Source organism: Lentisphaera araneosa HTCC2155 (assembly GCF_000170755.1).
Taxonomy (GTDB): domain Bacteria; phylum Verrucomicrobiota; class Lentisphaeria; order Lentisphaerales; family Lentisphaeraceae; genus Lentisphaera; species Lentisphaera araneosa.
In genome coordinates, this window is sequence record NZ_ABCK01000007.1 from 230,687 (window position 1) to 327,870 (window position 97,184).

Consider the following 97,184-nt stretch of genomic DNA (forward strand, 5'->3'; position numbering starts at 1 on the left):
ATGTTGTAAAGAAGGGCGCCTAAACCATAGATATCAGTTTCAGCGCTTCTTTTTTGATTTTGGGGATCCACTTGTTCGGGCGCCATGAAGCCAGGAGTGCCTTTGATCTTGCCATCTAAACTTTGTTCGACTTCATATTTTAATTCGGAATCACTTAAGTTCGCATTTTCTTCCTGAGACATTTCTCTGGCTAAACCCCAGTCACAAAGCAGGACGGCACCAAATTGATCGACTTGAATATTGGCGGGCTTTATGTCCAAATGTAAGATGCCCTTAGAGTGGGCATAGGCAACGGCATCACATATTTTTAGGAAAATTTCGAGCAAGCGATCTCGGGTGTAATACTCAGAAATTTGAGGGTCTTTATTATTGAGGAGCTCAATGATCTCTTCTAAATTTTTCCCGCCTGAGAGCTTCATGGTGAAAAAGGGGGCGCCTTCTTCGTTCGCATCTAAATCGTAAACGGGAACGATATTCGGATGCTCCAAGCGAGCCATGATACGGGCTTCATTAATAAAGTTACTAATGACTTCGTGGCGAGACTTATTTTTGAGTTCGGCCTTAGCTACAGGGCGTCGAAACAGTTTGTCATATGCAGAAGAAATTTTCTTCATTCCCCCTGAGGCGATATCATCTTTCTGCTCATAACGGGGCTCGTCATCCATGATTTCGAGAACATCGGAGGGTAACTCATCTTGGTCATTGCCGCTCATGACGAGGTCATAGAGGGCTTCGGAACCTTGATCTAATCGGTGAAGAGAATCGGAGTCGAGGCGGTCTTTTTTAGCTGAGTTGTTCATCGAGACGCCTGATTTCCGTACTCAGTTTTTCGAGAACTCTTTTGCGGAGGACAAATGCACTATTGCGTTTGAGTTCGAGTGTTTCGCAGACATCATCAACTGATTTTCCCTGGCAGAAGAGCTCGAAGCATTCGATTGCTTTGCCTTCAAAGTTGGGGCGAATATTATTGAGAGCTAGGTCCGTAACGTGTTTTTTCCAGTCGGACTCCATTTGCTCATAAATGAGTGGAGAATCATTTTCAGTTATGTCTTCTTCAGCGGCTTTACTCAATTTCTTGGAATAGCGAATTTCGCCACGAAAATAATTTCGGCAGATATTTAAAATCACATTATTCATCCAGGTGCGGAAGCGGCATTCCATGGGGCGGTACTCAAATTCGGGGAGTTTATCCCAAAGCACTAGCAATACTTTTTGGCTCACGTCTTGGACATCATCGTATTTGACACCCTTGCGGGAAATGACGGTGTGAATGTAGTTTTCATAAAATCGCACAAAGTCTTCCCATGAGTGTTGGTCATGGGAATTTTTGATCTTGGCGATCAGCGTTTCTCGTGTGCTGTAATCAGGTTTCATAAAAAAACATATTTTGTCGTAGCGATGCTGTCAACTCGCAAGGGGAAAAAGACATTGCCTTCAAAAGAGTTTAACAAACGAGGTTACATGAAAAAATTATTATTGACGGCGACGGCACTTTTAGCGCTTTCCGCAACAGCGAAAGAATTTGATAAAGATGCGAGTCTGGGGTCTTATAAACCCAAATGGATTGGTGAAGTTCCCAAGGGTTACGAGAAATATATCCATGCCTCAGAAGAGGATATGCAGTGGTGGAAGGATGCTAAGTTTGGTGTTTTTGTTCATTGGGATCCATCATGCCTTTCAAAAGCCGAGATCAGCTGGAACCGTCACGGTGAACGTCCAGGGCACTCTTATAATCCAAAGGGGATTCCACGAGAGGAATACGACACGAATTACAAAAATTTTAACCCAGTTAATTTTGATGCCGATGAATGGGTGACAATGGTTAAAAATGCCGGCGCTAAATATATAGTTTTCACATCAAAACACCATGGTGGTTTCTCTATGTGGGACACTCAATACAGTGACTATGATATTATGAATACGCCATTTAAGCGTGATATCTGTGGTGAGCTCGCGGCCGCTTGTCAGAAGCAGGGCATCAAGATTATGTGGTACTTCTCTCAGCCCGACTGGAAACATCCCGATTATTGGACAGAAAATCATGATAAATTCATTCAGCATGTACACAATCAACTCGAAGAGTTAACGACCAAGTATGGTCGCATCGATGGCATTTGGTTCGATGGGCTCGGCAAAAATGGCGGTACTTGGGATACTCCGAAGCTACTCAAAAAACTTCGCGAAGCGACTCCAGGCATAGTCGTCAATAATCGTATGCACAGTCGTAAAGATAACTGGGGAGATTTTGATACACCAGAGCAGCAAGTCGGTGCCTACCGTGTGGATTATCCTTGGGAAAGTTGCATTTCCATGGGTGGCGGAAACTGGTCGTGGCTCGGTCGCAATTATGCCGTGCTTTCCTACAGAACTTCACTGCGTACGCTGATTAGCTGTGCGGGTGGAGGGGGAAATCTGCTACTTAATACGGGGCCTCGTCCCGATGGTAAAATCAATCCTCCGGAAGCTGCGAATTACCTCAAGATGGGTGAGTGGTTGAAGCAGTATGGGGAAAGTGTGTATGCCACACAAGGTGGACCTTATATGCCAGGTCCTTGGGGTGTGAGCACGCATAAAGACAAAACGGTCTATTTACATGTGATGCAGGATTTAAATCATCAGGCTTTAGTATTACCAAGTCTGCCCCATAGCGTAGAGGCAGCCGAAATGTTGACTGGCGGCGAAGTTGAGTTTAAGCAGATGAATGGTCAGTTGGTGCTCAATTTAAAAGGTGAGCTAGGGACTTCAGTGAGCAAAGTGGTTAAGTTGACTTTGAGTGGAAAGATCCCAGCTCTTAAAGGCATTAAAACAGCTCCTGAACATTCTTTGAGTCATGACGCCGAAGTTAAAGCTTCTAGTGAAAACAACGGCAAATATGCTGCGGGTAATTTGGTTGGTAAGGGCAATAGCCACTTTAAAGCAGGTGCTCACCACAAGTCGGCTTGGGCACCTAGGCATAGCGATAAGAAGCCATGGGTCGAAATTGATTTGGGGCAAGATAAACTGATCTCAGAAGTCTTAATCACCGAGTACAAGAGTCAGTGTCGTGAATTTATTCTTACGGCAAAGAAGAATAATGGCGAAGAAGTGGAACTTCACCGCGGCAGCTACCTCGAAGAGTTTTCCTCTAAATTTGAGCCCTTTAAAGCTCGCTATCTCAAGCTTCAGGTTCTTAAGTATGAACATGGAAGTGTTCAGGTAAAGAAATTTGATATTTACGGGAAATAATTGATGAAGATCTATTTTATTTTAAGCTGCTTATGTTTCACACTCTTTGGTGCGCAAAAGCCAAATATTATTTTGATCCTTGCAGATGACTTGGGTGGAGCTGGACTGGGCTGTTATGGCAATGAATTTTTTGGGACTCCGAATATCGATGCCTTGGCGGCCAAAAGTATGCGTTTTGATAATGCTTACTCGGGATCGACGGTTTGTGCACCATCACGCGCTTGTTTGATGAGCGGTCAGTATGTGGGACGTCACAAAATTACTTGGGTGAGTCAATTTCAAAGAGATTACATTAAAAAGAAGCGAGGGCCGAACCTCAATGGCTTTCGCCTTCTCCAGCCCGTTCACCCCTATCACATGCCGGAAGGTACCATTACTCTTGGCCAAGCTTTTAAGGATGCGGGATACGCAACGGCAATGTTTGGTAAGTGGCATTTGGGGCACCGTCCCCAAGATCAACCCGATAAAATGGGTTTTGATGAATACCTAACGTTTCAGGGGATGAAGCATTTTGCTCCCTACACTTTGCCCAACAAAGTTCAGCATGGAGAGAAAGTTTATTTAACGGATCTCACTTGCGATAAAGCCATTGATTTTATGGAACGCAAAGTCGCAGCAGAAAAGCCATTTTTTCTCTATTACCCCGACTTCCTCGTACACGCCCCTATGGAAGCTAAACAAGCGATGATTCAGTACTTCGAGAAAAAGACCATCGGTCAACATCATAAGAGTGTGATTGGCGCTGCCATGACGAAACACTTGGATGATACCGTGGGACGTTTGGTTAAGAAAGTTGATGAGCTTGGAATTGCTGAAAATACGATCATTATTTTTACTTCCGACAATGGCGGTCTTGGCTATAAATCGGATGGCGGTTATGGGGATAAAGGAACGAGCAATTACCCTTATCGCTCGGCGAAGAGTAGTCATTACGAAGGCGGTTCTCGCGTGCCATTGATTTTTCATTGGCCTGGTGTCACTGAAGCAAATTCCTTGAGCCATGAAGTGGTGAGTGGTATTGATATTTATCCCACTCTCTTAAAGATTGCGCAAGTCGCAAAACCTCAAGAACAGATTCTTGATGGCATTGATTTTAGTTCGATACTCAAAAATCCGAAGCAGAAACTTCCGGCTCGCGACCTCTTTCACTATCAACCGATCTATAATCACAAGGTGTTTGGCGATGCTTCGGTATCGCTTCGTCGGGGTGACATGAAGTACATTTACTATTTTGTTGAGGAGAACTTTGAGCTCTTTAATTTAAAAGATGATGTGTCGCAAAAAAAGGACTTGTCCGCCGATTACCCCGAACTCTGTGAAGAACTTAAAAAGGCTTGCTTCAAACATTTGGATGAGACGGATGCCCTACGCATGACGCTGAATCCTGATTATGATCCTAAACTCAAAGTTCAATTTAAATAATTATTCTTGGTAGGGTGTTTTAAGTTTTATATAGAAAAAATTGTATTAGTATGTCAACTGCAGGTTCTCGACGAACATTCATCATGAAAACAGGAGCATTTATGAAACGTTTTACTTTGATCGAATTGTTGGTCGTTGTGGCCATCATTGGCATACTTGCCTCACTACTTTTACCAACTTTGAGTAAGGCAAGAAAGCAGGCGAAAGCGGTGACTTGTACCAATAATCTCAAGCAGCTTGGCTTCAGGATGTATATCTAAACTGATGATAACGATAGCTACTTGCCTTTTAATGGAGATGGCGGCTGGGGTACTGAAGGCAATAGTTGGGATGACTTGATTTCAACAAGACTCACTGATGATGAAAAGGCGATGCACCCGCTGCCAGCAGATAATGCCAATGGACTTGCTGAAGAAATTTATGTTTGTGCCTCAGATACCCGCAGTGTGGCGGACAATACTTTGAGTGCAGGAATGAAAAGATCCTACGCCATGAATGGCGGTTTTGCCATTAAACAAGGACCTAATTTAACAGGGATATCAACGGTTGATGGCTACTCGGTTCAAATTTCTGAAGTGGATAACAGCGCAGGAATTATCATGATTGGTGAACGTTTTAATAAGGGGAATACTCGAGGTCGTGGGCAGAGTACTTCATTGGGCTGGCAAGAGAGTCATTTAGGTGATTCCGTACATGTAAGAGAGGGGGTGTTTCAGTTTGTCTATGTTGATGGTCATACAGGAAATATACCTGGGGCTTTCTTTATGAATTTTCAGGATTTTAGATGAAGTTTTTTCTCTGTTTCTTTTTCTTATTCAGTTTAAATGCAGAACAAAGACCTAATTTCATTTTTCTTTTAGCCGATGATCGTCGTGCCGATGCGATGAGCTGCGCGGGTGACCCTATCATAAAAACGCCTCATTTAGATTCTTTAGCTGCGGATGGTCAGCGCTTTAGTCATGCCTATACGGCAGCGCCGATTTGTAAGCCGAGCCGAGTGTGTTTTTTTCTTGGTCAGCATCAAAGAACTCATGGCGTGGGTTTTGCCACAAGTAAAAAAATGGATGAGCAACAATGGAGCAATAGTTATCCAGAATTGCTCCGCAATGCGGGTTACTACACAGGATTTATCGGTAAATTTGGTGTTGACTCCTACACCTTTAAAGGTCAAGCTGATGAGAAGTTCGATTTCTGGCGGGCTCATGATGGCTGGTCGAAATTTTTCCCAAAGCAACGAGAAAATACCCAAGTCTATAAAAAATATCAATCTGATATAATTACCGAAATTATGGGCGAATGCATCTCGGAGTTTTTTGATTCTCGCGATCAAGATAAACCTTTTTGTCTTTCAGTGAGTTTCTCGGCTCCCCATGCTTCGACTTCGACTTCCATGGTGCAAGATGGTGGCTGGTTTATGGATAAAGCCGCGAATAATAACCCAAAATTGAAGGGGCATGCGATTTACGACAAAATGTATCGCGATGTAAAGTGGCTAAAAGCCGCGATCAAAAATGCTGAAGCCGCTCAACATATTCCCTTAAATGTGATGAACTCAGAACACGGGCGCAAGAAAGTTTATGCTTATTCCTATCGTCAAGAGAGTTTTGAGGAATATAACATCCGCTACGCTCAGCTGATTAGTGGAGTTGATCATCAAGTGGGCCTTTTGAGGCAACGCTTACAAAAAGAAGGTCTCAATAAAAATACCATTATTATTTACAGTAGTGATAATGGCTTGCTCCGAGGGGATTACGGCATGGGAGGCAAAGGCCTGATCTATGATGCGACCGCAAAAATCCCTTTTATAGTTTACAACCCTTTACTGCCTGAATCGCGTGCGGGGATTGTCAATGAATCACTGCTTATTAGTATTGATCTAGCGGCCACCTTGCTGGATTATGCGGGGGTCGCAAAACCTAAGTCAATACAGGGTGAATCCTTTAAAGGTATTTTAGAGGGTCAATCAACAGGCCGAGAACAAGTCTTGTTGGAAAGTTTATTTACCCTGCGTGGCAACCCTATGGCTGAAGGTCTACGCAAAGGTCGCTGGAAATACGTTCGCTTTTTTCGAATGGAGGCTCATACAGAACTTTTGCAGGAAACGCGCGAGCGCTATGATTTTCGCTATGATATGAAGGCGATTGATTTTGCGAGCCCCGCAATTTATGAACAGCTTTTTGATGTGGAAAAGGATCCTAGTGAAGTCAAAAACCTCGCCACGAACCCTGAATACCAAAGTGTTTTACAGGAGATGAGGAAACTTAATAAAGAAGAATCCACTCAATTGAGTCATGAATAACTTGAGTGCGTGTCAATTTTATAGAGTGTCTGGAAGTTAATAATCCAAGAGTTAAATTAAAGAGAGCCTCCCGATGAATAAAAAATTATTGTCAATTTTTACCCTGTTTTCCTTTATCAGTTTAGCTGATAAACCCAATATCGTTTATATCCTTGCCGATGACATGGGCATAGGCGATATTTCGGGCTTAAATACCCAGTCGAAAATCAGAACTCCTCAACTCGATAGTCTGATTAATAATGGCATGACTTTCACTGATGCTCATACGGCCTCAGCAGTTTGTACTCCAACGCGCTACGGTTTACTCACGGGTCGTTACCCCTGGCGTTCAGAACTGAAAGACGGCGTTACTAATGGTTATTCCAAGGCGCTCATTTCCGAGAGTTTAGATACAGTTCCAAAATTGCTTAAGCGAGCAGGTTATAATACCGCAATGGTAGGCAAGTGGCACTTGGGTTTTAACTGGACTTTCAAAGAGGGGGCCAAAGCCGTCTATGATTTAAAGCCCGATAGTCGTGAACTTGAAGACCAAGTGGATTACACTAAACCTTTTACTGGAGGCCCCGTCGACTGCGGTTTTGATTATTTTTATGGCATGGTGGCTTCGCCGGGAATGCCTCCCTACACCTATCTCGAAAATAGAAACGTAACGGTTCAACCGACTGAGAGACAGGAATGGTTTGGGCCACGCCCCAAGTTCCCAGGTGGGAAGAAAATGGATTTTGAACGCAAGGCTCAGATGTTGCGTCCAGGTTATAAGGCACCAGGTTTTGAATCAAATCAAGTGATGCTCACTTACACCGAAAAAGCGGTGGACTACATTGATAAGTATAGCTCTGAAAAGCCTTTCTTTTTATATGTTCCCTATGCCTCACCGCATACGCCCATTTTTCCACGCAAGCCATTTTTGGGCACAAGTCAGACGGGCATTTATGGTGACTTTGTCGAGGAGTTGGACTGGAGTGTGGGACAAATTATTAAGGCTCTCAAGGATTCAGGGGAAATCGAAAATACCCTGATCATTTTTACGGCGGATAATGGCTATGCCCAAGCGGGCTTCCCCCAAGAGCACATCGATAAGTATAAGCATGAACCAAGTCGTGAACTCAATGGTCGCAAAGCTTCCTTGTTGGAAGGAGGTCACCGCGTGCCTTTTATTGCGCATTGGCCAAAAATCATTAAACAAAAGTCTCAATGTAGTACAGCCGTTAGCCTCAATGACCTTTATGCGACTTGCGCAAAAATGACAGGAATCAAAACGGACCTTAATCAAGGAGTTGATAGTTATAATATGCTGGATTTGCTCAAAGGTGGAGAGCTTTATGAACGCCCCAATATGATTTATGCGGATTACTCGGGTAAGTTTGCGGTTCGCAAAGGTGACTGGAAGTTGATCCTCAACCCTAATCCAAAGATGCGAGCTTTGTACAATTTAAAAAATGACCTCTCAGAAAAAACTAATCAATACACGAATCCCGAGTTCAAATCAGTGCTTGATGAGCTCATGAAAACGATCACTCAAGTTGTGCAGAACGGCCGTACGACGAATGGCAAAGTTTTAAAAAATGATGGTCCCGAAAAATGGCAGCAGCTTTACTGGATTAAATAGTCAAAAACTTAGTGTGAGCTGTCAATTAAAGGTCTTTTCCGGTAGTTAATTTATTAAAGAAATTAACTAGGAAAATTATGTTTACAAAATCATTTATCGCTCTCAGTTTATTAGCTGTATCAAGTTTAGCCTCACAAATTCCCGCACCAAAAGCCGAGCGTCCGAGTGATGCTCAAGCCTTTTTAAAGAAGCAAGGTAAAGATGCCGAGCTCTTTGTTGGCAATGAAAACAAGCGTCAATGGTGGGTAGATTCTCGCTTTGGCGTTTTCATGCACTGGAATCCTTCCTCTATTGAAGGGACGTCGATTAGTTGGGGGCGCGGTGGTCTAAGGCCTCATCATAGTTCAAAAGAGAATAAGAAAGGTGTTCCCGCTGAGCGTTATGATAATCTCTATAAAGAGTTTAATCCGGTGAAATTTGATGCCGATGCTTGGATCAAAATGGTCAAAGAGTCTGGTGCGAAATACTTTGTCTTCACCTCAAAGCACCACGATGGTTTTTGTATGTTTGAAACCAAGCATACAGATTACAATATCATGAATACTCCCTTTAAGCGCGATATATGTAAAGAGCTGGCAGAGGCCTGTGAGAAGTATGGGATTAAACTCTTTTTCTATTACTCGCAGCCCGACTGGAACCATGCGGATTATAAAAAGAAAGATTTAACTGACTACAACAAGTTTTTGCATGCCCAAATTGCGGAGCTTTTGGATTATCCTGCTTTGGCAGGCATTTGGTGGGATGGCTTGGGCAAGCATATCGACAATTGGAATGGCACTGAATTAGTTAAAATGATTAAAGCGAAAAGACCCGATATTCTTATGAATCCCCGCTTTGCAACGCGCAAATGGCGCTTTGGTGATTACGACACCCCCGAGCAAGAAATCGGTGGTTTTCAGATTGACCGTCCCTGGGAAACTTGCCTGACAATGGGGCAGAAATGGTCTCACGTTCACAATACCAAGCAGGTGTTGCCTTTCGAAGTCTGCATGCGTTCGCTTATTCGCTGTGCGGGTGGTGACGGTAACCTACTTCTCAATGTGGGGCCAACGCCCGAAGGAACAATTCGTCAGGTTGAACAGGACAACTACCGCCGCATGGGTCAATGGCTCAAAAAGTATGGCGAGAGTATCTACGCGACACGTGGTGGTCCTTATAAGCCGGCGCACTGGGGCATGTCCACTCGGACCGAAAAAGCCATTTATCTTCACGTGCTTCAGCACTGGCCAGATGGTGTTTTAGAAATTGCCGACCCCGGCCTCAAAGTATTGAAGGCCGAAGCCCTCACTGGTGGCGATTTGCGCTTTTCGCAAAAAGATGGCAAGCTCATTCTGAATTTAGATGCTTCCAGTCATGATCCGGCCAATACCCTGATTAAACTCACTACGGAAGGGAGTCCTCTAACTCTTGAAGTTATTGAAGCGGAGCAAACAGGTAAAGCACTAAATCGCCAAGCAGGGGTTACAATTACACCTTCCAGTGAGAGTGATCGTGGACCAGCTTCAGTTCTCATTAAAGGTGGCAAGGAATTTGTTTCTGGAGCTCATCACCGCAAAGCCTGGACTGGACTACATTCCGATAAGAAGCCCTTTCTGGAAATTGACTTAGGTTCAATTAAGATTTTCTCAAAAGTGGCTATCGAAGAACGCATGGCCTGGACTGATATGTGCCGTGGCTTCTTCCTAGAGTATCAGGCGCCAGATGGCAGCTGGAAAGAAATCACCAAGGGTGATTACCTCGGTTACTTCACTGTGGATTTTAAACCGGTAACAGCACAAAAAGTACGCGTACGTTTTGTCAATCACGAACGCCCAACCGCAGTCATGAGTTTTGATATTTTTGAATAAATAACTTTTTATGTCACCTTTGATTTTCTGTCCTGTTTTCTAAATATTAAGAAAGTAAGGCGTAGTCAAAATGAAAAAGAAAAATTTTACTCTGATCGAGATCCTCGTTGTTGTAGCTATTATTGGTATTTTGGTATCTTTACTGATGCCAGCTTTAAGTAAAGCAAGGGAAACAGCACGGACGGCACAGTGCGCTAATAATATCAAGCAGCACATGACGGCTTCTATGATGTTCTTGGGAGATAATGACCATGAGTTTTGGCCTCGCCGAGCTTATAATACTAAGAATGAAGATCCTGCGGAAGGTGGAACACCACGGACTTGGGATCGTTACAGTTCTAGTATCTTTTATGATACTCACGATTTAGACGCTGCTCGACATGCTCCGGGAAGTAAATCTTGGGGTTCATATAAAGTCAGTATTTGGGATTACCTCCCATCTGATGAAGTACAAATGTGCCCGAGTCATGATCATGTGGATGCGGATGATAAGCATCGATATCAGTATTCCTATGGTTTTTCTGGGGCTTATGATGGCGTAAAGTTGAGTTCTTTTATCCCATCAGCGTCAGAATTGGGAACGATAACAGATATTGATTATACAACTCACGTGGAAGTCATTGCACGAGCGGGTCAGATATATGCACGGCACAACGCCAAGCTCAATATCGCATTCTTGGATGGCCATGTGGAAGGAATGAATGCCTTGCCTTTTTATGATATGAGTGCCCAATGGAACATTCTCGGATATTCCGAGCCAAGTAATGGAGTGCAAACCGGGGGTAACACAGGAACTAAGAGTTCTTGGAGTGATAAATATGGTGATCCAGTTATTGAGTAAGGCTTAGATTTTTAACGGAGTTTATACATTTCTAAAAATGGCAAGATACCTTTGCCCAACCTCGGTGGGCAGGTAAACTCTAAAAACGCAATCATTTTTGTGCCTAGCTGTTAATTGCGATACTTAAGCGGTCATAAATTAAGTAGACTTCATCAATTAATGGGATCACCACTATGCGCCTTTTATCAATACTTTTATTCACTTTCTGCCTTTCTGTTTCAGCAGAGGAAATTAAAACGAGTCAGTGGAAGGGCTTTGAACGACACGACTTTAAATTTGAGAATAGAAAAGCTCATGTGGTAGTGCCCAAGAAAGCGATGGAGGGTAAACCCTGGGTTTGGCGGGCGAAGCAAAATCCTGAGAAAGTCAATGCGATCTACGCCGAAGCTCCCGTGTGCGACATTAAATCTTGGCCAGGAGGCAAAGGCAAAGGTGTTGGCGCAAAGGCTCAGTGGACCCAGTCGCAAAAGGTTTATGAAATGGATGAGGCAGGACTGATGGCTTGGAAGGGGAATCCTATTGATGATATTGCGCTACTCGCAAAAGCCGGTGTGCCACTCTTTTTTGTGACTCACAAGGATGACATGATTGTGCCTAATGCAGAAAATACGGATGTTCTTGTAAATAAATACCGTGAAGCTGGCGGTGAAGCTCAAGTTCATGTGCATACAGGTGAGTCGAAGTCTAAAGGTCACCACTTTAAAATTGAAAAAGTCGACGAAGCGGTCGAGTTCATTCTTAAGAATTCCAAAAAAGAGGGGAACTCACGCAGAGCCGCGAAGATCGCAAGGAAAAGAAGTCATCAGTTCGCTACGCTTGCAGATCGTTCGCAAGCTTACTGCAGATCGGCCTTCGGCCCACAGGAAAGGGAAAAGTTATCAGCAATCCGTTGGCAGATTACCATACTTCTATAATTTTCCTCGACGAGGGAAAATGTGATTAGCCTGGGGTGACTGAAAGGAACCCCAGAAAAAGGTTTCGTAAACAAAAAGCGTCCTCGACGAGGGCGAACTATGATGGAGCTTAACTTTCCTGTTGCGGTAAATTACCGCCTAGTTTTGCGACGCGATCATACATCAGGATTGAACCGGCGACGGCGACGTTGAGACTGAAATAACCTGGAAGTTTCACAATGCCATGACAACGCTTTAGAACCTTTGGAGCGAGCCCTGCTTGTTCGTTGCCGAGTAAGTAGCAAGCTTGGTCGGGGTGTTCGTAGTCGGCAATGTCTATAGCATCTTCAGTGAGTTCGACAGCAATTATCCGCGTGGCCGTGGGTTGATTATCGTAAAAATCATCAAAGTTTTTGTAGTGGTAGAGGGGGATCTTTTTCCAAGTATGAGTGACATCACTCATTTGTTTTTTGTACTTCTTGTCGATAGTGAAAATATAGCTGGCTCCCATGATGTAGGCACTGCGCCAGAGTGTACCAATGTTGAGGCCGTTGACATTATTCATGATGCCGATGCCAAAGAAGCCTTGGTTTTTATATTTGTGTGATTTAACTGCCATGATCGTAGTAAGTGATTTTGATTTTCTTGTTGAGCTTGTCGAGTTCCTTTTGAAGGTAGACCCCGCTGGGGAGAGTAAGTTCCCTTAAAGTTTTCATATGATTGAAACGATGGATGCCGGAACAAAATTCGTTGATGGTGAGTTTTTTCAGTGGGTACTGATAGATGGCTTCGTAATCACTAATTTTTGTTCCTTTGATATTTAATTCCTCTACAGGAATATCCCAGGCTTTATTCAAACTATTCACCGGAGTGTGGGCAATATTGAGTTTTTTGAGTGGGTAGGTCCAAAGAATAGTGAGGTCACGAAAATTTGTGTAGCTCATATCGAGTTCAGAGATTTTCCAATGGCGAATTTCTTCGTAAGGTGAGCAGCGAGTACCGTTTAAGGAAAGCTGGTAGGAACCATCATCCAGTTGCTGCAGATTAAAGTTGAATTGCTTACTTTTATTGCGGCGCTTCATAGAGGATTTAGCATATTGAATACAGTCGTCCATACTGAACTTATGACGGGTACTGGAGTTAATGTGCCAAGCGATATAATGCTTATCAGCATTAAAAGAACCTGAAAGTAGGCTATTGGTGAATTGGAGTTGTTCTTCCCAAGTATATTTTTTGCTATGACCATGCGGTGTTAAAAAATCAGTATAGGCCTGCTTGATCCACTGAGTGTCTTTTGGACCTTTGTACTGCTTAATATAATCGCGAGTTTTCGTCATTTGAAATGCGCCTAATTCCATTAAGGCGGCATGATAGAGTGCATCTTGATGACGAGGATTGAGCTGAAGAACAAGGCGAATGGTTTCGGTCGCACTCAGATAATTCTTCGCTTTTCGAAAAGGCACAAAAGCTTTATCCATGAGTTCTTTTGCCGCTTGAACCTTGAGGCTTGAACTGAACTTTTTTTCGGCCTGAAGAGCCTGTACGAGGGAGAGAGCTTTAGTCTCGGCATTTTCGGCTTCGCTTTGGGCTTTTAATGCCCTGTTCTCTGACTCATGGGATTTATTAGCCATGGCCTCAGCATGAGCTTGCGCAGATTCAGCCAAGTGTTTTTCGTTTCGCAGTTGATGAATAAAAAAGCTCGTTAGAATTAAGGTGCCAAAGAGGGCGACGGCGCTGAGTATAAAGGGCAGTTTATTGCGAATGATTAAGAGCTTAATTTCTTTAAAAAATCCAGCGTCTTCTGCGGACGTCGCAAAACCCTGTAAGAAAGAACGCACATCATCGGATAATTGTTTAACTGTGGGGTAGCGTTCAGAGGCTTTGTTTTTCATGGCCTTTAAAACAACTGCGTCAAGTGCGAGGGGGATCTCGTGCTGTTTGGTTCTTTTATTGGGGGCAATTAAATCGCCATTTTCAGTTTGCTTGAGCAATTCTTCTAGGTTTGAGCCATTAAAGGGTTTCTCATAAGTGAGCAGGAAGTAGAGTAAGCCACCTAAACAAAAAACGTCGGTCTTCTGGCTGCGGGAGCCAAAGCGTCGGCTGATTTGCTCGGGCGCCATATAACCTGGAGTTCCTTTGATCTTATTATTGTAACTTAGATTCAAGTCTTTCGGGACCATTTCTTGTGTGGAAAGGTCTTCAGAGAGGGTATCATTATCACTGAGATCGCGCGCTAAGCCCCAATCACAGACGAGGACCTGACCGAAATCATCGACTTGGATATTAGAAGGTTTTAAATCCAAGTGCAGGATGTTTTTGGAATGGGCAAAAGAAATCGCATCACAGACTTTGAGAAAAATCTCTAAGCGATCATTTAAGGATAAAAATTCTTACTGTTTTTCTGATTTTTTGATGAGATCATAGAGGTTGCAGCCACTGAGCTTTTTCATGGTGAAAAAGACCTGTCCCTTTTCGACTCCAATATCGTAAAGTGGGATGATGTTGGGGTGCTCAAGCTTGGCTGAAATGCGAACTTCGCTAATGAAATTATCAACTTTCGTTTCGTCGCTTAGAGGATAGGCGCGTGCCAGTTCGCGATCGGTAAATGAGTCAAAGGAACTGACAATTTTTTTCATGCCACCCGAGCCGATTTCCTCTCCGTCTTGGTAGCGCTTTTCGGCGTGACTTATTTTATCTAAGAGTTGGTCAGATTCGTCGTTGAAAGCCTGATCAAAAGCTTGAGTCATGAAGTCTTCGTTAAAGTCTTGCATTAGCCGAGTTCATCATCTAGAAAACGAATTTCACGATTGAGGCGTTTGAGAACGCGTTGACGATAGACGTGAACGCTATTCTTTTGCAGTTCGAGTTCTCCACTAATTTCTTCGACATTTTTGCCTTCACTAAAGAGCATGAAAACTTGACGGTAGGAGTCAGATAGGTCCGGCTCAATGCGTTCCCAGGCGAGGGTGAAGATATGTTTTTTCCATTCGGCTTCTTCGATGTCTTCGGACTTAGATTCACTTTCTCCTTCAAGAGCCCCTTGTTCACTCGCTTTTTGAATTTTGTTTTGATAACGCTTATTGGTGCGAAAATGACCGAGGCATTGATGCTTAGTCACGGTGTAGATCCAATTGCGAAATTTGCCTTGTCCAGGCACATATTCAAAGCGCGGCAGGCTCTTCCAAATTTCGATAAGAGATTTTTGGACGAGATCATCGCGATCCGATTCCTGAACTCCCATGCGAATCATGATGCTATAAAGGTAGGCTTTATACAAATCAGTAAATTCTTCCCAGGACTGCTCGTTGTGCTGTTCCCGGATTTTTGCGATGAGAGTTTGTCTAGTGTTATATTTATCCATAATCCAAAATATGTCTTTGAGTTAGCTAAGGTTAACACTTTGTCAGAGGAAAAACAAAGAGACTTCGTCCTTTTTCCGTCAAGTCTTAGGCTTAACAGGGAAAGGAATTTGGTTCTGAACTTATATCAAAGTCATCAGTCCGCTGCGCTTGCAGATCGTTCGCAAGCTCACTGCAGATCGGCCTTCGGCCTGCAGATAAAAGCTGGGAGCCCCGCATTCCATGCGGAAGTATATTTTTTCTGAGAAATCTGTGGATGTATTTTAAATTATGAAGCCTCACGCAGAGTCGCTGGGACGCAGGGGGGGGAAGTTGTCAGATTACCATGCTTTATTCTCCCTAGAAGAGGGGGGATATCATTAGCTTGGGGTGCCTGAAAGGAACCCCAGGAAAAAATTTCGTAAATAACAGCGTCCTCGACGAGGGCGAATAATTGGCCGTCTTCGACGACCCGAAATTGATTACATTGCGGTCTCCGGGTTTGGACTTCGTCCTACACCACGGAGCTAATCAAATCCAGCACCTTCGGAGCTAAAAATCATAAGAACTCGCAATTGAGGCTTCAATAGAAGAGGGGGGATATCATTAGCTTGGGGTGCCTGAAAGGCGATTCAGAGTTTTTACTCTGTGAAAATCTGAGAAATCTGTGGATGTATTTAAATTATAAAGCCTCACGCAGAGCCGCGAAGTTCGCAGGGGGAAAAGTTGTCAGATCGACCTTCAGCCATCAGTACGGATTTTTTTTTGCTTTTGAGTCAACTCTCGTTTCTGACCGGTCCTAAGTGAGTATATCTTAGTTAAATTTCGGGTGAACTCAATGAAGAAAAAATTTACTTTAATAGAACTTTTAGTCGTGGTGGCCATCATTGGCATTTTGGCATCGCTCTTATTGCCAGCTTTGGGGAGTGCAAGAAAAAAGAGTCAGAGTGCTGTTTGTAAAAGCAACACGAAGCAGCTGGGTACGACCATGTTTATGTATCAGGATGATGCCGATGGACTCTTTGTGCATTATCAGGGGATGGAAAGCGCTTGGCATACATGGAAATGGCAATTAGCTCAGTATGTCAATAATACCGATAACTCAACTTGGTGGGATCATCAGTACACAAATATTTTTGCTTGTCCGGAATATATAGACCAGCAAAACAGTCGACAAGGAATTGCCTATAGTTCAATTGAATTAGGAGGCGCGCCTTTTGGTGGAACAACGCGTCCAGCGAAATTGTCAGAGGTGACTAAGGCCACAGATACATTGATGCTCGGAGATTCGACCACTGATTATACCTACGTCGATAATATGTTACTCCCACCCTACAACCCTTGGACGATTAATAACGTAAGTCTCGGGAGACATGACTTTAAAAGCAACATCCAATGGGTCGACGGGCATGTGTCTAGTGAATCGCAAGCTTCATTATTATCGGGCGGTAACGGCAACATAACATATTCTTGGTTGGTAGAAAAATAATTTCGCTAAAAAAATCTCAAAGCTAATCAACTCTCCTTAGGGGGTGGCAATTATTCACTAGAGAATAATTTAATTGAGAATAAACATGAAATACCTTTTAACGAGCCTGCTTTTATTGACCTTTAACCTATTTGGGGGTGACGCAAATTTTGATATGAAGTGGGACAAAGTTCCTAGTTCCTATGTGGAGGGAGCCATTCTCGGCAATGGCGAGCAGGGAACCATGATTTGGGCCCGCCCCGAAGAAAGCCTCCATTTTGATATTGGCGATACGCGAATTTATGATGAGGGAGGACGTCTTCCCATCGGTAAATTCATTCTAGAAACCAAGTCGCAACGCGAGTCATTTCAAATGACCTTAGCCATGCAGACCGCCGAAGCTCAAGGGGCTGTTAAAACATCGTTAGGAGCAGTGAAATTCAAAGCAATTTCCGTATCGGGCCAGAATCTCAATTTAGTAAAATTCACTCTTGCGGGCGATGAGCAAATTAGCATTAAACATTTTGCCATTCCCGGCATCACCACTTCTAAGCTCAGAAATGGTATCAAAGATATCAGTGGTGCACCGACTCACACAATCAGTGATTATAGTAATCCCAAATGGGCGCAAGGAATTGCTAAAACAGTTGAGAAATATAAGCCTGGGGCAGAAGTCCTCAATGATTCCAATGGAGTGCAGTCTCGCCTTGTTCCACTCAAAAAGGGCAAAGCTTATTCATTGACTTGGCAACTAAAGAAGCTTTCCGAAAAAAAATACCTTTTAGCTTGGCGCACGGATTACACGCGTGAAAATTTAAAGGCTAAAGCTCAGAAAGTTTGGGCAGGAAAAAATGCCCAAGCCTTATCACAATCATTAGAGAAATCTTATGAAGATTACTTTGTGGATCACGCAAAGTGGTGGAAGAATTATTCTCAACGTTCCAATATTTCCCTGCCTGATAAGAAACTCGAAGCTTATTACAAATGGCAGCTCTACAAAGTCGCCTCCGCAACGCGTCAAGGCAAGCTTCCCATCGACCTCATGGGGCCCTGGTTTCGAGCAACCAATTGGCCGAAGATCTGGGCGAACCTCAATGTTCAGCTCACTTACCTTCCCATGGCCGTTGCTAACCAAGGGTCGATTGGCGACACACTCTTTCAATTCATCGATAATAATCCACAAATCTTTATTCAGCCTGCAGGTAAATACAAGAGTGATTCGGCAACTCATGCCCGTGCGATTAGTCCTTATGAGCCAGGGGGATTCAGTTGGGAATACGGCAATTTTCTTTGGACCCTACATAATTATTGGCATTTCCTCAGAGTTTATCCCGACGATAAAAGAACTGTAGAGAAGTTTTATCCCATGCTCAAGCGCGGCATTAATTTTGTTCTTCATCACTGTCGCACAGATGAGCAAGGCTTTATTCATACGCCCAAAGATATCTCGCCAGAATATGAGATGAATCGAGTTTTTCCTAAAGAAGAAGACACAACGTATAACTTAGAATTCTTGCGTTGGGCACTGCGAACTGCTGTACATATTAATCACAAATTTCAGCTCAATGATGCCGATGGTGAACGTTACGAGAAAGTGGTAGAAAAACTTGTTCAGCCCCATCTCGATAAAGAAACGGGCATTATGATCGCTAATGGAGTGAAGCTGGAAAAAGCACACCGTCACTACTCACACCTTGTGGGGCTCTATCCTCTCAAGCAAATGCGTTTAGATGAGCCCAATAAATTTGCTTTAGCTAAAAAATCTGTTGATTACTGGATCAATCTACCCATTCTGAATAATTGGAGTTATAAAGGTTATAGTCGCACAGGTGCAGCCTCGATGTATTCCATGCTTGGCGATGGTGATGAAGCCTATAAGCAAATGCAAATCTTGCTCGATACTTATGGCTCGGCTAACACCATGTATATCGAGTCTGGACCAGTGATTGAGACGCCGATTTCGGCCGCTGCATCCATTCACGAAATGCTTTTTCAAGCTTGGTCACATGACTTCAACAAAGATCACATCAAGCTCTTCACGGGAATCCCCAAGGCTTGGAAAGATGTGAGTTTCAAAGACCTCAAAGCCGAAGGGGGCTACACCCTTAGCGCACTTCGCGAAAACGGAGCTGTGAAGAGCTTTCAGATAAAAGCCTCTACAGAGCGTTTTCTCATCGTCAACCCTGGACTAAGTCAAGCATTCTCTTTGCAGAGTTCTGTAAGAGGTGAAATCAAAAGCCTTCAAGAAAAAGGTCAGCACATCTTAAAACTCAAAAGCAAAGCCGGTGAGACTCTCACTTACGGCGACAGCTCTGAGCTAGGAAAATCAGTCCTCGGCAACAAAGGTGAAAGCTCTTATCACTTTGGCCTGAATTAATACCTTAAGCATTAGTCATCAGTGGTCAGATCGTTCGCTACACTCCCTGCAGATAAAAGCTGGGAGCCCCGCATTCCATGCGGAACTTATATCGAAGTCATCAGTACCATGCATTTTCAGATCGTTAGCTCATTTCATTCGCTGCCGTCAGGGCAATTGGTTAATTATTTTGTAGTGAAATTTGATTTTTTACGGAACTTGAAATCAATTTCTGCCCAGACAGGTTTATGATCTGAGAGGGGAGGCTGCAATTCAATAATTTCCGCTTTACTTGCTTTGGCACTTTTAGATTTGTAGAAAATATGGTCGATGACACCTTCCTTTAAACCAGATTTAGGATTATTCGGATTCCAAGTAAATGCTTTCTCAAGGTTCATGTTTAAATCTTTCCAGCAAGCATGGAAGCCAGCTTCCTGCAAGCGTGTGAGTGCCGGGCTCTCAATTTTGTCGTTAAAATCACCCAAGACAATAATGTTTTTCTTTTTTTCTTTACTGAGGTATTTTTCACGAAGCCTATCGATATGGCTTTTTAAATTTCGGGCTTGACATACATGAAGTGAATACAGCCTTATTTTGACGCCACGTATTTCTGTGTCGGCGTAGACGGCAGAAGCAGGATTCCATGCGTGTTCTCCTTGTAATGCTACTTCTTCAGTGTTTTTCAGTGGGGTGCGGCTCAGTATAGATTTATATTTATCTTTATGATTGGCGGATGAGATTTTCCCCACATAAACATATTTCATGCCTAAAACTTTACCGACCCGAGCAGTCCAGTCCCCATTGGGGACTTCATTAAAGCCTATCATGTCCAAATTATAAGGCCTGAACATTGCGCCTATTTGCTCAGGGCTTCCCGAAAGTCCATATAATACATTGTAAGCGGCGACGCGTACTTGGGCATTAAGTGATTGTGAGATTAAAAAGCTTGTAGTTAGTATAAATAAAAATAGTGATAATTTTTTCATTTGCGCACCTATGTTGATGATTTAATATTAGGTACGGACCTACAGAGTGTTTTTAAACACAAGAGACTTATGAACTTGCGGTTTTTTGTAAAGCAAGGAGTTTGGTAACTCCAACGAAGAGGGAGGAAACACAGTAATCAGTTGGTCTCGCTTTCAGATCTTTCGCAAGCTCACTGCAGATCGGCTTTCGGCCTGCAGATAAAAGCTGGGAGTCCCGCATTCTATGCGGAAATTGACTCAGTAGGCATTATTTTTAGCTTTGATGTCATAGAGTGTTTTTAGCCTGCGTATTACTGAGAAACAAGCGAAGGAACTCTATGAAGCAATTTATTTTATTATTACTGATGTCATGTTTTGCGATGAGCGCAGAAAAGACCAATATTATACTCATTTTTGCCGATGATATGCATTATGGCGCACTTGGGGTCACCGGCTCGGTGTTGACTAAGGCTAAGACTCCGGCAATTGATTCAATATTTAATGAAGGGGTACATTTTCCCAATGGCTATGCGAGTCATGCCACGTGTGCGCCGAGTCGTGCGGGTTTATTGACGGGTAGGTATCAGGCACGTTTTGATTTGGAGACTTTGCCAGGGGGGACAGCGGATCGCAAAAAGACTGGTTATGGCGTAAAAACTTCCGAGATTATGATTCCCGCACTAATGAAAAAAGGGGGGTATCAAACCTGTGCTATTGGTAAATGGCACTTGGGCTCCAGTGAAGAATTTCAACCCAATGCTCGTGGTTTTGATCATTGGTTTGGCTATCGCGGTTCCTGCGGTTTTTATCAATTTAAGAGCCAAGTGCAATCTGCAAAGAAAGGCCAAGAACTTAAGCCCTTGCCAAGTGGCGAGGATCCTAATCTCGATGTGGTCCGCAATGGTGAGAGCGTGCGTCTGGAAGGTTACCTCACAGATCACTTCTCGGATGAGGCAGCGAATTGGATTAAAGAGAATAAAGAAAGGCCATTTTTTATGTACTTTGCCCCTTACAATGTTCATGCTCCGGATACCGTTCCCAACAAATATATTCCCAAAGGCGGAACTGCCCACGATGGCGTGATTGCGGCCTTGGATGCCTCAGTACAAACTATTCTGGATGCGCTCAAAGAAGCGGGCATAGCTGATAATACCCTCGTCGTTTTCAGTAATGATAACGGTGGTAAAAAGGATTACAGTAAAACTTTCAAAGGCAATAAGGCGACTTTCTACGAGGGTGGCATTCGCGTGCCTTTTGCCATGCGTTGGCCCAAGGGGATTGAGGCGGGTTCAAAATACAATGGTGTGGTTTCAACTCTAGATTTATTGCCAACTTTTGCGGCCCTCGCAAAAGTCGATTTACCGAGTGACCGCGTCTACGATGGACAAAACCTTTTGCCCGTAATTAAGGACTCCGCAAAAGATCAGCGTCAAGCGCATTTTTGGCGCAACGGAGCTTGGAGAACGGCGCGTGTGGGTGATTGGAAACTCGTTTGGCAAGTGGATCGCAAGAAGCAGAAAGCCTTGCTCAATAAGCTTGGTATTAAGCATGTGAAGGGGCGCGGTGTGACTTACGCCGAGCGTGCGGATGAACTCTTTTTAGAACCCGAACTCTATAACTTGGCGAATGATCCCAAAGAGGAAAGTAACTTAGCGCAATCGAACCCTGAAAAACTCCAGGAAATGGTGAAGATCTATAAGGATTGGGAAGCAAGCATCCCCAAGTGGAGAGAGTAGAGAAGTGGTGAGTACGCTCACTACAGATAAAAGCTGGGAGCCCCGCATTCCATGCGGAACTTATAAGGAAGTGGTCAGTTGTCAGGTCGTTCGCTACGCTCACTGCAGATAAAAGCTGGGAGCCCCGCATTCCATGCGGAACTTATAAGGAAGTGGTCAGTTGTCAGGTCGTTCGCTACGCTCACTGCAGATAAAAGCTGGGAGCCCCGCATTCCATGCGGAATTTGACTCGATAGTTGATATTTAGAAGTCCTTTGAATGCCGAGTAGGAGCTCAGCGGTTCGAACAAATTTAAAAGCCGAGCACGAACTTGGTGGTGAAATATAATATTGAAAAGGAAATTGAAGATGAAGTGGATAGTTAGTTTTTTGTTTGTGCTTATGAGTGTCTCGGCTCAGGAAAAAATGAACGTGGTTTTACTTACGGTAGATGATATGAATGCGGATTCACTGGGAGCTTTTGGATGCCCAGTGGAGGGGACGTCTCCTCAATTTGATGCTTTTGCGGCCGATGCGATGCGTTTTAATTATGCTCATGTGCATGCGACGAGTTGTATCCCCTCACGCAATATTATCAGTAGTGGCAAATATCTCTATAATAGTGGACTCGAGGGTTTTTATCAGTTGCCCAAAGATCAGGTGACTTTTAGAACTTTACCGGAAGTTCTTCAGGCTAATGGTTATTTCACGATGATTCGCGGTAAGGCCCACCACTCCTACCCTTATGTGCCCTACAAACGAGCGTTTGATATCATTTTTGATGATGAACTGAAAGAGAAGAAACTCAATATTCGTCAGCCAAAAACTTTTTATGATTACACGAAAAAGGGTGTGGAAGCAGCGAAGGAAGCCGATAAGCCTTTCTTTTATTCGATGGATATCCACGATCCGCACACGCCGTATTATGGTTTAATCAAGAAGAAGTTGACGCCTGGCTTGAATAAGGAAGATGAAAGCAATCCGCCGAGCCGAATTTTTAAAGCAGAGGAAATTGTGATTCCGGGATTTTTGCCCCAAACTGAGAAAGTTCGTTTAGAAATGGCGGCGTATTACTCAACGGTGAGACGCGCGGATGATTCCATTGGCAATGTGATCCAAGCTTTGAAAGATTCAGGTGTCTATGATGAGACGATTATTATTTTCCTTTCGGATCACGGCCTTCCCGAGCCCTTTGGGAAAACGACAAATTATTACAATGGTTCCCACACACCATTGACTGTGCGCTGGCCCGGTCGAACAAAGGTAGGTTCAGTGGATAATGATCACATGATTGGTTCAGTTGATATTTACCCTTCTGTTTTAGAAATGTTGGGAATTAAACAGGAAACGGGTCTCGACGGACGCTCTTTTGCATCCATCCTCAAAGGTGATAAACAAGATGATCGCGATTATGTGTTGACCATGTATGAAGAAAATGTGGGCGGTAATCGTCAGCCCACACGTTCGATTATTACCAAAGATTTCGGCTATATTTATAACTTGTGGTCGGATGGGGAACGCAAATTTGCTTCAGCAACAAAGGGGACCTTGGCCTATAAAGAGATGGATCGTTTGGCTAAAGAAGGAAATGCCCATTGGAAGGCGCGCTTAGATCTTTATAATCACCGTAAGCCTGAAGAGCTGTACAATTACCATCTCGATCCCCATGCACTAAAAGATTTGAGTGAGAGTCCTGAATATGCGGTCAAAATGCAGGAGCTACGCCAAGCCTTGGCTCAGGCGATGAAAGCGAGTGGGGATCCTCTCTATAGCTTATTCAAGGAGCGTGAGAATGAAGAGCTGATTCAAGCTCATTTAAAAAAGGTTGACGGCGAATCTGACGTACGAAAACGCGATGCTGCTTATTCTCGAAGTGGAAGAGCCAAAGCTGACAAAAAGAAGAAACAGCCAAGTAAAACTAAGAAAAACAAAAAGTAAATTTCCTCCCTACTGGCAAATGACTTTTAGACTGTATACAATTGACTAAGGTGTACTTACTCAACGATAAGGTTCTATGACGAAAGATGCGCAGTCAGTTTTTGATGAGATGATCCCAGATTTAGTTTCTGGGATCAAGGATTTGGATGAAAGTATTCCCGATGTTTATCCCCTGTGTGACGAGATAGCCGAAGCTTCAGAACGCTATGAGAATGGCGAGGCTTTAGGCGAAGGGGGCATGAAGAATATACGTGATTCACTTGATAAACTCACAGGGCGTCATGTGGCGATGGCTAAGCTTAAGGGTAGTCATGATCCGGAAATCATGGAAAGCTTTTTTAAGGAAGCCCGTTTAACGGCGCGTTTGGAGCACCCCAATATCGTGCCACTTTATGATATGGGCTACGATGAAAAGGGCGAGCCTTTTTTTGTGATGAAAAAGTTGGGGGGCAGAAACCTCAGCGACTTGATTGCGGAGTTCGCAAAAGAAAAAGATTATAAATCACTGATGCCCCGGATCATCGATATTATGATGAAAGTTTGTGATGCCATGTCCTACGCGCATTCCCGTGGGGTGATTCATTTGGATTTAAAACCCGATAATATTCGTATTGGCGATTTTGGTGAAGTCCTCATCTGTGACTGGGGGCTTGCTAAGACTCTTGGTGATGCCGATTACGACTTAGAGGATGACCTCTTGCCAGAAAATTTTAATACAGCGACACTAAGTGGAGTTGTGAAGGGCTCGCCAGGGTATATGGCGCCTGAGCAGGTTGATAAGAAAAAAGGTGATAAGGATCAGCGAACTGATGTCTATGCATTAGGGGCGATCCTCTACGAAATGCTTTGCTTTGAAGTGCCCAATAAAGGCGAGACGATTCGTGAAAGCCTGCTCATGACTGTGAATGGAGAACATAAGAAGCCCTCACAAGTACTCGCTTCAGTGCCCGTAAGTTTAGAAGCCATTAGTTTAAAGGCTCTCGCGCTCAAAGCGGACGATCGTTATCACACGGTACAAGAACTCCGCAATGATTTATTTAAGTGGCTGGGGGGATTTGCAACCAGTGCCGAAGAAATTGGTTTTTTCGGTAACCTGAAACTCTTTGTCTTGCGCCATAAATTAGCCAGTATATTTACGCTAATTCTATTGATCTTAGCTTTGGTCTTTACTCAGCGTTTGAGTGTAGAAAAGCAGTTGGCAGTCGAGGCCTTAGAACTTTATACGCAAGAGCAGAAGCAAAAAGAGCTTTTTGGTAAAGAAGCGGCGCCGCGTTTAGTTGGACTGGCATCGGGAGCCCTTAAAAAAAATGATTTTGAAACGGCCAAAGAAATGATTTTACTAGCTGTGGAGGCCGATCCAAATTTTGATCATGCTTGGGATACAAAGGCACGTATAGATTTTATTCATGCGGACTTGGCAGAAGCAAAGAAATCGCTAGAGAAGTCGGATAAAGAGCCACAGCACCAAGCCGTAAGAGATTTAGAAACGTTTTTAGCTCAACGCGATTCAAAATCGCCAGATGTGCTTACTTTGGATGATTTTGAAGTTCTTGCTAAAAGAACTCGCTCCAGGTACGATGTGGTGAGTGCGATCAGCGCCAATATGGACCAGTTTAATTTAGAGGAAAAGATTAAATTAGTAGGCCTGCTACTCTACATAAAAAATGGCGCTAAAGAGTTCAAGTTGGCTTATGAATTGAAAGGAGAAGAACTCCACGTCGATCTTTCTGGAAATCAAGGTCTGCGCAATATTGATGCCCTGCAGTACTTGCCTGTGACGCATTTGAATTTGAGCCGCAATCGTGAATTGAAAACTCATGAATTATATAAGAATCATTTATTAGAAGTCGATTTTTCGAGGACAAACTTTAGTGACTGGAAAGCGCTTTTTAGAATTTCTGAGCTACGGAAAATCACTATAAGTAAAGGCATGCAAGCCAATCTTCCCGAAGTTCCCAAAAGGATTAAATTGGAAATAATTAAGTAGTTGCTGTCATCCTCTTTATTTAGCTCTCGTATGACTTAGTAAATCAAATGAAAGAGATGAGAAATGAAAAAATTTACTTTAATAGAATTACTCGTGGTGGTGGCGATTATTGGGGTGTTGGCTTCTTTGCTTTTACCCGTGCTAGGAAAGACGAGGGAAGCCGCCAGACGAACTCAATGTGTGAATAATCAAAGGAATCATTCGACGGCAATGTTTATGTACTTCGATGATAACGAGCAGTCTCATCCAGCAGATAAGATTCAAGACTCTGCGGCGAGTGGTAATACTCGTCGTGGTAGCAATTGGTTCGGTAAAGCAGGGACGCAAAATGCAAGCATTACAGTAGCGATGCGCCCGCTTAATCAATATTTACAAAAGCAAAGTGAAACGGGTGAGATGCCTGTCGCGAAATGTCCTTCAGATCATCAAGATATGGATGAATATACAAAATGGGGTTCCTCCTATTACCGCAATAAAGAAGCGGCGATGCAAGATAGTTCTGACGGGGATTCACCCTCCTTGAAAATCACTGACATTATCAATCCATCAAAGCTAGTGTTACACGGTGAATTGGGTGGGATTTGGTCAATATCCAATGCAAATCGAGCACAGCTAGATAAGTTTTATACCCATACGGATTTGGGTGATACACGTTGGGTTTTGCAGTTCTCAGATGGGCATGTTGCCAATACTTACGTCATCCCTGGTGATGAGGGGTCAGCAGGGAATTATCTTTGGTTTAATGAATAAGGAAACAGGTGAAAAAATGAAATTATTATATTACATATTGACAGTATCAATGAGCTTGGGGCTCTGGGCTGATGAACGGCCGAATATCGTTTTGATCATGGCCGACGACATGGGGCGCGAAACAGTGGGAGCTCATGGGGGCTTGGATTACTCGACGCCCGTTCTCGACAAAATTGGTTCAGAGGGCCTGACTTTCGATCACTGTTATTCCTTGCCCATTTGTACGCCATCCCGAGTCAAAATCATGACGGGTCAGTATGGCTTTCGCAATTATCGCCAATTTGGTCTCTTGCCCTCGAGCGAAGTGACTTTTGGCAATGCCTTACAAAAGGCTGGTTATGCGACCTGCATAACGGGCAAGTGGCAGCTCGGTGGCGATCATCAGCAAATATTGAATTTTGGTTGGGATGAGTACTGTTTAACAAATGGAGTGAAGCCGAAGAATCCCCAAGACAAGCCTCTAATTCAGGGGCGCGAACGTTACTGGCAAACTGCCAATGTCATTGCCAATGGCAAGTATTATAAACCCCGTTGCCATTTTTATGGGCCGGACATGGTTAATGAATATGCTTGCGATTTTATTAAGCGTAAAAAAGACAAGCCCTTTTTCCTGTACTACCCAATGATTCTCCCTCACTCACCCTGGGCACCAACACCTCATTCGAAAGATGGTGATAAGAGCGGTGCTAAAGTTTCTGAAGTACGCTTTTTTAAAGATAATATCGAGTACATTGATCATCTCGTAGGCAATGTGGTGAAAGCATTGGAAGAGAGTGGTCAGCGCGATAATACCCTATTGATTTTTACAGGAGATAATGGCTCGGGTTACCCCGTTCCAGTGACGCGTTCCAATGAAAATATGAAACGCATTGTTTCCCTCAAAGGTTGGGGAGATTATGATGAAATCATTGTGGAAGCTGGAGAGAAATCACCAAAAAGTTCAAAAGGGATTCAAGAAGGTCCCATCACTCGAACAAGTTATGGAGAAATCCCTGGGCGTAAAAATTTGATGTTGCGAGATGGAACAGGTGTGCCTTGTGTGATGCAATGGCCAAAGTACAGCGCTCAGTATAATGAACACAAGCTAGATGATCTCATCGATTTTTCCGATTTTTTTGCGACCTTCGCAGAACTTGCGGGAGTGAAAGGTCAGTTTGAAAATGATGGCATCTCCTTTGCCTCGCGTTTAAAGGGTGAAGGCAAGAATTCTCGTGAGTTTGTTTTCTGTCATTATTGGAAGTCGGGCCGTGATCCACGAGGTGCGCGTGATGCGATTCACAACGGCAAATATAAGATCTATAATAACGGTGACTTTTTTGACTTGGAGAAAGATCCGGATGAGAAAAAAGCGCTCAAAATCACTGAGATGAATGAAGGGCAATTAAAAGCTCGTGCCGAATTGATGAATGCTTATTATCAATTGCGTGGGATGAATTTACCGGCGACGGAAGTTTCTGATAAAGCAGCCCCATCAAAGAAGAAAAAGAAAAACTCAAAGAAGAAAAAAGCATGAAGTTTTTATTCAGTTTGATGGGCTTTGTCGCCCTGCTTAGGGCAGCTGACAAGCCCAATATAGTTCTCGTCTTTGCAGATGATATGGGCTGGGGTGATGTGGCTTATCATGGGGTGGAAGATGCTCAGACACCCGCCATTGATGCAATTGCAAAAGGGGGCGTTTGGTTTGAGCAGGGTTATGCGGCGGCATCCGTTTGTGGGCCTTCTCGAGCCGGGATTTTGACGGGACGTTATCAGCAACTCTTCGGTGTGGTGACCAATGGCGATGCCGACAAGGGCATTCCCAAGAGTCAAAAAAATATCGCTGAGTTACTGAAGCCCGCGGGTTATAAATCAGGGGCTTTTGGCAAATGGCATTTGGGTAGTAAGAAGGGTCAATTTCCCAATGATCGTGGCTTTGATACTTTCTATGGTTTCCATTTTGGAGCTCATGATTATTACCGAGCAGATAAAAAATTAAACAAAAAGAAAAAGGGCTACGCACCCATTTACTTCAATCAAGACATTGTGGATTACAAAGAAGGCGATTACCTAACTGAAAAGATCACTGATCATGCCGTGGAGTTCATAGAAGAGAATAAAGATCAGCCCTTTTTCATGTATGTGGCTTATAACTCAGTACATTCCCCCTGGCAAGTGCCCGATGAATATTTAGCGAGAATCCCAGAGTCAGTTCCAGCGTATCGTCGACTCTTTTTAGCGATGGTTTTAGCCATGGATGATGGCGTGGGAAGAATACGCGCTAAACTCAAGGAACTCAACTTAGATGAGAATACGATTTTTGTCTTCACTACCGATAATGGCAGTCCTAAAATTGGTAACAAAAAGCCAAATGAAGGTCAATACCGCATGTCAATGAGTCAGGGCTTTCGAGGTTATAAAGGCGATACTTATGAGGGCGGAATTCGCGTACCTTTTTGTATGAGCTGGCCGAAGAAAATTAAATCGGGGAATAAGTTTGAAGCTCCAGTGATTGCTTATGACTTAGCACCTACTTTTTTAAGTGCTGCAAGTTTGGAGTACAGCACAAAGCAGTTTAGTGGCAAGGATCTGCTTCCTTATCTTGAAGATGAACAAAAAGGTCGGCCCCACGAAACCTTATTTTGGCATCGCCATAGTGGATTAGATGATTATGCCGTTCGTCACGGTGATTGGAAACTGACCTACAATGACCAAGAAGGGACGAGTAAAGACTTTTTGAAAAAGGTCCACCTAAAGCTCTTTAACCTTAAGCAAGATCCCTACGAAAAAAAAGATCTCGCGGATTCCATGCCCGAAAAACTTCAGCAGCTTAAACAACTCTATTTTAATTGGCATGAGACACATGCGAAGTAGCAAGCCGTTCATTTGTTGCAGAGTTGTCATCTGAGTCGATCGGGCTTCGCCCTGCAGATAAAAGCTGGGAGCCCCGCATTCCATGCGGAATTTGACTCGAGAGTTGACATTTAGAAGTCGTTTGAATGCCGAGCTCCCAGGGAAAACATAGTATGGCTTTAGCGTGTGAGATCAGAATAATGACTTAGGGTGGGAAGTAAGAAAATAATGAGTGAGTCGTCATATAATAAAAAGCAGGGGCGTAGTACCTTAAAATAGAATTTATAAAGGATACGATTTAATGAGAAATCTTGCTCTGCAGTTTTTATGTTTTGTACTTGCTTCACTGAGTGCGAGCGCCGCAAAACCCAATATCATTGTTATTTTAGCGGACGATTTGGGTTATGGTGATGTGAGTTATCATGGTACTTTAAAAGAGACCACGACGCCGCATATTGACTCCATTGCTCAAAGTGGTGCTTGGTTTCAAAATGGCTACTCGGCGGCACCCGTTTGTGGGCCCTCACGTGCGGGCTTATTGTCGGGGCGTTATCAGCAGCGTTTTGGCTATTATGATAATATCGGTCCCTTTACTTTAAATAAAGATGTGGAAGCGGGCTTGCCACTGAGTCAAAAATTGATTCCTGAAATCCTTGTGAAAGAGGGCTATGCGACGGGCATGGTGGGGAAATGGCACGATGGCGATCAACACAAGTTTTGGCCTTATAATCGTGGTTTTCAAGAGTTCTATGGCTTCAATAATGGCGCGATTAATAACTGGGTTCTCAAAGGCGAAAATCATACCGTGGATGAATGGGGAGCCGTCCACCGTGAGAATAAGCGCGTTGAAAATAGCGGAGAATACATGACCGAAGCTTTTGGTCGCGAAGCGGTCGAGTTTATCGATCGCCATAAAACCGAGCCTTTCTTCCTCTACCTCTCCTTTAATGCGGTTCACGGTCCACTTCAGGCACCCAAATCATACACCAATCAATTCAAACATATCAAACCTGAAAACCGTGCCCTTTGTTTGGCCATGCTAAAATCAATGGATGATAATATTGGTTTGGTACTCGAAAAACTTCGTAAGGAAGGTCTCGAGGAAAATACAATTATCTTCTTTACTTCGGATAATGGTGGTAAACTCAAGGGGAATTATTCTTTTAATGGTAAGTACCGTGGAGAGAAAAACACGGTCTTTGACGGTGGGCTCCACGTTCCCTATGCAGTGCAATGGAAAGCACAAATTCCCGCACAAACAAAAGCCTTAGAAGCTCCAGTGCACTCCATCGATTTAGCCCACACAATTTTCGCCGCTGCGGGCGTTGAAATCAAGGATGAATATAAGTTAGATGGTCGCAATCTTCTTCCCTACTTAAAGAATCAATCTGATTTTGATGACCGAAACCTCTATTGGGCGAATAACGCAAATATTGCCATCCGAGATAATAAGTGGAAGTACCTTAAGCAAGCAGGTAAAACTTACCTCTTTAATTTAGAAGAAGATCCCTATGAGTCGAACAACCTCGTGAGTCAGTATCCCGAAAAAGCTCAAGATATGCAAAAACGTCACGATGCTTGGCAAGCAAATAATGCACCACAACTCTTCGGCTGGAATCCCAATAATTGCAAATATAATGCAGGTTATCGCGGCAGAATGGGCGGTGAACACGGGAAGAATAAGAAGCGCAAAAAATAAGAGGGGTATCGGGAGGTATTCTCATATTGTGGTACTCGGGGGCAGCCCCGCACGCTGTGAGGGTTGCCACCCTCAACTGGCGGATGGTTTAAGGAGAGGTTTATGAGTATAAAATTACCAGTGATTTCTGATATGGTGTTACTCGGGGGCAGCCCCGAACGCTGTGAGGGTTGCCACCCTCAACTGGCGGATGGTTTAGAGATTAAGTGCGGGTGCTTTGCACAGGAGAGGGGCGCTGTCCCCCTCGAGCTCCCCTAGCAAGGACTTGCCAGTCCTTGACCAGGCATTCAAGTTTTTAACTCAGTTCTCTTTTGAGGCGAGCGACTTCGTCTTTGAGCTTGGTCATGACGCGTTTTTTATAAACCGCAATGGTGTTAGCAGGAATATCGAGTTCCTCACCCAATTGCTTGGGGAGTGAGCCTGCTGCGAGGCGTTTAAAGATGGAAATAATCTTTTCAGAGAAGCTCGGAGCAATATTTTCGAGGGCCATATTATAGATATAGTTTTCCCATTCTTTTTCGGCAATTTCTTCGATTTGATGTTCGCTAATTTGCTTGCCCAAGTCCCATAGTTCAGAATGACTTGCTTGGTCTTGGAGTTCCGTTTTTCGACTTTGCTTCCGACAGAAGTCACGAACCGTGTTTTTAGTGACTAAATAAAGCCAGGAACGGAAACGAGAAGTCTTGTCGTAGTCGAATTCGGGAAGCTTATTCCAAAGTTTAAAGAGTACTGCTTGGGTAATTTCTTCTGCATCGTGATGACGAAGATTGAGGCGCCGAGCAATGATATAGATGAAATGACGATAATAAAAGACAAATTCCTCCCACGACTTCTCGTCGTGCTGCAGGCGCACGCGCTCAAGTAGAGTGGCACGTGTCATGTGTTGTGGATTGTCTTTGTTCATTCATTACCCTTGTTGTAAACTACACTACGTCTACAAGTGGATTTAGTTTACAAATAAGCCATCTACCTATCATTTTTATTCATTATTTTTATGAAATTGCTCGCGTTAGGTAGTAATAAAAGGGTAATAGACTGACGAGCAATAGCATCAGTAAAGTGACAATGACTAAGCTAGAATTTTTACTTCTCTTTTCAGTATGGGGCAATTGAACAATAGTTTTCATAAGTCTCTCCGGTTTCGATTAATGTAAACAGGAGGGGCTCAGAAATCAAGTTTAATCTGTAAGCGAGAGCGACGAAGGTTTAGTCGAGGTGTCTTTTAGTGTACTCAGGGTAATTATCGCCCAAGTAATTTTTTAAAGACTTTATAGGCGAATTAGGGAGGTCGACGAGGATAAGACCATCTAGGGTGCCTCCAAATTCTTCATCAATGGAGAAGGAAGAAAAGGTGCCGCCCATCTTCATGTAGTGCTTGATGAGAGGGGGGATATCCTTGCCATCAGCTTCTAAATGTTTAATCAGAGAAGAGAGTTCCTCTGGATTGGAAACTTGAAGTCTGCGGCAGAGTGAATACGCTTCTTTACTCAATTTAAGAGATTTGCGTTTATCGCAAGGCTCAAGTTTATACTCATCTTTCACTAGTGAACTGGCAATAACAGCTCGTGAGAGTGGTGAGTAGAGTGAGCTAACAGATACACCACCGAAGAGGTAGCGGTAGCTTGGGTTTCTCATTATCCAAGTCCCGATTCCTTTCCAAAGAAGAAGTAAAGAGAATGGTTTACGTTGATATTCTGGACGTACAAAAGAGCGCCCAAGTTCAACAGCATTTTTGTGTTTTGCGATAAAGTTATCTGTATAACGATAAAATTTGGATGTGTAGAGTTTTTTGATGCCACCCTTATCCACAAGCTTGTCGACAAGCCCCATGCGATAAGCGCCAACTACTTCTTTTTCTACGCGATTCCACATGAAGAGTTGATAGTAATGTTTATCAAACTTGTCTATATCACATGAGAATCCACTGCCTTCTCCTGCTTGACGGAAAGTGATTTCACGCAGGCGACCAATTTCCAACATTGTTTGAGGCATTTGCTTCATGGTGGCGCAATAGACCTCGATATCTTTGTAGCTTAAGAGGTGGCAATCAGCGGGGAGAGATTCAATTTCTTTATTGAGTTTCTCTCTATCAATTTCTTGAATGATTGGTTCCTGATCAGTATTGCTATAATCAAAATCCTTATTCTTATTAACTTTCTCCCCCAGAAGAAGAGTTTGAAGGCGTAGGTAATTGATGCCACGATCATCGTCATCCCAACGCTTGATTGAACTTGGGGGGATGGGTTTACCGATGCTGATAGTGACTTTGCGCCCTTTTTTGGCAAATTCTCTTGGAAGAAGTGCCGTACGAAAGGCGGGGTGAACAGCTCCCATAGCGTTAAAAAGTAGGCTGTTACGTCCGGAGAAGTGCATGGTCACTACTGTGGCACCAGTCATTTTGGCAATGCGGAAAATTCCTGGGTTCCAATCGTCATCACTAACGCTGCCATACTGAGGTTTAAAATTGGCCACTGAACCTGCGGGGAAGACAGCGAGAAGTCCGCCCTTTTTCAGCCACTTGATTGAATCCATAAGTGGTTTGCGGTTTTGATCGCTACCCTTAGAGAAGGCGTCGACAAAAAAACAGTCTTGGTTAAAGTGATCAATCTGTGAAATGAATTTGTTGGCAAGAGCTTTTATATCGGGGCGAAGATCTTTGAGGATGCCCATGAGCATCATTCCATCTATGCCACCGTAAGGATGGTTGGCGACAATCATTACCGGCCCATCTTTAGGGATATTGGCGATTTGTTCTTTTTTAACTTTTACGGTGAGATTAATTTTTTCGAAGAAGCTTTCGACAAATTTTTTGGTTTCTTTGACATGCCTAGTTTGTTGATAAATATCATTGAGCTTATCAATACTCAGAACTTTATTAAAAACGGGAGCCGTTAAACTGAGAAGTTTATTTTGCTCTTTGTCGAGAAGAGATTCGATACCGATTTTCACATTATCTTTTTCAGCCTTAATCACAAAAAATCCTCATTTGTTTAGTGGAGATCATTTCTCCGAATTCCTGTTTATTGATTATAATTAAAAGGAGTGAGGTTAATTTTTTGTGAGTGCATTATTAAAAATAAGAAGCTTAAAAAGGCCTTATGTTAGGAGATCTTTAAACTTGTTAAGCTCGTGTTGTGACTCTCTGTTCAAAATGTAAAAATAAGTAAATTCTTGTTAAGAAATGAGTTGAGAATTCAACCATTTTATTTCAAAATTTAACCAATATAATGCTCGGATTATTTATCCAAGTTATAGTTATTCAATACTTTATGTTAAATGACACTGGAATTTGTAGTCCAGTTTTTTGTTTTGACTTGGAGTTTATCTTAAGGTATGGTTACTTTTGTACAAATATGTACCTTTATCTACGTGTACAACTTTACTTGAACGCCATTTTTTTCCAGTTATCCATAGGACCATACGTACGAAAATGACGAGCCAGCTTTTTCCAGATATGGTCTCTACTCAGTTTTTCTCAAAGCCCTTGGGAGCCTTTGGGCACTTCTTAAATTGACTATGGGTTAGTTATGTTCAAAGAGTTTTATAAAAAAGTATTTTCCCTTAGAAGGCTTGAATAATTGATTAAATTTTTGTTTTTCGTCTGAAAGTGTATGTCAGTGTGTTGTGAGCTGATTTTTGATTCTTTTTAGCCTCTGTGTGGACGATCGCTTTAGAGGCTTTAGGATGAGGAGAATTAATTAGGAATACTCCATGACTCATAATGATGTTTTACGTCGTCTGCGTTTCACGCTCAATATAAATAATGAGGCAATTATCGAGCTTTGTGAAAAAGGTGGTCGCACAGTAAGCGAGCAAGTCCTCGATCAGTACCTGAAGCGAGAAGATGATGAGGATTATGTAGAGTGTTCAGCGAAGGACTGTGAAGCCTTTCTCGATGGCGTCATTCTTTGGAAGCGTGGACCTAGAGATGGCGATGCGCCAAAGAAGAAGCTGAAGTTTGATAACAATATGATTTTGCGCAAGTTGCGTATTGCTTTTGAATTGCGTGATACGGATATGTTAAAGGTTTTAGACCTTGCAGATATGCCAATTTCGAAGTCTGAGCTCAGCGCTTTCTTTCGCAATGAAAAACATCGAAATTACATGGAAGTGCAAAGCCAGCTTTTACGTCGTTTTATGGTCGGTTTGGACAAGTATTTACGTCAATAGAGTATGAGTTACAATAAAAAAGCAGCCCGAGTGAGCTGCTTTTTTGTGGCCTATGGATGAAAAGGATTTACTCCCACTCAATGGTTCCTGGAGGCTTGTTGGTAACGTCGTAGAAGACGCCTTCAAGTTCGGCCTTTTTGCGAATTTCGCTAATCATCTCTGAGAGTTGGTTTTGCGGAATGCGCGAAAAGCTTGCCGTCATCGCTTCAGTAGAGTTGATGGGGCGGAGAACGAGTGATTCACCATTAAGTGTGCGACCCACTGGGAGGAGAGCTACTGGCATTTGCCAGATATCTTCGTAGAGGCCTTTATCGAAAAGGTAATCAGTAACAACTTGGTCAGCTTCACGGAGGCGGTCGAGACGCTCTTTATTAGTGTCGCATTTGTGAAGTAAGATTTCGCCACTCCAGTCATCGCCACCAGCATTGTAGATTACGCGGTTAACTTCAGGAAAGCGGTTGGTGAGTGAAGTTGAAATTTCCTCGAGTGTTTCCCAATCGGCTTTGCCGCTGATGAGGCAAGGGTGAGCATATGTGCGGGCATCGCCTTGAACACCGACCGACTTTACTGGAAGGATGCGACCCGTGACCTTGTACTTTTCTAAGAAAGTGTTGATGCGAGCTTCGGCTTCTGAGTAATCTTCACTACCTTCTGAGTCGGAGCAGAGGAGGCGAACGCCGAGTCCTGGTCCGGGGAAGGGGTGACGCCAAACGAGTTTGTGTGGGAGGCCAAGGAGTTCACCGAGTTCACGAACTTCATCTTTGTAGAGTTCTGCGAGTGGCTCGATCACTTTGCCTTGATTAATGAGTTCCTGAATGCGGTCAACGCGATTGTGGTGCGTTTTGATGAGGTGTGAGTTTTCTGTTCCGCCGGACTCAATTGTGTCGGGGTAGATTGTGCCTTGGCCGAGTAGCCAGCTATCGTCCACGAGATCGGATTCTTCGACAGCTTCACACTTCACGTCGAGGAAAGTATCGCCAATAATGACGCGTTTAGCTTGTGGTTCACTGACGCCTGCAAGGTTTTTGAGGAAAGTATCGCCTGCGTCAACAACGTGGAAATTAGAGAAGCCCGCTTGTTTGAGTTCTTCTTTAACCCATGCCGATTCGTCTTTGCGCATGAGGCCGTTGTCAACATGAAGTCCGTAGACGTTTTCGTCGCCTAAGGCTTTGTTGAGTAGGGCGAATGCTACATTTGAGTCAACACCGCCGCTTACGAGTAAGAAAACTTTTTTACCGGCGTTTTCATGACGAATATTGTCAATGCTTTGCTGCATGAAGGCTTTGATGTCCCATTCGAAACTGCAGCCACATTGTTTGAGGAAGTTCTTCATGAGCTTCAATCCGTTCTCAGAGTGGGTGACCTCTGGGTGGAATTGTAAGCCAAAAATTTTCTTCTCGAGATTTTGAACGGATGCTACTGGGCAATCGGGAGTGGCGGCGGTGATTTCGAAACCAGCAGGGATTTCTGCCACTGAATCACCGTGACTCATCCACATAACTTCAGAATCACCGAGGCCTTCGTAGAGGGGGGATTCGAAAGATTTTGCGACGCGCGCAATACCGTACTCTTTAACTTCGCCTGGTTTTACTTGTCCGCCAAGTGTTTGGCAGATGAGTTGGTGGCCATAGCAAATGCCCAAGATTGGACCATTGAAGTTGAGTATATCTTTGTTGAATGAGGGAGAGTTTTCAGCATAAACACTCGAAGGGCCGCCAGAAAAAATGAGACCCTTGTATGAGCTGAGAGTACTGAGTTCAGCAGTAGGGGAAACGATTTCTGAGTAAACACCCATTCGACGTACGCGGTTGGCGATAAGGTGAGCGTATTGTCCACCAAAATCCAAGACACCGATTTTATCCATTGTCGTTATTCCAGATAGTTAAAAATTAAGAAAGGGGAAGGTAGTGCGCATGCACTTAAATACAAGCTATTTGGAAGAGCGAATAGAGGCTAAAAAGCGAAAGGTTTTTAGGGGCTAATTTCTTGCTGGCTTAGGCAGTGGATGGCGCCGCCTTCGAGGATGAATATTCTACAATCAATGGGAATTATCTTTTTGTTGGGGAAGCAGTTCTGAATAATGTTTTGAGCGCGTAAATCATTTTCTTTCTGATCAAAGGATGGGATGAAGACAGCCTTGTTTGAGATTAAGAAATTCGTATAAGAAGCAGGCAGGATTTCGCCTTCGTGGAAGATGGGGTCGGGGAGCGGAAGCTCGAGGATTTCGAGTCCTTCGCCATTGGGGGTTCGGAATTTCTCTAGCTCTTTTAGGTTTGCTTGGAGCTGTGTATAGTTTGGGTTCGTGGCGTCGCAAGTGCAAGTTAGTATGCCTCTTTCTTTAAAGAAGCGCGTGATATTATCAATGTGCCCATCCGTATCATCATTGATGAGTCCGTCATCTAAGATAATGAGTTCATCTAGGCCGTAGTGAGTTTTTATGGCCTGCGTCACGTCTGCTTGTTGCTCGGCTGGATTGCGATTGATGTTGTGGATGACGCTCTTGGTGGTGATGCCGAGTCCTGCTCCGTTGGTGTCGATGGCGCCCCCCTCAAAATTGAACTTGCTTTTTGTGAGTTGCAGAGAGGAGTGGTCAGCTATTTGCTGAGCTACGGCATTGTCATTTACGAAGTCCGCAAACTTCCCGCCCCAAGCGTTAAACTGCCAGCTTAAAAGTTGTGTTTGATCGCTTTGGCTGTAAGTGAAAATTGGTCCGTAATCACGGATCCAGACGTCATCGGTTTTGATATCAATGAGGGTGATGTTGTCTCTTGTGCTTAAATGTGCTAGCGCTTGGTCTTGATGGGATTTTTCACAGAGGATTTTGACGGCTGTGTGTGGCGCAATGGTTTCTACGAGCTTTGCGAACTCCGCAAAAATATGCGGTCGTGAATTTGGCCAAAGTTTTTCTGAACAGGGCCAAGCAAGATAAATGGCGGATTGAGGATGCCATTCGGCGGGCATGCTCATTTTTCAATCGCTCTGAGTTTGAGTTGATCGTAGGCGTCGATGCGACGGTCGCGAAAGAAGGGCCAGATTTGGCGATGTTCGCGAAGTTGTTTTAGGTCGAGATCGGCAAAAAGGATTTCTTCTTCATTTGAACTAGCTTGGGCAAGTGTTTGACCATAAAAATCTGAGATGAAAGATTGACCCCAAAACTGAATGGGTTCTTCAATGCCGACACGATTGACAGCGGCGTAGTAACAGCCGTTGGCAACTGCGTGTCCCAGTTGAACTTGTGTCCAAGAATGAGCTTGTTGAGCTCCGTGTTCTTCTTTTTCGTCGGGCAGCCAGCCAATAGCAGTTGGAACAAGAATGATTTCGGCGCCGGCTAAGCATGCGAGGCGGGCTGTCTCGGGGAACCATTGATCCCAGCAGATGATGAGTGATATTTTACCGAATTGGGTTTCGAAGACGGGGACGCCTAAATTGCCGGGAGTGAAGTAGAATTTTTCTTCAAAATAAGGATCTTGGGGGATGTGTAATTTTCGGTATTTACCTAGGTAAGTCCCATCGGCATCAATTATCACTGAAGTGTTGTAGTAGACTCCGTTGAGAGCTTCTTCAAAGAATGAGAGTGCGAGTACGACGCCATGGTTTTTAGCGCATTGTTGAAAGTCTGCTAAGAGTTCTTGGTCAATTTTTTGTGCGTATTGAAAGTGTTCGGTATTTTGCTCACGACAAAAGTAGTTGCTCAAGAAAAGTTCTTGCGTACAAATGATGTTGGCTCCACTTTTCGCGGCATCCGCAATGAGTTTGAGGTGCTGTTTTTTGTTGGCTTCGGGTGAGCCGTAGTCGCGACTTTGGAGGAGGGCTAATTTAGGCATGGTCAAGTTTGTTTAGCAGCGCAGTTTTGGGCCAGTTTCGATGGTGATGCTTTCTTTGTCTCTGACGCGATCTGTGAGTTCAGTGATGAGTTCTTGGGAAGGGAGGAAAAAGCAGCCTTCAACTTGGCCTTCAAATTCGTAAGCTTCAGTGCAAGGAGTGAGTTCTTTTTTTTCATCAAGGATTAAGTAGACAGATCCGTTAAAATCAGGTTCGCTTGCGGAGATCGTTTCGCTGGATTCAAGACGTTCTTTTGATGAGTCCGAGACGTCAATACATTCGCTTTTTATGGCAAATGGCGCAATTGCCTCTTCGAATTCTGAGCTGCTTTCTGTGAGGGTGATAAAATCGGCAGAAAAACTCGGCATCAGTTGTGAGGGCATTTGTCCGCTGCTGAGTTCAGACCATGTGTAGCGATCAAAGGCAATATAAGCTTGTTTGGTGTCGAGTTTGGCGAGTGCGTCGGCAAAGGCTGGGATATCATCCGTTGCTAATTTCCAGAGGCTGAGTTTTGGGGCGTAAAAATTTTGAAATTGTTGGTCTTGCTGAGTCATATTAAAAAAGTGTTGAGTTACTTAATAAAAGAGTTTGTCTTACATATTATAGGGGTTTGCAAAAAAGTCCTTTTAGATTAACGTATTCACTAGTTTTTTAAACCTGTATTACGCAAGGGGGTTTCTTAACCCCCTTTTTGTATGGTTAGATTTATGAATAATTGAATGTTAGGAATTGGAATATGAATAGTGAACTTGTTGCAATGGTTGAATACCTTGAGCAGGAAAAAGCCATCGATAAGGCAATCCTTTTCGACCTCATTGAAGATGCAATGGCATCGGTCTACGAGAAAGAGGTTGGTGAAGAATCAGAGATCAAGGTTGAGATTAATCGCCGTACGGGTGATGTGACAATTATTGCTGATGTAGTTATCGCTGAAGAAGTTTTTGACAAGCGTCATGAAATTGACTTGGCTTCAGCTCAAAAAGAATACGGTGATGAAGTAGCTATTGGCGACACAGTCAAGTGGACGCTTCAGCAAGATCAAATGAGCCGCATTGCAGCTCAGAATACACGTCAAGCAATTATGCAACGCCTTCGTACTTTCGAAAAAGAGCGCGTTGTTGAAGAGTATTCAGATATGGTTGGTGAACTTATCTCAGGTACAGTTCGTCACTTTGAAAAGAACGAGCTTATTGTTGACTTCGGTCGTGCCCAAGGTGGCTTAGGTAAAATGGATCGCGTACCTCGCGAACGTTTTGATAATGGCGACCACATCACAGCACTTCTTAAAGAGATTGATGAACGCAAATCGGGTCCAAGTATTGTTCTTTCTAGAACGGACGCGAAACTTGTAACTAAGCTTTTTGAACGCGAAGTGACAGAGATCACAAATGGTCTTGTAGAAATCAAAGCTGTAGCACGTAAGGCGGGTTTCCGTACTAAGATTGCTGTAGCTTCAGATTCACTTGATCCAGTAGGTGCCTGTATCGGTATCCGCGGTTCACGAGTAAAAACGATCTGCCAAGAACTCAACAACGAAAAGCTCGATATCATCGGTTACAGCGAAGATGAAGAAGAGTACGTTCGTGAAGCTTTCAAACCTAATCCAATTGAAGAAGTTGAGATCGACCAAGATGGCCGCCTCATTAAACTTCTCGTAAGCGAAGAATCCTACAAGTCAATTGTGGGTCGTGATGGTGAAAATATTCGCCTTACAGAAGAGCTTATGGACTGGGATATCGAAGTGGAAAAATATGTTTACGATACAGAGATTACTTTTGACGAACATATCCAAGAAGCTTATCAGACAATGATGAAGCTCCCCAATATGGATGAAGGCAAAGCACGCATGATGATTGATGGCGGCTACCTTTCACTCGAGGGCGTTTCTGAAGCGTCGACAGATGATTTGGTTGAAGCTGGAATTGAAGCTGACCACGCCACTGAAATTATAGAATACGCAAAATCAAGACTCCAATAGGAGGTTTAAGTAATTATGGCAAATCAAAGACAAAGACCCCAAGGCGGTCGCCCAGGCGGCGGTCGTAGAGGCGCAACTCGTAAGAAAGGCGGAAAAGTTACGCTTAAAAAGACTGAGGTCATTTTAGACGAAAAATGTGTATTGGCGATTGCTCGTCGCTTACACTTAGCTCCAGAAAGTGTTCTTAACTTTTTAGCTGACCAAGGTTTTGACGACCTGACTTTAGAATCAATTCTCGAAGATGATTACATCGAAATCGTAGAAGAGCACAAAGATGAAATGGAGCATCGCGATCCGAACGAGATCCACATGAAGCCCCCATTCATCGTTAAAGATGTTGCAGAAGCTATTGGTGAAAAACCAAACGTGGTTGTGAGTGAGCTCATGAAAATGCGCGTTTTCGCTTCTATCACGCAGTCAATTGCTGCAGACAAATGTGAAGCACTCCTTAAATCACGAGGCTTAAAACTCGTTGCTGACAAGAGAGAGAAAAAAGAAGAATCAAAGCCAGTTGTTAAGCTCTCTGAGCCTGAGCAACCAGAAGATAAAGAAGCTGATCGCGTTGCACGTCCTCCAATAGTGGCGGTGATGGGTCACGTTGACCACGGTAAAACTTCGCTCCTCGATGCTCTTAGAGACACGAACGTTGTAGCTGGTGAAGCTGGCGCAATTACTCAGCACACAGGTGCGAGTATGGTTGAGCGCAAAGGCATGAAAGTGACGTTTCTCGATACACCTGGTCACTCAGCTTTCTCTGCTATGAGACAGCGCGGTGCCGATGTCACTGATATTTGTATCTTGATCGTTGCGGCCGATGATGGCGTTAACGCTCAGACAAAAGAAGCTTTAAAAATCATTATGGATTCTGAACGTCCATTGATTATTGCGATTAATAAAATGGACTTGCCAACGGCTAATCCAGATCGCGTTTTCACTGAATTACAGAACCTCGGTATTCTTACAGAAGAATGGGGTGGTGATTATGGTGTCGTTAAAATTTCTGCAAAAACGGGCGATGGCCTCGATGAACTCATCGAGCGTATTCACTTAGAATCAGAACTTAACGAGCTCCAAGGTAATCCACGTCTTCCAGGAAGTTTTGTGGTTGTTGAATCTGAGCTTGAACAGGGTATGGGTGCAACGGCGAATGTCGTTATTAAAAATGGTACACTTAAGCCAGGCGATGCTGTTATCTGTGGGGAGTTCTATGGTAAAGTGAAAGCTTTGGTTGACAGCAACGGTAAAAGACTCAAAAAAGCAGGGCCATCTGACGCGGTGAAACTTCTCGGTCTTAATGGACCTCCTGAAGTTGGAGCAAAAGGTCTAACTTGTAAGAATGAACGTGAAGCTAAGGTTTTTGCTGATGAACGTGTACACGCACTACGTCAAGAAAAGCTCGTTAAGCCGCGTGTTACTTCTCTCGAAGATCTGCTTAGTCAAGTTAACGAAGAAGAGAAAAAAGTTTATAAAGTACTCATTAAATCTGATACTCGTGGTACGGGTGAAGCTATTGAGTCTGAGCTTAGAGCGATTGAATCTGAAAAGATTAATCTCGAAGTGATTACAAATGCTGTTGGTTCAATTAGTAATGCCGACGTTCAGCAAGCTTCTGCTGCAGGCGCTGAAATTATTGGTTTCCACTCACGTGTAAATCCTGGCATCAATAAAGTTGCGAAGCAAGTAAATGTTGAGATCAAACTTTACTCACTGATTTATGAACTCATTGACGAAGCTCGCGAATGCATGACGGGTCTCCTCGATAAGACTCACAAAGAACAAGCCGTTGGTAAAGCTGAGATTCTTCAAGTATTCTTGGCTCACCAAGGTAAGATTTGTGGTTCAGTTGTTCGTGATGGCAAAGTGAAGCTCGGTGCGCACTGTCGTGTACATCGCGGTGAAGACCTCATTTATACTGGTACAATCAAATCTTTACGTCGTTTCCGTGACAACGTAAAAGAAGTTGCTAATGGTGTTGAATGCGGTATCCTTCTGGATAACTTCAACGACTTTGAAGTCGGTGACCAGATCGAAGTATTTGATTACGTCGAAGTGGCTGACACACTTTAACTAATTTGACTGCCGTAGCTTTTGTTGCGGCAGTTTTTATTTAAGGATTGAAAATGAGAATTTTACTATTCAGCCTGATGCTGTTTTCATTGATTTCGTGCTCGACTGATATTCATAATTATGAAGAAAAGAAGTTGTCGTCGACGCTACAGAATATGTTTCCTGATGGGGTGACTTATGCAGATGGTGATGAAGTTGATTTGCGCGTTTTACAAGATAAAACCTTAGCGCTTTATTTTACCTCCAGTAATAATCCACAGTCACCTGAGTTTGAAAGCTTACTTAGAGATATGGCTATAAAATACGACTATCGTTTAAGCGTGGTCGTTGTGAATTCAGGTCCAGATTATGAGGAGTTTGCCGAATATATGGACAAGTATGGCTCTGATTTTTTTATTGTATCAGATAAGCGCAGTAAAACATTGACTTCTAAGTATAAAATTGTGAAGACTCCGACGCTTATTATTTATGGGATGAATGGAGAGTTAATTGAAGAAGATGGTGTGGAATCACTCGTTAATAACTATCCAAGAATTGTACCTGATTGGGAATGATGATGAAATTATTTAAACTCTTAGTGTTAGCTCTGTTTATTGTTGGCTGCCAAAGTTCAGATAGCTCAAAAGAGACTCAAGCTGAAATGACTCCAGTGCCGAATAAGCCCTCCAAGCCATATAGTCATCCAGTTGTTAAAATCACTAGCTCTAAAGGTGTAATGATTGCTGAGCTTTATGAAGACAAATCACCAAATACGGTAGCGAACTTTGTGAGTTTAACTGAAAGTGGTTTTTATAACGATATGCATTTTCACCGTGTTATTCGTGGTTTTATGGCTCAGGGTGGATGTCCTTATTCTCGCAGTAATGACAAGACACGAAAACGTCCAGGGACTGGTGGTCCAGGTTATAGTTTCAATAACGAAACACACCCCCAGTTGCGCCATTCGCAAAAAGGGATTCTATCCATGGCGAATTCGGGCCCACATACCAATGGCAGTCAGTTTTTCATTCTCTTCAAAGAGTCGAGTTTTTTAAACGGGAGCTATAATGTGTTTGGTCGGGTTATTGAAGGTTTAGATGTTTTAGATAAAATTGAAGCAATTGGTGCCCAGCGTGATGGCTTCCCACTCAAAGAAAAAGTGACTTTTTCAGTTGAGTTGCTACAAAAAAATGATCACCTCTACAAAGTAAAAAAGAACTAAAAGTAAGAAAAAATTAAGGAAGAGATTATGTCCAATCCTCGCGTTAAAATCATTACCGACAAGGGTACAATGATCGCTGAGCTTTTCGAAGATAAAGCTCCAAATACAGTTGCTAACATGATTGAGTTAGCTGAATCTGGGTTCTATAAAGATTTACGTTTCCATCGCATATTGAAGGGCTTTATGGCTCAGGGTGGATGCCCAAATACGAAGAAAGATGCAGAATCTGGTTCGCCTGGTACTGGTGGTCCTGGTTACACATTTGATAATGAGCATCACCCAGAAGCTAAGCACGACGCACGTGGTATTCTTTCTATGGCTAATGCTGGACCTAATACGAATGGCAGTCAGTTCTTCGTTTGCTTTGGTGCAACGCCATTCTTAGATGGTGGCTACAGTGTGTTTGGTCAAGTCGTTGAAGGTCTCGAAGTGATCGATGCTCTCGAAGCAGTTGGTTCTGCTCAGGATCCGATCCCACCATCAGAAAAAGTTTACTTCTCAATTGAAGTTGAATCCAAAGGCGATAAAGACTACAAAGTTAGCAAAAACGGCTAAATGGATCAAAGTAGTCTTGAAGTTCGCAAGTTACGCGAAGTTAAACAAGCTAAGTCAGGTGACTCACTCAAAAAACGTTTGATCACCCAGTTTGTCAAGCTTAGCGGTATTGGCTCAAAAGGGCTTAAAAATGCTCTCGATCTTCAAGTTCGCAATTATAATTGGCGCTTTCCTAATCTTCCCAAAGAAGTAGAAGGAATGCGCCTTTTGCATTTAAGCGACACACACTTAGACGGGGTGCCAGGTCTCCTCGAAAATCTTCTTCAAAAGTTGGATGAACTCGAATATGACTTAGTAGTTTGGACGGGCGATTTTCGCTATGACAAGGGAGATTTTGATGCTCAGGTACTTGAGCCAACCTTCATATTAGCAAAGTACTTATTAAAGCGTAGTCGAGTTTTGGCCGTGCCAGGCAATCACGATTGCACACAAACTTTGCAGAGTTTAGAAACTTTAGGCATCGAAGTTCTATTGAATTCCGGAATGGAGTATAAGTCCGGCTTTTATATTGCTGGGGTCGACGACCCACATTATTATCGGACCGATGATTTAAGTTTATCCTTGAAGGATAGGAAAGGGGAGGACTTCACCCTCCTTCTCGCACATAGTCCTGAGATCGTTCATGAAGCGGGAAACAGGGAAATAGATTTTTATTTGTGTGGTCATACACATGGTGGGCAAGTTTGCTTTCCATACTTGGGGCACATTTATTGGGGAGCCCGCTGTGCGCGAAAGTACGCCAGTGGCAAGTTTGAATATGCTAAGATGCAGGGTTACACTCATCGAGGTACGGGGTCTTCGAATTCTCCCATTCGTTTTAATTGTCCCCCAGAAATAGTTATTCATCAATTAGGAGGATGAAATGAAGTTATTATTTAATATTTATATTTTGCTGTTTAGTGTCGTTAATGCCGCGGAAATCGAATCGCTTTTTAAAGATCCCAATACGGCAACACTAGCGTCGTCTCAGTTTGTTGATAGCAATAAAGATTTTGTCTGGAAAGGAGATAACAAGCGAGTCGCCATTTCTAAAAGCTCTAGTGTAATGGGGTATAATGCTTATGAATCCTTGGCCTATTTTACTGCAAAGGGGAAGTTAGTACGATTGGATAGCTGGATCTATAACAAAGGTGATCAAGGGGAGAAAAGTAGTGATGAATTCGAGAAAATTTATAAAGATTTATTGAATAAGTTAAGTGCCCATTTTGGGGTAAAGCCAAAAAGGTTTGCCAAAGACGGAGCCACCCGAGGCTTAGCTTACAGTTTTATGATCACTCAAAAATACGAAGTCCGTTTGCTTATAGGCCACGACAAAAAGAAAAAGCCGAGTTATCTAAGCTTGGTTATGAGAAACTATGCCACTAGTGATCGTGTGAATTCCGAAACAAAGACCAAAGCTTTTATAAAAAAGACTTCGACGGGGGATGTGTATATTGATATGATCCCGATGATTGATCAGGGTGAAAAAGGTTATTGTGTTCCTGCAACTTTAACGAGAATTGGTCAGCATTATGGTGTGGATGTGAGTATGCATGAGCTCGCTATGGTGGCTCATTCAAGTAGTGAGGGTGGCACGAGTCTAAGGCAAGCGATGGATGCGGTTAAAAAAGGTAGAATTGCGCTGAGTATTCGAGATATCAAAGTCAATTATTATGATCAAATCCCCTACAGGGTGACAGCAAATGAGGTGAAAGCGTGGGCACGTGAGATCGAAGACAAAAATCGCGATATGGCTCGATTTGAAAAAGAAGTTATCAAACGGATAGATCGCGGTCGAATGATTGCTTGGTCGATGATGGCGGGCGCCTTTCCTGAAAAAGGAGTCCTAGAAGGCAAAATGGGTGGACATATGCGTATGATCATAGGTTACAATTCAAAGACTCGCGAGATCCTTTATTCTGATTCCTGGGGGAAAGGGCACGAAATTAAACGCTGGCCCCTAAAGTATGCTTATCTAGTGACAACACGTCTCTATGATGTAGTTCCTAAGTGATTCTGAGTAAAAGATAGCTATAAATCCATTTTTTCACCTTAGAAATTATGGACTTCAAAATTAGCAGGCTTAAATTTGAGTATCATATTATTTATTTTAGGAGTTTGTCTATGAAGAAGTTTTTGCCAATTTTTAGTTTGGCTGTTGTCCTACTACAATCATGTAGTTCACAATACAGCGAATGGGAAAAGCCCTTACCGGAAGGTGAAATTGTTCCTGGTGTAGAGTTAACACCTGACCCCATTGAGCGTGCCAACCGCGTGAGTTATTACGTAGATGATAAGTTGATGAACTACATTATTGAACCAGCTTCGGACGGTTATCGTTATGTTGTGCCAGAAACTGGACGAACTGGTATTAACAATTTCTTTGATAATATTCTCTTCCCTAGAAACTTTATCAATAACCTCCTCCAAGCTGATTGGGATGGTTTAGGTAGGACTACTGACCGCTTTATTCTTAATACAACTATTGGTATTCTTGGTTTCCGTGATGTTGCTGCAGACAAATATAATCTAAAAGCGGCGAAACAAGACACAGGTAAGACTTTTGCTAAATGGGGATGGGAAAATAATTTCTATCTTTATATACCCCTCTTAGGTCCAAGTTCAGATCGTGATTTAGTTGGTAAAGTAGGTGACTATTTTATGAACCCACTCAATTACGATAAAGACGCAAAGATACTCAATTACTTCTTGATCTTTAACCGAGCGACTTTCTTTACGGATGCCTACCGCGCTTTAAATGAAACTCAGTACGACCCTTATGACTTACGTCGTTTGATCTACTCTGTGACGCGTCGTTACAATACAGATCCAATCAGTTTCCAAGGTGAAGATTCACCTGCAACACAAACTTTAAGAGCTGTTTACTTGCAGCCACGTGAAAAAGATTTTGAAGACTGGAAAGAAGAAGGTGAGCTTCAGGTAGCCAGCACTGGCGAAACCATTAATTATAACTACTGGTTACAAAATAAACCAGCGCCACTCATGTACGTGATTCCAGGTCTTGGCTCACATAGAAGTTCTGGTCAGCCAATGTTCCTCGCAGAGATGGCTTACATGAAGGGTTATAATGTTGTGACTTTCTCGAATCTCATGAATTTTGAGCCAGTGCTCAAATCTAAAGAAGGTACGTACCCTGGATATACACCAAAAGATGTTAAGAATATCAAAAAGTTCATGTCAGCAATTGATGCGGATCTTGAAAAGAATTACGTAGGTCAATTTGGTGATAGATCTGTTATGGGTGTATCGCTCGGGGCATACTACCTGCTCAACTTAGCCGCAAGTGAAACCGAAGAAGATGCTTTAAAATTCAATAAATATATTGCGATTGATTCTCCGCTAGATCTTCTTTATGGTCTTAAACAACTCGACAAATCATATAATGCACCGCTTGCTCTAGAGACACAAGAAGAGAGAGAAAGATTTGTTCTTGGTACTCTAACAAAAGTCGCTGCGATCCTCGCAAATGGCCAAAAAATAGAACACAATCAAAATATGCCATTTACAGATGCTGAAGCCAACTATTTAATAGGTTTAAGTTTCCGCAAAACACTTCGTGATATGCTCTTTATTAGTGCCTACCAAGAAGAAATCATGGCCAATAATGAGTTCACACCAAAGAATGGTCTCTACGATACACTAAGTCAGTACTCATGGGAAGATTATTATAAGAATTTTGTTATGCCTAAATTATTAGAGACAGGCTTAAGTGAAGAGCAAGTTGCTAAAGATGTAAGCCTCAAGTCACTCACAGATAAGCTTAAAGCTAATGATCGCATTTTTGTGTTTACTAACAAAAACGATTTCTTAAATGAAGCAGGAAGTGATGAGTGGGTAAAATCAACTTTTGGTGACCGCGCAAAAGTATTTGAAGATGGTGGTCACTTAGGTGATCTTATCACAGATAAAGTGAGATCTGAAATTGTTGAAGTTTTAGAAAAATAATTCTCACATAAAGATTAAAAAAAGCCCTTTCGAGGGCTTTTTTTATGTCTGGATCAAATTCAAAGGAGGTACAAAAGTAAAAGTGTCTTCCAAAATTATTGCTAATTACTTTCCAAGGAACTTTATTAAAATACGGGTTTAAATAAAGGGCACTTTTATGGGTTTATTACAAAGATTAGGTGAGTCAATTGCCGGTTATTTGGCTCGTGAAAGACCGAGGGGTATGTATGTGGCGACCTCTAACCCTGAGTTGCTCAAGAAAAATCTAAAACCAGGTGATGTCCTCTTAGTGGAAGGGAGTAGTCGCTTTAGCTCAGCTATTAAGTATATCACACAGTCCACATGGTCTCATTCAGCGATCTATGTGGGTGATTGTGGCCTAGAAGCTGAAGGTGAAGAGAAGGCGGTTCTTATTGAAGCGGACGTTGTTGAAGGTGTACGAGCTGTGCCCATTAGTCAATACACTTCTTTTCATACACGGATCTGCCGTCCTGTAGGTATTACTCCTGATGAATTAAAAGATCTAATCCAGTTTCTAATTGATCGTTTAGGTTATCAGTACGATTTGAAGAATATATTTGATTTAGCCAGATATTTTCTGCATCCACCACCCATTCCAACAAAGTGGCGTCGCCAATTATTAGCACTTGGTAGTGGAGATCCCACACGAGCCATTTGTTCTTCTTTAATTGCGATGGCTTTTCAGTCAGTTAAATATCCCATCTTGCCAGAGCGGTTACAACCATGTGAGGAAGATGATGAATGTCGTGAGCTCTATCACATACGGCATCATAGCCTCTTTGCGCCACGGGACTTTGATGTTTCACCATATTTTGAAATAGTTAAGCCAACGATATATCAAGATTTTGATCCGCATCAATTACTTTGGGCAACTGACGAAGAGTTGCGTAAGATGGAATTGCGTTTTTAGGGTTGGATGAAGTTTTTGAAGCCTTTGAGTTCGAGGTGTTGCTTAATTTCAATCTTGAGTTGCTTGTTGACCTGATGGCTTTTGAGTGAATTTATAATCTTTTCTTTAACTTTTTCAAAAGCTAATAGTTTAGCATCAACTTTACTTGTGGGTTTGCAAAGAAGTGGGCCTATTGGACTGTTAATCATATAGATTTGATGTATTTGAGCATCTCCTCTCATGACAGCGAAATCTGATTCGTGGAGTTTAGTTTCACTGATAAATTGTTCTGGTAAGGGCGTAAAGGAGATCCCCTTCTGTTGTAAAATTTTCTCAAAACTCAAGCCTTGCGCTAATAAACGGTTAATCGACTGAACGTCAGAAGAAGTAAGGGCGTTTTCGATTTTATATGAATTAAACTTTAAACCAGCTGCTTGAGTGAAAGTGTTTTTATTCTCATGGTAATAAAGCATGGCTTCAGCTTCACCAATGAGATAGTTTTTGAACAATTTTTTTCGGTAGTTTTGGACGCTTTGTTTTTCGTAAATGATCCTAATGATTTCTTCTTTGCTGAGGTTTAAAACACTTAATTCTTCAATGAGTTTAGAGAGGCTTAAGCGATTGGAATAAGCATCATAAAATTTCCGTGCTTCATCCATATCAGCTGCGCAGCCTGCATTTCTACTGAGCTCATAAAGAGCTTTAAAAGAGAAGTATTGCTCCAAGGAATTACGGATAAAGCTTTTGACGGTTTGAGCATCGCTAGGAGCACCGACATAATAGGCGAGATATTGTTTAATGATTTGTAAACTCTGATTTTTGTCATACTGAATGTCATCGTATTGAATACATACTTGAGGAAGCAGGGAGGTGTTTAGTTCTTCTAGAGTAACTTTTTTGACTTGGCTTGTAAGACTGAGCTTGATTACGCAGAGGAAGCTCAAAAATAGGAATTTACTTAGTTTGGTCATGAAATGAAATTAGACAAATTGAGGTATTTCCGGCTCTGGGATAAGGCTTAGTAATTTGTGGACTAAATCATCTTCACTCATGCGAGTCGCTTGAGCTTTGAAGCTTGGTGAAATACGGTGTCGTAATACCGGGATGGCACATTTTTTGATATCGTCACAAGTTGTGAAACTTCGGCCTTCCATAGCGGCAAAAGCCTTAGCACCTCGAATGAGGTATTGGCCCGCACGTGGACCGGCACCATATTCGATGAGTTCATTGAGCTCCTCAGGACAGTCTTTCGTTCCAGGGCGGGTAGCTCGGGTGAGAGCTGTGACATAGGAAATGACGAGGGGTGAGGTTTCGACTCGTTCAATAGCTTTCCTGAAGCGAATGATATCGCTGGCCTGAAAGATTTGCTTAAGGTGAACAGAACTAGGTGAACAAGTCCGACGTAAGATTTCTTCTTCTTCAGTTGGACTTGGATAATCAATATTGATATTGAACATAAAGCGGTCGAGTTGAGCCTCTGGAAGGATATAAGTTCCCTCTTGTTCTACCGGATTTCGCGTAGCCATCACAATGAAAGGCGATGGCAATTGGAGAGTTTTTTCACCGACTGTCACTTGCTTCTCTTGCATGGCCTCAAGTAATGCCGCTTGAGTTTTTGGCGGCGTTCGGTTGATTTCATCCGCTAAAAGTAGCTGTGTAAAAATAGGACCTTTAACAAATTTGAAGGAACGTCTGCCTTGTTCATCTTCATCGAGAATAGTTGTGCCGGTGATATCAGTAGGCATGAGATCGGGAGTGAACTGAATGCGTTTAAAGTCGAGATTAAGAACTTTAGAGATAGAATTGACTGTGATTGTTTTGGCTAAGCCAGGAACACCCGTTAGTAGACAGTGGCCCCCACCGAAGATACCTGCTAAGATTTGCGCAACAACATCGTCTTGGCCCACAATAATTTTCTTGATTTCATTGCGCAAAATGGGAATGCGATTCGAGAAGTCAGTCAAAGTATTTTTAATATCTGAACCGCTGATAAATCGAACGAGAATGTCACCGATAAGAAATGTGTCTTGATCTTCGATTTTAATTTGTTTGTGTTTATTACCGTGGACTTTAATGCCATTGGTACTGTCACAGTCCGAGAGTGTTAATTCACCGCTTCTGAGGTCGAGGGAAGCATGGATTTTGGAAATCGAAGGGTGAGGGATACAGATGTCGGTGCTGGTGTCACGACCAATAAACTGAATGCCTTCATTGAGTGGGACTGTCAGGCCTGGTTCAGGACCTTCAATAATTATTAAATGAGCGCTCATTATATCTCCATCGAACTTTGCTTCATAAGTGATTCACGTACTTTGACGCTCCGTTGGATAAATTCCAGTAATTTCTGATCCTTTGGATCTTTCACTTGTTCACTAAATACTTTAAACAGTTCATTTAGTTTATGCTTGTAGCAATAGAGTGCCATATTGAGTTTTTTTCTTTTGTTAGCAGGGAGGCTAGAGATGAATAGGTCTGCGAGTTGTTCCGCATTAAAAAATGTGTAAGAAGCTTGTGAACCATCATCTAAATCAAAGCCGAACGGCGTAACTTTTTTTACCGTTTTGTACTGGGGGAAATGACGCGCTAAAAAAGTTGTAGATTTTGCTAAATCCTGCTGCTTAATGGTGTCATAGAAAAGCTGATATTCCGCTTTTGCGTACAGTTGCTCACAACGTAAAAGGTGTAGTAAATCTTGGTTTTCAACTTTGTCTTCGGATTCCTTGGCGAGATCGTGAATCGCCCTTAAGTTTTTTAAAGGTTTGAGCAAGCGATTTTGATATTCTTCATTAATATTTTTGAGGATGGGTAATTCCTGTTCAACAAAAACTTTTTTCTTGAGGTCTCTCTTCTTATTCTGAATCTTTTTGAAGGATATCGAACCTAAATAATTATCGAATTCACGCTTTTTATTGTGTTCTGGATAATGTTTGTCGATGTTAGCAATGATTTTCTCGGCGCGATCATAGTCCTCGTTTTCCATCGAACGTTGAAGCTCTTGCAGGGCTTTAGTGAAAATTTGACTTAATGAGTTTTCCAATTCAAAAGTGAAATTTTGAAAATCGGCATCGTTTTTGTAAAAGAGACGAGAAAGTTGCTGACGTTTTTTTGCGCGATCCGCAAAGCCCATTTCAGCAAGGTTAATAATCGCCTGCTGTTCATTTTTCAGAGCGCGCTCATCAAAGGCTTTCTTAGGAGTAACTTTCCTTTCCCTTTCTACTTGGAGGCTGATGGGGTCATAAATGTCTCCTAGCCAATCGCTATTAAAGAATTTATCTTTAAAAACAAATGCCAAGATGAATAAGGAAAGAAAAATAGAGAAAGAAATTTTCATAAGCTTTCTTTGTTTTTCTTTACGAATGAATTCCGTTTCAATATCTCTTAGAGTGAGTTGACAATTGAGTGGATCTTGTTTAATAGCGTTAAAGAGTTGTTGCAGGAGTGGGGAAAGTTTGTGTTGGATTTTGAACTCAACTGGTTTAGCTTTGCCACAGACTAGATAAAGGAAAAGGCGGTTTCTGAAATAGAAAAACTGTTCCTTTGAACTCAATTTCGAAGGAGGGCATATATCAAGTAAATCAGCATCATTTTTGTCGATGATCAATTGATGAATCGGGCAAGCACCAGGAGTGCGCAGCTTGATAAACGACTCGTGCCTATTTTTAATGAAGCGCAGAGCGGGAATAAGGGGGTTTAAGTTCTCATTTTTTTCGAGCTCTTCTTGGGTGCTTTCTAAAGTTTGAAAAATGAGTTCAAAATCCTGCGAGGAATGACTTTCTTGTGAAAAACCAAATTGTGGGATGAGCGCGCGACTATCCAGTTGCCTATAACAAATGATTGAGTATTTGTCATGACGGGCGTAAGCAGCATGATTGAGATAAAATGGACCTTTAGCTTTGGCAGATTTTTTAACTTTATCATCAAAGCGATCAAGCATGGCAGCATTAGCTTCGCTACGAATGTAGAGCTGTAACTCAAGATTCACCCCTTCGAGGTTTTTGACCAAGGCGACAAGGTGTTGGCTGCCCTCATCTAATATTTTTAAGAGCTGAAATTTATGGTGCTCTAAAATATATAAATGAGGACTATCTGGCATAGTTATTCCGACTTTTCTTAGGGGTAAAGGCGAACTTCGTTCCAGTTCACAGATGTGTCAGGGGTGAAGACCTGGCGTTCATGCAGGCGGAAGTCGCGTTTTTGCCAAAATTCGATTTTGCTCGGAACAATGCGGAAGCCCGACCAGAAATCTGGTCGTGGAACTTTGCTCGTCGCAAACTTTAAGCCATATTTGACGACCCGCTTTTTAAAATCCATTTTCTGTTCAATTTCAGTAGATTGTTTACTCGCCCAGGCACCGATTTGGCTTTGTTTGGCACGCGTGGCGAAATAAGCATCGGCTTCTTGGTCAGAAACTTGCTCCGCACGGCCTTCAACACGGATTTGCTTGGAGATATTATGCCACATGAAGTTGATGCAGACTTGGGGGTTATTTTGGATCTCGCGAGATTTTCTACTTGTTAAGTTGGTATAGAAAACGAAGCCTCTTTCATCAAAAGCTTTGAGCAAGACAACTCGTGAAGATGGGAAGCCATTTTCATTAACTGTAGAAAGCGTCATCGCAGTAGGTTCGGGGTGGCCTTTTTGAGTTGTGGCATCTAGATCTTTTTGAAAGCGTTCAATGAGTTCGCTAATGGGGATAGACATGGTGTTACCTTAAAAAATTATATACTATTACTATGCAAAGCTATGCTTCTTTTTGCCATGTCGCAAATTCTTTGGCGTGATAGCTAAGAATTATATCTGCACCAGCGCGCTTGAAAGACATCAAAGTTTCGCAAACAGAGCTACGGTAATCCAACCAACCCTTTTCAGCTGCCGCCTGTAACATAGCGTATTCACCTGACACATTATAGACCGCAATAGGGAGTTGTGAGCTTTGTGAGAGTGACTGAACCACATCTAAATAGGGGAGGCCCGGTTTAACCATGATCATATCAGCACCTTCGGCGGTGTCCAATTCGGCTTCTCGTAGAGCTTCACGTGTATTAGCAGGGTTCATTTGGTAAGTTTTTTTATCGCCTGCTTTTGGTGCTGAGTCGAGTGCGTCACGGAAAGGGCCATAAAAAGCTGAGGCATATTTTGCTGTGTACGCAAGAATACCAACATTCGCAAAGCCTGCTTGATCAAGGACGTCTCGAATCACCGCAACACGACCGTCCATCATGTCCGAGGGAGCAATAATGTCAGCGCCTGCTTCAGCTTGGGCAACGGCCATTTTGGCAAGTATGGGCAAAGTGATATCATTGATGATTTCACCGTTTTCCACAAAGCCGTCATGGCCATCTGAGCTATAAGGATCCATGGCAACGTCACAAATTGTCAGCATGTCAGGGCAGGTTTGCTTCACTGTTTGGATAGCGCGCTGAAATAAGCCTTGGGGATTAGTGGATTCAGTTGCGACTGAATCTTTCAGATCATCATTGATTGCGGGAAAGAGTGCCACGGCTTTAATTCCGAGTTCCCATAATTCAGCGACTTCAGCTGCTAATTTATCGAGAGAAAAACGATAGATATTTGGCATTGAAGGAACTTCAATTTTCTGACCTTCGCCTTCAATGACAAAGAGGGGCATGATGAGGTCGTCAACCGTGACTTGGTTTTCTTGAACTAAACTACGGATGGATGAGTTGACGCGGTTTCTACGCGGGCGTATGGGGAGCTTATAAGACATGATAAAATCCTAGATTTATTCGACGGGACGCAGGGTGACCCCTGCTTCATTTAAAAGTTGTGAAGATGTTGAGTCAATGCTATAACGTTGATGGAAAATGACTTCGTGTATTCCAGCATTAATAATCATTTTGGCACAGAGTAAACAGGGTGAGTATGTGGTGTAGATCGAGGCACCATTAATCGAAATGCCATGGCATGCGGCTTGAACGATAGAATTCTCCTCGGCATGACAGCAGAGGCATTCATCTAGGCCGTGTCCCGAAGCGACATCAGAGTTACAGCGTGGGCAACCACCATCATCACAGTTTTTCACGCCGCGTGGAGTGCCATTGTAGCCAGTTGAGATGACGCGTTTATCTTTGACGATGACGGCTGCAACATGACGGCGCGAGCAGCTGCTGCGTTCCGCAGCTACATGTGCGATATTCATGAAGTATTGATCCCAAGACGGGCGTTCTTTGTTGCTCATGTATTTACCTTTAAGTTTTTGCGGTCACAAAAATGATACTTTTAACCTGACCGGGAAAGCGTTGTTGAAGACGCATCAGTAATTCTCGAGAATAATAGCTTCTGAGCGAGTAAGTGTAGGTGGAATTATCGCCTTCGATAATCATCGCACCATCAGGGCGTAGAAACTTGGGGCGAGAATGTTCGACGAGTGGCCCGCTTACATATTGATCCCACTCTTCTTGTAGGATGCGTGCAGGGTTGTTGAGTTTTTTTTCGAATTTATTAACGATGTTATTGAGTGAGCCCTGGATAGGAGCAGAATCATTGCGGATGAGATGCGAGGCTTCGGAGGGGCCAAAAGCTGAACCAAAAAAATCGATAAGCGACTGTTCGCGTTGGCGTTCTTTCCAACCCAACTTACGCATTTCACCTGTGCGCCAGTTATGCTCTTCTTTTAGTTCATCCATTAAAGTTTGACTCGATTAGTTTTAGTAAAAAGTTAATTCAAAACTAGCATTTTTCTCTAAAGAATACAGCACGAACAGAATTAAACTTACTCACTACTAATAGCAAAAGAGCAGGGCTGGCCGTCTTCGGCGACAAATTCTAAGTGATATTTGATGAAATCCAGCTGAGCTTCGGCTTTGTGCGAAACATAGAGAATGGTCATGTCGGTTTCTTTAGCGAGAAAGGAGACTGTATTCATGAGAGCGGTGCGGTTGCGTTTATCGAGGCCTTGACAGGGCTCATCCAAAATTAAAATATTGGGCGACTTAACCATCGCACGAGCGAGCAGTACACTGCGTCGTTCGCCATAGGAAAGGTTTTCGAAGGAAATATCTTCTAAGTCTTTGAGCCCTAAAGTTTGCATCCAATCACGGGCAATTTGTAAATGGCTGGCATCCGCTTCTCGGTAGAGTCCGATTGAATCAAAAAAGCCAGAAACCACCACGTCGAGGGCAAAAATATTTTGGTGATACTCGAGTTGGAGTTCAGTCGTCACAATACCAATGCGTTTTTTGATGTCCCAAATAGATTCACCACTTCCGCGCTTACGACCAAATAAATAGAAGTCCTTGCCATAGCCTTGGGGATTATCTGCTGAAATAAGTGAGAGCAAGGTCGTTTTTCCGGCACCATTGGGGCCAGAGATGCACCAATGCTCTCCTGCGTTCACGGACCAAGTGAGTTGATTAATCACGGTTTTCTCTCCGTAGACAACTGAGAGGTCTTTCATGCGGATAATTTCAGTGCCTTTTTCAATGATTTCTGGACTGGTGTATGAGTCAGGCAAAGTTGTTGGTATGGGGGGAGGTTCTTTGAAAAGTCGCTCAAACTCACGCGAACTTTCTACGCGTGAGCGCGGTCCAGAACTCATAATCTGGCATTTATCTAAGCACAAAAGGTGGGTGCATTTTTCAGGGATTTGATCACTATCTTGAACACAGTTGATGATTTGTGTGGAGCCGGGCAGTGCATTGATAATAGCGCCGATTTGAACTTTGGCTTTTTTGTCTAAGCCCTCGAAAATACCATCGAGAATAAGGATTTGCGGATTCCGCACTAAGGCACGCAGGATATGCGCTTTACGCATTTCTCCGTTCGAGATGAATTTAATGCCTGTTTCGAGAAAATTATCAAGTTTGAATTGCGTGATTAAATCTTGGTCGAGTTCATAGCGATCTTCGCAAATGAATTCTTTTACTGAGCGACCTTTATCAAAGCCACCCTCGATGAATTCGGAGTCGTCATTCCAAGCTTCATAATCGAGACTTTCTTGGACAGCAGAGAAGGAAACTTCCTGGATTTTCTCGGGATTAATGAAAAATTCAATTTCCTTTCCTTGGTACCTTTGTGTGAGCAGTCCAACGAGTAGAGATTTTCCTGAACCATTGGGCCCAATAATTGTCCAATGTTCATGAGTTTTCAGTTCCCAGGAAAAGTTTTCTAGGAGGCGTTTTTGACGGAGTACAAGTTGAGCGTTTTCTAATTTTATTAAACAGCTTTTAATATTTGTCATGGTTGTCTTTAAACAATTGGGCTAGCTTAGCCGCCTCCTCTCTATAGTGTTGCACATTATCCCAAGCTAATTCTGGATGAATGACTTCATTTGGAACACCTTCGATAGCATTAGGGACTTCAAGACCAAATGATTGATCAGTAAAGTAACCGTTTTTTTCAATTGAACCATCTAAAACTGCGTCAATGATTTTTCGAGTTAAGGGCAAACTAATTCTTTCACCAACTCCATAAGGTCCGCCAATCCAGCCTGTGTTCACTAAGTAGACACGAGACTCATGTTGATCAATTTTTTTACCTAAAATTTCGGCGTAACGACGAGGGTGTAGAGTGAGAAAGGGTCCACCAAAACATGGAGAAAAATCGGGACGAGGTTCGGTAACGCCCAACTCGGTTCCCGCAACTTTAGCCGTATAGCCTAAGATGAAGTACTCCATCGCCTGTTCTCGATTTAAACGTGAGATAGGAGGCACAACGCCAAAGGCATCGCAACAAAGATAAATAATGACTTCGGGGTGGTTGCCACGGCTCACAGGAGAAACGCGATTATCGATGTGTTCGATGGGGTAGGAGACACGCGTGTTTTTTGTTTTGGAATCATCATCAAAGTCAATACTTTTGTCTTCTCGAATAACCACATTCTCTAAAAGGGCATTTTCTTGAATGGCGCCATAGATATCGGGTTCAAATTCTGGATTGAGGCGAATTGTTTTGGCGTAACAGCCACCTTCGAAGTTGAAAACGCCTTCATCATCCCAGCCGTGCTCATCATCACCAATGAGTTCGCGTTTGGGGTCAGTCGATAAAGTGGTTTTTCCTGTGCCTGAAAGACCGAAGAAGAGGGCGGTGTGGCCTTCTTTGTCCATGTTGGCTGAGCAATGCATGGAGAGGACACCTTTTTGAGGGAGCAGGTAATGCATGACAGAGAATATACCTTTTTTCATTTCCCCGCCATACCAAGTTCCTCCAATGATGGCCATTTTCTCTTCGATGTTAAAAATGACAAATACAGGAGAGTTTAAGCCGAGCTCTTCGTAGTCATCTGCCGTGATCTTACAGGCATTAATAATGGTGAATTCTGGCGTAAAATTCTGGAGTTCGTCATCACTGGGACGAATGAACATATTTTTACAGAAATGTGATTGCCACGCAATTTCGGAAATGATTCTAACTGATAGGCGGTTGCTATTATCCACGGCGCCTGCAAAACAATCTGTGAGGTAAATGTCTTTGTTCTCGTAGTGTTCCAGGGCACGTTTTTTTAGCGTATCCCATGTGCTTAGTGGGACTTCTTGGTTGACGGGCCCCACCCATAAATCATCCGTGGGAGTAAAGAATTTATCCTTAGGCGAGCGTCCCGTGAATTTACCTGTGTCAACGGTGTAGGCACCAAGCGTAGTGACCTCACCTTCGTGATTGTTGATTTCGTGTTCACGGAGCTCTTGATAAGAGAGGTTTCGATAGATGTTTTTGGGTTCAAAACCCAATTCGATTTGCATGACAGTCTCCTTGTTTGCAGGCTAATCAAACTTATGAGTTGAGTCTTATAAAAACAAGGCTAATTATGCTACTTAGAGTAAAAAGTATAATTTTTGCTTTTTTATCGAATAATATTGGGTGTTGAGAATAATTATAAGGGCGTAAACAATGAAATATTTTTTAATAAAAGTTGCTATGGCGGCATCAATAATTACAATGATCTCAATATTGATGAGTTGTAATTCAAGTTGTGGTGGTTGTTCAAAGTCTTGTAGTCAATCAGTGGTGAAAACTAACTCAGTAGAGAATCAGTAAGAACCACTCACTATGGACAAAAAGAAGGCTGAATCAAAATGATTCAGCCTTCTTTTTTTGCGAGTGGTGAGTTTACTTGATTAGTTCGCGCGTGAAGTCAAGAGACTTTTTAGCGAGGTCAAGTTTGTCGCCGAAGAGTGGACGCCAACGGTTTGCGCCTTCACGAAGACCTTCAACATCATCGGCAAAAGCTTCGATCACAATATTGCCATCATAGTTTTTGAGTGATTTGACTGCTTTCTTTGTCGCTTCCCAATCCACTAAACCTTCACCAAGAATACCACGGTGGCTCTCGGAGAAGTGCAGGTGATTAAAGAAAGAACCACTTTCGTCAAAGGCACCTTGGATAGAGTATTCTTCGATGTGAGCATGGTGAGTGTCGTAAAGAATTCCAATATTAGGTTCATCTACAAGTTTACAGTAATCCATCGAGTCTTTGGCACAGTTGAGAAGAATGATTTCGAAACGGTTGAGGAATTCTACACCAATGTGAACGCCTTTTGGAGCAGCATATTGGCAGGCTTCTTTCAGTAAAGAGGCAGAACGTTTGAATGATTCTTCCATCGAATCCTCAAGTTCAAATTGCTTATGAGCCGCATAGACTGGACCAATCAAAGTTTTTGAACCGAGGATTTCAGCTTTATCAATATTATCTTTGAGTTTCGCTAAACCTTTGGCGCGAACTTCAGGGTCGCTAGACATGGGATCTTCATCAGGAGCCACAAAAGTTGATGCAGAAGCCATGAGGCCAAGGCGATCAAGTTCAGCTTTCATTTTGCGATAATGATCATAGTCGCCATCCATCACGGGGATTTCGACGCCATCATAACCCATGTTTTTTAATTCTTCGAAAAGGTAAAATTGATCTTCGCTGACAAAAGTTGTCCAGAGAAGAAAATTGAGTGAGACTTTCATTTGAGTCCTTACTTGATTAAGAAATTATTTAAGTTAACAACAATGTATTCGTGTTTGTGAATGAATATTGCGCTATTTACACAAAAAAACCGACCCTAAGGCCGGTTCGCAACAAAAAAGTTAAATTATTTTACCATATAGTTAACGGCGTCTTTGAGAAGACCTTGGAATTCAGCTTGGTTCCATTCGCCGATATCGTGACCGAGAGAAAGACCGATAACTTTACTTTTCCCTTGGGGAACTTCCCACATGACGATCGCTTTAGCTTCTTTTTTTCCTTGTTTTTGAATGCCATTGAGAAGAGGCTTTACCTCTTTAGTCACGTAAAAGTTATTGTAGAGTTCGGCTTTAGTTGTCGTGTAGCCCTCTGCTTTAAGTGATTTAGTGGCATCGTGATCGCAGCATTTTTCTACTTTAATGGGAGCTTTAGGGCCGTGCTTAGTAGATGCTACACCAGTGAAGTCACCCCAAATTGGGAATTCTTTACCTGGGTGAGCTTTTTCCCATTTTTCTTTAAGACCATTTTTAATCGTCGCCTTGCCTTGTTCTTTGCCTTTGAAAGTCGCCCAAAAACTATGCATTGAACAGTGAATAACCATAGCCGGCACACCTTTCTCTCTAGTTTGAGCAATGACATTGGCGGCAGCTTCTAAGTCTTCGGATTTTGCAAAGCAGAAGTTGTAAACGACTGCATCATAACCTTCAGTGAGTTTTGGGTCGCGCAGTTTAAGGATTTGTGGATCGTGATCACCTGTTGAAACCGAGAGTTCCCATCCAGCTTCTTTAGCAACTTTGATAAAAACCTCTTTTTGAGGCGCATATTTATGCCATCTGCCCGGCTCATGAGTGAAATAAAGGATTTTCTTTGCATCAGCAAGAGTTGAGATGCTCATAAGAGCGAGGGCGAGTAGGATATATTTTTTCATGGGTTCTCCATAGGGGGTTATTAAATTGTTTTCAAAACTGTACTAGTGCTAACGAAAACAATCTCAACACATGGAGATGACATTTTTTGATTTTTTTTAGGTCACACCATAAGCAAGCATGGTGTCGGCTATTTTTGAGAAGGCGGCAATATTGGCACCTTTGACATAATCAGTGTAATCATCTGTTTCACCATATCGCACACATTTTCGATGAATGTTTTGCATGATCCCCAATAGTTTTTGATCCACTTCCTCGGCACTCCAGTGAATACGCATCGAGTTTTGAGTCATTTCTAAGCCGGAAACTGCGACGCCACCTGCATTCGCAGCTTTGCCTGGAACAAAGATGACTTTCGCAGCTTGGATAACATCGATAGCTTCTTTTGTTGATGGCATATTAGCTCCTTCACAAACCGCTTGGCAAGCATTGCTGACCAAGTTTTTTGCATCATTTTCTTCAAGTTCATTTTGTGTCGCACAGGGAAAAGAGAGATCAGCGGGGATAGCCCATGGACGTTTTCCTTCTAAGTATTCTGCTTTTGGAAATTGTTTTGTGTATTCAGAAATACGACCGCGACGTACATTCTTAAGCTCTTTGATCCATGTGAGTTTTTCTTCATTGATACCTTCAGCATCATAAATGGTGCCGCCGGAATCTGACATAGTGAGAACTTTAGCGCCCAGTTGAATCAATTTCTCTGCACAGAACTGAGCCACATTACCTGCCCCTGAGACTAAACATGTTTTGCGATCCAAATCATCTCCCGCATGTGAGAGAGCCTCTCGCATCATATAAACACAGCCATAGCCAGTGGCTTCAGGACGCATCAACGATCCACCATAATCAAAACCTTTACCCGTAATCGCTCCCGTGTGGCGATTATTGAGTCGTTTGAATTGACCATAGAGATAGCCTATTTCACGAGCACCAACTCCGATGTCACCCGCAGGGATATCAATGTCAGCACCAATATGGCGTGTGAGTTCGGTCATGAATGATTGACAAAAGCGCATGACTTCGCGATCAGACTTGCCTTTCGGGTTGAAGTTGGCACCACCTTTACCTCCGCCAAGAGGAAGGGTGGTGAGACTATTTTTGAAAATTTGTTCGAAACCGAGGAATTTGAGGATACTTAAACTAACAGACGGGTGAAAGCGGAGTCCCCCTTTATAGGGTCCAATGCAATTGCTGAATTGAACACGATAACCGCGGTTGACTCGCAAGTTACCAAGGTCATCTTCCCAACAGACTCGGAAAATGATGATTCTATCGGGTTCGGTCAGACGTTCTAAAACTCGCCCCACTCGATATTTATCATGATCGAGAATAAAAGGCATGAGGCTTATCGCAACTTCCTCTACAGCTTGATGGAATTCCAATTCACCTGGATTTCGCTTGATGAGACCTTGCATGAAATGTTTGAGTTCGGCATTAGATTGATTACTCATCTGGGGGTCTCCTAAATTTATGATTTAGGCAAATATATGCGTTGAGGTGATGAAACCCAATTTTCCCGTCGATCACTTCACATTAGGTAATTTCATTTTTTAAAAAGGGGACGAAGGTCTTGTTCGAGACTTACTGCAGGAGGTTTTGGCCAAGAGGAAGGGTGATCTGCGGGTTCGTAGGAGCCAGCGTGACTAAACCACAAGCTAAAATAAGACCGGTAAGAGTGAATAACCATACGATCAAAACCATCGAATTGTGCAAGCTTCTTTTCAAAATCCTGCATGGTGGCTTCGAAACTCCCTGCACTGCCATCAAAGCGACTTTTCTCTTCTAAGATTTGCTCAAACCAAGTTTCCATTGAAGCATCATAATTAAAGTGACTGAGATCATCAGTCTCAAAACCGATGGAGGCTTTTTTCTTTACTTCCGATGCATATTGACAGACCGCTTCAGACCAACGGTAAGCTACAGTTGGATTATCGTTGTAAGCCATTAAAGCCACATGATCTATCGTATCTAAGATGTGTTTGTAGAATTTTTTATTTGTTCCTTTCCAGTTTAAATCCTCTCGAATATAAGAGGGTTTAAGAGTTTGAGAGAAGATTAATTTCGGAGCCACATTATCTACATGCTCTTGCCCAACCGTGAGAAATTGTATTAAATCATGCCAGTTCTCGGACTTATTGGGTTCTTGGTCTGATTGAATCCCCGCAAACTTTGCGTCAGGGAATTTTTTATTGAATGCTGCAATGCAGTCAATAATATGTTTGATGCCCTCAATTCCAGGTTTTACTTTTTCGGGTGAATCGTTGATGTAGTACATGGCCCAAACTTGAATGCCCTTTTTATTGGCTTTGCGAATCAAATTGGCGAGTTGTTTTTCATGTTGAAGTTGTCCATCGATGAATTGTGACTTAGACCAATGCCAAGAACCAATGTAGAGGTAGAGCACGCGGATGGATTTATTGTGCGCGAAATCGAGCAGTAAATCATGACAGTTCTTATAGTTTTGATTCCAACGGGTATCTTTTTTTTCTCCATCCCACATTTTTTGTTTTGTGGGGGACCATACCCAAAGCGCTCTTTTGTTGGGGGTGTCAAACTGCTGCCAAGCTTCAGTAGAAGCTTCACCGCCAATAAGATTTATAGTGAGTGCTAATATTAGGTATATCTTTAAAATTTTATTCATTGCTATGCCTTTATAAACGTCTTCTTGAATATGAATGAACTTTAAAGCTTTTGTAGAAATTCCTTAGATATTATAATGTAAAAAAACTCCCCGCTGTTTACGCAACGAGGAGCCCGAGGACAGTTCTTATAATTTTAGTTCGAAGCTTGAGCTCTTGATAGGACGTAAGCTTTTTTCTCTTCGATTGATTTACCTTCCATGCCTTTACGGAAAGCTTCGTGCTTAGCTCTCATTTCATCTTTGAAAGCCTGACGTTCTTCTTCGGGTAAGTTTTTCATTTTTTCACGCATGGCATCTTTTTTTGCTTCGAAGGCTTCTTTGACCATCTTGCGTTCTTCTTCACTCATAGTATCCATCACTTGGCGACGTTCATCGTGACGTTGCTTCATTTTGGCTTTGATTTCTTCACGTTCTGATTCTGACATGCTTTCCCACTGGGCTTTCATAGCTTCGTGTTCCATTTTCTTTCCGCTATGTTTTTCGCGCATTTCCTTTTTAAAAGCTTCGCGTTCTTCTTCGGACATGTCTTTCATTTTTTCTTTCATGGCTTCGCGACGCTCTTCGTGATCCCCGTGTTTACCGCGAGGACCTTTTTCACCACGCTCACCTTTTTCGCCTTTTTTGCAGCTTTCGCATTTGCCTTTTTTCTCTTTACCTTCACGCGCAGTTTTTTCATTAGCATCGAAAGCTGAAGTCGAGAGGATAAAACCCATGCTCATCATAATTGTAAGGAATTTTTTCATTGTAGTTCTCCGTGTTTTATTAAGTTTTTGTTGTTGCTTAACTACTAATTCGGGGAGTTTTCATACTTTCTTACACGGATTGATAAAAAAATTAAAAAATAATTGTTTATATTTAACGAGAACTGAACTGATTTAAATAAACGAGAAAGATTATTAGATGTATTGTTCTATTAATTAGAGTAGCTAATTAGGATTTATTATGAGTCAAGAAAGAGTTAACAAGAGTCAAGTCTTATCGATGCAAGAAATGAGCCGCCGCCACTTTATGAAGTTGGGTATGGCGGGCATGGGAGCCATGAGCCTAGGAGTTTCTGGGAAGGAAGAAACTCAAAAAGGTTTTACCGCTTTTGAAGAATTGCCGGCGCGACAAGCTTCCGGTTTGCGTTTAGCGCAAGGCTTTGTTTATAAAAATTTATGCGCATTTGGTGACCCCTTAAAAGCGGGTCTAGAAAGTTATGATCCAAAAAAACTAAGTGCAGAAGAGCAAAAAAATCGCTTTGGTGGAGCTTGTGATTTTCTTCATGTTTTTGAGCAGAGTGCCGATGAAGCCATTATTTGCATTAATAATGAATTCCCTGAACATGGTCAGCACCCAGATAGTAAAGAACGAAAAAAAGCAGCCTATCATTCTGTGGGAGTTTCGGTAGCGGCTATCAAGCGTGATAAAGATAAGAATTGGGAAGTTAATCTATCCTCGCCTTATAGTAGAAGGATCACGCCGGAGACAAAAGCGGTGATTACGGGGCCCGCAGCGGGCCATGAGAGAATGAAATCTAAAGCGAGTCCTGATGGCATCGTTTCTGCAGGGACTCTAGGTAATTGCGCGGGGGGTTATACGCCTTGGGGGACTTATTTGACCGCTGAAGAAAATGTTCAAGGGTACTTTTCAGGAGAGATCAAAGGTCATAAAGAAGAGCCAAACTTCAAGCGCTTTGGGATGAATAAGAAAGGGAACTTTTTTGCAGGGATTGATCCTCGTTTTGATTTAGATAGTGAATATCAATCAGCCCTGCACTTTGGTTTGGTAGTTGAAATCGACCCGCTCAAGCCCAATGAGCCGATGAAAAAGCACTCTATGTTGGGCCGTTGTAAACATGAATGCGCCAAGGTTCGTGTACGTAAAGATGGCTATGTGGAGGTCTACACTAGTGATGATCAAGGCTTCGAATACATATATAAATTTGTTTCGGCAAAAAAATATAAAGAAGGCGATCGCGACTATAATAAAAGCTTATTAGAGAGTGGCGTTCTGCATGTTGCGAAGTTCGCAGAAGATGGCACGATGAAGTGGTTGCCGATGGTGCATGGCCAGGGGCCTTTGACCGAAAAAAATGGTTTCCGTTCTCAAGCCGATGTACAAATTGATTCCCGAAAAGCGGCCGACTTATTAGAAGCGACGCCCATGGATCGACCCGAGGATATTGATATCAATCCTAAAACGGGGAATATCTTTTTCTTCATGACCGGTAACCGTGGTCGTAGTGCGAGTAAATTAAATGCAGCTAATAAAGTGGAACAAGGTGCGGGGCATATTATTGAACTGAATGATCAAGGCGACGGGGGTGAATGGAGCTTCTTTGTCATTTGTGGTAAGTTCAGCGGTGATCCTGCGTACTCAAGCTTCTCTAAAGAGACGACTTTACAAGGTTGTTTTGTTTACCCGGACAATGGAGCTTTTGATCTCAATGGTGAATTGTGGGTATGTTCTGATGGTTACAGTTTTCCTGGTTTTACTGACGGTATGTGGCATTGTCAAAAGACTGAGGGGGGAGCACTTTCTAAACGTTTTGCGACACCTCCAAAAGCCGCTGAATTTACGGGCCCTTATTTTATGAAAAATGGTAAGGAGCTTTTTCTTTCAGTACAACATCCGGCGACAAATCCATCGGGCAGTTTTCCGGACTTTAATCATTTACCAGCGCGTAGCGCAGTGGTGGTGATCAGCAGAAGTTAAACGCGGGGGGAGCAAACTTCAAAAGCTTGTTGAAGTCCTTTGTATGGATCAGTTGTAGGCAGGAACTCGTGAGTTACGTAGCCTTTGTACATATTGTCCTTAAGAGCTTTTATCACGGCGGGGTAGTTGATTTCCTGCTGGTCATTTAATTCATTTCTACCGGGGCATCCGGCGGTATGGATATGTCCGATAATGTCGATGTTATTGTTTATTCGAGTGATTAAATCACCCTGCATCACTTGGACGTGATAGATATCGAAGAGCAGTTTAAAATTATCTGAATTGAAGTGGCGAATGATTTCTCCGCAGTACTCAACGGTATCTCCAGCAAAACCTGGATGACCTTTCATTTTTTCAGTCACTCGTGAGTTCAAAATTTCCATTTGGATAGTGATGCCCTGTTTCTCAGCATAAGGAAGAATTTTTTCGTAGGCTTTAATACAATTCTTAATGCCATCTTTTGGCGAAACTTTACCTCCACCATTGGGACTGCTATCATGGTAGCCGACAAAGGTAATGACAGAGGGGAAGCCAAACTTTTTGCAGAGGTCAATACGCTCTTTTAGTTTGGCAATGTTGGCATCGTGAAAATTTATATGATTCATGCCTTTAGTGAAGGGGTGCGAGGTGCTCAGTGAGCATTCAAGGCCAGCATCTTTGAGTTTCTGCCAGTGCTTGGGGTCGACTAATTCAATTCCTTGACAATTTAGTTTATTTGCAACTTCAATCATCTGATCAATTGACCAAATATTCCTATAGGGCCAGTAACAAAAGGATTTTTTAAAAGGATAATGATCTTGATTTTTAACTTGGCTTGAGAGGCATGAACTTGAAGCGAGTCCTGCAACTACGCCAGTTAAAAGTGAGCGGCGATCTATTTTTTCTTGACTCCCCATTTTAGGTACGAATTTTCCTTTTCAAGATGTTTGAATTGCTGAATGACTTCCTCATCGGAAGGTACTTTCAGTTGTATTCGCTGCTGAGAGAGTTTCTTGCGCATGTTTTGTAAAATACTTTTAAATTCCGGGTCTGAGGCGCGGTTAATATTTTCTTCAGGGTCATTTTTTCGATCATAGAGTTCCCACTCATCGGTGGTATAAAAATGAATAAGTTTGTAGCGACCATCGGTGACACCGCAGTGTTTTTGCACCAAGTGCCAGTCGGGGTAACCATAGTAATGATAATAAAAGCTCTCTCGCCAGTTTTCAGGCTGTTGTCCTTTCATGATGGGGAGAAGGCTGGCCCCCTGCATCTCTGCAGGTACTTTGACTCCGGCAACTTCTAGAAAAGTCTGAGCAAAATCAAGGTTAGATGTAATGTGAGAATCAACTGAACCAGCTTTGATTTTTCCAGGCCAACGCATCACGAGTGGAGTGCGCAGGGCTTCTTCATACATGAAGCGTTTATCGAACCAACCATGCTCACCGAGGAAGAATCCTTGATCTGAAGAGTAAATAAGCAGGGTGTTTTCTGCGAGGCCACTTTCATCGAGGTAGTTGAGGACTTCTCCAATTGAGTCATCAATTGATTGGACACAGCGAACGTAGTCGCGGATATAGCGCTGATAATTCCATGAGCGCAAAGCTTTCCCACTCAGCTTAGCTTTTGCGAAGGCCGCATTCTCCTCGTCATAAGCCTTATGCCAATTTGCGAGGTCCGCACCATCCAAGTATTTCGGAGGTGTGAGTTTTAAGTCGCCAGGATTCATGGAGTCTTTAATCATCATATCTTGTTTTTTGACATGACTCGCCTTGCCTTGATAATCGGTATGGAGGTTGGCGGGCTTGGGGAACTTCTTATCTTTAAAGGCATTCATGTATTTTGGGGAAGGAAGCCAGGCGCGGTGGGGAGCTTTATGTTGCATCATCAGCATAAAGGGTTTGTTGGGGTCGCGTTGATTCTTTAGCCATTCCATATTGAGCTTGGTGATGACCTCTGTTGTGTAGCCGCGGTGCTTAGTGGGCTCTCCATTACGGTTCATGACGGGGTGATAGTACTTGCCTTGTCCCCCATACCCCGTGATAACTTCAAAGTGATCAAAACCCGTGGGCAGACTCGCAAGGTGCCATTTGCCAATGACCGCAGTTTGATAACCCGCTTGGCGAAGCAATTTCGGGAAAGTGATTTGCCTGCCATCGAAGTACATATCATTTTTATAAAAGCCATTGAGATGAGAGTATTTACCGGTAAGGATAGTGGCTCGGCTGGGGCCACAAATGGCGTTGGTCACGAGACATCGGTCGAAGCGAATTCCTTCACTCGCGATGCGATCAATATTTGGGGTTGAATTAATTATTGAACCGTAGCTTCCTACAGCTTGAGTTGCGTGATCATCCGAAAATATAAAGAGGATGTTGGGCAGAGCTGCGAGGGCACTTAGCGAGACGCTAAGCAAGAGGAATATTGTAGAGAGTTTTGTCATCATGTATACCGAATTGAGTTCATCTTTGTAGTAATGAATAAGCTCTAGGAAGCAAAATGTGACAGCTAATCCACAAAAATGAGTTCAAGTTCCTGAGGTTTTTGAGATTGAATTCTATTGAGGATAGCCTCATTAAATGTATAGCGAGATAAGTAAACCGTACGCAAACTTTTGATTCCCTCGAGATAGCGTAAGTCTGACCACTTATTATTGAGGTGAATCACTTCGAGAGGTGCCGTGGAAATGTGCCTCAGGTTACGAACATTCGTTTTCCAAATGTTGATGTCCTTAATCGCTTTGCCTTCAAGTGGTAGGATGTCGTGTACATGTGTAAAACTTATATTGAGCTTTTCTATGGGCATCTGTGCAGTGGCGAGGATGTCGTCAATGTCGGTATTAGAAGCATCGAGTTCCGAGATTGGCAGGTTGTTAAGAGCCGTAATATCATAAATGCCTTTGCTACCGGCAATAGAGAGAGCAAAGGTTCCTCCTAGGTTCTCACTTAAGTCAAATTTAAAGTTGGCGACACTCATTTCTTTGAGGTGAGCCCGAGCAAATTTCCAGCGTTGCTCTTCTGGGTAGATGTAAGTAGCGAGGGAGAGGAAATGGTGGCGTAGTCTTTGGTGACGCTTGAGGGTCTTCATATCTTTTAAAATTTTGGTAAAAGTCGATGAGGTAACGAAATTGTCGTAAGTTTCTTTTTGAGCTTCGATGCAAAATTTGCGAAGCCATTCAGTTTCTAAAGGTCCTTGATAGTTATTGAGCTCTTCGAGTGCTTGAGAGAATTTGTGAAAACCAAAAAGATAGAGCGCGTAATAATAACGAGCTTCCATGAGCTGGGGATCAGAGAGTAGCGATTTTTCGACAAGTTCTAATGAGTGCTGGTAGCTACTTTTTTGATATTCTTTACGGGCAAAATCGAGTAAGTGAATAGCTGTTTGCTTACGAATCTCCATACTGCGTGCATCAGCTCTTTCGGCTTTAAACTGGGCGGCTTCAGCATTTTTACGAGCGACTTTTTCTTGCCCTTCGGCACGGCGGGCCATTTGTTCAGCTGCAATAGCGGCCTCCCGTTCATCTTTGAGACTTTCCATAAAGCTTGCGGTGATAATAACGATGAGAAAGACTGATCCAGCAATGAGTGCACATACTTCTTTGTGACGTTTGAAGAGGAGTTTTAAGAGCGTGAAGAAACCAGCGCCTTCTGCTTCGGTTGCAAAACCTTGTAGGAAAGCTTTGACTTCTTTAGATAATTCATTCACAGTTTGGTAGCGATCATTCGGATCCAAAGTCATGGCTTTGATGGTCACAGCATTCATACTGCGCGATATTTCTCGCTCGGGGCTGCGATTGATCGGTGGGGTGATTTGGCCTTTAAGGGTTTTAGCCACTATTTCCTTTAAATTTGAGCCTTCGATTGAGCGCTTGAGTGTGAGGATTGAATAGAGGATTGCCCCAAGGCAGTAGATGTCAGTTGTATATGATCGAGCACCCACAGAGCTAGTAATTTGTTCGGGAGCCATGTAGCCAGGACTCCCTTTGAGGATGCCGTCTTGAGTCAGTTCAATCGAATCGTTTTTTAAGTTATCTAATTCGGGATCATCTAAAACTTCGTCTCCAGTATTCTGTAATTGTCGAGCTAAGCCCCAATCACAAAGCAATACCTCACCATATTCATTGACTTGGATATTCGCCGGTTTGAGGTCGAGGTGTAAAACGTTTTTTGAGTGAGCAAAAGCCACCGCGTCGCAAATCTTAAGAAATATGTTGAGTAATTCGACCCGAGGATAGAGTTTTTCGTACTGGGAATTTCCTGCTTTAAGCTGATCGAGGATGTCCTGTAAGTTTTCGCCGTGCAATAACTTCATGGTAAAAAAAGGTTCGATCTCGTCTTCTATGCCGATGTCGTGAACAGGAACGATATTCGGGTGTTCGAGTGAAGCCGTTATGCGGGCTTCGCGAATAAAGTTTTTAACGGTTTCTTGGTCAGCAGAATTTTTCATGATGGCCTTGGCCACGCTGCGCTTGGTCAGCCCATCATAGGTATCGAAAATGTATTTCATACCTCCTTCGTTGACAGTGCTATTGACTTCATAGCGTTCGTCTCCGATTTCAAGTTCTTCCAAAAGGCGTAGGTATTCTTGCTCATGTTCATTAAACGCGGCGTCAAAATGATCCATCAAATGAGGAATCATTTCAGGAGTTTTATCCAAGTTTTTTTCGTCCATGAAAATGCCTAAATCGTTTCTTTGCGAGCAGCACAATATAAGCGCTCTAAGCCATTATAGGAGAACTTTTCGGTGATTTCGTACAATAAATGAGAATCTTTAAATGGAATTTTACTGCGCTTGTCAAATAAGGTTTTGCAGGACGATATAAAGAGTAAGACTCAAAAAGGATTTGGGTGAAATAAATTATTAGGAAGATAGTGATGAAAAAAGTATTAGTTTGGCTCTTGTGTTTAAGCTTTGTGAGCCCCTTGTTGGCCAAAGAAGAAAAAGTTGAATTGAGTAAGCTCGAACTTCAAGGGACTTTTAAAAAGGTGCCCTACGGCACCCTATTTATTGATGAAAAAGGTGAAGAGTTTATGCTCCTGAAAAAACCTTTGGAAGAAGTAAAAACCGCACTCGACGACGAAGTCAGTATGACAGTTAAAGTGAAACAGGGCGAGAACCGCCGTCAAATTGTTTACATCGCGAGCTTTGAAGTCGTCGAGTAAAGTTTAAGGTTTTGAGATTGAATGGGGAATATCGGTGGTAATTGAATCAACGCCCCATTCAATAAACTTTTTCGCCTGGCGAGCATCATTAATTGTCCAGACATGGCAATCAGTGCCTTGATTTTGGAGTGTTTGAATCATCTCAGTATTTAAATGATTGTGGGAAGTACTAAGGCCATCAATTTTATAATCCTTCAAGGTTTTTAAAACCGAGTCAAAACTCGGGCTGGGCTTGCCTCTTTTCTTTTTGATATTGCACAGCCATGAGGTGTAGATATGGGGAGCATGCTTTTTGACGTCCAGAAGGATTTTTTCTTTAAAGCTGATTATGGCAATTTGTTCAGGTTTCAAAGAGCTGTTGTTGAGAGCTTTTATAATGGGTTCAAGGGTTTCTGGCCCTGACTTGATTTCGATAAAAATCTTTTTCCCCTTTGGAATAGAGGCAAAGACTTCCTCAATTGTCGGGATCTTTGTGCCCTTAAATTGTTTGCCCTTAAAGGAACCCACATCGAGTTTTTGTAATTCACTCAAAGTCGATTTAGCCACGATTAAATTTTTCCCAGCAGTTCTTTTTGTATTTTGATCGTGAATGCAGACCACATGACCATCTTTTGTGAGTCGAAAGTCAGCTTCTATGGCATCGGCATCGTGCTTCCAGGCTAAGTCAAAAGCAGGGAGAGTATTTTCTGGTGCTTGCTTGGAAGCCCCACGGTGAGCCACAACAAAAGTCTCTGCAAACAGAGGGGAAGAGATGAGTAGGGCGAGAGTTATGAGAAATGATGATTTACTTATCATATGAATGGGCTTTCGTTAAAAAGATTAAAGGATGCTGCTTCCTGTTACTGAGGGCAGTTAAAATAGTTTCGTGTTTTAAACATCCGTCTATTAAACAAGAAGATTAATTTTTTGCTACATAGATCTAGGTCCTCTCTGAATAAGTTAAGTGTAATGGCTCTGACTCAAGAGCAACAGCTGACTGAGATTCATTTGTTTTGTAATAATATTTATGGACTTGTCAAAAAAGTCTTTTTGTCTTGCGTATGTCTTTGTAAGAAAGTTGTGAGCTTGCCGGCCTTTGAGTCAGTAGCTAAGGCGAGCAGCACATATTTATCAATTAGATTTAAAAGGATATTTTGCAATAATGAAGTTTTTTATCACGATAATTTTCAGTTTTATTTACCTTGCTCAAGCAGCAGAGAAACCCAACTTCTTATTCATTTTAGTCGACGATCAATCACCCTTTGATTTGAAAATTTACGATAAAAAATCTCCCCTCGACACGCCGACTTTGGATCGTTTAGCTTCACAGGGCATGGTTTTTGATGCTGCTCATCACATGGGTTCGAATCAGGGGGCGGTATGTAATCCTTCAAGACACATGATTATGTCGGGCCGCAATGTGTGGAATCTTCCTCACGGAGCCATTCGTAAGCTTCCTGCTTCAGCTGATCGTCAAACTCGTGAGCAGATGTGTCCGTCAAATTTAGCAGAGTATACTTTGCCAGCAGTTTTTAACCGAGCGGGTTACATTACCATGCGAACCTGCAAGCAAGGCAATAGCTACCCCGCGGCCAATGTAAGGTTCACAATTCGTCACGATGCGACTAAGCGTGGCGGAACAGCGGAGTCGGGCAGTGCTTGGCATGGTGATCAGGTGATGAATTTTCTCAATGAGCGGGAAACACAAACTACGAAGAAACCGTTTTTGATTTATTATGGTTTCTCTCATCCCCATGATGATCGCGAGGGTACGCCTGAGTTATTGAAAAAGTATGGTGCGATAAATCATCGTGATAAGAATAATCCACCATTACTCAATCCGGAATTGCCAACGCCAAAATTGCCCTATAACTACTTGAGTCGGCACCCCTTCCCTCATGGTCACCCCGGTCTTCGCGATGAAGTGAGTGCCCCAGGGATTTGGCATCATCGCGATGAGGCGACGATTCGCAATGAGCTCGGTCGCGAGTACGCCTGTAGTGAAAATATTGATATTCAAATTGATCGGGTACTGAAAAAATTAGAGTCTATGGGGGAGTTAGACAACACCTATATCATTTACACTTCTGATCATGGTATAGCCATTGGTCGCCATGGTTTGCAAGGTAAGCAAAATCTCTATGAACATACTTTTCGCGTGCCCTTCATCGTCAAAGGTCCAGGTATTCCAGCGGGCAAACGCGTCAAAGGAAATATCTATCTCACAGATATCTTGAGCACGCTCTGTGATTTAGCAGGAATTGCCATTCCAGAATCCAATCAAGGAAAGTCTTTCAAGAAGGTCTTGGAAGCAAAGCAGGATACAGTGAGAGAGACTGTATTTGGCGTTTACGCAGGCGGAACTAAGCCGGGTATGCGCTGCGTCAAAAAGGGCGATTGGAAACTGATCAAGTACGACACCCTCGAAGGGAAAGTGCGGAAGACGCAACTCTTTAATTTAGCGGAAAATCCCGATGAATTACTCAGTGAACATCATCAGGGTGAAATCATTGCCTTGACGGGAAATCAGCCTCAAGCAAAGCAAGTCAACCTCGCCAATGAGCCTCAATATGCAGCAAAATTAAAAGAAATGGAAGCGCTCTTATTAGATCAGATGCGCAAGCACCAAGATCCCTATCGCCTGTGGAACCAACCAGACGAAGGCTTAGTTAGAAAGTAATTAGATGCTATCTAAACAAGAGGAATAGTCTTGCTTCGAGCTCCGCTGCAAGGAATGCCTTTCCTTGATCAGGCGCTTAGCTATGGTCGCGATTCTAATACGATATCCGATGTATATTTTTACTGCTATTGCGGTAAAAATATGTTATTTTGATTGAGATTTTTAAAGACTCCCTCTTTAAACTCAATATTTTACTGTTTAAACAGTAAAATATTGATGTTTTATATATTTTCTATTGGTAATAATGTGGTCACCAGTATTTATTACTGCAAAAGCAGTAATTTGGAGTATTTTTATGGATTACATGAAAAAAATATCTTTAATGGTAAAAGAACATCGTAAAGCCATAGGCTTGACACAACTGGAACTTGCTAATATTGCTGGTGTCGGTAAGACGAGTGTTTTTGATATAGAGAAAGCTAAGCAAAGCATTCGTTTTGATAATTTAGTTAAAGTACTCGAGGCATTAAATATAAAAATTGAATTAACGAGTTCCTATGAAGGCATTAATAATGAGAAGGCTTGAGGTTTCCTTACACGGGGAGCTTGCTGGACACTTAAGTGAGTTTAATTCAAGTACTTATTTATTTGAATATTTAAGTGATTATAAAGGGCCACCTATCTCACGAACGATGCCATGTTCTGTTATTAGATATAAATTTGACCAGTTCCCCCCTTTTTTTGATGGTCTTTTGCCAGAAGGAGCTCAATTAGAGTATTTGTTAAAGAGTATGAAGATTGATGCGCATGATTATCTCTCTCAATTAATTGCCATTGGGGATGATTTTGTCGGTGCGATTTCGATAAAGGAATTATCTGAATGAGTCGCTGTTTGATTTCTATGGAGAATTGTAGATCGGGGGAATATACAGAGAAGTCTTTAAGGCGCTTAAATCCCAAACTTCGTCATTTAAATGTATTAAATTATAATCAAAACGAGCAATTGCGTATTAGTCGTGATCAGGTTGATAAAATTTCCATTCAAGGTGTACAACCTAAGTATAGTGTCAAACTAAGTGTGAGTACAGAGTCTTTTGAATTAGTTGAAAAGTACGGGACATTTATCCTGAAACCGCAAAATCCGGAATGGCAAGAATTTCCCGAAAATGAAGCTTTTACAATGTATATGGCGGGGTTGTATGGCATTGATGTGCCATTAAGTGGTCTGATTAGATGTTCAGATCACTCTCTATCCTATTTCATCAAGAGATTTGATCGTATAGGAAGAAACAAAAAATTACACGTGGAAGATTTTTCTCAGTTGGCAGAGTTGAGCAGAAAAACTAAGTATAATTACAGTCTTGAAAAACTGATTAAATTAATAGAGATTTACTGCACTTTTCCTAAAATTGAGTTGGCAAAACTCTTTCGTATATTCTTGTTTAACTTTTGCTTTGGTAATGAAGATATGCATCTGAAAAATTATTCAATTATTACGAATGCTAAAGGTTTTGTGCAACTGTCACCTTGCTATGATTTATTAAATACTGTTGCAGTATACAGGTTCTATAATAAAGATTTTAAAGACATTGAACAGAGTGCCTTGTCACTGAATGGTAAACGAAAAAAAATAGGGCTAGCAGACTTTAAGACTTTAGCCGAAAAAATGTCTCTTCAGCCTAAGATCATTGATCAGGCATATAAAGATTTAGGACATCTTTTAAAGCAAGCAGAAAATTTATTAACTTTATCATTTATGTCGGAGGAGATGCAGACTTCGTATAGAGAAGTTCTCGCTAAACATTCAAAAATTCTTTTCGCTTAATTATGGGAGTTTGGCAGCACCCTTATTAGATCAGTTGCTCAAGCACCAAGATCCCTACCGCCTGTGGAACCAAGCTGACGGGGGGCTTAGTTAACGATTACCCACAGGCATGATGCGACCCATACGAGAAGGACGCTGTCCCTCTCGAGCTCTCCCTGCAAGGATTTGCCAATCCTTGACCAGGCAGCTAGGGAGGTTTGGCTCCGCTTTATGAACAATCATGAAATAATTTAAAACCTTTATCCAATCTCATGCATCTTTAAGGTCTGAGTAGAAGACGTGTATTTATTTCAGTAATTCTTCCATGGCTTTGCCCATGGCGAGGCCGACGTTCATATAAGTTTTGGCATTGCCGCCGTAGTGGCTATTTGAGGCGCCGCCCATGCTGAGCGGGTGAGTGTAGACGGTTTTTACATCGCCTTTGAATGTTGGGTTTTTCTCTAGGGCAAACATGGCGTCAAGAATCAATTTCTCATTGCCCTTAGCTGTTTCTTTTTTGGTTTGGCCGAGAGTAGCCACGACCATTTTGGCTTTTGGACTATTAAAGTCCTTGCGCAAGGCTTTAAACAAGTTTACAAGATTCTGTTCATACTTGATCGCGTGACCCGTGTTATAGCGATCTTTATCTCCCTGCCACCAAAAGAAGCCGGCGACTTCGTAGCTCTTAGCCCCTGGGTAATACTTGTCGAGATTATTGAGAACGTTTTTTGCCCGTGCAATATCTCCGTCGTACTGAACGCCGGCTTTCCAATTAATGGCTTTGGCTTGCGTACCTTTTTCCCATCGATCGGGGCTTTGGCCATAGCCAGCATAAACGTAGGTCTTCATTTGCTTAGATTTCTTGTCTTTATCTTCGAATACGTAGGAGGGGCTCCCCGGAGGCAGTAAATCCCAGCCCAAACTACGGTTGCCAATACAACTTTTGAGGATTAAAACCGGTTCGCCATACAAGTTGCCCATGTAATGACCGATGCCGATTTCCGGGCCGATTTTACCTTTGTTTATGGTCATGAATTCATTTTTCTTGACGCCGCCTCTACTCTGAGGTCCTCCACTGCCCATGGTGAATACATTGCGAACGTCCTGGCGAGTGATCCAACGGCCTTTTGCATCCTGTAAAAATGGATAGAGACCTTCATTTTTTACTGCGTAATCCAGGCAACCATCCTTCCCCCCGGAGATTTTGCCAAAGCCGAGCATATTCGATTGGCCCATGAGAATAAAAACTTTGACTGGTTTAGACATGTTGGCAGGCTTTGTGTTCGCGCCCACTTTATCTTCAGCCATAAGGCTGAAAGAGTGGAGTAATAAGAAACTAAATATGGCAGTTATAATTTTTGGCATTGTGGGTCCTTTATCGCTGTAATTTGATATATTATTGTTTAATAAAGAATTACGAAGCTTGGATTAAAATATTTTAATTTTTAAAGAATTTTGACACCATTTTAACGAATATATTATATGATATGAGCAATGTCTGCCAATTTTTCGAGTGTGGTGCTGCGACGATAATATGTGTCATGGTTTCACCATGAGAATTGATTTTCACATTATGTTCCGTGGTGTTTGCATCCCAGGCTAGCACGTTTCATGGCTTTGCCATTATTTCGAATTGAAGATAAATCAATCCCGTTGGGATGGCAGGTATTAGCCCCAGGTGTGAACGTGGGGCATAAATGATTTAATCAAAACCGTGTGCCTTTAGGTACACTACATTCCAGGCTAGTACGTATCATGGTTTCACCATGTAAAACGAACCTCGAAGGGATGGCAGGTATTAGCCCCAGGTGTGAACGTGGGGCATAAATGATTTAATCAAAACCGTGTGCCTTTAGGTACACGCCCCCCCCTAAGATATGTATTATGGTTCTACAAAAATAGTAGAGGTATAAAACGACGCCCATGTGGCAACTGTACCAAAACTGTTTGTAGTCAAAGCCAACGACGATGCGATTGTCGGGTTGTAGGTAATAGGTGGTGTAGTTCGCCGTTTGCTGAGCACGCTGAAGCATGGCTGGGTCGTTGCTAGCTTCCGCTAATTGCTTAAGCATGGAGGCCCAGTTAAGGCTGTGTTTAGGAATGACTTAGTTTTATCTGTATATTACAAAGACGAACTGCATTCATCGAGAAGTTGCAGGATGCTGTTGAAGGGGATACCTGAATGGGTTTTGAGGCCAATTTCGCAACTGCGACTTGTGGAGTAGCCTTTGTCACATCCTTGAGCTTGTGTACGGATTTCTTGGAGGGATGATTCATTGAGTTCGGGGTGAGAAAAACCTCTGTCACCAGCAAAACCACAGCAAGCGATCTCTTCCACGGATTTAACCTTCTTGCTACAGGCTTGAGCAATTTTGCTAAGGGCATGAGATTCGCCGGCTTTTTGTTGGCTACAAACAGAGAAGGTCAGTAAGGGCATTTGAGTTTTTTGGATATTTAATAAATCGAGTTTATCGGCAAAAAAACTCGCAGCATCTAAAATCCTTAATTGATCTGTGAGTGTATTCAGCATATGAAAACTACAGGGAGAATTATCGCAGACGATGGGGATGTTGCCTTGTTCAGATAAATCTAATAAGGATTCTTGAAGTTCAATGAGTTTAATTGCTGCCGCATCATTAAAGCCTTTGCTCTCGTAGGGCATGCCACAGCAGAGTTGCTTTTGATTAGGGGGCATCAAAACCTGGTAGCCTGCTTTATCGAGTAAAGACAGAATACTGTTCGGCGTGCTCTTGCCAGATTCTGGAGCTAAAACAGAATTCAGACATGAACTAAAATAAATGACTTTAGGTCCATCTCCAGTAGGCAGTTCTAAGCTTTCATTTTTGGCGGCTTTGGGGTATTTACCTGTGGGTGAGGCTAATTTGAGTCCTGTCTTGATCAAGGATTTACTCAAAGCAAAGTTGTTGGCACTAAATTTGGCTACTGAACGAGTCAAGGTGCTGTGTTGCGAAGTGCGCAATTGCTTAATAAGTTTACCTGTATCTATATCGACGGGGCATTTGGTGGCACACATGCCATCGGCAGCACAGGTATCATTAGCTTGATATTGGAACTCACTTAGCCAAGGTTTTATACCTACTCCGGCATTTTCCTGACGTTTGATTTCTCGCCAAACGGCAATGCGTTGACGTGGAGATAAGGTGAGGTCCTTGGAGGGGCAGGCCGACTCGCAAAAGCCACATTCAATACATTGATCAACGAGTTCATCTGCGGGCGGAATCGGTTTGAGGTTCTCGAGATGAAGTTTAGGATTTTCGGAAATGATGACTTCGGGATTAAGAATTGACTTAGGGTCAAAAAGCTTTTTGATTCTTTTCATTAATGCATAAGCTTTTACACCCCATTCAAGCTCCATGAATGGAGCCATGTTACGGCCTGTTCCGTGTTCGGCTTTGAGTGAGCCGTCGTATTTTTCACAAACTAAATCAGCCAGTTCATCCATAAAAGCAGAGTAACGTAAAACCTCTTTTTGTTCATTGAAGCTTTGGGTAAAAACAAAGTGTAGATTGCCCTCTAGGGCATGACCGAAGATAATAGCTTTAGAGTAGTTATATTTGAGTAATAGTTTCTGAAGGTCTAAAGTTGCGGGAGCCAATTGATCGAGAGGGAAGCAGACGTCTTCAATAATAACACTCGTACCTTTGTCGCGATTAGCGCCTACAATGGGGAAAAGCCCCTTGCGGATCTTCCATAAATTAGCGTAAGTCTGCATTTCTTTGGTGAACTGATAATCGAGTTCATAGGAACTGAGGCATTGATTGACTGCCGTGGTTTTCTCACTCAAAGCATTTTGTGATGAAGCTCTCACGTCAACTAAAAGAGCAACCATACCTGATTCAATTATGTTTGGTACAGCTGGGACATCAGTCATGCAACGCAAAGAAGCTTCATCCATAAGTTCGACGGCATCTACTGAAACCTGTTTTAGCTCGGTGCAGGCAAGGCAGGCTTGTTCAATACTGTTAAAAATAACGAGAGCACATGATTTGTATGGAGGGTCAATGACTGTGTTATAAGTGATTTCAGATATAAACGTTAAAGTTCCTTCAGAACCAATGATGAGGTGAAGCAGGATGTCGAGCGGGTCTTCGAAGTCAATGAAACTATTGAGGCCGTAGCCACTGGTGTTTTTGATTTTGTATTTGCGTTTAATTGTTTCGTGTAATTGCGGGTCTTCTATGATTTCTTGACGGATAGTAGAAAGTTCTTTTAGTAGAGCTGCCTTACGTATTTTAAAATCGTGTACAGATTTAGGGTCACGACTATCTAGAAGTGTTCCATCAGCGAGAATAAGTCTAAGTCCGGCTAGAGTTTGATAAGAATTCTGCGAAGTTCCACAACACATGCCACTGGCATTATTGGCAGCGATTCCACCAATCATGGCAGAATCAATTGACGCGGGATCGGGGCCGATTTTACGCCCGTAGGGCTTTAAGATTTGATTGGCTCTGGCACCAATAATTCCAGGCTGAAGTCGAATGATTTCTCCATTTTGTTCAATCGTATAATCGTGCCAGTCATGGCCAAGTTTAACGAGTACCGAATCGGTGACGGCTTGTCCTGATAAGCTCGTTCCAGCAGTTCGAAATGTGAGTGGCGTTTTGGTTTTATGAGCTTCTTTAAGCAAGGTTTGAATATCAGTTTCATCGGCTGCTTTTACGACGAGCTTTGGGATTAAACGATAAAAGCTGGCATCAGTTCCGTGAGCTAAAAGTTGAAGTGGGCTATCGATGAGTCGCGTCGGACAAATCGCTGCTTGAATATTTGTATGGAACTTAGCGTAGGACATGAACTTAACCTTATTAAGATACTTTATATATGATTATGTATGGATGAGAGCTGTTTTATTGATCTGCTGAGGAGAATGAGTGATCTTGGAAAAAAATTAATTTCCTGTTGGTTATAGGGCTTTAAAAAGATTTTTTGATCTAAAACGATCATATCTTCTTGACTAAAGGATGTCAAGCTATTATGATTATTTGATTAATCAAACTATAATATAATGCTTTAAGGAGTTGATATGTCGAGTAGAAGAATATTACAAATCAGCAGATTTGATCAAATCTTGAATGATTTTCGCGATAGAGTTGTATTACTTGAGTTTGCAGTCGGCTCAAAAGTGCCAAGTGAGAGACACTTAGCAGAAGAGTATAATTGCTCACAGGCAACAATGAATAAAGTGATTTCCACCTTGATCTCAGAGAATTTGTTAGAGCGTACTGAAAGAAGGGGTGCTTTTGTAAAAAGACCCAAAGAGAGTGAAATTAAATTTATGGGCTGGATGGCTTCGGAAAAATCTGGAGTTGAAGTTTGGGGTCACCTTTTAGATGATTTTCAGAAAACTCAAAACAATTTGAAAATCGATGCTCAGACCTTGCATTACAGTGAGATACAAGAAGAATTGACTCTCGCTGCTGGCAGGGGAGAAGCTCCGGATTTAGCTCAGGTATCACGCAACTGGACGGGGCATCTTGCTAGTTTAGGGCTACTCGAACCCTTAGAAGACAAGTTATCGCAAAGTATTGTGCAAGACCACTTAACATGGGCTGAAGATAAAAAGCATTCTAAAGAAGAATTATATTCTATTGATTTTAGCCTGGTGCCGATGCTCTTGTATGTTAATTGCGATATTCTCGAACAATGTGGTTTGTCTAGCGATGTCGAGCCTCAAAATTTAGCAGAATTCATTCAATTAATTGAAGTAGTTAATAAAGCGGCTTGCAAAAATGATCAAGGCCAAGATTGCCATGGTTTTTTAGCGCCCAAACTTAGCGATGAAGTCACGGGTCAATGGTTCTTGCCTTGGCTGTATGCGGCGGGAGGAAACTTTTTCAATGCCAGGGGCGAGATTGCTATTGGTGCTCAAGAAGCGAGGGAGACTTTGATTAGTTATAAAAAATGTCTTAAAAACTCACCAGATAAACTCTCCATTTGGGATGTTCGCCAACTCTTTGAGCAAGGTCGTTCAGCGTTCATCATTGATGGGCCGAGAGGAGAAGATTTCTTTAAAAATAGCAAGATGAAAATTAAGGTTATTAGCTTGCCAAAAGATGTGCAAGGTAAGTCTTCGTCTTTAAATGCGAATCATGCATTAAGTCTATTTGCGCAGTCCGAGAACCAGTTGATGGGAAGTAAACTCATTGATACGATTCTCAATGATAGCCACCTTGCAGAACTCAATTATCGAGAGCAGGGTTATCTACCCCCTCGCCGTAGTTTATTAGAAAATGAACTTTATCAAGAGCCCTTTGCCCAACTCGTCTTACAAGAAGCACTTGAGGGACGTCGATCTTCGTCCTACCTCCCTTGTTATCAATTGGCGATAGGTCTTTTGGGACACGCTATTAGTCGTGCGCTCAATGGTCAGGCAAAGCTAGAGAATGTACTCGAAGAAACGGCGGCAAATATTGAATATATCATGAATCATACTAAAGGCTCAATCTAAATGTTTGCCGCGACGAACCAGTTTATTACTAATATAGACTTGCTAGTATTGGCAGCGTATGTCTTAGTTTTATGCCTCGTCGGTTGGTGGGCTGGTAAAAAAGAAAAAGTTAAATCTGATGATTACTTTTTAGCTGGTCGTTCCTTGCCGTGGTACGTCGTGGGTACATCTCAAGTTGCCTCAAATATTTCTGCTCCAGAGATCGTGGGCGCGATTGGTGGAGCCTTCCTCTATGGTATTTGTATTGCCGTGTGGTCTTGGGGCAATATCATGTCCTTCTCCTTGCTCATCTGGCTCTTTATTCCCTTTTTATTAGCCTCTCGCGTTTTCACGATTCCACAGTTTTTGGAAAAGCGTTTCAACCCCTCCATGAGGCTCTTTTTTGCGATTGTCACTATTCTTGCTAATGTCACCACTTTTCTAGCAGCAGTTTTATATATCGGTGGCCTCACTCTTAGAGAGGTCATGGGAATGAAAGTTGAAGCTTCATCTTTCATGGGCTTAAGCATGGATTGGAATTTACTGATTGGCATTATTGTGATTGCCTTCTTCTCTGGCATATGGGCCATTTATGGTGGTTTGCGTTCGGTAGCATGGACGGATTTTCTGACGCTAGTTTTTATTATCGCAGGTATAATAGGGATTAGTTATTTTGGTCTGAAATCTTTATCTGGAGATGCTAACTCCCTATTGGAAGGGTGGAATATCATGCTTGAGCGCAATGAGGCGCAAACGGGTGTTTGGAAAGAAGTCGTTGAGCAGCATGCCGAGAGTGTTGCGGGACCCGGGCACACAAGTTACAATCGTCTTTCAGTCGTTCAGCCTTTAACCCATAAAGTGATTCCTTGGCCACAGCTCATCTTGATTACTTTCACAATTAGTATTTGGTACAACGTTATTAATCAATTTATAATTCAGAGGATTTTAGGAGCTAAGAGCCAATGGGACGCTCGAATGGGAATGGTTTTGGCTGGTTATTTAAAAATTGTTCTTCCCTTTTTAATTGTCGTTCCTGGACTCATTCTTTTTGCTACTCATCCGCAATTACTCAAGGGAGAATTTAGTACTCTTGGACCGATTGCGGATGGAGCTTATTTAACTTTGGTTAAACAATACCTCCCCGTAGGTTTAGTGGGTCTTTTTTTAGCCGCTCTTTTTGGAGCTATTCAATCTACGGTTAACTCAGTCCTCAATTCAACCTCGACGATTTTTACGATTGACATAGTTAAAGAACACATCAAGCCCGATATAAGTGAGAAAGCACAAATTCGCTGTGGCATCATTTCATCAGCAGGCTTCTTGCTTTTAGCCGTGGTGATTGCCTATGGTATGTTTTATTTTAGTGATGCCGACATCTTTGTTTACGTCCAGTCCCTCTATTCATTTTTTGCGCCCCCTTTTGCGGCCGTGTTCCTTTTAGGGATTCTATGGCGCAGGATCAATGGTAAAGGGGCACTTTGGGCTGTCTCCTTGGGTTTCGTCTTAGGTATCGCCCTTAAAGTTTGCGTCGGGATGGGTGTCTTTGATAATAACTTTTTCCCTTGGCTCAACTCTTTCCTCAATCAAGCGGCAGTTAACTGGGCTTTTTGTATGCTTGTTTGCCTTGTGGTGAGCTTGATGACTGAGCCTCCACCCGCAGAAAAAGTGGCAGATAATTTAACCATTAATTGGCGCAAGCTCAATATTTTTGATGGCGTTTCAGGCAGTAAATGGTATCACAACATTCTCTTGTGGTGGGGGATATTTGTGGTCATTATCATTGCATTAGTAATTAGATTTTGGTAGAGAATGATGATGAAAAAATTTAGTGATCATACCGTGATTATTTCCGGAGCGGCTGGCGATATAGGTCGTGAAACTGTATTAGAATTTGCCCGCTTAGGAGCGGATATTGCGGCGGGTGATATTGTGCCCTTTGAGCAAATTAGAGAACTCAAAAATCAAGTTGAAGTACTCGGTCGTCGTTTTCACTATCAAAAATGTGATGTGACTTGTGATCAAGAAGTCAATCATTGGATTGATACAGTCAAACAGGAGCTCACTTTACCTGACATAGTGGTTAGCAATGCTGGTGTCACTAAAGAGATGGACCTTAGACAAATAAGTTATGAAGAGTGGCAACGACAAATAAGTATCAATTTAAACGGAGCGTTTAATTTACTTGTGAACTGTGCTAATCGCTTAGCTGCTACAAAGAAAGCGGGTCGCATGGTTGTAGTTGGCAGTTGGGCGGCGGAGCAGGTTCATAGAACCCTGCCAGCCTATTGTACGAGTAAAGCAGGTTTGCGCATGTTGATGAAAAACTTGGCCAGTGAGTATGCACAAGATCAAATTTTGGTCAACGAAATTGCGCCTGGGGTTGTGGACGCAGGCTTAAGTGCCAAAATTTTTAGAGAAAGTCCCGAGATTAAGGAGGACTTAATCAAGCAAATACCAGTGGGGCGCTTTTTAGATCCATTAGATGTAGCGCAACAAATTGCCTATTTGAGTTCTTTTGAGAACCTTCACGTCACTGGAACCGTCATGCTAATGGATGGTGGCCTTAGTCTAAATAGATGTAGATCTACAAAAAAAGAATAGTGTAATGAATTTTGATTTTACGGATCCGCAAGGCTTTAGCGGAAGCATTGGCGTAGCTAGACGAGATATAACGCCACCACTTGGCATCTATTCAAGGTGCTGGGGTGCCGCCAAATTTGACTGTGCTGTCGGCATTCACAGACCCTTTACTGTTACCGCAATGGTTTGCGAGGCTGATGATGATTTAGGCCCTTTTGCGCTTTTAGCATTCGATGGCTTTCTCTGGTCAGATCCAGAAGATGAATGGCTCTGTCGCCAAGCGGTAATTGAACATCTAAAGACAGACCAAAGTCGAGTCATTATAAGTGTTTCGCATTCTCACGCAGCTGTGCAACTCACGCGCGATAATAAGAACAAGCCTGGAGGCGAATTCATTGAGCCCTATATTCAACATTTGAAAGAACAATTTGTCGAAGTGTCTTTAGAAGCTCGTGAAAGAGTACAAAAATCAAAATTAGACTGGATTGTATCACGATGTGATTTAGCGACAAATCGCGACCTAAAAACACCTGAAGAGAATCGCTTTGTGGTGGGGTATAATCCAGACAAGAAAGTTGATGATACAGTTCTTGTAGGTCGCGTAAGTAATCGTGAGGGAATGGTCTGTGGTGTTCTCGTTAACTACGCTTGTCATCCCACAACTTTAGCTTGGGAAAATGATCACTTATCGCCTGATTATGTGGGAGCTTTGCGCGAAAGTATAGAAGAGCAATACCCCGAGGCGCTGTCTATGTTTCTGATAGGGGCCTGTGGCGACTTGGCACCGGCACATCAATATGTGGGGGATTTGGAAGTGGCCGACAAGCATGGTCGACGTTTAGCTTATTCGGTATTGCAGGCCTTAGAATCATCAGCACCTGCGCATCAACTTTATCTTAAAGAAATCAAAGAATCAGGGGCTCCTTTAGCCGTTTGGGATAGCCAGGTAATTGACTTTCCTAACCATAGCCAAGCACTTAAATGTGAGGTGCCCATAAAAATCAAAAAAGAATGGCTAGATATTACCGCCATTGAGAATGAACTCGCGGCTACAGATGACCGTGTTTTACAAGAGCGCTTACTCAGAAAATTACGCGTTAGAAAATCCTTGAATAATGTAGAGAATTTCACTTTAAATGCCTGGGTGTGGCGTTTGGGAGATGTGATTATCGTCGGCAGTTCTGCAGAGCATTATTCATGGTTGCAAGTAAGCCTAAGGCAGGAGTTTCCTCATTTGCCAATTCTCGTTTTAAATCTCATCAATGGAGCCAATGGCTACCTTCCCGAAAAAGAACTTTACCAGCAGGATATTTACTCTGTATGGCAGACACCTTTTGCCGAGGGGGGCTTGGAATCAATGAAAGAAATCATGGTAGAAAAAATTAATTTTCTCTTATCTGGAAAAATGTAGAAATGGACAAAAAATGAAAATAACAAAGATAGAAACTCATGTTTGCAATGCAAAGATGCGGAACTGGATTTTTGTAAAAGTGTGTACGGATCAACCAGGCTTGTATGGCTGGGGTGAAGCGACACTGGAGTGGCACACGCGCGGCGTTGTGGGAGCCATTGAAGATCTCAGTCAACTTTTAATAGGTGAAGACCCCACTCGAATTGAGTACCTCTGGCAAATGATGTATCGCCAGCACTTCTGGCATGGCAACGGCATTGTTAGATCCACAGCTATTGCAGGTATAGATATAGCCTTATGGGATATCCTAGGCAAAAGTCTGGGTGTTCCCTGTAGTAAACTTTGGGGTGGACCGGTACGTGACCACATCAGAACTTACGCACACCTCGGGGGTGGCAAGATGGAAGATTTTTATGAGACAGCGGATGACGATCACAAACGTTTTGCCGAATTAGCACAAGAAGCTGTTGAAAAAGGCTACACGGCTTTCAAAACCATGGCTGTACCTAGCACTATGCCGATTGAAGGCTCGAAAGCTGTCAACTACGCAGTCAATAACGTGGCCGCCATGCGCGAAGCCGTGGGCGAAAATATTGATATTATGGTGGATTGCCATGCGCGACCTTCCCCAGCAATGGGGATGAAATTTGGTAAGGCCTTAGAGCCCTTTAACTTATATTTTTACGAAGAGCCTTGTTGGCCTGAAAGTGTGGAAGGCTTAAGTATGATTAATAAAGCTTTAACGACGCCAGTGGCGACGGGTGAACGCCTCACACATCTTGCTCAATTTAAGACTTTGTTTGAAGCACGAGGCGCTGAGATTTGTCAGCTCGACATTACCCATTGTGGTGGTTTGAGTGAAGCAAAGCGAATTGCGGCCCTCGCAGAAGCGCATCGCATTGCTTTAGCGCCACATAATCCTCAGGGACCGATCAGTACAGCGGCATCATTAGAATTTGGTTTTTCGCAGCCGAGTTACATCATTTGCGAAACTGTGACGGAAGATGTTCCGTGGCGTAAAGATATTGTTTCTGAGGGCTTCACGATTGAACCCAAAGGTCAGATTGTCTACCCAAATACCAAGCCCGGTCTCGGTATCGAAATTAACGAAGAAGAAATTAAGAAGCACCCCTTTAAGCAAGAAGTCTTACAAAGAAGCTTTAACGAAGATAATAGCATTGGAGATTGGTAATGAATAAAGCAGAAAGAATTTTTGAACACAATAGAAAGTTTATCCCAGGTGGCGTAGTTTCCCTCAATCGCAGTATTGATCCTGTGCGCTCTTTTGTAAAAGCGGAAGGCGCATACCTCTATGATGTTGATGGTAATAAATACATCGATTATCATGCGGCTTTTTCTCCTCATCTTTTGGGGCATAATGAAGCTGGAGTCAATCAAGCTGTTGTGGATTCCATTCAAAATAATGAATCACTCATGGGCGCTGGTCCAACTCTATGGGAAGGTGAACTCGCTGAATTACTGTGCACACTTGTACCTAATCTCGATAGTGTGCAGATCACCAACACGGGTTCAGAAGCAACTTTTCACGCCATTCGTTTAGCCCGTTCCGTTACGGGTCGCGACGAAGTGATTATTATGCAAGGTGGTTACAATGGTTGGCACAATGATGTGGCCTTTAACTTGATGGATCCACTCGACAAGATTGATGGCTGGAAGCCAGGTAAAGAATGCCCCCTCAATGCCATGAGTGCAGGTATACCTTCTACACAGTCAAAGTTACTTCATGCGGTTCAATACAATGATCTACAAGCGATCGAAAACTTATTAAAAACAAATAAAATTGCAGCTATTTTGATGGAGCCGATTTTACAGAATATCGGTATCATTAAGCCCCAAGAAGGCTTTCTCGAAGGCATTCGTGAACTTTGTGATACTCATGGAACATTACTCGTTTTTGACGAAGTGAAAACGGGATTTCGCCACGCCTTAGCCGGTTATCAATCTATTTGTGGAGTTCGCCCAGACTTATGCTCATTTGGTAAAGCAGTGGCCAATGGTTACCCCTTGGGGGTGATTGGTGGTAAGAAAGAAATCATGGATTACTTCATTCACCCAGATCCTCAAAAGCGCGTCATGGTAGCGGGAACATACAATGCTCACCCCACACCTGTGGCTGCAGCCATTGCCACACTTAAAATTTTACGTGATCGCGAAGCCGAGGTTTACGGTCATCTCGAGACTTTAGGAGCGAGAATGGAAGAGGGCTTAAATGAGATCTTTAAGGCGCATGATTTTAAGACCACAACCATACGCCAAGGTTCAGCCTTTGTGACTTACTTTATGGATCACGCTCCGCAAAATTGGACTGATGTCATTAGCCACAACGACATGGCTCTTGATAAGCGCTATCGCGAAGCCTTAATCGAAAAAGGGATCTTTCACTTCCCGACGGCAACTAAACAGGGTAGTATATCTTTTGCGCATACAGCAGAAGATATTGAAGAAACACTTCGTCTAACTGAAGCAGTTGTAGCAAAGCTCAAGTAAGAGCTCTAGGTGGATTGTAAACTTACGGTTATTGACTATAGCGTTTCCGAACTGGGCGAGAGCCCAGTTTGGGATCACCGTAACAATTGTTTTTATTGGTTGGATGTCCTAAAGGGAAAGGTGTTTTCCTATCAAAAGGGACATAAACCCCAACTGCGAATTCAGCTACCGTATTCAATAGGAGCTTTAGCTCTCTGTGATGATATCAATATATTACTCTTGGCGACGGAGCGTGGCTTAGCTTTTTACGATCTTCAACAATCTAAATTCAAAAAGATCTGTGACCCTGAGCAAGGTTTGAGTGAAAACCGTTTTAATGATGCTAAATGCGACGCCCAAGGGCGCTTCTGGGCAGGTACGATGGCCAAAAATGGCCGGGGAACTGAAGGCCACCTTTACTGCCTTAAGGGCGATCAAAGAATCAAGACTAAGTTGTCTAATATCAATTGTTCCAATGGTCTTGCCTGGTCTGAAGATAAGATGTATTACATCGACACGGGACAGGGGGGCATAGATGAGTTCGATTATGATCCTTTGAGTGGGAATATAAGCAATCGTCGCCGACTTTTTTCTTTGAAAGTCGAGGAGGGCTTACTCGATGGTATGAGCATGGATCAAGATGGCTTGCTGTGGGTTGCTCTGTGGGGAGCTGGAGCAGTGATTGCTGTGGATCCCGCTAAAGCAGAGGAGGTAGATCGCATTTCTCTACCTGTGAGCCAAATAACATCGTGCACTTTTGGAGGGAAAGACTTATCGACACTTTTTATCACAACGGCGAGCATCGGGATCAAGCAAAAAGAAGAGCCTTTGGCGGGTCATGTCTTTACTTACCAAATGCCAAATAAAGGGCAACAAACACATTTTTATAAACTGGCTAGATAAAGGAGCCCTTCATGTCTAAAGATTTTCATAACTATAGGATCAATATTTTATGTAATGTCATGATAATAAGTTTTCTTATGATCGCCACTGCTAGGAGTTCTACTCGCATTAGCCAAAAGCAAGATTATATCCTGCTAGAGAATTCTTTGATCACTTTACGTTTAGATAGTCGAGATGGCAGTATAGGTCAAATAACTGATAAAAAATTAGAATCGAGCTATCTTTTTAAAGGAAAATCCCTCGTGTTTTCGACCGATAAAGGTGAGGTGAAAGGTTTAGAAATTGAGTCAATTCAAACAAGTTCGCATGCGGTGATTTTTCATTTGCGAAATAGGCAATTTGAAGTGGCTTTGCACTACACCTTGGGTGATGATGATCACTTTGCGGAGAAGTTTTTTGTGATCAGTGAGCGCAATCAGCAGAGTTTTTATATCAAGGACCTGGTTTTAGAAAATATGACGCAGGCTGAACCTTTTGAGGAGATTCATTTTCACGACGATAATAGCATTTGGCAATGTCCGATCAATCTCTTTTTGAGGACTGATAAGGGAGGGTGTTTTGCTGGTTTAGCCTATCCCTATTGGAACTTAGAAGAGAGAGGGAAGACGGGCTTTAGTCTGGGTTTCTCAGCCAATTTTAAAGTTGCAGCAGGTGCAAGTTTTCATAGTGAAAAATACTTTATCGGAGTTTATCGAAATGAAGGCATTTATCGTTATTCTCAAGGCCCTTATCCGGGGGCTAAGCCGAATCCCTACATGAGTTTTTCTGGTGCTGGCGTAGCGCAACACTTTAAGGGGCAAATGCCAGCGCAGGCGGTTAAGTCAGAAGTCCTCGATTGGGGAGAAGTCTGGGCGATGCAAAAGTACATGCGCCATGCCTTACCAGATTTACCTTTGCCAGAGAAGGGTTATTGGGTATGGCAAAATGGTTGGTGGGCTAAGCTGTGGGATATAAAAACAGAAATACTCGATCAGCTTAAGTTATCGGGGATTCACGATATCATGACTGCTCATACTTGGTTTGGTCGTGGGAACCATCCGATTAACCCACCGTATCTTAATCAAATGAGAACACAGCCTCTAGGTTTTCCCAAAGACAAAGGTTTGGCGGGGATGCCTGGTCCAGCGGGACCATCGGCAGGCTTGCATAGTAAGCACGAAGAAGTCTCCTTGGATCAATTTATAGCGGATCAATTTAGCGATGAATTTGTGGCGCCACCGGCAATGGAAGACTTTTATAATTACGGCAAAAAGATAGGCGTTCATGTTTCGAGTTTTTCTTTGCCAGGGCTGTATTTCGAGGATCGACCTGAGTGGGCTTCACGTCAACAGGGTGGCAAAGTTACGGAATATCTATTTGGAGCACAAGTAGATTGTCCCGCATGCGATGAATATATGGCACATCATTTAAAGGTACTGCATCACGTTTTTAAAAAATATAAACCGCGTTGGTGGGGCTTTGATGGGCGATGGTTGAGCTATTGGGAAGTACCAAAGTATCGACCTGGTTCAGCTGGCCTAGGCTTTGATACCTGTTACGCCACAAATCATGGTCATCCACCAGGTGATAATCTTTACAAAGAATGGAAGAATATAGAGAGATTTCTGCGCGAAATTCGCAGTACTTATCCATCGATGTGTCTAGAAATGTATTATGGTATGAAGCGCGGGGGACCGTGGGCAATGCGTTATTTTAATGCCGATGAAAATTATTACGAAACGAATGGCGTGATGATGAATCGCTTCCAAGCGTGGCATAATGGTAATGATCGCTTTCGTCCCGTTTACAAAAATATGGCCGCTGTCGTTGGGAAATCACCAAAAGACTTTAAAAAGAGCTTGCTGAGTACAATAAGTGTGACGAGTTATGCGAAGTTTGGCGAGGGTTTTCATGCCTTAGCCCTAGAAGAAAACCGTCAATTTCTTAAAGAATGGCGAGCTTGGGCTACGGAAAATCACGCTTATCTAAAAGTGAAGCGCGACCTCTTTGATTGCCCCGGTTTTCAAGCCATTGATGGCAGTGCCCACATGATTAAAGATCGCGGTTATTTCTTTCTATTTTCTCCTAAACATAAGGGGGATGATGTACGAGCTTCGATCCCTATTAATCGCTGGATTCAGTTGGATGAAGCGCCTGGGCAATTGTATCAAATTAAAGAGCTCTATCCAAACAAAGGCAAGGTCTTGGCTACAGTGGCCTATGGGGAAAAATTTCTCTATGATATGCCAAAAGATGCGGCCGTAGTTTTATCTTTACAGCCAGTGAGTAAAAAAACGCAAAGCACAATACAAGTGGACTTGCAAGATAAACGACAAGTCATCGAGGCGTTTTCAAGTGAGGGGGCTGAACAAAGAGTTTTCGCTAGTGATCGTTTTTACAACTTTGATAAGATAGATGAAAAAACATCTACTGTTGCCAATCAATTATCAAGTGAACATCCCGCTCGTTTGTCGGGGCAAACGCTTACTTATGGAGTGAATGATAAAGCCTTGCAATTTAAGCTCGGGGATCAAGGTGTTTTATTAGGTGATTTGGGCATGGAGTCACCAGTGACAGTAAGTTTTTGGATCAAAAGTGATACATTGCAGAATGACGGTCGTATACTTTCTCAGTTAGAGGGACCAAGTCATCAAAAGGGTGCTTTACGCATAGTAGGTGAGCAATTACAACTCTGGAATGCAAAGGCTTGGTCTATGGTGGTAAGCGGATTGAGTCACAAGAGTGTGTGGCAACACATAGCCATAGTTTATCATAAAGATGGTACAGTTTCGGGATATCTCAATGGGAGAAACTCTCATACGCTTAATGGATCTTTTGATTTCAAAGGCGTGAAGGCAGGTTTGGGAACTCCCTTTCTAGGTCAATGGGGAAAGCCTTTTGTGGGTATTTTAGATGATCTGCGTATTACGCAAGGCGCTTTAAATCAGGAATGCATTTACAAACTGATTTATAATAATAAATAGATAAGGATATCATTATGAATAAACTAACAATATTAACTCTACTATTTCTCGTCTTAGTCAATGCCCTTAAGGCCGAGCTTAGTAAAGCATCGAATAAGTCTATGCTCAATTCAAATCGCATTGTTAATGGCAGCGATTGGTACGATACGAGTGGCAAGCTCATTTCAGCTCACGAAGGGGAAATCGCTCGTTTTGGAGATACTTTTTATTGGTATGGGAGTAGTTATAAAAATAACCCACAAGGGCGTTTTCGTATGACGGCGGGACCAGTGTGGAATGGCATGCAAGTCTATACGTCAAAAGATTTAAAAAATTGGACTTACAAAGGTGTGTGTATGCCTCGGCCTAAGGAAGGCTTTGGGCTACTCGGAGCCACCGGACGTGGACACGTCATGTATAATGAAAAAACCAAAAAATATGTTATGTGGTACCGTTGGTTTGTGGCTATGCCAGCCTCTTTTCTTTGTGTCGCAACGGCGGATCACCCTGAGGGGCCTTTTACACCTCATGGTCCTAAGGAAGTGGGTTCTTGGACGGGCTTTGGCTCAGATATGAATACCTTTCAGGATGAAGATGGAAAAGGCTATCTCATTTATTGTGATCACAATAAGCCTAAATCGGGGGGTAATTGGCGCTACGCCATTCGCATAGATAGTTTGAGTGATGATTATTTGACGAGCAAGCGCGAAGGTATACTTGTTTTTGATTCAGGGTGTGAAGCTCCTGCGATGGTGAAATACAAAGGGAAATATATTGCAGTGGCCTCTGGTGTGCACGGCTGGGCGGGTTCAAATACCAAGTGTGCAGTGGCGGATTCACCTTTGGGTGAATATAAAAAACAAGCTGACATCAGCGAACAAAGAACTTGGAGTTCCCAGGTTACCGATCTTATTTACCTGAAAGAATCCAACACCGTGATGGCCCTATGTGATCAGTGGTGGATTCCCGATCGTGCTGATATTGATAAATCGCGCTATTTATTTTTACCCCTTTTCTTTGATGAGAAAACAGGAAGAGCCAATATGGAATACCGCAAAGAGTGGAGCCCGCTAGAGTCTCAGGCAAATCAAAAGAAATGAAAGCTACATTCAAACTTGCGCTGATTTTTTTGTGGATCGTTTCTATTAATTTTCTAGCTGGGCAAACAAGTGAAGTCACAAAGCATTTGCAAATAATTACCCCTCCTTTGAAGGGCACTGCAGATAAGGCCAATGAAATTCTTCTTCAGAATAAGCGCGTAGCTTTGTCTATCAATCGCGATACGGGTGCGATAAACTCAGTTTATGATAAACAATTGGCTCTTAGCTACCCACAGCAGGGCATAGGCTTTGAACTAAAAACTTCCACGGGAGTTGTTACGGGCAAAAAAGCCAAACAATTAAAAGTAACTGATCAGCAAGTCAAAATGATTTTTAGCGCTGAGGGTTTAGATGTAACCCTGTATTATAGCCTGGGTAAAGAAGATCATTTTGCCGAGAAATGGCTTGAGATAAAAACTCATAACGGAGAATCCTTTTTTCTTGAATCTGTCGTGCTTGAAGATCTTCGAAGTCAAGTTTTTAAGGATATTCATTTTCATGACGATAATACTATCTGGCATTGCCCTATCAATCTCTTTCTAAGAGGAGAAAAGGGAGGTTGTTTTGCCGGTATCCAATACCCCTATTGGGATTTGCAAGAACGAGGGAAAGAGGGTTTTAGGCTTGCTTACACAGCCAATTATCAAGTCTCTAAAAACGAGGTCAATATTAGCGAGAAATATTTTATTGGTGTCTACCGCAAGGAGGGCATTGATCGCGTTTCTCAGGGGCCGTATCCAGGTCGCGGGCGTTACCCTTTTATTAAAAAATTTGGTGGAATGAGCCAGCATTTCAAAGGTGGAATTCCTAATCCAGTGACAGAGGTTCCCGTAGAAGTTTTAGATTGGGGTGAGGTGTGGGCGATGAAAAAATTTATGCGCCATGTCTTGCCGAATGATCTTCAAGTTCCAGAAAAAGGGTATTGGGTGTGGCAAAATGGGTGGTGGGCCGGTCTTTGGGATGTGAATAAATCTATTCTTGATAACTTGAAACAAGCAGGAATTCACGATGTAATGACAGCTCATACCTGGTATGGGCGTGGCGTCCATCCCTCGACTCCACCCTATATTTCTAAAATGCGTATGAGTCCCATGGGATTTTCCAAAGATCAGGAGATAGCAGGGATGCCAGGACCTGGAGACATTAAGAAAGGGCTTAATCACGGCGATCAAGTTAGTGCGAAAGTGTTTTTAGATAACTTTGTGAAAGATAAATTTACACCGGAATTTATTCTGCCCAAAGCGATGAAAAAGTTTCATCAATACGGTAAGGAAATAGGTGTGCATGTCAATAGTTTTTCCATTGCTTCGATCTATTTTGATCATCGACCTGAATGGGCAGCTATTGATGAGAATGGTAAGCTTTGTGAGTATTTGTTTGGCCGCAAGGTATCGTGTTTTGCCAATGATGAATATGTTGATTTCATCTATCAAATAACAGAGCATATTTTTGATAAGTTTGAGCCTCGTTGGTGGGCTTGGGATGGGCGATGGTTGAGTTACTGGGAAGTTGGTGCCTATCGCCCGGGAGCGAAAGGGGCCGGTGAGGATCTTTGCTATGCGAAAAACCACGGTCATTTACCTGGAGATAATCGCTATAAGGAATGGAAAAACATCTTAAATTTTCTAAAAAAACTTAAAGAACGCTACCCCAAAATCTGTTTGGAATCTTACTATGGCTTACAGCGTGGTGGACCGTGGGTGCTAAGGCGTTTAAATTCGGCATATCATTACTACGAGACCCATGGCGCCGATATGAATCGCCTGCAGAGTTGGCATCAACAAAATGATCGTTTTCGCCCTGTTTACAAAAATTCTTTAGATCTGTTTGGCAAAGATAAAGAGAGCTTTCGCTTTAATCTGATCGCAGGTCTAAGCATTTCTAGTTATTGTATGGTGGGGGAAGCTTATCCTCAGTTTGCGGATCAAGAAAATCGCGAATTTTTCAAAAAATGGCGAGCTTGGGCAAGTGAGAACCTCGACTACCTAAGCGTGAAACGAGACCTCTTCGATAGCCCATGCAATTTAGCTTTGGATGGTAGTGCGCACATCATTGGTGATCGTGGTTATCTTTTCCTGTTTCGCGGTGGCTTTGATGCGAGCCTCAATAAAAAATCGGCACTTCGGGCATCTATCCCCATTAACAGATGGTTACAGTTAAATGAAGCCCCGGGTCAGCTCTATCAAATTAAAGAAATATATCCAAACGAGGGCAAAGTGTTGGCTACTGTGAGCTATGGCGATGAATTTCTCTACGATATGCCCAGTGATCCTGCGGTTATTTTATCTTTGCAGCCGGTCGCAAAAGGAAGTCATTTATCTTCGTTCACAGTTTCGAAATCTGATGCGCAAATTATTCCTGCATTCACCCAATATAATGCTCCTGCTCTAGCAGATAAACGACTTTGGTCTTTTGATAGTTTGTCAGAGTCGGTGCTTTCAAACTTTAAAAGTCAGAAATTTACTTTGTCCTCAAAGCAAGACTTATGTGAAGGAGTGGTTGGTAAGGCCCTTCGCTTTAATGCAGGAAGTAAGGGAATAGAATTAGGTGATTTTAATTTGGTCGAGCCCGCGAGTCTTAGTTTTTGGCTTAAACCTGAATCCGTGAGCTGGCTTTGGTAGAATTTCGTAGGGATTTTATTTTCAGAACTTTACAACTTTTTGCAGGAATACCCGTAGGTCTTTTGAAAAAAGTTGTAAGTCAATGAAGGTGAAAGACCAAGAGAATTCACATAATGTAGCTCACGGATTCAGGTTAAAACAAATACAGAGCAA

Annotated in this window: 79 protein-coding genes and 1 pseudogene (1 of these 80 cut by a window edge); 45 read left to right on the top strand and 35 right to left on the bottom strand. The window is 42.7% G+C overall.

Annotated elements, in window-relative coordinates:
* Positions 1–800: the 5' end (the start) of a serine/threonine protein kinase gene (locus LNTAR_RS09290; protein ID WP_007278431.1), read on the bottom strand. 1,369 nt of this gene lie to the left of the window's left edge; 800 of the gene's 2,169 nt are visible here — the first part of the coding sequence; it begins with the start codon at positions 798–800; its stop codon lies off the left edge, out of view.
* Complete coding sequence (locus LNTAR_RS09295) at positions 784–1,374, bottom strand: RNA polymerase sigma factor (protein ID WP_007278432.1); 591 nt, start codon at positions 1,372–1,374, stop codon at positions 784–786. Before LNTAR_RS09295 ends, LNTAR_RS09290 begins: the two co-directional genes overlap by 17 nt.
* Before the next feature lie 87 nt (positions 1,375–1,461).
* On the opposite strand from LNTAR_RS09295, the gene LNTAR_RS09300 reads away from it, so the two are divergent.
* The 9 genes from LNTAR_RS09300 to LNTAR_RS09340 all read left to right on the top strand — a co-directional run bounded on the left by LNTAR_RS09300 (position 1,462) and on the right by LNTAR_RS09340 (position 12,157).
* Positions 1,462–3,225, top strand: coding sequence for an alpha-L-fucosidase (locus tag LNTAR_RS09300; RefSeq protein WP_162026375.1), 1,764 nt, complete (start codon positions 1,462–1,464; stop codon positions 3,223–3,225).
* A 3-nt stretch (positions 3,226–3,228) separates the two neighbouring features.
* The gene (locus tag LNTAR_RS09305; protein WP_007278434.1) at positions 3,229–4,647 is read left to right on the top strand and encodes a sulfatase; all 1,419 of its coding nucleotides are present in this window, start codon (positions 3,229–3,231) and stop codon (positions 4,645–4,647) included.
* A 101-nt stretch (positions 4,648–4,748) separates the two neighbouring features.
* Complete coding sequence (locus tag LNTAR_RS09310; protein WP_007278435.1) at positions 4,749–4,907, top strand: type II secretion system protein; 159 nt, start codon at positions 4,749–4,751, stop codon at positions 4,905–4,907.
* 21 nt (positions 4,908–4,928) lie between these two features.
* Positions 4,929–5,435 carry a hypothetical protein gene (locus LNTAR_RS09315; protein WP_007278436.1) on the top strand — a complete coding sequence of 169 codons (507 nt, stop codon included), beginning with the start codon at positions 4,929–4,931 and terminating at the stop codon, positions 5,433–5,435.
* Entirely contained in the window at positions 5,432–6,946 is a 1,515-nt protein-coding gene (locus LNTAR_RS09320) for a sulfatase-like hydrolase/transferase (RefSeq protein ID WP_007278437.1), read from the top strand. The genes LNTAR_RS09315 and LNTAR_RS09320 overlap by 4 nt, the downstream gene beginning before the upstream one ends.
* Before the next feature lie 73 nt (positions 6,947–7,019).
* Positions 7,020–8,555, top strand: a complete 1,536-nt coding sequence (locus LNTAR_RS09325; RefSeq protein ID WP_007278438.1) for a sulfatase family protein — start codon at positions 7,020–7,022, stop codon at positions 8,553–8,555.
* A gap of 77 nt (positions 8,556–8,632) precedes the next feature.
* Positions 8,633–10,402 carry an alpha-L-fucosidase gene (locus LNTAR_RS09330; RefSeq protein ID WP_007278439.1) on the top strand — a complete coding sequence of 590 codons (1,770 nt, stop codon included), beginning with the start codon at positions 8,633–8,635 and terminating at the stop codon, positions 10,400–10,402.
* 70 nt (positions 10,403–10,472) lie between these two features.
* The gene (locus tag LNTAR_RS27160; protein WP_007278440.1) at positions 10,473–11,243 is read left to right on the top strand and encodes a prepilin-type N-terminal cleavage/methylation domain-containing protein; all 771 of its coding nucleotides are present in this window, start codon (positions 10,473–10,475) and stop codon (positions 11,241–11,243) included.
* Between the two features lie 173 nt (positions 11,244–11,416).
* Positions 11,417–12,157 carry an alpha/beta hydrolase gene (locus LNTAR_RS09340; protein WP_007278441.1) on the top strand — a complete coding sequence of 247 codons (741 nt, stop codon included), beginning with the start codon at positions 11,417–11,419 and terminating at the stop codon, positions 12,155–12,157.
* Between the two features lie 109 nt (positions 12,158–12,266).
* Here LNTAR_RS09340 and LNTAR_RS09345 read toward each other — a convergent pair whose 3' ends face one another.
* The 4 genes and pseudogenes from LNTAR_RS09345 to LNTAR_RS09360 form a co-directional block, all read right to left on the bottom strand.
* A complete protein-coding gene (locus LNTAR_RS09345; RefSeq protein WP_007278442.1) occupies positions 12,267–12,755 on the bottom strand; it encodes an RNA methyltransferase in 489 nt (162 codons plus the stop codon).
* A pseudogene (locus tag LNTAR_RS09350) lies at positions 12,745–14,508 on the bottom strand (serine/threonine-protein kinase); the annotation flags it as partial. The pseudogene LNTAR_RS09350 and the gene LNTAR_RS09345, both read right to left, overlap by 11 nt.
* Before the next feature lie 18 nt (positions 14,509–14,526).
* Positions 14,527–14,907 carry a protein kinase family protein gene (locus LNTAR_RS09355; protein WP_007278444.1) on the bottom strand — a complete coding sequence of 127 codons (381 nt, stop codon included), beginning with the start codon at positions 14,905–14,907 and terminating at the stop codon, positions 14,527–14,529.
* Positions 14,907–15,497, bottom strand: coding sequence for an RNA polymerase sigma factor (locus LNTAR_RS09360; RefSeq protein ID WP_007278445.1), 591 nt, complete (start codon positions 15,495–15,497; stop codon positions 14,907–14,909). Before LNTAR_RS09360 ends, LNTAR_RS09355 begins: the two co-directional genes overlap by 1 nt.
* Before the next feature lie 815 nt (positions 15,498–16,312).
* Between LNTAR_RS09360 and LNTAR_RS25485 the strand changes: the two genes are divergently transcribed.
* Both LNTAR_RS25485 and LNTAR_RS09370 read left to right on the top strand, forming a co-directional pair.
* On the top strand, positions 16,313–16,963 hold the full coding sequence (locus LNTAR_RS25485; RefSeq protein WP_007278446.1) for a prepilin-type N-terminal cleavage/methylation domain-containing protein: 651 nt from the start codon (positions 16,313–16,315) through the stop codon (positions 16,961–16,963).
* A gap of 85 nt (positions 16,964–17,048) precedes the next feature.
* Positions 17,049–19,319, top strand: a complete 2,271-nt coding sequence (locus LNTAR_RS09370) for a glycosyl hydrolase family 95 catalytic domain-containing protein (protein WP_007278447.1) — start codon at positions 17,049–17,051, stop codon at positions 19,317–19,319.
* Positions 19,320–19,483: 164 nt separating this feature from the next.
* On the opposite strand, the gene LNTAR_RS09375 is transcribed toward LNTAR_RS09370, so the two are convergent.
* Positions 19,484–20,284, bottom strand: coding sequence for an endonuclease/exonuclease/phosphatase family protein (locus LNTAR_RS09375; RefSeq protein ID WP_007278448.1), 801 nt, complete (start codon positions 20,282–20,284; stop codon positions 19,484–19,486).
* 317 nt (positions 20,285–20,601) lie between these two features.
* On the opposite strand from LNTAR_RS09375, the gene LNTAR_RS09380 reads away from it, so the two are divergent.
* The 8 genes from LNTAR_RS09380 to LNTAR_RS27165 all read left to right on the top strand — a co-directional run bounded on the left by LNTAR_RS09380 (position 20,602) and on the right by LNTAR_RS27165 (position 31,438).
* Positions 20,602–21,999, top strand: a complete 1,398-nt coding sequence (locus LNTAR_RS09380; protein WP_007278449.1) for a sulfatase family protein — start codon at positions 20,602–20,604, stop codon at positions 21,997–21,999.
* 347 nt (positions 22,000–22,346) lie between these two features.
* Positions 22,347–23,915, top strand: a complete 1,569-nt coding sequence (locus LNTAR_RS09385) for a sulfatase family protein (RefSeq protein WP_007278450.1) — start codon at positions 22,347–22,349, stop codon at positions 23,913–23,915.
* 76 nt (positions 23,916–23,991) lie between these two features.
* Entirely contained in the window at positions 23,992–25,902 is a 1,911-nt protein-coding gene (locus tag LNTAR_RS09390; RefSeq protein ID WP_007278451.1) for a serine/threonine-protein kinase, read from the top strand.
* Positions 25,903–25,965: 63 nt separating this feature from the next.
* Entirely contained in the window at positions 25,966–26,652 is a 687-nt protein-coding gene (locus LNTAR_RS09395) for a DUF1559 family PulG-like putative transporter (protein WP_007278452.1), read from the top strand.
* A 16-nt stretch (positions 26,653–26,668) separates the two neighbouring features.
* Complete coding sequence (locus tag LNTAR_RS25490) at positions 26,669–28,165, top strand: sulfatase-like hydrolase/transferase (protein WP_157473438.1); 1,497 nt, start codon at positions 26,669–26,671, stop codon at positions 28,163–28,165.
* Positions 28,162–29,502, top strand: coding sequence for a sulfatase-like hydrolase/transferase (locus LNTAR_RS09405; protein WP_007278454.1), 1,341 nt, complete (start codon positions 28,162–28,164; stop codon positions 29,500–29,502). The genes LNTAR_RS25490 and LNTAR_RS09405 overlap by 4 nt, the downstream gene beginning before the upstream one ends.
* Positions 29,503–29,782: 280 nt before the next feature.
* Positions 29,783–31,180 carry a sulfatase family protein gene (locus LNTAR_RS09410; protein WP_007278455.1) on the top strand — a complete coding sequence of 466 codons (1,398 nt, stop codon included), beginning with the start codon at positions 29,783–29,785 and terminating at the stop codon, positions 31,178–31,180.
* A gap of 102 nt (positions 31,181–31,282) precedes the next feature.
* Entirely contained in the window at positions 31,283–31,438 is a 156-nt protein-coding gene (locus tag LNTAR_RS27165) for a hypothetical protein (RefSeq protein WP_007278456.1), read from the top strand.
* Positions 31,439–31,475: 37 nt separating this feature from the next.
* Here the strand turns inward: LNTAR_RS27165 and LNTAR_RS09415 are convergent, their stop codons facing one another.
* Together LNTAR_RS09415 and LNTAR_RS09420 are read right to left on the bottom strand one after the other, a co-directional pair.
* Positions 31,476–32,084: an RNA polymerase sigma factor gene (locus LNTAR_RS09415; RefSeq protein ID WP_007278457.1), complete on the bottom strand. Its 609-nt coding sequence runs from the start codon at positions 32,082–32,084 to the stop codon at positions 31,476–31,478.
* Positions 32,085–32,386: 302 nt separating this feature from the next.
* On the bottom strand, positions 32,387–34,153 hold the full coding sequence (locus tag LNTAR_RS09420; protein ID WP_007278458.1) for a lysophospholipid acyltransferase family protein: 1,767 nt from the start codon (positions 34,151–34,153) through the stop codon (positions 32,387–32,389).
* Between the two features lie 738 nt (positions 34,154–34,891).
* Here LNTAR_RS09420 and LNTAR_RS09425 point away from each other — a divergent pair.
* Positions 34,892–35,350: a YehS family protein gene (locus LNTAR_RS09425; protein WP_007278459.1), complete on the top strand. Its 459-nt coding sequence runs from the start codon at positions 34,892–34,894 to the stop codon at positions 35,348–35,350.
* 67 nt (positions 35,351–35,417) lie between these two features.
* Here the strand turns inward: LNTAR_RS09425 and guaA are convergent, their stop codons facing one another.
* From guaA to LNTAR_RS09445, 4 genes are all read right to left on the bottom strand, one after another.
* Positions 35,418–37,223: a glutamine-hydrolyzing GMP synthase gene (gene guaA / locus LNTAR_RS09430; protein WP_157473456.1), complete on the bottom strand. Its 1,806-nt coding sequence runs from the start codon at positions 37,221–37,223 to the stop codon at positions 35,418–35,420.
* A gap of 98 nt (positions 37,224–37,321) precedes the next feature.
* Positions 37,322–38,311, bottom strand: a complete 990-nt coding sequence (locus LNTAR_RS09435; protein ID WP_162026381.1) for an agmatine deiminase family protein — start codon at positions 38,309–38,311, stop codon at positions 37,322–37,324.
* 2 nt (positions 38,312–38,313) lie between these two features.
* Positions 38,314–39,174, bottom strand: a complete 861-nt coding sequence (locus LNTAR_RS09440; protein WP_007278462.1) for a carbon-nitrogen hydrolase — start codon at positions 39,172–39,174, stop codon at positions 38,314–38,316.
* A gap of 12 nt (positions 39,175–39,186) precedes the next feature.
* Positions 39,187–39,726, bottom strand: coding sequence for a hypothetical protein (locus LNTAR_RS09445; RefSeq protein WP_007278463.1), 540 nt, complete (start codon positions 39,724–39,726; stop codon positions 39,187–39,189).
* A gap of 182 nt (positions 39,727–39,908) precedes the next feature.
* Between LNTAR_RS09445 and nusA the strand changes: the two genes are divergently transcribed.
* The 9 genes from nusA (at position 39,909) to LNTAR_RS09490 (ending at position 49,849) form a co-directional block, all read left to right on the top strand.
* Positions 39,909–41,150 (top strand): transcription termination factor NusA, encoded by a 1,242-nt coding sequence (gene nusA, locus LNTAR_RS09450; RefSeq protein ID WP_007278464.1) that lies wholly within the window; start codon positions 39,909–39,911, stop codon positions 41,148–41,150.
* 15 nt (positions 41,151–41,165) lie between these two features.
* Positions 41,166–43,217, top strand: coding sequence for a translation initiation factor IF-2 (gene infB / locus LNTAR_RS09455; protein WP_007278465.1), 2,052 nt, complete (start codon positions 41,166–41,168; stop codon positions 43,215–43,217).
* Between the two features lie 53 nt (positions 43,218–43,270).
* Positions 43,271–43,771: a thioredoxin family protein gene (locus LNTAR_RS09460; protein ID WP_083800005.1), complete on the top strand. Its 501-nt coding sequence runs from the start codon at positions 43,271–43,273 to the stop codon at positions 43,769–43,771.
* Entirely contained in the window at positions 43,768–44,418 is a 651-nt protein-coding gene (locus LNTAR_RS09465) for a peptidylprolyl isomerase (RefSeq protein WP_007278467.1), read from the top strand. Before LNTAR_RS09460 ends, LNTAR_RS09465 begins: the two co-directional genes overlap by 4 nt.
* A 27-nt stretch (positions 44,419–44,445) precedes the next feature.
* On the top strand, positions 44,446–44,973 hold the full coding sequence (locus LNTAR_RS09470; protein ID WP_007278468.1) for a peptidylprolyl isomerase: 528 nt from the start codon (positions 44,446–44,448) through the stop codon (positions 44,971–44,973).
* Complete coding sequence (locus LNTAR_RS09475) at positions 44,974–45,834, top strand: metallophosphoesterase (RefSeq protein ID WP_007278469.1); 861 nt, start codon at positions 44,974–44,976, stop codon at positions 45,832–45,834.
* Between the two features lies 1 nt (position 45,835).
* Positions 45,836–46,966 (top strand): C39 family peptidase, encoded by a 1,131-nt coding sequence (locus tag LNTAR_RS09480; RefSeq protein ID WP_007278470.1) that lies wholly within the window; start codon positions 45,836–45,838, stop codon positions 46,964–46,966.
* A gap of 110 nt (positions 46,967–47,076) precedes the next feature.
* Entirely contained in the window at positions 47,077–48,918 is a 1,842-nt protein-coding gene (locus LNTAR_RS25495; protein WP_007278471.1) for an MlaA family lipoprotein, read from the top strand.
* 157 nt (positions 48,919–49,075) lie between these two features.
* Positions 49,076–49,849, top strand: coding sequence for a YiiX/YebB-like N1pC/P60 family cysteine hydrolase (locus LNTAR_RS09490; RefSeq protein WP_007278472.1), 774 nt, complete (start codon positions 49,076–49,078; stop codon positions 49,847–49,849).
* On the opposite strand, the gene LNTAR_RS09495 is transcribed toward LNTAR_RS09490, so the two are convergent.
* The 14 genes from LNTAR_RS09495 to LNTAR_RS09560 form a co-directional block, all read right to left on the bottom strand.
* Positions 49,846–50,799: a hypothetical protein gene (locus LNTAR_RS09495; RefSeq protein ID WP_007278473.1), complete on the bottom strand. Its 954-nt coding sequence runs from the start codon at positions 50,797–50,799 to the stop codon at positions 49,846–49,848. The genes LNTAR_RS09490 and LNTAR_RS09495 overlap by 4 nt on opposite strands.
* A gap of 9 nt (positions 50,800–50,808) precedes the next feature.
* Complete coding sequence (locus LNTAR_RS09500) at positions 50,809–52,098, bottom strand: AAA family ATPase (RefSeq protein ID WP_007278474.1); 1,290 nt, start codon at positions 52,096–52,098, stop codon at positions 50,809–50,811.
* A complete protein-coding gene (locus LNTAR_RS09505) occupies positions 52,098–53,921 on the bottom strand; it encodes a hypothetical protein (protein WP_007278475.1) in 1,824 nt (607 codons plus the stop codon). Before LNTAR_RS09505 ends, LNTAR_RS09500 begins: the two co-directional genes overlap by 1 nt.
* Before the next feature lie 17 nt (positions 53,922–53,938).
* Complete coding sequence (gene pdxH, locus LNTAR_RS09510; RefSeq protein ID WP_007278476.1) at positions 53,939–54,529, bottom strand: pyridoxamine 5'-phosphate oxidase; 591 nt, start codon at positions 54,527–54,529, stop codon at positions 53,939–53,941.
* Between the two features lie 40 nt (positions 54,530–54,569).
* Positions 54,570–55,556 carry a porphobilinogen synthase gene (gene hemB, locus LNTAR_RS09515; protein ID WP_007278477.1) on the bottom strand — a complete coding sequence of 329 codons (987 nt, stop codon included), beginning with the start codon at positions 55,554–55,556 and terminating at the stop codon, positions 54,570–54,572.
* A gap of 15 nt (positions 55,557–55,571) precedes the next feature.
* Entirely contained in the window at positions 55,572–56,027 is a 456-nt protein-coding gene (locus tag LNTAR_RS09520; protein ID WP_007278478.1) for a deoxycytidylate deaminase, read from the bottom strand.
* Positions 56,028–56,037: 10 nt separating this feature from the next.
* Entirely contained in the window at positions 56,038–56,475 is a 438-nt protein-coding gene (locus LNTAR_RS09525; RefSeq protein ID WP_007278479.1) for a DciA family protein, read from the bottom strand.
* An 86-nt stretch (positions 56,476–56,561) separates the two neighbouring features.
* Positions 56,562–58,028, bottom strand: a complete 1,467-nt coding sequence (locus tag LNTAR_RS09530) for an ATP-binding cassette domain-containing protein (protein WP_007278480.1) — start codon at positions 58,026–58,028, stop codon at positions 56,562–56,564.
* Complete coding sequence (pckA, locus tag LNTAR_RS09535) at positions 58,015–59,526, bottom strand: phosphoenolpyruvate carboxykinase (ATP) (RefSeq protein ID WP_007278481.1); 1,512 nt, start codon at positions 59,524–59,526, stop codon at positions 58,015–58,017. Before pckA ends, LNTAR_RS09530 begins: the two co-directional genes overlap by 14 nt.
* A gap of 367 nt (positions 59,527–59,893) precedes the next feature.
* Positions 59,894–60,736 carry a sugar phosphate isomerase/epimerase family protein gene (locus LNTAR_RS09540; RefSeq protein WP_007278482.1) on the bottom strand — a complete coding sequence of 281 codons (843 nt, stop codon included), beginning with the start codon at positions 60,734–60,736 and terminating at the stop codon, positions 59,894–59,896.
* A 125-nt stretch (positions 60,737–60,861) separates the two neighbouring features.
* Positions 60,862–61,662, bottom strand: coding sequence for a ThuA domain-containing protein (locus LNTAR_RS09545; RefSeq protein WP_007278483.1), 801 nt, complete (start codon positions 61,660–61,662; stop codon positions 60,862–60,864).
* A 96-nt stretch (positions 61,663–61,758) separates the two neighbouring features.
* On the bottom strand, positions 61,759–63,111 hold the full coding sequence (gdhA, locus tag LNTAR_RS09550) for an NADP-specific glutamate dehydrogenase (RefSeq protein ID WP_007278484.1): 1,353 nt from the start codon (positions 63,109–63,111) through the stop codon (positions 61,759–61,761).
* A 92-nt stretch (positions 63,112–63,203) separates the two neighbouring features.
* Entirely contained in the window at positions 63,204–64,301 is a 1,098-nt protein-coding gene (locus LNTAR_RS09555) for a hypothetical protein (protein WP_007278485.1), read from the bottom strand.
* Positions 64,302–64,435: 134 nt separating this feature from the next.
* A complete protein-coding gene (locus LNTAR_RS09560) occupies positions 64,436–65,044 on the bottom strand; it encodes a hypothetical protein (RefSeq protein WP_007278486.1) in 609 nt (202 codons plus the stop codon).
* Positions 65,045–65,243: 199 nt separating this feature from the next.
* Here LNTAR_RS09560 and LNTAR_RS09565 point away from each other — a divergent pair, with 199 nt between their 5' ends.
* Positions 65,244–66,998 (top strand): PhoX family protein, encoded by a 1,755-nt coding sequence (locus LNTAR_RS09565; RefSeq protein ID WP_007278487.1) that lies wholly within the window; start codon positions 65,244–65,246, stop codon positions 66,996–66,998.
* On the opposite strand, the gene LNTAR_RS09570 is transcribed toward LNTAR_RS09565, so the two are convergent.
* The 3 genes from LNTAR_RS09570 to LNTAR_RS09580 all read right to left on the bottom strand — a co-directional run bounded on the left by LNTAR_RS09570 (position 66,995) and on the right by LNTAR_RS09580 (position 71,648).
* A complete protein-coding gene (locus LNTAR_RS09570) occupies positions 66,995–67,894 on the bottom strand; it encodes a TIM barrel protein (RefSeq protein WP_007278488.1) in 900 nt (299 codons plus the stop codon). The genes LNTAR_RS09565 and LNTAR_RS09570 overlap by 4 nt on opposite strands.
* Positions 67,873–69,423, bottom strand: coding sequence for a sulfatase family protein (locus tag LNTAR_RS09575; RefSeq protein WP_157473441.1), 1,551 nt, complete (start codon positions 69,421–69,423; stop codon positions 67,873–67,875). Before LNTAR_RS09575 ends, LNTAR_RS09570 begins: the two co-directional genes overlap by 22 nt.
* Before the next feature lie 62 nt (positions 69,424–69,485).
* Positions 69,486–71,648, bottom strand: a complete 2,163-nt coding sequence (locus LNTAR_RS09580) for a protein kinase domain-containing protein (RefSeq protein ID WP_007278490.1) — start codon at positions 71,646–71,648, stop codon at positions 69,486–69,488.
* Between the two features lie 203 nt (positions 71,649–71,851).
* On the opposite strand from LNTAR_RS09580, the gene LNTAR_RS09585 reads away from it, so the two are divergent.
* The gene (locus LNTAR_RS09585) at positions 71,852–72,139 is read left to right on the top strand and encodes a hypothetical protein (RefSeq protein ID WP_007278491.1); all 288 of its coding nucleotides are present in this window, start codon (positions 71,852–71,854) and stop codon (positions 72,137–72,139) included.
* Between the two features lie 3 nt (positions 72,140–72,142).
* Here LNTAR_RS09585 and LNTAR_RS09590 read toward each other — a convergent pair whose 3' ends face one another.
* A complete protein-coding gene (locus LNTAR_RS09590) occupies positions 72,143–72,934 on the bottom strand; it encodes a glycerophosphodiester phosphodiesterase (protein ID WP_007278492.1) in 792 nt (263 codons plus the stop codon).
* Positions 72,935–73,280: 346 nt separating this feature from the next.
* Between LNTAR_RS09590 and LNTAR_RS09595 the strand changes: the two genes are divergently transcribed.
* The 4 genes from LNTAR_RS09595 to LNTAR_RS09610 all read left to right on the top strand — a co-directional run bounded on the left by LNTAR_RS09595 (position 73,281) and on the right by LNTAR_RS09610 (position 76,563).
* Positions 73,281–74,798: a sulfatase family protein gene (locus LNTAR_RS09595; RefSeq protein WP_007278493.1), complete on the top strand. Its 1,518-nt coding sequence runs from the start codon at positions 73,281–73,283 to the stop codon at positions 74,796–74,798.
* Positions 74,799–75,093: 295 nt separating this feature from the next.
* The gene (locus LNTAR_RS09600) at positions 75,094–75,324 is read left to right on the top strand and encodes a helix-turn-helix domain-containing protein (protein WP_007278494.1); all 231 of its coding nucleotides are present in this window, start codon (positions 75,094–75,096) and stop codon (positions 75,322–75,324) included.
* On the top strand, positions 75,296–75,622 hold the full coding sequence (locus LNTAR_RS09605) for a HipA N-terminal domain-containing protein (RefSeq protein WP_238527745.1): 327 nt from the start codon (positions 75,296–75,298) through the stop codon (positions 75,620–75,622). Before LNTAR_RS09600 ends, LNTAR_RS09605 begins: the two co-directional genes overlap by 29 nt.
* Positions 75,619–76,563: a type II toxin-antitoxin system HipA family toxin gene (locus LNTAR_RS09610; protein ID WP_007278496.1), complete on the top strand. Its 945-nt coding sequence runs from the start codon at positions 75,619–75,621 to the stop codon at positions 76,561–76,563. The genes LNTAR_RS09605 and LNTAR_RS09610 overlap by 4 nt, the downstream gene beginning before the upstream one ends.
* Before the next feature lie 90 nt (positions 76,564–76,653).
* Here LNTAR_RS09610 and LNTAR_RS28210 read toward each other — a convergent pair whose 3' ends face one another.
* The 4 genes from LNTAR_RS28210 to LNTAR_RS09625 all read right to left on the bottom strand — a co-directional run bounded on the left by LNTAR_RS28210 (position 76,654) and on the right by LNTAR_RS09625 (position 81,352).
* Positions 76,654–76,785 carry a hypothetical protein gene (locus tag LNTAR_RS28210; RefSeq protein WP_007278497.1) on the bottom strand — a complete coding sequence of 44 codons (132 nt, stop codon included), beginning with the start codon at positions 76,783–76,785 and terminating at the stop codon, positions 76,654–76,656.
* A gap of 63 nt (positions 76,786–76,848) precedes the next feature.
* The gene (locus LNTAR_RS09615; protein WP_007278498.1) at positions 76,849–77,907 is read right to left on the bottom strand and encodes a sialate O-acetylesterase; all 1,059 of its coding nucleotides are present in this window, start codon (positions 77,905–77,907) and stop codon (positions 76,849–76,851) included.
* Positions 77,908–78,374: 467 nt separating this feature from the next.
* Positions 78,375–78,614 (bottom strand): hypothetical protein, encoded by a 240-nt coding sequence (locus tag LNTAR_RS09620; RefSeq protein ID WP_007278499.1) that lies wholly within the window; start codon positions 78,612–78,614, stop codon positions 78,375–78,377.
* Between the two features lie 50 nt (positions 78,615–78,664).
* Positions 78,665–81,352 carry an FAD-binding and (Fe-S)-binding domain-containing protein gene (locus LNTAR_RS09625; RefSeq protein ID WP_007278500.1) on the bottom strand — a complete coding sequence of 896 codons (2,688 nt, stop codon included), beginning with the start codon at positions 81,350–81,352 and terminating at the stop codon, positions 78,665–78,667.
* Positions 81,353–81,583: 231 nt separating this feature from the next.
* Between LNTAR_RS09625 and LNTAR_RS09630 the strand changes: the two genes are divergently transcribed.
* From LNTAR_RS09630 to LNTAR_RS09675, 10 genes are read left to right on the top strand one after another with little or no spacing between them, the layout of a single operon-like run.
* The gene (locus LNTAR_RS09630; RefSeq protein ID WP_007278501.1) at positions 81,584–83,008 is read left to right on the top strand and encodes an extracellular solute-binding protein; all 1,425 of its coding nucleotides are present in this window, start codon (positions 81,584–81,586) and stop codon (positions 83,006–83,008) included.
* Positions 83,009–84,793 carry an SLC5 family protein gene (locus tag LNTAR_RS09635; RefSeq protein WP_007278502.1) on the top strand — a complete coding sequence of 595 codons (1,785 nt, stop codon included), beginning with the start codon at positions 83,009–83,011 and terminating at the stop codon, positions 84,791–84,793.
* A gap of 3 nt (positions 84,794–84,796) precedes the next feature.
* Positions 84,797–85,588 (top strand): SDR family NAD(P)-dependent oxidoreductase, encoded by a 792-nt coding sequence (locus LNTAR_RS09640; RefSeq protein WP_083800007.1) that lies wholly within the window; start codon positions 84,797–84,799, stop codon positions 85,586–85,588.
* Positions 85,589–85,592: 4 nt separating this feature from the next.
* Positions 85,593–86,978, top strand: coding sequence for a hypothetical protein (locus LNTAR_RS09645; RefSeq protein WP_007278504.1), 1,386 nt, complete (start codon positions 85,593–85,595; stop codon positions 86,976–86,978).
* A gap of 13 nt (positions 86,979–86,991) precedes the next feature.
* On the top strand, positions 86,992–88,170 hold the full coding sequence (gene dgoD / locus LNTAR_RS09650) for a galactonate dehydratase (RefSeq protein ID WP_007278505.1): 1,179 nt from the start codon (positions 86,992–86,994) through the stop codon (positions 88,168–88,170).
* Positions 88,170–89,486, top strand: coding sequence for an aspartate aminotransferase family protein (locus LNTAR_RS09655; protein WP_007278506.1), 1,317 nt, complete (start codon positions 88,170–88,172; stop codon positions 89,484–89,486). The genes dgoD and LNTAR_RS09655 overlap by 1 nt, the downstream gene beginning before the upstream one ends.
* Before the next feature lie 9 nt (positions 89,487–89,495).
* Positions 89,496–90,368: an SMP-30/gluconolactonase/LRE family protein gene (locus LNTAR_RS09660; protein ID WP_007278507.1), complete on the top strand. Its 873-nt coding sequence runs from the start codon at positions 89,496–89,498 to the stop codon at positions 90,366–90,368.
* Between the two features lie 11 nt (positions 90,369–90,379).
* Positions 90,380–93,331: a LamG domain-containing protein gene (locus tag LNTAR_RS09665; RefSeq protein WP_007278508.1), complete on the top strand. Its 2,952-nt coding sequence runs from the start codon at positions 90,380–90,382 to the stop codon at positions 93,329–93,331.
* A 14-nt stretch (positions 93,332–93,345) separates the two neighbouring features.
* Positions 93,346–94,410, top strand: a complete 1,065-nt coding sequence (locus LNTAR_RS09670) for a family 43 glycosylhydrolase (RefSeq protein WP_007278509.1) — start codon at positions 93,346–93,348, stop codon at positions 94,408–94,410.
* Entirely contained in the window at positions 94,407–97,031 is a 2,625-nt protein-coding gene (locus tag LNTAR_RS09675) for a hypothetical protein (protein WP_007278510.1), read from the top strand. Before LNTAR_RS09670 ends, LNTAR_RS09675 begins: the two co-directional genes overlap by 4 nt.
* Positions 97,032–97,184: the final 153 nt, after the last annotated feature.

Excerpts from the sequence above, each read along its gene's own strand:
- pdxH (WP_007278476.1), bottom strand. The coding sequence starts at position 54,529 with ATGTCTATCCCCATTAGCGAACTCATTGAACGCTTTCAAAAAGATCTA.
- LNTAR_RS09635 (WP_007278502.1), top strand. The coding sequence starts at position 83,009 with ATGTTTGCCGCGACGAACCAGTTTATTACTAATATAGACTTGCTAGTA.
- LNTAR_RS09360 (WP_007278445.1), bottom strand. The coding sequence starts at position 15,497 with ATGGATAAATATAACACTAGACAAACTCTCATCGCAAAAATCCGGGAA.
- gdhA (WP_007278484.1), bottom strand. The coding sequence starts at position 63,111 with ATGAGTAATCAATCTAATGCCGAACTCAAACATTTCATGCAAGGTCTC.
- LNTAR_RS09620 (WP_007278499.1), bottom strand. The coding sequence starts at position 78,614 with ATGCTTAAGCAATTAGCGGAAGCTAGCAACGACCCAGCCATGCTTCAG.
- LNTAR_RS09330 (WP_007278439.1), top strand. The coding sequence starts at position 8,633 with ATGTTTACAAAATCATTTATCGCTCTCAGTTTATTAGCTGTATCAAGT.
- LNTAR_RS09565 (WP_007278487.1), top strand. The coding sequence starts at position 65,244 with ATGAGTCAAGAAAGAGTTAACAAGAGTCAAGTCTTATCGATGCAAGAA.
- dgoD (WP_007278505.1), top strand. The coding sequence starts at position 86,992 with ATGAAAATAACAAAGATAGAAACTCATGTTTGCAATGCAAAGATGCGG.
- LNTAR_RS09580 (WP_007278490.1), bottom strand. The coding sequence starts at position 71,648 with ATGGACGAAAAAAACTTGGATAAAACTCCTGAAATGATTCCTCATTTG.
- LNTAR_RS09560 (WP_007278486.1), bottom strand. The coding sequence starts at position 65,044 with ATGAAAAAATTCCTTACAATTATGATGAGCATGGGTTTTATCCTCTCG.
- LNTAR_RS09640 (WP_083800007.1), top strand. The coding sequence starts at position 84,797 with ATGATGATGAAAAAATTTAGTGATCATACCGTGATTATTTCCGGAGCG.
- infB (WP_007278465.1), top strand. The coding sequence starts at position 41,166 with ATGGCAAATCAAAGACAAAGACCCCAAGGCGGTCGCCCAGGCGGCGGT.
- LNTAR_RS09590 (WP_007278492.1), bottom strand. The coding sequence starts at position 72,934 with ATGATAAGTAAATCATCATTTCTCATAACTCTCGCCCTACTCATCTCT.
- LNTAR_RS09670 (WP_007278509.1), top strand. The coding sequence starts at position 93,346 with ATGAATAAACTAACAATATTAACTCTACTATTTCTCGTCTTAGTCAAT.
- LNTAR_RS09645 (WP_007278504.1), top strand. The coding sequence starts at position 85,593 with ATGAATTTTGATTTTACGGATCCGCAAGGCTTTAGCGGAAGCATTGGC.
- LNTAR_RS09600 (WP_007278494.1), top strand. The coding sequence starts at position 75,094 with ATGGATTACATGAAAAAAATATCTTTAATGGTAAAAGAACATCGTAAA.
- LNTAR_RS28210 (WP_007278497.1), bottom strand. The coding sequence starts at position 76,785 with ATGATTGTTCATAAAGCGGAGCCAAACCTCCCTAGCTGCCTGGTCAAG.
- LNTAR_RS09490 (WP_007278472.1), top strand. The coding sequence starts at position 49,076 with ATGGGTTTATTACAAAGATTAGGTGAGTCAATTGCCGGTTATTTGGCT.
- LNTAR_RS27165 (WP_007278456.1), top strand. The coding sequence starts at position 31,283 with ATGAGTATAAAATTACCAGTGATTTCTGATATGGTGTTACTCGGGGGC.
- LNTAR_RS09585 (WP_007278491.1), top strand. The coding sequence starts at position 71,852 with ATGAAAAAAGTATTAGTTTGGCTCTTGTGTTTAAGCTTTGTGAGCCCC.
- LNTAR_RS09470 (WP_007278468.1), top strand. The coding sequence starts at position 44,446 with ATGTCCAATCCTCGCGTTAAAATCATTACCGACAAGGGTACAATGATC.
- LNTAR_RS09340 (WP_007278441.1), top strand. The coding sequence starts at position 11,417 with ATGCGCCTTTTATCAATACTTTTATTCACTTTCTGCCTTTCTGTTTCA.
- LNTAR_RS09345 (WP_007278442.1), bottom strand. The coding sequence starts at position 12,755 with ATGGCAGTTAAATCACACAAATATAAAAACCAAGGCTTCTTTGGCATC.
- LNTAR_RS09410 (WP_007278455.1), top strand. The coding sequence starts at position 29,783 with ATGAGAAATCTTGCTCTGCAGTTTTTATGTTTTGTACTTGCTTCACTG.
- LNTAR_RS09390 (WP_007278451.1), top strand. The coding sequence starts at position 23,992 with ATGACGAAAGATGCGCAGTCAGTTTTTGATGAGATGATCCCAGATTTA.
- LNTAR_RS09370 (WP_007278447.1), top strand. The coding sequence starts at position 17,049 with ATGAAATACCTTTTAACGAGCCTGCTTTTATTGACCTTTAACCTATTT.
- LNTAR_RS09355 (WP_007278444.1), bottom strand. The coding sequence starts at position 14,907 with ATGCAAGACTTTAACGAAGACTTCATGACTCAAGCTTTTGATCAGGCT.
- nusA (WP_007278464.1), top strand. The coding sequence starts at position 39,909 with ATGAATAGTGAACTTGTTGCAATGGTTGAATACCTTGAGCAGGAAAAA.
- pckA (WP_007278481.1), bottom strand. The coding sequence starts at position 59,526 with ATGCAAATCGAATTGGGTTTTGAACCCAAAAACATCTATCGAAACCTC.
- LNTAR_RS09375 (WP_007278448.1), bottom strand. The coding sequence starts at position 20,284 with ATGAAAAAATTATCACTATTTTTATTTATACTAACTACAAGCTTTTTA.
- LNTAR_RS09440 (WP_007278462.1), bottom strand. The coding sequence starts at position 39,174 with ATGCCTAAATTAGCCCTCCTCCAAAGTCGCGACTACGGCTCACCCGAA.
- LNTAR_RS09405 (WP_007278454.1), top strand. The coding sequence starts at position 28,162 with ATGAAGTTTTTATTCAGTTTGATGGGCTTTGTCGCCCTGCTTAGGGCA.
- LNTAR_RS09625 (WP_007278500.1), bottom strand. The coding sequence starts at position 81,352 with ATGTCCTACGCTAAGTTCCATACAAATATTCAAGCAGCGATTTGTCCG.
- LNTAR_RS09295 (WP_007278432.1), bottom strand. The coding sequence starts at position 1,374 with ATGAAACCTGATTACAGCACACGAGAAACGCTGATCGCCAAGATCAAA.
- LNTAR_RS09445 (WP_007278463.1), bottom strand. The coding sequence starts at position 39,726 with ATGACTCAGCAAGACCAACAATTTCAAAATTTTTACGCCCCAAAACTC.
- LNTAR_RS09395 (WP_007278452.1), top strand. The coding sequence starts at position 25,966 with ATGAAAAAATTTACTTTAATAGAATTACTCGTGGTGGTGGCGATTATT.
- LNTAR_RS25485 (WP_007278446.1), top strand. The coding sequence starts at position 16,313 with ATGAAGAAAAAATTTACTTTAATAGAACTTTTAGTCGTGGTGGCCATC.
- LNTAR_RS09435 (WP_162026381.1), bottom strand. The coding sequence starts at position 38,311 with ATGCCCGCCGAATGGCATCCTCAATCCGCCATTTATCTTGCTTGGCCC.
- LNTAR_RS09520 (WP_007278478.1), bottom strand. The coding sequence starts at position 56,027 with ATGAGCAACAAAGAACGCCCGTCTTGGGATCAATACTTCATGAATATC.
- LNTAR_RS09630 (WP_007278501.1), top strand. The coding sequence starts at position 81,584 with ATGTCGAGTAGAAGAATATTACAAATCAGCAGATTTGATCAAATCTTG.
- LNTAR_RS09530 (WP_007278480.1), bottom strand. The coding sequence starts at position 58,028 with ATGACAAATATTAAAAGCTGTTTAATAAAATTAGAAAACGCTCAACTT.
- LNTAR_RS09385 (WP_007278450.1), top strand. The coding sequence starts at position 22,347 with ATGAAGTGGATAGTTAGTTTTTTGTTTGTGCTTATGAGTGTCTCGGCT.
- LNTAR_RS09460 (WP_083800005.1), top strand. The coding sequence starts at position 43,271 with ATGAGAATTTTACTATTCAGCCTGATGCTGTTTTCATTGATTTCGTGC.
- LNTAR_RS09475 (WP_007278469.1), top strand. The coding sequence starts at position 44,974 with ATGGATCAAAGTAGTCTTGAAGTTCGCAAGTTACGCGAAGTTAAACAA.
- LNTAR_RS09325 (WP_007278438.1), top strand. The coding sequence starts at position 7,020 with ATGAATAAAAAATTATTGTCAATTTTTACCCTGTTTTCCTTTATCAGT.
- LNTAR_RS25495 (WP_007278471.1), top strand. The coding sequence starts at position 47,077 with ATGAAGAAGTTTTTGCCAATTTTTAGTTTGGCTGTTGTCCTACTACAA.
- LNTAR_RS09380 (WP_007278449.1), top strand. The coding sequence starts at position 20,602 with ATGAAGCAATTTATTTTATTATTACTGATGTCATGTTTTGCGATGAGC.
- hemB (WP_007278477.1), bottom strand. The coding sequence starts at position 55,556 with ATGTCTTATAAGCTCCCCATACGCCCGCGTAGAAACCGCGTCAACTCA.
- LNTAR_RS09615 (WP_007278498.1), bottom strand. The coding sequence starts at position 77,907 with ATGCCAAAAATTATAACTGCCATATTTAGTTTCTTATTACTCCACTCT.
- LNTAR_RS09545 (WP_007278483.1), bottom strand. The coding sequence starts at position 61,662 with ATGAAAAAATATATCCTACTCGCCCTCGCTCTTATGAGCATCTCAACT.
- LNTAR_RS09595 (WP_007278493.1), top strand. The coding sequence starts at position 73,281 with ATGAAGTTTTTTATCACGATAATTTTCAGTTTTATTTACCTTGCTCAA.
- LNTAR_RS09655 (WP_007278506.1), top strand. The coding sequence starts at position 88,170 with ATGAATAAAGCAGAAAGAATTTTTGAACACAATAGAAAGTTTATCCCA.
- LNTAR_RS09505 (WP_007278475.1), bottom strand. The coding sequence starts at position 53,921 with ATGCCAGATAGTCCTCATTTATATATTTTAGAGCACCATAAATTTCAG.
- LNTAR_RS09480 (WP_007278470.1), top strand. The coding sequence starts at position 45,836 with ATGAAGTTATTATTTAATATTTATATTTTGCTGTTTAGTGTCGTTAAT.
- LNTAR_RS09570 (WP_007278488.1), bottom strand. The coding sequence starts at position 67,894 with ATGGGGAGTCAAGAAAAAATAGATCGCCGCTCACTTTTAACTGGCGTA.
- LNTAR_RS27160 (WP_007278440.1), top strand. The coding sequence starts at position 10,473 with ATGAAAAAGAAAAATTTTACTCTGATCGAGATCCTCGTTGTTGTAGCT.
- LNTAR_RS09555 (WP_007278485.1), bottom strand. The coding sequence starts at position 64,301 with ATGAATAAAATTTTAAAGATATACCTAATATTAGCACTCACTATAAAT.
- LNTAR_RS09525 (WP_007278479.1), bottom strand. The coding sequence starts at position 56,475 with ATGGATGAACTAAAAGAAGAGCATAACTGGCGCACAGGTGAAATGCGT.
- LNTAR_RS09495 (WP_007278473.1), bottom strand. The coding sequence starts at position 50,799 with ATGACCAAACTAAGTAAATTCCTATTTTTGAGCTTCCTCTGCGTAATC.
- LNTAR_RS09465 (WP_007278467.1), top strand. The coding sequence starts at position 43,768 with ATGATGATGAAATTATTTAAACTCTTAGTGTTAGCTCTGTTTATTGTT.
- LNTAR_RS09540 (WP_007278482.1), bottom strand. The coding sequence starts at position 60,736 with ATGAAAGTCTCACTCAATTTTCTTCTCTGGACAACTTTTGTCAGCGAA.
- LNTAR_RS09675 (WP_007278510.1), top strand. The coding sequence starts at position 94,407 with ATGAAAGCTACATTCAAACTTGCGCTGATTTTTTTGTGGATCGTTTCT.
- LNTAR_RS09425 (WP_007278459.1), top strand. The coding sequence starts at position 34,892 with ATGACTCATAATGATGTTTTACGTCGTCTGCGTTTCACGCTCAATATA.
- LNTAR_RS09605 (WP_238527745.1), top strand. The coding sequence starts at position 75,296 with ATGAAGGCATTAATAATGAGAAGGCTTGAGGTTTCCTTACACGGGGAG.
- LNTAR_RS25490 (WP_157473438.1), top strand. The coding sequence starts at position 26,669 with ATGAAATTATTATATTACATATTGACAGTATCAATGAGCTTGGGGCTC.
- LNTAR_RS09300 (WP_162026375.1), top strand. The coding sequence starts at position 1,462 with ATGAAAAAATTATTATTGACGGCGACGGCACTTTTAGCGCTTTCCGCA.
- LNTAR_RS09305 (WP_007278434.1), top strand. The coding sequence starts at position 3,229 with ATGAAGATCTATTTTATTTTAAGCTGCTTATGTTTCACACTCTTTGGT.
- LNTAR_RS09310 (WP_007278435.1), top strand. The coding sequence starts at position 4,749 with ATGAAACGTTTTACTTTGATCGAATTGTTGGTCGTTGTGGCCATCATT.
- LNTAR_RS09415 (WP_007278457.1), bottom strand. The coding sequence starts at position 32,084 with ATGAACAAAGACAATCCACAACACATGACACGTGCCACTCTACTTGAG.
- LNTAR_RS09665 (WP_007278508.1), top strand. The coding sequence starts at position 90,380 with ATGTCTAAAGATTTTCATAACTATAGGATCAATATTTTATGTAATGTC.
- LNTAR_RS09500 (WP_007278474.1), bottom strand. The coding sequence starts at position 52,098 with ATGAGCGCTCATTTAATAATTATTGAAGGTCCTGAACCAGGCCTGACA.
- LNTAR_RS09575 (WP_157473441.1), bottom strand. The coding sequence starts at position 69,423 with ATGATGACAAAACTCTCTACAATATTCCTCTTGCTTAGCGTCTCGCTA.
- LNTAR_RS09320 (WP_007278437.1), top strand. The coding sequence starts at position 5,432 with ATGAAGTTTTTTCTCTGTTTCTTTTTCTTATTCAGTTTAAATGCAGAA.
- LNTAR_RS09610 (WP_007278496.1), top strand. The coding sequence starts at position 75,619 with ATGAGTCGCTGTTTGATTTCTATGGAGAATTGTAGATCGGGGGAATAT.